Below are 94,070 nucleotides of genomic sequence, written 5' to 3'. Positions count from 1 at the left end.
GGAATGACGGGGATCGCCTAATCAAAAACGAACCGTTAGGTTGGTGTTCTTAGGAATCTCCCACTTCAAACAGACCGTAAGGTCGGTTAAGTGGTGAGTAGTTCAATAGAGATTCATTCCCATAATTATGAATAAATAAACCGTACTCCTATATAAGGACTACGGTTTTAGCATTTCTTAATTCAGTTGGAGTTGTTATTTACTTCACACAAAATGAGTATACTTCCTATGCAGAAGGAATGCCGGAGTTTGTTATTCCGTACACAGACTTCCGATAACCATACGATCAACTTTTTAACTTCAAACACTTGATTTGCCTATGAGAGGCGACAAGGTTTTTTTGTGTTAATGACCTGACAACAGGCGAGTCCGATAATTATGTAATGCTTAGCAGTACACAAGTTTTCATCGTTTGCGTCACAAATCCCTTACATGGGTAATAACGTATAAATAATCTTATAATAGAAAGGCGTGATCAAACGTGTATCAAAAGTATTCTGCTATCATGAAAATCTCGATTTTCGTCATCGTTCTATCTCTATCAGCATGCTCAGGAGCAACTGAGCCTGACGCCAACCCTGAAACTTCAACACCGGATAATCAAGCGGTCACCGTTCCTGTATCTGAGAACGAGAGAACTCCGGAAGTGACGCGTCCCCAGACCGAAAGTTTTGATTTGATGACGGGTGAGGGTAACCAATCACATACGGCCACATTACATCAAGGTGAAGGATTTTCCTTATACGTATTCGAAAAGTTTACTTTCGACGCTGCTGAAGGACGTATGTTTCTTAGCAGCAATCCGGAATACGATGTCGAAATCGAATCGCTACCTGCTAATTTTGACCTACCACAGCTTAAAACTGCAGGGAAAGAGGAATTGGAAGAGTTCGGCGAAGTATCCGATTTTAGTGGTGAGCTTGTTGAACATCCCCTGGGTTCCGCCGAGATCTATCTTCAAGTTTCGAGTGATGAAGGGATTAACGATTATATCGTGTGGAAGTCAGAAACAGGTGAGGCTTTCCTGTTCCGTCTTCACAATCCAAAAGGTGAGGAAGCTTCGGATTTTTCCAGTCCGGTCCTCGTGTCATTATCAACGGTTCAAAGTGATTTATAATGAACGAGGTTTCAGCACCAATATAATTTCTCCAACCACACTTGGAAGAACACTTTTCATCCTGGAACGCTGCTAGCAGCTACTTCCATTAACATCGGAGTTGTACGAGTTGGAAGGCTATGAAATAAAGCTAGTTAATGTTAAATTTTGTGTCAATAACAACTTCTAGTTTCCGATAATAGTAAAGAATCGTTTATTCTACTTACAGAATAAAGTCATATCAAAACCAGAGTCCACTTAATGTACACTGTAATACGGGGATCAACTTTTAGGGTAATACGTCGAAGCTATTATATGGATGCGTCTGAGCAAAACATAATTGAGAGTAAGTTCGGTGTGACCAAGCGAAGGTTCGGGCTCGGTCGTATTCGTGGCACACTCGGTATCCTTCTGTCTCTTCATGAGGTAGAAGGTTTTTTTCGTTTATTTGGACCGCTGTGGTTATAGACAATAATTGCTAAATCATGTATAGTTGATTGCACGAGTAACCAACTGATCAACGTCAATTGTTTTAGAGAAAAGAGGTACTAGATGAAACCGACATTGGATGAATCCCAACCAATATTTCAGCAGATTGCCCAAATGATGATGGACGAAATCGTGGGAGGTGAATTGAACGAAGAGGATCAAATCCCTTCCGAAAATGAACTGTCAGGCTTCTATAACATCAATCGTGCAACAGTACGCAAGGGTCTCCAGGCTTTAGTGGATGCAGAGATTATTTATAAACAAAGAGGGATAGGAATGTTTGTGAAGAGTGGAGCGAAGCTTCAATTGTTGAAGGAACGTCAGCTTCATTATCGAGAACAGTTCATCCTTCCCTTGTTGGAAGAAGCGAAGAGAATCGGATTAAGCAAGGAATCGGTCGTTCAGTTAATACAGGAGGAGGAGTATTGATGCTATACGTAAACGAAGTCGCATATTCGTACGATAACGTACCCGTTCTCGAAAAAGTATCATTTGAGGAGAAGGAACCGGTGATCGCGGGGCTGTGGGGTCGCAACGGTGCTGGCAAAACTACGCTGATGAGACTACTGGCCGGTCATCAACGACCTCACAGCGGAACGGTTCAAGTTATGGGCTTGGCACCTTACGGTAACCCTGTGGCAGTTCGGCATGTTTGCTACATGCAGGAGGATCATCCGTTCAGCTCGATATGGACGGTACAGGATGCACTACGTTTCGGTCGATACTTCAATCCCAACTGGGATCAAGCTACGGCAGACCATCTGATCGAAACTTTTAGATTGGACCCCAAGAAGAAAGTATCCAAACTGTCCAAAGGGATGAAGTCAGCACTTCAGTTTATTATCGGGTTATCTAGCCATGCTGACGTAACGATACTCGATGAGCCGACGAACGGTCTGGATGCCGGGATGCGGAGAAAGTTGTATGAGGCATTAAGAGAAAGCCATGAGGATTCACCTCGTCTAATTCTGATTTCGAGTCATCATATTGAAGAAGTCCAAGCAATCTGCGAATCGTTGATCGTTATGCACAAGGGTAAGTTGCTGCATCATCAACCGATCGACGAGTTCCGCGAGCAAGGTATATGGTTGGTTGGCGAACGGAGCGCGGTGATAAACGTTATTGACGGTCATAAAGTTCTGGAGCAGAGCACGATGGGAACGAAAATCAGGGTGATGCTTGACGCTCCATACTCGAAGCAATGGAAGGAGCAAGCGCAAGCTCATGGGCTTACCATTGAGAAAGTAGACTTGCAAAATTATTTGCTAAATATAACGGAAGATGCGGAGGTATACGTATGAACGCAAGGAGCGCGGTATTTCGGTTGATGTACGAGGATGTGGGCTGGTATTTTGCTAAACTCTTGCTGCTGTTCATTACCGTTCCGTTAACGATCGTATGGATCATCGTCGGCTTGGTCTTTGATCTCGATAAGGATACACTTGCTTCGATATCCGGGCCGACTTATTTCTTTATCCCTTTTTTCTGCCTCTTCGGATTCAAATCCCTCTTTGCGATCTCAATCGGGATGGGTAGTACGCGGAAACAATTCCTTAGAGCTTTCTACGGCATTGGTTTGATAGGCGTTATATTTAGCATATTATGTCTGAACTTATGCCAATACGTGCTATTGACGATCTATCAATTGAATTCGGTAGAGGCAGGTATTATGCATGCTGCGAGGTTGTTTTTGGGGGAGTACCATTTCTTCACCTATTTGTGGATCGATCTGATGGTGGGGATGGTTGGCTTCGGTCTTTCTTTCTTCGGCTATGCCATCGTGTATCGGTTAGGATTCACACGGAGCGTTATCATGCTCATGATCGTAATGATCGCAGGCATATTTCTTTATTATGGAGGCACTATTACGGCCTTGTTCGACTGGATGTCGAATTTCAAGATGAGTGCGATGGAGATCGCTTCATGCGTTGGGGCAGTGAGTCTGGCTGCTTTATTCGCCACGTATCCGATGCTGCGTCATGCGCCATTACACCCGATGCCGAGAAAAGGGTAAGGAATAAATGGATGAGGCTCAGATTCATTACTTATTCATTATCTAAATAATTAATGGAATTAATAAATTTATGTAGAATTTGCAACCTTTCTTGATTATCTAACGTTTATAGAGGGTAACTAATGATTATACCTCTATATGGAAGTAACTAACACGAGAAAGGGATGTTGTAAATTGAAAACGAATAAAGGGAAAAGAAATCTACTAACGGCTACACTTGTAGCAACTCTTTTGGCGGGTCCTATGGCGATGTCATTACCTGTTGAGCATGCATCTGCGGCAACTACCATTTCAAAGTTTAAGACGATAGCAACACCGTTTAGCATTGAAGGAACTCGTACGAATATTAATACGATTAATAAGAATAACACAACGTACATTGCGTTGCGCCACCTTAATGACAGTTTAGGTCTTAGTACGAATTATGTGAAGGCAACCCAGATGGTTAACATTGAGGGTAGAAATCGGTTACTACAGATTGGCCTAAAGAATAATTCAACAACACTTAACGGGCAGCAGCTTATCTTTGGAGCTGAACCGTTTCTTCAAGACAATACTACTTACCTGCCGCTTCGCTTCGTGTTAGAGCGGATGGGTTATGCTGTTTCCTATGATCAAGCTACCAAAATGATTGGAATTCATGCAATTCAAGAGAATAAGCTAAAGATTAACTCAGAAGTAGTCGGTGCAGATGGAGACGGCAAGTCATTGCTTGTGTATTATCCGGTTATCTCGGGTTATGAGAATACTGCCGTTCAGCAGAAAATAAATACATTTTTGAAGAACGAAGCTGATAAGAATATCTCGGCTGGTTCGAAGCAAATGGATCAGGTTGTAGCAGGTAACAAACAAATCTTAGCCGATAATCCCAAAGCCACGATTCGACAACCGAGCTTCGATGGTCATTATACGGTAACTTATAACGAACAGGGTAAACTGAGCCTATACGTGAATTACCACATCTATTCTGGGGGAGCTCATGGGGATACTGCACGCATTCCTTATACATTCGACCTAGTAACTGGAAATATACTCTCATTGAAAGAGGTCGCAAATAATGAGAAGTACGTATCGATTATTAACAATAAGATTAAGTCTCAGGTTAAAAGTCGCAATCTGCCATTGAATCCCCCTTTCCAGACGATAGAGGCGGATCGTGATTATTTCCTTAATCGTAATGGGGTTGTCATCTACTTTACACAAAACGAGTATACTTCCTATGCGGAAGGAATGCCGGAGTTTGTTATTCCGTATAAAGACTTCAAATAAGAGAATACGTATGAGTTTTGGCTTGACACTGACCTTCTATGGGTCAGTGTCTTTGTTTTTAATAATAAGATTATGGATTGGAAAAGATATAAAGAAGATAAAAACGAAATGAGGTGAACACATGTCGAATCATTCATTGTCAAACAAAGAGGCGATTGAGACAGTCAGGGATCTGATTAAAGGGATCGACACAGCTATGCTCACGACGGTAACGGAGCAAGGATTGGTGTCACGTCCAATGAAGACACAGGAAGTTGAATTTGACGGTGACCTGTGGTTCTTGACGAAAAAGGATACTAACAAATATCAGGAACTCCTCCGAAATCCAAGTGTGAATGTAGCTTATGTAGATAAGTCCTACGTGTCTTTACGAGGAGAAGCAGAGTTGGTATCTAGTCCAGCCAAAATAAAAGAATTCTGGAACATTGCTTACGAGAAGTTGCTGGAGACTACTCCCGACGATCCGAATCTAGTTTTGTTAAAGATAAAAGCGGAGTCGGCCGAATATTGGGAAACGGGAAATAAAACGAAGATGGTGAAGCAGCTATTCTCGAAAATTACGGGAAAAGGATCAGATGAATCAGATCTGAACCATACCGTTGACTTGAACGGATAACTGATGATCTAAAGCGTATATTAAGGCACTCCTTAGGGGTGCCTTTTATTTTGCTACTCTCAGATTGGTGGACATAATTAGAACTCCATAGATAATCTTTTAGTAGCTTCGCAAATGTTATTCATGAAAATACACTGACTTTTAATGGAAAACAACTGTTTATTGAATATTTTCGTCCGTATAGGAACGGTATAATAGAAGTGAATTACGAGTGAACAGAATTTGAACTGAACATCATAGGAGGTGAATTTGCGACGAATGAAAGCGCATTTAAAAATTTAGAATGAACGAGAATGTCTTGTCTGAAAAAAAGAAGGAGAAGGTGATTAGGAAAAATGGGAAAGAAGAGCATCGTTAGTAAATTTTTATTGGTATCTTTCGGAGTAATTCTATTGGTTAGCATGGTTGGTATACCTAATGTGAATGCTAAACCAAACCGAGATGTAAAGATGAATGGGGGCATACAATTAGAAAACCTAGACAGGGGACTCATCGCGGCTTCAACATCGGATGGTATATTTCTGAGTTGGAGATTATTAACCCATGAAGTAACGGGTCACTCGACGACTGGATTGACAGGCGTAGACTTCAATATTTATCGGGATAACGTCAAGATTGCCACAGTTAAGGATAGTACCAATTATTTAGATGCAACTGGAACGATGCAATCGAAGTATTCTGTATCCACGGTTATTAATGGTAGGGAAGCAGAGCAAAGTGCTATGATATCACCTTGGGCAAATAGCTACTACGATATGCCACTTCAGAAACCAGCAGACGGTGTGACTCCTGTAGGCGAAAGTTTCACTTACTCAGCGAATGATATGAGTGTAGGAGATGTGGACGGAGATGGCCAATATGAACTATTTGTAAGCTGGGCGCCATCGAATTCTAAGGATGTATCCCAGAAAGGATATACCGGTGAGACTTATATTGATTGTTACACAATAGATGGAACCCTTCTATATAGAATTGATATGGGTGTAAATATAAGATCGGGGGCCCACTACACTCAATTTATGGTATACGACTATGATGGGGATGGTAAATCAGAAATGATTCTCAAGACAGCTCCTGGTACTAAAACAATAACGTATGATAACGCAGGGAATGTAAGTTCAGAGCAATATGTCACGATGCCAAAAGAGGATATTCAGGCTGGTTATAGTCATCAAGATGATTATAGGATGAGTAGTGAAGACTACTACAACCATATGGTTGAAATATTCATGAACTGGGATAAGCATGAAGAAGTTCTGAATGGCCATTGGCCAGCCACACTCGAAGAAAGCTTCGGGATCGAGAAGAAGTATAGTTACCCGCTTACGAAAACAGATGCGGAAAGCCTCACGGATTATTTCATGGACGTCTATGCTCCGAGCCGAAGTGATAAAAATAAACTCAGAGAGTTTGAAGGCTTTATTATCAATGGGCCAGAGTATATTACGGTATTTGAGGGTGCGACGGGTAAGGAGTTGCAGACAGCTCCATATAAGCCAGGGCGGCATGACGATGGTCTAATGTGGGGAGATTATGCGATGGCGCGTATCGAACCAGGCAATCGAGTAGATCGCTTTCTTGCAGGTGTAGCTTATTTGGATGGAGAAATACCTTATGCAGTATTTGCGCGGGGATACTATACTAGAACGACAATGGTAACATATAGTTGGGATGGAAATCGAATCAAGGAACACTGGTTTGTAGACAGTGGCTGGACTCCGATGAGTAATCCCTTTAATGATGGGCCACATGGTAGGGATGGAACAGACCCAGAATTTGCAACCCTTACGACGCAGGGGGCTCACTCATTGAGTGTAGCAGACGTTGATGGCGATGGTAAGGATGAAATTGTATACGGCTCTGCAACAATTGATCACGATGGTAGTCTTTTGTACAGTTCGATGGATGTTATGCCTCCTCAAAGTGCAGCACCTGGTACGATAGCTAGATTAGGCCATGGAGATGCGCTTCATGTTGTGGATATTGACCCCGACCGTCCTGGACAGGAGATATTTATGGTACATGAGGGGGGCAGTTGGGCTCCTTATGGTTATACTTTACGTGATGCGAAGACTGGCAAAGTTATTTATGGTGGTTATACAGGTAAAGATACGGGTCGTGGAATGATCGGCGATGTTGATCCATTCCAGCGTGGACTTGAGACGTGGGCTGTTGGACTATGGACGGCAAATGGGCAACAGATCAACACGAAAATTCCGGGTACAAATATGAACATTAAATGGTCAGCAGACATGACGACCCAGATTGTCAATGGGGCAATAGAAGTAACACCGACGATTGAAGATTGGACAAAAGGCGTCCTTCTTACAGCTACCGATACTAGAATGAACAATCATACGAAGGGAACACCATCACTCGTCGCTGATCTATATGGTGATTGGAGAGAGGAAATGTTAGTCCGTACTACCGATAGTTCTGCTATCCGGATGTATGTAAGCACCGAGGTTACGAATCATAAGTTGTATACTTTAATGCACGATGCGCAGTATCGTACAGGAATTGCGCGTCAGAACACAAGCTATAATCAGCCATCCTATCCAAGTTTCTACTTGGCATCCGACATGGATTGGTCTAAAGTACCATTCTCCCCCTCTGTTTCAATTCATGTAAACATCATGGATGCTTTAGTAGAGGAATATAGTTTATCAGGAGAATTGAAGGGGGCTATCCAGAAGGAGTTAAGTCAACTTATGAAGCAGATGAAGCGGGATTTAGATAAAGATTCAGATAAAAATATCCTTAAATCGATGAAGAAGGTTGTTACGAATCTTGATAAATATAAGAATAAACATAACAATTATATATCTCCTGAGGCGCAGCAGAATCTAACCTATTACGCCACACTTGCCATCGCAGTCGGAGGGAAGGATAAGTAGTAGATAGGGATGCATGTACCGAAAGTATGATGAACCGAAAGTATGCAATCATTCATGATTGTATGCTTTTTTTGTTTTAATTAAACGGGCATCGTATATTGAGGAAGTTGAAATCATACTAGCAAGTGTCGTAATCTATATTTTAGAGTTAAAATTTCAATGGTTTATTTTGGAGCTTGGATATCATTTTAATTCCTTCCGTTCCAATAATACTTCCTACAGACGCAAGCAACATGCTTGAATAAATAATTTTGACCACCCAATAAATAACGGAACCCGTAGCTAAATCTAAGATTAAAAACTTTTTAATGGTTGATCCTTTAATTGTATAGAGCACGAATTGATTTTGTTTTTTGATTTTAACATGCTCTCACACCTTTATCATTTTTACAAAAGATATGGAAAGAGAGGTTGTCATATACGTATCCTTCCGTTTATTTCGGGAGTATTAGTTCATCAAAAGGAGGGGACAAGGAGATCATGATCGAGACTTACGTATCCTCCCATAGCACATGTACATCAAAGTGCCGTACGGTGGTTTGTTTTTTAGCTGGTGTACTAACGTATCTCAATAATTTTGAAGATGCTGCCAGTGAGATTGCCAAAAGGTATCGAGATGTCAAAGTTGTGATGATCTTTCCCTTTGGAATTGCAAACGAAACTACGGGTTCCTCATTAATCCCTTTACTGGCAAGACAAATTACCCAAGTTGGTTATGACCTAACTCATGCCCAGTCTAAGCGGGTAACTAACGTATCGCAAATCATTCGCGAGCATGCAGCAGTTTCGGATCAGGTAATCCTTATCGGGCATAGTGCCGGAGGTGTAATCGCCTATCGGGCAGGACTTGATTTGGAAGAAAAAAACGGTTTTCAGCATATTCAAGTATTTGCAGTAGGATGTCCAAAGTTTCATTTGAAGGACATTGCATATAATAACAGGTTTATCTATATCACTGGTCAGAATCCGGACAAGATTACCCGAATAGGTAGCTGGCGTAAGCCAGGTTCTATAGTATACCGAGGAAGACCGGGACGCGAAATTCAAATGGAATTTAATCCAGCTCATCTGGGATGGCAGTTTCATGCTTCGTATTTTCTGAAGTCAGCCTGGACGGATTCGAACCAAGTGTTCCGTACCAATTCAGAAAACTTAATCACCAAAATCCATGAACTGTGCCCAGGAGACACATGAATACTTATTAAAATCCAAAGATTAGCGGGAATACATATGAAATCGGAACGACTCATATCGGCATGGACCGCGATAAGTGCTGTCCTCCCCGAGCCGGACGTCATGCACAACACAATCATCATCAAAGGTTAATCAAGGGCTTTCGTTCTACTTCAAAAGGGAACAACTTCTTAGCAGTCTCAAATAGCTTCCCGGTAAATAGGAAACAAATCCGTCGTTTGATCCGAAGGAATAAGCAGTCCTACATCGATTTCCCGGTTATCCAACCATTCCTGCACATCAACCTGGAATTCACGATCGTGGAAGGTACCATTGCCGTGTTGTGGAAGCGAACGGATAGAGCGGCTTAAGTAGTTATTGATCATAGCAGAAAATGAAAAAAGGACCTGATGGATACTTCAGGTTCTTACATGTTTCATATAAACAGACGCGATGATATTATCATTTTGCATATAATGATGTATATATTTACATAAATAATGGATTTTTCACTCTAAATGTACATGCCACTAAAGCTCTTATTAAATATTGTTCGCAAATTAATGGTTAGGAGAGATGTTCAATGAGGCCGCTGGTTCTCGAATTACAGGAAGTGGAACATACGCAGCTATTGCTTGTTGGCGGAAAAGGGTTGAATTTAGGAAAATTATCAGAAATAGAAGAAATTCAAGTACCCGAAGGATTTTGTGTGATAACTGTGGGATATTAACAAGCCCTCGAACATAACGAAACATATTATGCTTTGCTGGATCAACTAACCATGCTACAAGTTGAAGATCGTGAACAAATTGGTCATATCAGCAGGAAGATCCGAGAAATCATTATGGAAGAAGAAATTCCACTAGCCTCAATATCTTTTAATGTGGCTTCTGACACTACAATCTGACTTCCGAATATATTGGAATTAAGCATATTCTCCATTTAGAGCTGATAATACGGTAATCAAGGTAAGCGAGTTGGCATTACCTTTCATCCGGTGCTTTCTGAAATCGCTCATCATTACAAAAGATCAATAGGTCTAATAATTTTGCGATGGCACCTACAACGCGATATTATTGTGATCCCGAAGTCCTCGAATCCACGAAGGATCAAGGAAATAGCGAAATGTTCGATTTTGAGCTGACCGATGAAGAAATGGAGAGGATTCGTCGTTTAGAAACAGGGACAAGATATTCGTTAAGCCCGACTGGGTATATGGTTAATCCGCTGTATGTAAAACTTATGAAGCTGTTTGTATGACGTTGATTCTGAATATATAGTGTTGTGGTGCGCACATTTTCTGAGTCGGTTTGAGGGATCAAAAATTCAGAATGGTAATGCTTTAGGAGCGTCGCTTCATTGACGCTGCCGGGGAAATTTCGACCCTGAGATAGCATCAGCCACGCAACTCTATGCCTAACACGCGGAGAATGTCAGTGAACTCTTGTCGGGGATTCTTCTGAATACATTTGGCGGATTCTCCGAAAAAGATCCGGCACAATATTTCCACTAAAACAGTATTCAAACGAACCTGCGTACCAGAAACAAATAAAGTTTGGAGGTTTAATCGTAAATGGAGTACATTCTCATAATCATATCTTTTCTTATAATCATAAATTTAGTGGCTAAGGTGGGGAAATTAGAAGGTCGCATAAAAGGAATGCAATATACCTTGGACCAGTTAACCCAACAATCGGGACTAGTTGAAAATCCAATAAATGAAGAACTACGTAAGTTAATAAAAGAGGGTGAAGACGTAAAAGCAATTAAAAAGGCAAGAGAAACTTTAGGTCTTTCACTGTTAGAAGGAAAAGAATATTCCCATCCACTTCTAATTCCCTGAGTTGTAGCGTCAATATCCTCTATGCAAATGAAAAAAGGATCAACCAGAAAGAACTGGTTGATCTCATAATACGAACGGGCAGGATAGCATAATAGTAGCTTAGCCAGCATGTGGCGGTGGTGGGAGGCCATTACTAGTTCGTCGGAATGCCGGAGCAACTGGTTGACTTGATGGAGCAATGATTTACCATCGCTATATCCATAACGCGCAAAAAAAAATTTCGGATGGGGATTTACAAATAAGAAAAAATATATTATTATATTTCTATACTTCTGGAAATAAAGAAATATTTTAGAAATCGAGGGGACTGTACATGGAAGGCAATTCGGAGATGCGCGAAGCCGTTAAAGTATATAAAGCGCTGGGAGAGCCGACGCGGCTTAATATCGTCCAACTCCTTGCGAGCGAACCGGACCAATGTTGTGCCTCGCTGGGAGATAAGTTGAAAAACGTCGCTAACTCGACATTATCGCATCATTTGAAGCAGTTGTCGGAGTGCGGATTACTTCAATCGCGGAAAGAAGGAACATTTATTTACTACAGCCTGAACCGCAGAGTGGCGGAAAAATATGCGTCCTATCTGATGACTTGATTTTTTTTGATTAATATTTCTATATTTTTAGAAATATAATAATTTGTTCGAACAGAAGGCTGTAACGAAAAGCGCAGTTGATCTTTGAAAACTGAGTGATGAGAAAGAGACTTTACGGAGTAAAATTCACTCGTTGTTCAGTTTTTAGAGTTCAACTCTCAAATGCGTTTTAGTAAATTCCTCTTAGCTGCCTTGTGTCATGGAAATGACCAAGGAAGTAAAATCTGCTGTGCGAGGGTTTCGGGATGACTGATAATCTAAGCGCATAAAGGTGCGTAATTGAAACAGATATGTCCTGTGTATCTGTGTGTCACATCAGACAAGGTGCGTTCGGGGTGTCTCGCGGTAAGGTCATGCCGACCAACAGACACAATGAATGTGCCTCTATTACAGAAAGGTGGAAAACGACATGATAAAATTCGTATATATGATCAATCGGATCGAGGGGATGAGTTTCGATAAGTTCGTAGAATATCATCGACTTAACCACGCTCCTCTATTTACCTCGATCCCAGAGGCCAAGAAGTATGTCCGAAAATATGTGGTGTCTCACCCGGTTGCCGCCGAGGGCTATCCGCAACCCGCGTATGATGGGCTTACTGAAATCTGGTTCAACAGTTGGGCCGACCATGATGCATTCTTCAAATCAGACAACTACCTACAAAAGGTTCAACCCGACGAAAAAAAGTTCATTGACTTCAGCTCTGTCGGCGTCATGGTCACAGAAGAAAAAGCAGTGATCTAATTTTGTGAACCCCCATAACATCACCGCCAACGGCATGAAGAGAATCAACTGTTTGGCTTCGGGAGCATAGCTGAGAGTCGAGGATGATTGGCCTGAGGTAGAAGTGCAGCGAATCTCTCGCGGTAGCGTTTTTTGCACAACGCTTGCTTGGTGGTGATGGCGAAGGGGTTTCCGTACCCATCCCGAACACGACTGTTAAGCCCTCAAGTGGCGATGGTACTTGGGCCGAAATGTCCTGGGAGAGTGGGACGCCGCCAAGCAACAACGAAAAAGCACTGCCGACAATTCGGCAGTGCTTTTTCGTTGTGTGCAACGCATAGCGATTACCTAGGCGGTGAAGTCCGCTGCTAGGGCTGGTAGTAGCCAACCACTAGCCAAGAGTATTTTTGATTCGGCACTAAGTGACGATTCAACTCACGGGAAACTTTAGCTGAATGATACACATTAATGAGCAGGTGCAAGGGTATCCCTGCTGTTTTCATAGAAGAGGGGGCAGGATAGCTATGGAAATCTCAGTGGTCCTGTGTTAACTGTATTGGTAGGAGTTTAGATTTCGTTACACCATATCAGCAGTTTTGCTATTCTTAGGCTTACTATTCAAGTGAAGAAAGGACAGGGGCGACCGCCCTGTCCTTTCTTATAGATGAGGATAAACGCATGATGAGCTTACGGTTGAACAAGGTTTATAGATTTACTCTCAAGGTACCCAGCATCTTGGAGAATTTCACATGCACAGAGTCAAAGAAGCCGCCCAGATAACGGGACTCACAGAGCACGCCGTGCGCTTTTACACGGATAAAGGCCTGGTACCAAGCGTATAGCGCATTCAAAACAACATTCAAGTGCTTGAAGCTAATACCGTCTCACTCCCACGGCATAACCGGGGGGTTATTGCGCACTCAACACAGAAAAAGAACAATTTTACCTGTCGAGGTAAAATTGTTCTTTTTCTTTTGGGTTTAAATTCAGTTTATATGGCATTAGTAAGATTGATTTACAACGATGGAAGCATTGCTTTTAAACCTCTGCGGCTTCCAACTCGAACTAAAATCGATATTCATAAGGGGGTGAGACAATGAGGAAGCGTAACACAATTATTTCAGCAATTGCAGTAATCGTCTGCACACTTGCCGTATCTTCCATGCTGATGGGGTCCATCGTAGGAGCAAAGGATGCTCACGGTAGGATAACGGCGCAGGTTGAACTGGACGGACTCATGGTGCAAATGAAAACAGGAATACTCAATTTAGATGCCCTAAGTGATGTGGAATATATAGCGCTCGCGTACCAAGTCTGTGAACTTGTTGACAGAATCGACACGGTTACGGAAGCAACACATTATCTCCGCAACTATTTCGCACGAGCCCCAAATACGCTTGACGAAATGATTGCAATCATCATGCACGAACAGGGTGGCACGTTTGGATGGAAACTCATGAGCCGTCATAGTACGCGGTTTCATATGTTCAGTTTCGGCAGGGGGCGTGCGAGCAAACCATTCATTGGATGTTTCAAGCGTGAGCGGTTAAATAGAGGAATACCCGTCAGTAGGGGACCGCCATAACCGAGGTGTTTGGAGACTGTATTCGCGCAAACCATTTTTTTTGATTTGATTTCCAACCAAGAATGGGCTGGAAGTTAAAGCTTTCTCAATCAATGCAAGCTTGGCCAAAAGTGCCATACTAGACAATGCAGCAACCTTTTGTTCATTAGCACAGTCCTACCTCTTTGAAGGATAAAAGAATGGATTAGTATTTATCTCCTAACATAATAGAACTGCTTCGAAAAGAAAGACTGTCGGTAAAATTTACCGGCAGTCTTCTTCTTAGTTTTCGTGTATTAAACCGATAACTTCTGCGGTTCATTTACGGTGTGACGTCCGCTTACCACAAGCATGATTAGAGAAATAATCATGAGTATACAACAGAATACAAATGAATACCGGTACCCTACAATACTGGCTAATCCCCCGCCAACCAGGCTACCAACCAGTCTACCGATTGTGGATGAATTAGAGTAGAGCGTAGATGCATACCCAGGCTTGCTTGGAAGAAGATCCTGAATGTAGCTAATACCAATCGCAGAAATAACGGAAACAAACACGGCAAGCAGAATTTGGGCTGCAAGCATCTGCCACATGGAGTCTGAAATCATGACAACGACGTAATACACTCCTCCTAGAATGGAGCCACACATCATTAAGATTCTATTACTGTATTTTGCACTGAGTATTCCTAATGTAATCATAAAGGGAATTTCAAGCGCAGCGCAAATACTGCTGACTAGACCAACATCGCGAGTCGTTCCCCCAAGATTGTTTGTAATAAAGAGGGCGGTATTAAGGCTACTTGTCCAGTGAGCTATGTACATGAGTGTCAGAATCAGGAAAGGAAGCAGAATATTATGGTTCTTACCCAGAGGAAGACTTTTTACTTCCACTTTAGCATTACTTCTTTTCTGTTCATCTGTTTTTGATTCGAGAAACAGGAATATAAGTAAGGGAGCAAGCATGAACACTCCGATCGTACCCGAGAAAATCCCCTTAAACCCAACAGCAGCGATTAGCATAGTACCGATTAATGGACCAATAATGAAACCAAGCGAGAAAGCAGAACGCAAGGTAGAATTTGCAAATGCATGATCAGTAAAATTACTCTTCGTCACTGCTTCTCTAGAAATAGCGAATAATTGAGGCATACCTGGTGCACCGAGGGCAGTAAACACAGTCATATAGATGAACAAGGTCGTAAAATCCTTAATGAGCAAGTATCCACTAAAAGCCAGTGCATTGCAGAGCATAGAGACAATGTAAATGTTTTTACGATTCATACCGAGGTCAGAGCGTCTCCCGATTAGCGTACTGATCCATATCCCGGCAATTAACGTAACGGCTAGAAAAATACCAAACATTCCGACAGATACTCCAAGCTGTTCCGTGAAATAAATGGATAAAAAAGGTGAGCTGAGTGAAAGACCCATGCCCTGAAGTAACATACATAAAAAGAGTAGGGCATAAGAGGGAATCGAAAATAGTGCAGTGAGTCGTTTGATCATGATCTGAAGTTACTCCTCTATATTTGTTTAGATAGTCAATCTCGTTATAGTATACTTGAAAATGAAAGTAATAATATATGTAATGTTTTATCATAGTGGATAGAATCCATAATGCTATTTGGATAGTAACTGTAGGGCTCTAAAATTAAGTTCACCAGAATACACAAAGACTAATACAATCGTTGCTGGTCGAAGTGGTCAGAGAGTGGATGATCAACAAAGGAATGAAGGCAGCCTTTGCGAACCTGGATCTGCACGTATCTCCTGCGGAAATTCTTCAGCAGGGATTACTCCATGGGGTTAAATTTCGAAAAGAAAACCCGGAGTGGTTCACGTTATTAATTAGCCTTTGGACGGAGAGCGTGAACAATGAAAAGCTTGCCAAAGAGTTGCTGGAACTGTACAAGGAAATGAAAGCGGGCATAATTGAGATTATCGATCGCATGGAGCTGCAGCTGGAACAGAGTGAAAAAGAGACTTTAGCGGTACTGATCCAGGCAGTTATCGACGGATTGAATCTTCAAGCACCTGTACAGCTGTCTGCAGATCCGATCTCCTATGAGCAAGTATCGCGAGGAATCGGATGGATGCTTGGCGGAATTCGATCTTCAGACCAAGAAAAAGGAGAATAAAACCATGACAACTGGGTGATCTTCCTTCTGCTGCTGATGCTGCCCGACGTGTTCATGATCTGTTTCATCTGGATGGTTCATATCGGAATGGATCGGATGATGGCTACGGATTGAAATACGTAACCGATTTTAAAGACACGCCTATTCAAAGAATATAACATTTACATATCGAACGGCCAACACGCTAACCACTGCCATTAATGAACGGATGTAGCGGTTAAACATAGTCCCATTAGAAGTCGCTAATTTAGCGGCTTTTTTGTTATAAGAAATTAAGTCTTGTCCTTAGCTGAGATCAATAACTTGGTAGCTATATAGCTTGAAGCGGTTGAAATCAGAGGGGAAGCTTTCGCTTCTTCATCTTCCATTTCATTCCGTCACCTTTCGCACCGCACATAGCTCCTAGCGCGCGGTGTAGCGTAACATGATGGCTGTCAACCACATCGTTCCTTCCTCATACTCCATTGTTTTCTGCGAGCACTGATTATCACTTGGAGCAAAAATACTTCACTGTACTATCAGCACTAGCCCAAACCCTACATTAACTTCCATCATACGTTATAGGGAACCTGCCTAATTTGTTCGTATTAATTATTAAAAATGATGTTCATTCATTCATAAGGAGTTGGATAGATCGGTGAAATCAGACATTAAACTGACAGGGCGCGTAATTTTTAAGGGAGATCCTGGCTATGAAGCGGCTCGCAAGAATTGGGATCCACACACCAACAGATTTCCTAAAGTTTTTGTTTTCGCTCAAAGAACACAGGATGTTGCAAATGCTATAAGATGGGGCCGCAAAAATAATGTCCCTATTCGACCGAGAAGCGGGAGGCACGCCCTTGAGGGTAACCTTTCACAAGTCAATGGAGGCATTGTCATCGACGTTAGCGAAATGAAGAACATTAAGTTGAATAAGACTAGTGGCACGGTTGTTGTTGAGACAGGTAATCGGGTAGGAAGAATCGTAGATAAGCTGGCACGCCAAGGATTTATTGCTCCATTTGGTGACAGTCCAACGGTTGGAATCGGCGGGATTACGCTTGGTGGAGGAATAGGTCCATTGCAAAGGACGATTGGCCTTATCAGTGATAATCTTCTTGAACTTGAAATGGTTGACGCTAAGGGGAGAATCATTAAGGCGAACAAAAAACAAAATGCCGATCTCCTGTGGGCTTCCCGCGGTGGCGGAGGCGGCAATTTTGGCGTATATACCAAATATAAATTCAAAGTACTGCGCGCTCCAGCCAGAGCTACCGTATTCCGTGTTACTTGGCCATGGGCTCAGTTCGAAAAAGTCGTGAAAAAATGGCAAGTATGGGCCCCTAATGCCAGCACCAAGTTGGGCAGCGAATTAAGCGTCGGACCCAAAAAAGGTGGGAATGTAAGTATGTTGGGTATGTACCTTGGATCAAAAAGCGATGCCCTCCGCCAGTTGGAACCTATTCTTAGTGTAGGTACACCTACTCAAAAAATCATCCGCTCCCTGTCATACACAGAAGCTACGAAATTTATGTTAGCTCCCGATCCAGTGCTTCCCCAAAAGTTCAGTAACCAGTTCTCCAGTGGCTTTGCCAGACACCCATTCCCGGATAAAGCATTCAAACCCATGCGCGAATTTCTGGAAAAAGCAGAGGGAGGGACTCCAGCTGGATTCTATTTCCTTAACTGGGGTGGCGCCATAAGTCGTATCGCACCTACAGCCACCGCATTCTACTGGCGGAAAGCTAAATTTTATGTCGAATGGAACACCTCATGGGTGAAGCCTTCTAATGCCGCGAGAAATATTGCCTTAACTCGAAATACTAGGAAGAAGCTTCAGCCTTATATTGTAGGCTCTTATATTAACGTTCCAGACCAAGGCATTAAACCCTCAGGTCCGGTCTATTATGGAAAGAACTATGCTAGATTGAAGAAAGTAAAAGCGAAATACGATCCACAAAATGTGTTTAACAATCCGCAAAGTATTCCACCCGCTTAATAAAAATGGAGCAGCAAACATTGCATCTTTGGTAGTCTGGGTAGCGAATTCGCGTACATGGAACAGAAGGGTATATCGAAATATTGTAAATGGCTATATACATCAAGCAAGCACTACCTCGGAGTTGTCGAGTTTGAGGAAACAGTAGAGAAGGGTTCCACGACATAACGTTGTCATGGAACCCTTCGTTTGCTTCTGATTGAGCCTAATCGTTAGCCAGTTGCACATAGCGGGAGAAGAAATACAACCATCTGCTTTCGCACAAAATGCACCTAAACCGAGTAGGACATTCTCAATGATCAGATCACGAGCGACCCAGGGCTCATTATGCTGATGATTCAGTCCATTCAGCACGAGAGGAGCAGAAGCAGTGGCTCTACGATCGTCTGCCGGATGCATTTTTACAATCTTGTTCTATTATCATTCCCTTATGACTTTACTTATTTAAAATAGGTATTTCTCCAAGAAGTTTCTTCAAGTTGATAGAATCCCACGGTATATGCTCCGTTATACCTAATCCAACTACATCTGTTTCTTCAGATAGCTCTTTAATCAGATTAAGGAGCCCGGGCATTTGCATGGTTCCAGCAGCGGAAAGATCATATGGTACTTCAGGGTTGGCGAATAATAAAGAACGAAATGCCTTAGGGTCAAGCACATCTAGATCAAGGTGAATCGCTAGGTGCTTAATGTTACTTTGTTTAATCCAATCCTTTATAGATTCAGTGCTGTTCATTAACTCTTGGGTTTCAGCAGTTTTAATACCTAGTCGTTGAATGATTTCTGTATCTAGATCTGTTTGTTCATTTATACCCGCAATAAACACATTTCCGGGTTTTAGAGGAATTTTCACATGTTTGGCGAACTCTTCATCGCCTTCTCCCAACAAGTTCCCGAGAGGTAAGGTATGCCCATAATCATACCCGACAATTCTTCCTAAATCGCTGTGAGCATCGATCCAAACCAAACCTAATTCCCCATTATATCGTTCGTTTAAATACGCGAATGGGGCTTGTTCGACTAAGCAGTCACCACCAAACATAACAATACGATCCGGTTTATAAGCATCAATGATATGATGAGCAGCTTCTAATTGCTCAAGCAGCTGTTTTCTTCCATACGTACCGTTCTCGTTTTCAAGCGGAATTCCGTCATAAGCCTGAACAGGGACATGAATAAGGGGCTGATCATTGTCAGGGGCTAGCCAAGCAAGCAGTTCAGCTCCAAAAGAGTAGTTAGGGTTGTTTCCCCCTTGCCATTGTGGCATCAGTAAGCGTATTGTTTGTTTAGTCATTTTTTTCTCCCCTTTACTTAATGTAAAGCTAGTATAAAATAAAGACATACAAAAAAATAGTACGCACTTTTTAGATAGGTACTTCCAGAAAGGGTAGTGTAAACATGAGTATGGCTGAATTTATAGGTAAAGTTAAAAATATTCAAGATACGCCTTTTGGCTATACTTTATCAATTATTGGAGGAAAATGGAAAATGGTTATTATTTACCTCCTGGCTGAAAACGGGCCGGTTCGCTTTAATGATCTTAAGAGACAGATCGGAGCTATCACTTATAAAATGTTGAGTTCACAACTTAAAGAATTGGAAGCAGATGGGATGGTGAAACGGTTAGAATACCCTCAAGTACCTCCAAAAGTCGAGTACAGTCTCACAGAGAAAGCGGAAACCTTATTACCCGTTTTGGAAGGATTATGTGAGTGGGGAGTAAAAAATCAGAATAGTTAAATCTATTGTTTGTCGTATAGAACAGGACTGGCCTCACGGTTAGCCCTGCAGTGTTATGAACGATGATGATCTAAATGCTACTGTCTATCTACCGTAATATACATAGAAAGTAGATCCAGATAACGCTCATTTGCGTCAGCCACTATTACTGGTATAGGTGATGATGCACAAAAACCCATTTTCTTCACATTAGAAGAGAATAGGCTAGAAGATTAAGTATGAGCAAATAAAGGCGGATTAAACCGCTAATCTCGTTGGTTCATTTACAGAGTGGCGTCCGCTTACCGCAAGCAGTTTCTGCAACATTTATAAGAATAGCTCGGTGTCCGAAGCCGCAAAGACCCGCATGTTGACACAGCCGGCCATGAGCCAACATCTGGCCTCCCTGGAGGCCGAAGTGGGTGAAGCGCTTTTTATTCGAACGGCACGGAAGATGTTGCCCACTGAACGAGGGAAGGAGTAATACTCCCAGTTGGCCCCACTAATCGAGTCGCTGGAGGAGACAACGGTGAATTTCAGGACGGCTTCACTACCGATGCTCACCATGATCAAGATAGGCACTGCACACGAGTTCTATACGGAAAAAATACATCCCCGGCTGCATCGAGTACCTGAAATTAATGGATGAGGAATTTGTGATTGTGGCCCCTCAGGAATATGAAATACCAGACACAGACGATCTCGAAGTATGTCATTCCGAATTTATATATGATATTGAAGGCTATAGGTAATGGAACCGGCTTAGTGTGATAACTACCTATCTGAATGATGAGGCGTCCAGATTCGAGAGATTATGGCGGTCATACACGAAGAGGGATAAAGAACAGCCAGTGTCTGTTGGGGGATCTTTATCTACATTATATATAAATATATTTATTGTTAATCCATTAAAATATAATTGGTTTTATAGATAGAGGGGGAATACACTAGGTGAGTAACTAACAAAGATATAGGAGGAGAGAAACAATGATAGTATTCATGACAGGTGCTACTGGTTATATTGGCGGATCCGTGGCGAAGGTGCTGATTGATGCCGGACATGATATCTACGGTCTGGTGCGTGATCCAAAGAAGGTGGATGCGCTTAAGCAACTCGGTATTGAGCCCGTGTTTGGAACACTAGAAGATAATGAAGTGCTGACCAAGTATGCTAAGTTGAGTGACGCGGTCATTCATACCGCCGATTCGGATCACAGAGGGGCTGTGGAGACCTTTATCGCCGCCTTACGTGGTACTGGCAAAGCATTCCTGCATACATCAGGTTCCAGCGTGGTCGGAGATGATGCTCGGGGCGATTCTGAAAGCGAGAATATTTATGACGAGGAGACGCCGTTTGTTCCCATGGATATTCGCGCTGACCGCGTCGCTATCAACAATTTGGTTCGCAAAGCTGGAATAGATGAGTGGGTTAGAACTGTGGTTATCGTGCCTTCCATGATCTATGGCGATGCACTTGGATTGCCGACGGAAAGCGATCAGCTGCCTCAGGTTATCCTCAAGTCCAAAGCGGTGAGAGCGGGCGTTCATGTCGGCAAAGGTGTGAACTGCTGGTCCAATGTTCATATCAAGGATTTGGCGGAATTATATCGATTGGCTTTAGAAAAAGCACCATCTGCGTCATACTTCTTCGCAGAGAATGGAGAAGAGTCATTTCAGGATATTGCCAAATCCATCAGTGAAGCACTTGGCTTTTCAGGAAAAACGATGAGTTGGCCGGCCGACGAAGCCATTGCAGAACTGGGCGATTGGGCTCGATTTGCCATTGCATCCAACAGTCGAGTACGTGCGGTACATGCAAGAAATCTGCTGGGCTGGCTACCTTCGGAAGAACCTATGCTGAGCTGGATTAAGAACATCTCATAAGCGGGAAAAAGGCTTTTTGCATAGCGGACATGCTGGAACTGATGACGGTCAACGGCGAATGGAGTTCGTGGGATTCGCAAGCGATGAACGCCACTTGCTTCAGCAAGCTTATTTATTACAATGATTTCGAATTGTTCCTCATCTCGCAGGATTCGTATCATTTGGAATCAAAGTGTTCATAGTGTCCAGATAACGATCTGTTTTTCTACTTTATATTTAGCACTTTATTTCGCTTCCCACTGGTGCACAAGAGCCATTAATATGCCTTGAATTAAAAAAGGTTATTGAGTAAAATAACAATATGTTAAAATTTACATCCCATTATTTTCGTTATTGGTTGAAAAATATGAGAGTTAATTTACGGAGGTGAGACTTTTGAAAACGATCGGTGTAGGATTCTTACATGCTCAACTCTATGCAAAGTTAGCGGAAGAAATGGTAATGCTTTGTATAGAGGATAAGGAAACAATATTACCATTGTGGTAAATAATTTTCTTCCGACTGGCTTTGCACCTTATTTATTTACTAATAAGGGAGTGAGTCAAGTTGAAGTATTCAAAAGCAGAGGATATTTTTCCAGAAGAATTGCTTATTGTAATTCAGGAATATGTGCAAGGTGAATTGATATATATACCAAAACCAAAAGAGAGTCATAAAAAATGGGGAGACAATACCCAAAGCAAGCTTATGATTGCGAATAGAAATGTAGAAATTCAAGCTTTCTATCGAAAAGGAATTCAAATCAAAGAACTATCTGAGAAATATTTTTTATCCATAGATAGCATTAGAAAGATAGTTTATCAAAAACGTTAGACAAGTCCGTTCGGCCGATCAAATTGATTGGCTTAACGGACTTTTTTGTGTAAAAGACGACTTAAATCAACTTATCCCTCTCATACAAACGTTATTTGATGTACATTAAAATTGAATGGAGGGGGAGATGATTATGGAAATAAAAGATGCAATATTAGGAGTGAAAACAATGGATGAATCTATTAAGAAAAAGTTGATGGATAAGAATGAAAAGTTAATCAACATGGTTGTTGAACGTGCTAAGAGAGACTTTCCTGACGATATAGCCATTATTGGACTTACCGGTTCTTTTTGTACGGGAGATTTTCATGAAAAAAGTGACCTAGACTTGATAATCATCAACAACACAGATCAAGGGTGGAACATTTCTTCTTGCTTTATTTGGGATGATGTTGGGTACGACATATACTGCACTCCATGGGAAACCAGAATACAGGCGCAAGCAAACCTGGAAGGTCCTGGTGTTTCCAGCTTAACGGAGATGAAAATACTTTATTGCGCGAAGCCGGAGTATTTGGAGAGATTCAACGTTTATAAGCAAAAGGCGCTTGATGAACTTTCTAAGCCAATTGGGAAAGACTGCCTTACAAGAGCAGAAAAGTGGATTGATATAGCCAAGCAAGAATATACAGGATCTATGTTATATAACGATATTGGATCAGTAAAGTACGCATCTGCTTGTGTGGTAGATAATCTTGTAAATGCCTTAGTCAGTATGAACAACACATGCATTAAGAGGGGAATTAAGAGGTGTCTTGAAGAAATACTTGCGTATCAATATATTCCTGAGAACTTTGAAACACTGTATATGGCAGTTATAGACGCAAATTCAATTCATGAAATACGTAAAGCATCACTCGATGTATTGAGAAGCGTTGTTCTTCTATATGATACCATGCTAGAAAAGTTTGTAGAAAATACGATACCAACTTATGACAATCTTCGGGGAACATATGAGGAATTATGGTGCAATTACCGAAACAAGATAATTAAGAGTGTTGATGCGAGCGATAAATCATTTGCATTTCTTGTAACAATGGATGCACAGAATTATCTTGACGAAATGACAATGGACAGAGGAATAAAAAAATTCGATCTGATGCAGTATTTTGATGCCAATAATCTCCCTGGATTGAAAATGGCTTTTCTCGGTGTTATGGATGAATATTTGGCTGAGTATGAAAGGGTAGGAAGAGAAGTAGAAAAATACGAGAATTTTGAAGATCTATACCGTAATTATATGATCATTTAAGATTGAAACTAATTTTTGAAGAACTTCGCGAAGTCATAAGGATAAATAAACTGGATTACGCGGGTTGCTTGGTCGAGGAGCAAGCAGAGCTTGCGACCAGACACATCATCAGCAAACATAAAAAGGGTCGGAGCAGGGGGTTAACCCTCGATCCAACCCTTTTTATTTACCTCTTTACGGTTCAATCCCCCATACAAGCTGATCGTTCATATACCCGGTAACCTGTTCATTGTCTGCGAACTGACTGCTGGATGCTTTAAACGAATAATCGTTAGCCTGATTGTAATTGGACCAGTCGGTTTTGGAGAAACGAGTTTGGATTTCTACGCTTTGGCCAGGATTAAGCGTTCCAGCCGAACTCGTAAAGCCAATTTCCAGAACACAATCGGCTCCCGCAACCGGAGTCTCCAGTTTAACGAAATTGCCGGTTACATTCGCACTCCCGATATTGGCCCAGTCGCTCCAGAAATTCTGTGGTTGTTCGCCGTCAATTGTATAGTAGTACCGGAGGTTTACATCACTTAACTGAATCGCCGAATCACCGTTGTTGATTACTTTGAATTTGGGTGAGATTCCGTTGGTGGAGGCACTCGTATTGCCGTTAAACGATTGGATTGTCAACTCTCCTGCGGGTACAGGAACACTGTTGTCCACCACATTTACTGTAAGCACAGCGTCATTTCCTCCGCTGAAATGAAAGATTATCGTATTCTGGCCCAGTGGCAGCGCGGAAAGATAGGATTTGTGCAGAACGATAGCAGTGCTTGATGTCGTATATTCCTGATCCGCTATAAGAGTGTAATTTCCATTCGTTATACTTGCAAGCTGGTGTCCGTTTAAAGTAAGGGATATAGAGATATCCTGTGAAAGATTCGATGCTTTATCAAATGTCGCATTCACTGGCGAAATCGCAGCGCTCGGTGTTGAATCGACAATTTTAACTTTTAATACGGGATCTTGTCCTTGATTAAAATCAAAGATGATCGAATGCTCTCCAACCGACAGTTGAGCAAGATATTCCTTTTTCAGTAGTAATGTATTTCCATTTAAGATGTAGTCCTGAGTTGAGGTTAATGCATTGGCACCTAATCGGATAGCGGATAACGTATTGCCGTTAAAATTCATGGTGATGGCTTTGTCACTTTGATTGGGTGTGTATCTGTCAAATTCGATGCTGGTAGGTGTGAAGGATGAGCTTGGGATTGGATTGTTGACCTTTAAATCAGGGAGTTCATCTAATGTGATTACGTAATCACTTTGATAAAGCGTTATTAAGGTAGCGGGATCATTAAAGGCAGAACTGATGAGATGCTCGCCATACCAAGGGCAGTAGTAGAGCCATCCCGCTTTTTCCTCTATCAGATTCTGTACACTTGGGACGGTGTCGTTCTCTGTCATGGCTACCATTTTAGTGCCATCGGTTAAATCAACAAGTTTATAGAAAATCGAGGTAATGGCGTCCTCATTGGGTACGCCGGACAAACCGTCATCACGGTTGTAGATCGTATTGTATTTATCATAGCCGACAATATCAACCTGATGATCTCCAGGATACCAAGCAGGAGAAGTGCTGTACACGTAGCTATTGTAGGTCCAGATCAAGTTGTGCAAGCCGTATGTCTCTGAAAGTTCGGTATAGAGTAGATCCCACAGCTGCTTGTATACCTCTGCGCCTGCCGAAGCCCACCAGAACCACGCGCCTTCACCATTTATTCCGCCGTTGCCCTCCGCCTCATGATAGGGACGGAAAATAACCGGCACGTTGTTATCTTGGAGAATCAGCAGCTGTTCTGCCAAATCCTCAATGGTCATCATCACGTATTGATATTCTTTCGTACCAGGAACCACCGCATTGGCAGTATTAAAATTGGTTTCCGTCGGCTTGTAGGTGGCGTCTTCCCAATCTACAAACTCCCCAAGCTGATAGGTGGTGAAATTGCGAGGCACATTGATATGCCAGGCAGCTGTGGCAATCCCACCGCGGTTATTCACCCATTCGATGGTCCGTTCGGTTGTGTCGTCGTCCCAGCCATAGAGCGGATTATAGTTCATAAAATCGAAGCCGCGGATTGCTGGATATTTTTCGGTTAAATTATAGATCCAATCAAACTCTAACTCATAATCGCCGTCATTTCCACTTCCATAAATCTCCTGCTGGCCAGAGATAATATGGTTGCCGTAAACCTCCGTTAAATAATTCATCAACATCTGTGTTTCTGGTGTTGCTTGAGGATCGGTAAGAATAGGCTGCACATCCAAAGGATCAAGATCGGCATAATCAACAGTGAAGGTGTCGAAATAAGCGAATCCCCAACCAGCCTTCAGTTGAATGGTGTTGCTTCCTTGATTCAGCTTATAAAATCCAAATTCAAAGTCAGACCATGTGGTCGTGTAGGGCAACATAAACGAGCCCTTGGTAACGCCGTTGACTGTTAAATATTGAAGTCTGCCATCAGGACTGAGCTCTTGCATGTAGCGGGTGGAGATCGCATACATGCCCGTTTCTGGGACAGTCACTGTGAAGGTTATTGTGCCAGAATTCTGCATCCAGACAAATCAGCTCCCGGAGAATCCAGGCTTAGGTTGTCCGTAAATTTCAGTCACCACTTGAAGATCGGAGGTGAGCTGAGCGTTCTCGCTTTCAATCGTGAAAAGTGGGATGTCTGCATGTACTGGCGCTGTCATCAACCCAAGGAGCAGGGTAAACGCCAGCATAATTGCGATTGCCTTTTTAAACAAGTTTTTCATAATCATTATTCCTTTCCATGTTAAATTGATAAATATTTGTGCCATCTAACATTTCGTGGATGCGCTTACATAGCGAACATAACATACATGTAATAATTTGTAAATATTAGAGAATAAGAAATTAAGTTATTGTTTGGATGTTCCGACAACACATCCCTTTTATCGAGAAATCGCCATAGCGGAAAAAAGTACGCTGAGGCAGCGATTAATTATCGATAATGATGTTTGCCAATTTAAGATTAACTGGATTTACAATTGTATCTCCAACAGGGCACTTGCTCTTCAATAATTGTATGATTTCATCCACTGTTTCTTTCGGTGAATTAGTTTTGATTGTAAATGAGCAGTCGCTAAAATAAATGTGGTAACAGCAGCCATTTTAGAATCTCCTATGATTAAATAGTAATGATTGAATTCGTGAAATAAAAGTCACTATTCCAGTGTGTATTATAAATTTTAGTTTAATGATGTAAATTCATTCGACATCTAGTACATGAATACACAAAGAAATTTTGAAACCAGCTCGCTCCAAAGTTAGTTCAGAAACATCAAATTTTTCGACCCGCAGTGGTAATTATTGTTGTTTATACCCAATCCAAGTTTACTAAAACCCATATTATAGGTACATGGAGGTGTTCTAAGTTGACTATTTATTCAAACAAAAAAAAGAGAATTCTCATGAAATGCAAGTCAAGTTATCGTAGTTTATGTAAGAAGAAACTGAAGAAACATAAACCCCATAGGAGCAATAAAAAAAGAACTAAGTGTCTAAAAAGAAGCGGAATTTGCATTAATAAGGATATTATTTGTAAGATAAATAATCAAAAGAAAAGCAAGAAGTGTTGTGAAAGAGGATCTAGAGGTAAGCGAGGTAAGCGAGGTAAGCGAGGACCACGTGGGTTTAGAGGAGAAACTGGAGAAACAGGAGAAACAGGAGCTACAGGTGCAACAGGGGCAACAGGAGCAACAGGAGCAACAGGAGCAACTGGAACAACAGGAGCAACAGGAGCAACAGGAGCAACAGGAGTAACAGGAGTAACCGGAGCAACAGGACCAACAGGACCAACAGTAGCAACCGGAGCTACCGGAACAACAGGAGCAACAGGGGCTACAGGAGCAACAGGACCAACAGGACCAACAGGAGCAACAGGACCAACAGGACCAACAGGAGCAACAGGAGCAACAGGACCAACAGGACCAACAGGCGCAACTGGCGCGACTGGAGTAACTGGCGCGACTGGAGTAACAGGAGCAACAGGAGCAACAGGAGTGACTGGCGCAACGGGAGTAACCGGAGCAACAGGCGCGACAGGCGTAACAGGAGCTACTGGAGCTACTGGAGTAACCGGAGCTACTGGAGTAACCGGAGCTACTGGAGTAACTGGAGCTACTGGAGTTACCGGAGCAACAGGAGTAACAGGAGCTACTGGAGCTACTGGAGTAACCGGAGCAACAGGAGCAACTGGACCAACAGGTGCAACAGGTGCAACTGGACCAACTGGAGCAACTGGAGCAACCGGAGCAACGGGAGCAACAGGAGAAACAGGAGCAACGGGAGCTACAGGACCTGCAGGGGGATCAACAGGAGAAACAGGAGCAACAGGAGATAGTGGTGAAACGGGAGCAACAGGAGCAACAGGAGCAACGGGAGCAACAGGAGAAACAGGAGCCGTAGGAGAAACGGGAGCCGCAGGGGGAGCAACAGGAGCAACAGGAGCTACAGGCGTAACTGGAGCAACAGGCGCAACAGGCGCAACAGGCGCAACAGGACCAACTGGAGCAACAGGACCAACAGGCGCAACAGGCGCAACTGGAGCTACAGGAGCAACAGGAGCAACAGGAGCAACGGGAGCTACAGGCGTAACTGGAGCAACAGGAGCTACAGGACCAACCGGACCAACGGGAGTAACTGGAGCAACAGGGGCAACTGGAGCAACTGGAGCAACAGGAGCAACAGGCGCAACAGGGGCAACGGGAGTAACCGGAGCAACCGGAGCAACAGGAGCAACAGGAGCAACAGGAGCAACAGGAGCAACAGGACCAACGGGAGTAACCGGAGCTACAGGCGTAACTGGAGCAACAGGACCAACCGGACCAACCGGACCAACCGGAGCTACAGGCGTAACTGGAGTAACCGGACTAACTGGAGTAACGGGTGATGGATCACCATTTATTGAAACCGTAAAAATGGGAGACATAGACACACTAATCGATTTTAACGAAGGTTCTGGAAACAACCAAGCCATTGGCGCTCTTGCCTTTAATGGGCAAGACTCAACGATCAGTAGACTTGCAGCTTTTGTTACACAATTAGGTAGTAATACAGGTAGGTTTCAGATGGCCGTTTTACAACCAGTCAGTTCAACAACAGCTTCGGTTATTGCTGTGACTACTGTATCAATGTCCTTTACACCAGGTCTGTTCATCCTGCCATTAACTGCACCTATTACGCTGTTAGGTAATAATATTTATTATCTGGCTGTGTACAATCAAATTAATGGGTCTTCAATAGGTGGTAGTACTACGGGAACAGGAAGTGTAAATGATGCCTTCCCAATCAATTTTAGAGCTCAAAACCTCACGGGTTTTACGGTTGGTGATCTCATAAACACAAGTGATGTAAGCTTGCGGTTATCACCTTGGGTCGCTGGATTAGTCTAATTATTATTTTGACTTTGGTGAGGCCTATTACGGATGTCAAAGTAATTATCATTCTTAAGAAACTTAGTTAGATAGAATATTTAGAAAATAAATTTATTAGATATAACGATAAAAATATATTTTATTTGGTTTCTCATTGAACACAAGAGCTGAAGTAACTTCCATAAATACAAATTGAAGCCGTGGTTCTTCTCACAGACTCCGTTGATGCGCCTCGGTACAGCTGAGGATATCGCCAAAGGCGTGCTGTTCCTGGCCTCGGATGATTCTTCCTATATTACAGGAATTGAACTGCCAATCGACGGTGGATATTACGCCAAATAAATTATTAACTGCCTATCTAAATCCCCGGGAAGTCGGAACCTCATTTCACTCCCGGGTCTTTTTCTAACGAGTTATGAAGAATTTAGAGAATAGGGAATGGGAAGATCGGTACCATTTTCTTTTTATGTACAGGAAATTCTTGCCGGAGCAAGATGGCCGTAGGTTGGGCTAAGAAATACTTAGGGGGGACTTGGAATATTTATAGTGCTGGCATTGAAGCCCATGGCTTAAACCCTAAAGCTGTAAAAGCTATGAATGAGGTAGATATTGATATATCTATGCAAACCTCGGATATGATTGATCCCAATCTTTTGAATAACGCAGATCTAGTCGTTACCTTATGTGGCGATGCTACTGACAAATGCCCGATTACGCCTCCAAAAGTGAAACTTGAACATTGGAGATTTAATGATCCAGCCAAAGCGCAAGGTACAGATGAAGAGAAATGGGCAATGATTTATTATCCAAGTACGGTTCTCGGTTGATTGTAGTACATTTACATGATAATAACGGAAGTCATAGCGAACACGGGTTACCCTTTGACGGCACGATTGATTAGTCTACAACCACGAAAAAAATTGTGGAAACGGATTATTCAGGCTCAACTACAATAGAGTCCAGAATTTAGGATTATGAGGATTTATCGGCTAAAGAGTTTTTACATAAAGCGTTTGAGCGAGCAAAAAGGCTGGAAGCATTAAAGCTCTAAAATCCGTGAAACAGAAATAATCCGTAACAATCATTGATATATGCAGGATACAGTAATTAGCAGCATCTTCACCTTACCCCTTTAAAGTGAAGGTGCAAGTACAGGATTGCTTTAATTTAGGCCACTGCGCCTATCCAGCCAGTCAAGGGAAGTAATATGCCAACACATATAGTCATTGATTTTCCGGAGGATCTTGAACTAAAGAATTACATTAATTCTATTGTTACAAAACATGGTTAGTAAACAACTCATTTGAAACGAGTTGATTTTTTGTGTCGGAATCGGAGGGGATTGGCTACGGGACCAAGTTCTTGTCCGATTGCCAATTTGATTCAAAATTCGACTATTTGGAGAGGAAGCAAAATCAGAATATGCTTTATATCTTATAAATTTGGCTGAAAAAAGCCATAAAATGACCCCTCTATATAATAGTTTTAATAAAAATGGAATTAAAAAAAGGATTGTATCTATAATTTAATTAAAGAAAACATCGACTTTTGGAGTAGCACTTGCAAGTGTACACTGCTTTTCCGGTTAAATTAGCTAGCCATATATTTCAATGATCCAGAGGCTGTAAAATTTACTCCTGAGATAGCAAAGCTTGTAATCGGGGCCTTGAGATTGGATGGAGATTAAGACGTAAATATTGGGGGAAGAGTTACGAAACTGAAGCTACAAAAGCAATTTTACAATGTACTTTTGATAACCTTGAAATAGTAAGAGGGCAAGAACATGGTCTTATTGCTGATTTGATATTCACTTAAATAGAGTTTTTTCAATCCAGCTCTCTGATTACTTGTTATTTTAACATAAGCTCATTAAAGCAATATCCGGGTGATGATAGCGCAACAGTGATTCAGGAATCGTTGGAGATTGGTCGATTTCGGACAATCTGCGAAATTTATGTCGGCGGTGATGTGGCGATGAGTGCCAGAATGTACGACATTCAGCAAGGAAATCTTGCCATGTTGATCAGTCAGGGTGCTGTGGAGTTTAGCAGGGTCAAGATCGAAACTGTATAAGAGGTCGTCCCATTTGCAGAGAAACCTGCTTAGGGGACGATTTCTTCTTGTTCTACCCCTCATCGAACTCGGGTTTTTAGCCGTATTCTTTACCGAAGTCCTCCATTTTCTCAAGGACCGGCAGTATTTTGATTCCCTTGTCCGTTAACGAATACTCTACCCGTGGAGGAACTTCCGGATAAACCTCACGTTTAATAACCCCATCGTTCTCAAGCTCCTTAAGCTGCTTGGTGAGAGAGCCTTGTGACAAACCTCCAAGAAATTTTTTTATATCCGTATAACGGCGTGTTTCACCTTTTAGATACCATAATATAAAATATTTCCAACGTCCTGAAAGAACATTTTGAGTAAAGGCAATCGTGTACAACTCCCCTTTTTCATCCTTAAACTCTTTATCAAATCCTTCATTACAGACCCTCATTTGTTGTTACTCCTTATCTATTGGTACAAAAAATTGTACTATGTTCATTTATATTGCCCTCTTTGCAGATAAAGCAAATGAATTTATGATGGTATCAATGCCACTAAACAGAATAACTTTGTTCAATTTTTAGTTAGCAGACTAATTATTATTATACCACAAAAAAGTGATCCAACACTCACCTAACCTGAATAAAGGAGAAGAGATACATGAAGATGCAGTTGGCTCTACAGATGGTTTCTGGGTATGGAGCTGAATTCAGCGCTTGGAGAATGCCTGGCACCGACCCAGAAGCTTACACAAATATAGATAGTTATGTGGAACGGGCTAAATTAGCTGAAAAAGGAAAATTTCAAATGATCTTCATCGCGGATACTCCTGCATTATACAATGACTTAGGTCCTCAGACTCCTATGTTCCCTATGGATCCTATGTTAGCACTAATGGCTGTAGCCAGAGAAACGAAACATATTGGGCTTGTTGCTACCCTCTCCACGACATTCAATTATCCATATAACATCGCACGTCAGTTCAAAGCACTGGATGTTATAAGTCATGGCCGTGTAGGATGGAATGCGGTCACCTCATCCCACCCATTAGCGGCGGCGAATTTTGGTGCTGAGGTTTCTAATCGCAAAGAACGATATGACATGGCTCATGAATCCATACAAATTGTCCAAGCCTTGTGGGGGAGTTGGGAATCAGACGCTTGGAAATTAGATGTAGAAGGTGGAAAGTTTGCCGACATGGACAAAATTCGACCTATAAACCTTGAAGGGCAATATTATGCATCTCGTGGTCCTTTGCCCATCCCTCCCTCAGAGCAGGGTCAGCCCGTTATTTTCCAAGCAGGCGGAGGGGATGAAGGATTGGAATTGGCTGGGAGGTACGCTTCTGGTGTCTATGCAAATCCTTATGATATAGAGTCCGCCCGTGAACACAGACAAGCACTTCGTCAAAGTGCTGCCCGTTTTGGCAGAAATCCCGATGATATTAAGATGTATGCAGGTTTTATGTTTTCCATAGGTTCAACTGATGACGAAGCTTTGGAACGGCGAAGACAGCTTATGAGTTTTAATCCTGAGGAGATTCCAAGTAGGGTTAGTTACCTTGGTTCTATGATTGGTTTACCGCTATCTATGAACTCTGTCGATATTAATCAGCCTTTATCAATTGGCTTGTTGAAGAATGCATACGCCAATCCACGGGATCCACGTTCACCCAGAGTTTTAAAGCTACTAAAACAAGGGCTAACTATTCGGGATGTTCTTGCCCATGGTGTCATTAACTATCATCCGGTAGTTGCAGGTACCCCCGTACAAGTTGCTGACTTTTTGGAAGAATGGTTTTTGGCCGGTGCAGTTGACGGCTTCTCGGTTGTTCCTGATATATCTTATGATGGAGTTTCTGATTTTGTGGACTTAGTTATCCCAATTTTGCAGGAGCGTGGTTTGTTCCACAGGGAATATGAGGGGAAAACACTGCGCGAGAATATGGGGGTTCCTTATCAATACGGAAATGCTGAAATAGTAATAACGAATAAAGGAGAAGATACAAATGAATAATACCCTTGAATTGCTTCATAATCATACATCTGTTCGTTCTTATACAAATCAACCACTGACAGAGGAACAAGTTAATGCAATCTTTAAAGCAGCTAATCAAAGTTCATCGTTCAGTCTCCTGCAGGCTGTGTCCATTATTCGAATTACAGATCCGGATCTGCGAAAAAAAGTGATGCACCTCTGCATGGATCAACCCTACATCGAAGAAGCAGCAGAGTTTTGGATTTTCTGTGCAGATTTCAACCGTAATCATCAAATTGCCCCGGATGTGGACATCGAGAATATTGAATTTCTCCTGATTGGAGCATTTGATGCGGGACTGATGGCACAAAATGCGTTAACCGCTGCTGAATCCATGGGACTTGGCGGTGTGTTTATTGGTGCAGTCAGAGCAAATATCAACGAATTATCCGACCTATTACATTTGCCGAAGTATGTGATTCCTTTGGTGGGACTATGCATCGGTACTCCAGCGGGAGATAAACCAGAGCTTAAGCCACGGTTACCGCAATCCATGGTCTTGCTAGATAATCAGTATCAACCACTTGATCAAGAGAAACTAGCCGTCTATGATGAAACCATGTTGAAGTATTATGAAAGCCGCCCGGTTAAGGCTCCATTCACAGTGAAAAAAGTAAAAGGATGGAGTGACCATATCCAGGATCATCTCCAGAGAAGTATTCAGACCAAAACGATGGGTTATTTGAACAAGCAGGGATATGCCAAAAAATAAGTTTAACGAAGTCGAGTATAATGATCTTTAGTCTGGAAAAACTGCCCTTGAATAGGGGCAGTTCCCATTTATAATTGACATCCGTTTTTTACCGCGACATATTTAGTAGGCTAAATATATTTAGAATGGTGGAGGTTAGTCCATGACACATGCAGTGGATTGTGATATTCGACAGTCGTTAGATCGGATCTCCTCACAAATGCGTCGAAATTATGGTGAATCTCTAAGGGAACTTAACCTTTATGTCGGGCAAGATAATTTATTGTATCGTTTGTGGTTAGGCGATGGGGTAACACAAATGCAAATATGTGAACACTTAAAATGCGAACCCCCTACCGTGACCAATATGGTTAAATCACTGGAGCAGAACGGATTCATATACCGTAAACGAGATGAACAAGATGCACGGGTTATGCGGATTTCCCTTACAGATAAAGGCAAAGAATTAGAAAAACCAGTTGAGATTAAATGGTGGGAGCAGCAGGAAAAATTACTGCGTTCCATTTCTACGGAAGATCGGCTGATATTAAGACAATTAATTCAAAAAATGGAGAGTAATATATTATAGGCTCTCTATTTTTATAAACATATATTTAGCAAGCTAAGTAAATTTAACACAGAAAGGAGTTGCTGATAAGTGAATACAGGAAACAGTCTACAGCTTTCTATTCTAGACTTTGTTCATATTTATAAAGGATCTGACGCTAGGCAAAGTCTCCAAAATATAACGGAAATGGTTCAATTAGCAGAACAGTGGGGGTTCAACAGGTATTGGTTCACTGAACACCATAACACAACAACCTTGATGAGTACTTCACCAGACTTGCTAAGCCTGCATGCAGCAGCTCACACCAAAACCATACGAGTCGGTTCCGGGGGGATCATGTTGCCTAATCACAGCCCCTTGAAAGTTATGGAGAACTTTACTCTTCTCGAAGGATTATATCCAGGGCGTGTTGACCTTGGGATTGGCAGGGCTTCAGGTACTGATGGCAGAACCATGTGGGCATTGCTAAGGTCCCAGGAATTAATGGAGGTTAATGATTTTCCAGAGCAATTAGATAACCTGCTTTCCTTTTTTGACCGTAACTTTAAAGAAACCCACCCGTTTAGTCACATCAAACCTCCTGGAGATAAATCAATGGTTCCAGATATGTTTATGCTGGGATCTAGCGAGGGCGGATTACATTTTGCCTTGGAAAAAGGATTAGGGTTTGTTTTTGCTGCTCATTTGGCACCACAACTGGCTATTCCTATGTTAAGAGCTTACCGTTCGAATTTTAAACCTTCGTCCTATTTAAGTGAACCCCAAAGTATGTTAGCGACGATCGTTATTACAGCTGAGACGGAAGAAGAGGCTAAATATATCGCAGGGCCGGCGGAGTTAATGTGGGCCCAGATGAGCACAGGGACGAGAAATCTTACTTTCCCTACACCTGAAGAAGCCAAATATCACAAATACACTCCTCAAGAAGAGCTGGCTATGGAACGAAATAAAGAACGCTTTGTGATTGGAAGTGTTAGACAGGTTGCTGAGCAACTTCAACAAATTGCGAAAGCAAGTCTAGTGGATGAAATCATGATTGCAGACTTTTATCCTAATCAAGAAAGCCGAAAGAATGGGCATGAATTATTGGCTAAGGAATTAGGTATATCGCAAGGAAATAAGTGAACTAGTGAAAAGGAGATCATTCATCCATGGAAGAAAGAAAGCTTAAATTAGGAGGAATTATTGATGGCGTTGGTTGGAATTACACGGGTTGGAGACACCCCGATATTCCAGCAGATGCCAGTGAAAATATTGAGTATTACGTACAGAAAGCCATACAACTTGAACAGGGAAAGTTCGATCTCATCTTTTTAGCGGACGTAAGTCATATTGGACCTGGCATGATCCCTCACTATCTAAGCATGTTTGAGGGCGTATCTATATTGTCTGCATTGAGTATGGTAACTCACTCCATTGGCTTGGCCGCAACCATAGCGACTTCATATGCTGATCCATTTACGGTTGCCAGACAAATCGCCTCACTCGACAAGATTAGCAAGGGAAGAGCAGGGTGGAATGCGATCACCTCGAATCCCGGAGGATTAGCCAATTACAGCCGGTCCCATTTAAGGAAAGCAGATCTTTATCCCATGAAAAAAGAGTTTCTGGAGATTGTTGAAGGCCTCTGGGATTCGTACGAAGACGATGCATTCATACGTGATAAGAAAAGTGGGGTATTCTATGACCCGCGTAAGATGCATCCGCTACATTATACCGGGAATTACTTTTCAGTGGAGGGACCCTTAAATATCAGTCGATCCCGACAAGGCAGACCGGTCATCTTTCAAGCAGGTACCTCCCCGGAATTCATGAATATTGCTGCACAGCATGCTGAAGTCATCATGGCACCTGGAGATGATTTTGAATATCTCAAGGGATTTACTGCGGACCTTAAACGTAAAGTGCAAAATCAAGGGCGTTCACCAAACGACCTGCTGATGATGCCTTCTCACAATCCCATCGTTGGTGAAACGGAAAAAGAAGCCTTGGACAAGCTAAGGGAAATCGAATCATTGATGCCTAAAGGTTATCGAGTGCCGAAACCTCTATTAATGGGATCTGCGGAGAAGGTTGCCGAAACAATAGAACATTGGTATCGAGCAGGCGTCATGGATATCTTGCTGATTAGACAAGATCATCCAGCCGGATTTGAGGACTTTATCCGATTGGTTGTTCCCATATTACAAGATAAAGGCATATTTCGAAAGGAATATGAGGCGGATACACTTCGGGGGAATTTAGGGCTACCTTATCCTGAAAATATGCATAAGAAGCAATAACCAATAAAACAAACAAGAGGAGATTTTATTATAAAAAACCGAATTACACAACTACTTGGAATTGAGCACCTATTATTTCAGCAGAAATGACATGGGTAACCTCTGCAGAATTTGTTGCAGCAGTATCCAATGCAGGTGGTATGGGCGTATTGGGGCCAAATGCTGGCCAAACCGAAAAAGCAACGAGTACAGAAGATATGGCAGATCGACTAACCCAAGAAATTCGCAAGGTTAAAGCCTTAACGAATAAACCATTTGCTGTAAATTACATTTTCCCAATGGGAGAGGCTATAGAAGACCCATTTACTAATGCAGTTTTTGATGTATTGATAAAAGAAGATGTGAAATACGTTATTGCCATTGGACAACATGTGGTCGATCGTGAACTGAAACGGCTTAAAGAACATAACATTAAGGTAGTCTACAGAGACTTAAGCCCAACCGTAGAAAAGCTTGTAGAAGCTGAGAAATCAGGAGTGGATGCACTTATCGTTACAGGTTATGAAGCTGGTGGCCATATGAGTGATTATAAAATTAGTACTCTTTCGCTTGTTCCACAGATAACTTCACTTGTAAAAATACCTGTGATTGCTGCCGGAGGGATTATAGATGGCCGGGGAGCGAAAGCAGCCCTATCTATGGGTGCAGAAGGTGTATATATGGGGACAAGGTTCATAGCGACTAATGAAAATCCGGCTAGTATAGAAACAAAAAAAGCCATCATTAAGGTGAAAAGTGAAGAATTTATTGAATTTAAATCAGGTATAGGACATTTGAGAACCATTCCAACAGAAGCGGGAAAAAAAGCGTTAGAACTCATTAATCAAGGAAAGCATGAAGAAGCATACACATATTATGGAGAAGGGTTCAAAATAGGAATGTTAGATGGCGATCTGATCAATGGAACCATAAGTGTTTCTGAATCAGCCGGTGGCATTCAGCAAATTCTAACGTGTCAAGAAGTGATTGATGAAATTGTTAAATTAATCGGATGAAGATCTCAAGAGGAGAGGCTTCCTTTTTAAACAGGAGGAAGCTCAACATACCAGAATTTAAAATTCAAAATAAGGGAGATGTTTTTTAATGAATAAAAAAATTCGTACAGGAGTCATAGGTGCTTCAATTAATAACGGATGGGCAAGCGGCACGCATATTCCAGCAATTAAGCATTTAGATGAGTTTGAGCTTACGGCAGTGGGGACAAGCAATATGGCGAGTGCAATGAAGAGCGCAGAAGCCTTCCACGCAGATCACGGGTTTGATAACATGGAGGATTTGGCCCAACATCCTGATGTGGACATGGTCGTCGTCAGTATTAACGTCAAGGAACATTATAATGCCGTTAAAGCCATTGCTCCTGCTGGAAAACCGATCTATTGTGAATGGCCACTGGGGTCAAACACAGGTGAAGCACTTGAAATGCAGGAATGGGTGACGTCCCGCCAATTGCCAAATGCGATTGGATTACAGGGCAGACAAGGCCCAGCCATTCAGTATGTGAAAGATTTATTGGCAGAAGGTTATGTTGGAAACGTATTGTCTGCGAATCTAAAGATCTCCATTGATGGTATGGGTGGCGTCGGTGACAAGTCCACTGCGTACTTGTTTGACCGGAAGATTGGAGGGAACTTGCTGACCATTGTAGGTGGACATAATCTGGATGCATTTACCTACATGCTTGGGGATTTTACCGAACTTTCTGCCCTTACTGCACAGCAGTTTCCTGAAGTCGAATTGGTGGATATTCAGAAAGTCATCAAGAAGACGACAGATGATCAAATACTGATTACTGGAAAATTAACGAGTGGTGCCGTAGCCAGTATTCATATTCAAGGTGGAGTCAAACATCAGACAGGACTAACGCTTGAAATTTTCGGAGATAAGGGTACAATCGTGCTAAGTGCGCCTGCATCCATTCAATTCGGATCACACCAATTACGCGGTGCAGGAACTACTGACAACGAGCTTCATGAACTAACTATTCCCGATTCCTATTACTGGGCTCCACCTTCTCTAAAAAGTGATTCAGGTTTTGTTCTGAATATGGCTCAGGCTTATCGTAAGTTCGCCCAAGATATTCAAGAAGGCACAGCCTTAACACCTACTTTCGCGGATGCGGTGAAGCTTCATCAGTTACTTGATGCCGTCGAAAAATCAGCACAGACCGGTGAACGTCAATATTTTTAATGCTTAAAAAATCGTTTCCTCAGCGATCAGGTACATTGCAGCTGAAACAAGTAAATATATGATGGTGTCAATGTCACTGAACAGAACAAAATCATTTAACATTTAAACTATGAAGAAAAAACTACGCGAGAATATGGATTAAACAAATAGAGGTGAGGATTTTAATGAATAATACGCTTCAATTGCTTCATAACCATACATCGGTTCGTTCTTATACATCACAACCCCTGACCGAGGAACAAATAGATGCGATCTTTATGGCAGCGAATCAAACTTCATCGTTCAGTCTTCTGCAGGCCGTGTCCATTATTCGAATCACAGATCCGGTTCTTCGAAAAAAAGTCAGCCAACTTTCTGCTAATCAAACTTATATTGAAGAAGCAGCAGAGTTTTGGATTTTCTGTGCAGATTTTAACCGAAATCATCAAATTGCCCAGGAAGTGGATATCGATTATATTGAATTTCTATTGATCGGTTCATTTGACGCCGGATTGATGGCACAAAATGCGTTAACTGCGGCCGAATCCCTGGGGCTCGGCGGGGTATTTATTGGAGCCGTCAGAAGTCATATTAACGAACTATCTGACGTATTGAATTTACCGAAATATGTGGTCCCTTTGGTAGGGTTATGCATCGGTAATCCAGCTGGAGATAAACCTGAGCTGAAACCTCGGCTGCCTCAATCCATGGTGTTACTTGAAAATCAGTACCAATCACTGGATCAAGAGAAATTAGCTATCTATGATGAAACCATGTTGAACTATTATGAAAGTCGTCCGGTGAGTGCCCCTTTCACCGTAAAAAAAGTAAAAGGATGGAGTGCCCACATCCAGGATCATCTCCAGAGAAGTATTCAGCCTCAAATGATGGACTATTTAAACAAGCAAGGATTTGCCAAAAAATAAGTTTCAGACAAATTCAAACTTTTTGAACCTTAGAGCTGCCCCCAATAGGAGGTAGCTCTAAGGTGAATTGACACCTGTATATCACCGTGATACTTTTAGTCTGCTAAATACCATTCGGATGACAGGGATGGATAATTCATGACAGATGAAGTAGATTGTGAAATTCGACAGTCGTTAGATCGGATTTCCTCACAAATGCGTCGAAACTATAGTGAATCTCTTAGGGAACTCAATCTCTACATAGGAAGATAAATCCTGTCTGAGGGACATGATTTTCATATTAAGATAACGGGACGATCTATAGACTCTATGAAAATGGTAAGCTTGTAGATACGCAGAAACTGAGAGTTATAACTCCTAACCGTGGACGGCTTACACCAAGATTATAGGCAAGCAGCGGGATTATACGAGTTATAGATTGAATTAGCGAATAGCCATCGATAGGTTCGAAGTGAGGTTATTCGGGTTGAGGTGAAATAAATCTCAACACAAACGTCTCCTGCAGGGCATCTGCACAATCTTCGTCTTTATTGACGATGGACCTTGCAGTTCTATACAAGGGTAACTCTATCTCTTGCATCAACTGCATGAATGCTTCAGGTTCCCCAGCTTGGGCTTTGACGACAATAGGATCTGTATGCAAGGGTTCACCTGCTTTCTTGAATAGAAGTATTAGAATGTTTGTAACGTTACATATATTAGATCGGGTAGGTAGCTAGAAGGTTACATGGAAAAAAAACACAGTATACGGGGGCGGTACCCCGTATGTGAGAAAGGGACCTATTCTATAGTAGAAAAAATTATGAATGAAACAATTTCTTGCCTCTATTCGTGTTAAGCATAGACACATGCACATGCACATGATTATTGAGGGAGAGAAGCATATGGTTAATATAAAAATTGAAGGATTAAATAAATCCTATCGGAATTTTCAAGCATTAAAGGATATTGATCTGCAAGTTGAAAAATGTGATCGAGAGGTTAAGTAAGGATTATTCCGTTATACTATCTCCCCATATTATTAGTGATAGCGAATCTAGCTGTGAAAAGGTAGCCGTCCTAAACAACGGACAAGTTCTTTTCCAAGGAACGACTGATGGGTTGGCGCAAAAAGCAGTAAATTGCATCTGGGAATTTCGGGTACCCTACGATGAGTATGATCATGCTGAGAAGGGTCACTTAGTTATTTCCAGTAGAAGAGAAATGAACCAAGTCGTCTTTCGAGTGATTGCTAAAAACAAGCATACTTCTCACAAGGTAGTCGGGATTAACCTGTTTACTTTTGTATAGGCAGGATATGTTAATATCCCTATCGAATAATTTCCTTAAAGCAGATTTCTCTCACAATTCAACAAAAGGATGGATCACACTATGTTCTTACAAGATTGACTTTGGCGAACCCTCGTAACTCCATTGAAAATGTCATAGATTGAATTAAATCTTGCATAAATAAATAACCTCCTTTTTCACTAGATGATAAAGGAAGGTTTAGGAATTGGCAGTGAGAGATTGTAGGATTTAAAAAGCTACCGCGTAGCGGTTTAGTTCAACACCACTATATTTGTTCATCCATGGAGGAGCTTATGAAACTGTTGATCGTAGAGGACGATATTGGGATCTCGTATACAATTGCAAGAGTTATGCAGGATGAAGGGCATAAGATTACGGAGTGTCATAACGGAGAAGAGGGCTTGCATCACGCATTGAACGGAGAGTTCGATTTAATTATTTTGGATATTATGCTGCCTCAGGTTGATGGTTTTACAATCATCCAAGAGCTGAGGAAGCAAAGAGTGGATACCCCGATTCTTTGTCTGACGGCAAAAGACGGATTACACGACCGGGTAAAAGGGTTAACGATCGGAGCGGACGATTATGTGGTGAAGCCATTCGAGATTCCAGAGCTGATCGTCAGAGTTAAAGTGCTGCTGCGCCGTTATGGCAAGATTAATCAAGAAGAGCAGATTAGCTATGGCCCGATTGCTATTCAAGTTAGAAATCGAGCAATTACGGTCACAGGAGAAGAGCTGACTTTAACAGAAAAGGAATATGAGTTGCTTGAGTACCTGCTCATGAATAAAGAGCAGATCGTGACGAAGGAGCAAATCTATTACCGAATTTGGGGACTCGATTCGGAAGCGGGAATTGGCATCGTGGAGCTCTATGTCCATTATCTTCGGAAGAAGCTGTCTCCATGGCATGCCGATCAATATATCCAAACCGTAAGAGGTTTGGGCTACATACTCAGAATAAAAATAAACGAGTAGTTTTTCAAAGGGAAATCAAAGGTTCATCTCTTATACTCTTCCTATACTCTATCAAAGGGGAGATTAATACATGAACCTTGTAAGAAAGATGTTTAAGAACACCAGATTGACTATTTTATTGGCAGCAGGATTACTTGTCTTGCTGACTGTAGCTGGTTTGTTATGGCCGGATCAACATAAATCAGAGGACTTCGGCACCATAATTCAAAAGATGGCGGTTGCCACCCTGAATGAGGACCCCGAGTCTCAGCTTTATTATGGTGCGGAAGAAGTGAATGGTCTTCGATGGGATCCCACTAAGCTTTCCGACTACTCGGATGCCTATTACCAACAAATTAACGATGATACCGAAGAATTTTTGAAAAAGTTGGATGCATACGACGTGGCCAAGCTTTCCTCGGAAGACAAGCTTACCTACGATATCGTCAAATGGCAACTAAGCGCGGCACAACAATTGAACAAATATTCGGATTTGAACACAGTCGGATATGTTTCCCTAGTCAGGTTCTCGTCGTTTTTCACTAACAACTATCCGATTCGTAACCAAGCAGATGCAGAAAATTATATTGTTGCGCTGAATGGGTTTTCGGACAAGGTCGCACATTACATAGACAGAATTCAGGACAAACAAGAGAAAGGGCTCCTCCCCACTTCTGAATTTTTGAATGAAATACTCATGGGTTATGACAATTTGAAGAGAAAAAATCCGGAAAAAATGGATTTGTACACTTCATATGTAGAGAAATTATCGGAGATAAAGCTCAAACCGTCCAAAGAACAGGAACTGAAAAAGGCGTTACTACAGACTTTAAGTGATCATGTACTACCTTCTTACGGCAAACTTACCGATTTGATCCAAAATGATCTTCTGAAGCAAGCATCCGTGGGTCAGGGGGTTTGGAGTCAGCCGGGTGGCGGCGAGTATTATTCTGCTCTGCTTAGACTTTACACTGGCACGGACTTAAGTCCTCTAGAAATTCACGAGATCGCCAAACGCAAAGCGGAAGAGATTGTAAAGGAGCTAAGAAGCCCAGTCCCGGGGAAAGCACAAGAGACTACAGCTGTAAACCAACACGTAGCAGGAGATGAATTACTGCAAACGGTTAACCGCAGTTTGTCGGAAATAAAGCCTCAATTGTCCGATTGGTTTGAAGAAGCGCTTATTCCCAACAATCCCGTGGATGTGCGGTTATATCCGGCTCCGTTGTCGATTGCAGGCGCGTTTTATCTCCCCCCTTCTATTAATGGCGATAGGAATGGAAGATTTTTTTTCCCGCCCGCCGGACGGATTTCCGAAGAGGAAGCTAAAATGTTTGCGATGCATGAGGGCGTTCCAGGACATCATTTTCAATTTTCTATTCAATACAACCAACCGGAAATTCCATTAGCCCGTAAAATAACTAATTTACCCGGATTCACAGAAGGATGGGCAACCTATGCGGAATCTATAGGCGTAGAGATGGGCTTGCTTGATCAGAACACGGTACAAAGTCATTTGCTTTCTTTGTACCTTGGAACCGTTATCGACACGGGTATTAATGGGCTGAGATGGACAAGAGAACAAGCTAATGAATATCTGGTGAGTGTCATCGGAACGGGGAACGATCCCTTGATTGACAGCACCATTGCTTTTCCCGGACTATTAACGAGCTATGCCATCGGATATGATCAATTCCAATCCCTTCGAGAGAAAGCGGAAAGCGAGCTCAATGATCGTTTCGACATTAAAATTTTTCATTCCGTTCTTCTTCGAAACGGTAATATGCCATTTCCGATATTGGAGCAGCAAGTGAATCAATACATCAAGTCCGTCAAATAAAAGGAGAGCAGACCCCGATATGATTAAACGCACGTTAGTACGAATGACGATATGGAACAGCACGGTCGTATTGTGCTTGCTCATCATACTGGGGGGAGCGTTATACGGGCTGGCGCATTATCGGATATATTCCGACATTGACCGTCAGCTGGTATTTAATATTGACCATATGCAACAAATTTCTCTAAGTAGCGGGGAGCAAGTTATTAACATTGATTCGAAGGAACCGGAACGTTTTATGATGCCATTTTATTGGGATTCCAACGATACCTTGATTCAAAGCTATTATTATAAAGGACCATTTATCGAATTGAGTTTGATGCTTCGGGAAAAACAAAACAACATGGGACCCGAGTCAATACGCGTGGATAAGAAAACCTATCGATTCGTGAGCAGACCCTATCAGGGAAATTTGCCATTCGCCGAGGAGCTGTCACACAGGCCCTTGAAAACAGTTCAGATATATACGGAAATTTCTGCCGAGGCGTATTATTTGAATCGGTTATTATGGAGTATTAGTATCGGAATCGGTATCGGTGCGTTAATATCTATCATCGTAGGTTACGCATTGGCTAGACGGGCGCTCATTCCGATTCAGAAGGCTTGGGACAAGCAGCAGCAATTCGTTGCAGATGCCTCTCACGAGTTGAGGAGTCCGCTTTCGGTCGTCCGAGGGCAAACACAAATATTGTTACGCCATCCCGATCATAGGATCGAGGAAGAAAGCGCTCCAATTTCAGCCATTCTGAAAGAAACCAAAAGAATGAGCAACATGGTAGACGGGCTACTTCTTCTGGCAAGAGGCGATTCACATGAGGAAGTCATCTCATGCAAACCTGTGCGAGTTGACGGGATCATTAAAGAGATTGCAAAAAATATAGAACCGATAATGGATTACAAGCAGTTGCGGTTACAGCTTCATGTCGAAGGCTCGGAATTGCTCATGAATGGAGATGAGGATCGTCTCATACAGTTGTTCATGATTTTGTTGGACAATGCCATTAAATTTACGCAGGCAGATGGGCAAATCGATCTTGAGTGTCTTAGGCAAGGGAAATCAGTTCTCGTAACCGTCAAGGATAACGGAGTGGGTATTTCGGAACACGAATTGCCACTCGTATTTAATCGCTTTTACAAGGGAGATTCCTCTAGAAATAGAGGGGATCATGGAGCGGGTCTAGGGCTATCGATCGCGCGTTGGATCGTCGATCAACATCAAGGTTCTGTCCACATTAGCAGCGGGGTAGGGTGTGGTACGACCGTTATGATTCGTTTTCCAGTGATTAGTTAAATAATAGAGTTCATAGGATACTGCGGCAGCCGACCAGACAATCGGCTGCCGTTTTCATTAAGCTAAGGGACCAAGTTCTTGTCCTCCGACATGATTAATTTAGTGTCCAACGATACTAAATTACCTACATAAGCATTATCTGTGAAGCCTGCCAAATCAGGCTTTTTTATTTTTGTGTAGGCAAATTGATGTCACGCTAAAATGCACTAATCTTCCCACATTGTGGAATTTTGACATAAAGTCACCTACATTGTAGCGGTGCTTACATTTAGCAGAGAAAACGAATGTGCCAAAGTGATTCTTCATAGAGGGAGTTATCTTTAATAGTAGTAAATGAGGATTGTTTAAATAGATAATGTTATTAGGAAACTTATTATGGAAACAGATTGCAGTTATTATCAATGGCACCACTATATTACCTGCAGAAGCAATTGTGGAGGCAATTGGCGGACAAGTTCAGTGGAATAAGGCTTTAAAAACCATCGGTATAACAACTGCTACTGAGACTGTAGTAGCTGATCCTATTGCTGAAGAAGTTAAAATAAAAGATCGAAAAGTAGTTGAAAAAATGATAGAAATTAAAAAGAAACTAAAGTTGGGATTAACAAAGGAAGAGGTGCAAGCATTATTTAATGAAAAAATGGGCTGATTAACAGAAAAATTGGAGCTTATTTATATATTGAATGGAAAAATAATGAATTATATATGTATTCGATATCTTATGTTAACCTTGAAGATAATAAAGTTCACTTATATATTTTGAACAATGACGCAACGATTTCAGATATGCCAATTAGTGATTAGTCATGTTATAGAAAGATATTCATTTTTAAAAATATGGGGTTTTCAGGACGATACTGAGGACATAGTTTAAACTAATAGTGAACTCAATCAATTTAGAGAGAGGGATGTTACTTGAAAAGAAACGTATTATATATTGAAGATAATGAGAAAATAGGTAGTTGGGTAAAAGAAGAATTGGAACAGCGAGGATTTTCAGTTCAGTGGCTGCTTTCTGGTGAAGGAGCCGAAAAAGAAGTACATCAGTATGAAATCGTTATTTTGGATATCATGTTACCCGGTTTAGACGGATTTACTGTGGGAAAACGATTAAAAAAGGCAGCTCCTGCTGTTCCCATTTTGTTGTTATCTGCTCGAACATCGATAGATGACAAGGTAGATGGTTTACAATTTGCTGATGACTATTTAACGAAACCATTCCATACGGATGAATTAGTTGCAAGATTAGAAGTATTATTCCGTCGAAGTGGTGGAACACATTCCGAACGCATTTCATTAGGAAATCATATTGAAGTAGATCCAGAAGTCCAAATGGTATTGGACAAAATCACAGGAGAAGAAATTATATTGACAGGGAAACAACATCAAATTTTAATGTACTTCTTACGCCACCCTAATCAAGTATTACCAAAAGAACAAATCTATGAAGCAATTTGGCAAGAAACTTATATCACTGGTGATAAAACATTAATGGTGCATATCCATCGATTGCGTCAAAAGTTGGAACGTCATCCTGATTCCCCAGAGATTATTGAAACGTTGAAGGGAATAGGCTATCGGGTGAAACTATGAAACAGACTAGATCATTATTTCGTCGTTTCCTAAAAGGACATTTTCTATTTATCTTTTTTCCTCCAATTGTGCTTATTTTCATCTTTACGTTCATTGATTTTTCGGGCGGTATCAATGAAGAAGATCCGAATAGGTTAAATCAATTTTACGTTACATTACTTTTGTTTGGTTTTATTATTGTCGCATTTGTTGTAATATCTTGGCTCTTCTTCTTGAGACTTCGTAAACGTCTCACCCGCTTACAGGAAGTCATGTCATTTTCAGCTAATAATAATTCATTTCCTAAACCAATATCTGTTCAAAGTGATCGTATGGATGAAATTGACCAGTTAGGAAGTTCTTTTAATTGGATGATTCAGCAGCTTGAAGACAGTCGAAAGCGAGAATATGAAGAGGAATTATTACGACATCGACTCATTGCGAATTTATCTCACGACTTACGAACGCCACTTACCATTTTGAGAGGACATGTTACCAGATTAAATAAAGAATCCATGAGTTTAGAAGGACAAGACTCATTAACAGAGATCAACCATACGATTACAAGAGTCGGAGATTTAATGGATGATTTACTTTCCTATACATTGCTTACATCAGGGAAACATCCTTTTGGGCCCACTTCAACAGACATTGGACGTTTAGTAAGAGCTTCTGTTGCTGCGTGGTATCCTGTATTTGAAGAAAAAGAAATTCAGCTCGATGTTGATTTACCGACAGAGGAGACTTTTTATTGGGAAGCAGATCCTAAATGGATGACACGGGTTCTGGATAATTTATTTCAGAATATTCTTCGCCATGCAGCAGAGGGGAAATATGCAAACATTGTGGTTGATGTAGAAAAAGAACTGATCATTGTTGCAGACAGAGGTCCAGGTATGGATAACTCTTCCTATGCGCGTGGGGCGGAGATTGGTTTATCGACTTCAAATTATATGTTGAAAAAAATGAAGCTGAAAGCTGACTTTACATCAAATGAAAATGGCACAAGAGTAGCTATTGGTAGAGCTTAACCTAAAGGTAACCCAGAATTAAACAACATGATAACCGAGATGTAACTTTGCTTCTATATAATTAGAACCATAACAGAAAGGAAGTGTTATGGTTGCTTACAATTAATAACTTAGTCAAACATCGCGGAACTCAAGAAATCTTATCAGGTATTAGTTTTAAAGCTAGACCAGGTAGAGTAACTGGTTTTTTAGGTCCAAATGGGGCAGGTAAAAGTTCTACACTTCGAATCCTGCTTGGATTAGATCGTGCCACCTCAGGAAGTGCACTAATTAATGGAAAGCCATTCGCAGAATTACATAATCCTCTAGCAACAGTAGGTGCCGCACTTGATGGATTTGGAGCTCATCGTATGCGAACAGGACGGGCGCATTTGCGTTGGATTGCTCATGCCGCAGGAATCTCTCGCTCACGTGTTGAGGAAGTTCTGGAAATAGTAGGTCTTACTAATGTAGCTAGCAAACGTGTTGGGAGTTATTCCCTTGGTATGGGGAGAAGACTTGGAATAGCAGCTGCACTTCTTGGTGATCCAAAAATATTGGTTTTAGATGAACCCGTAAACGGGCTCGACCCAGAAGGAATTCGTTGGATTCGGACATTTTTACGTGAACGTGCTGAGTCTGGAAACACGGTATTACTATCCAGTCATCTAATGGGAGAGCTTGCAGAGACTGTTGATGATGTGGTGATTATTAAGCATGGAAAAATCGTTGCAGATGGAACATTGGAAGAAGTAATAGGTCACCATTCCACGCTGGAGGAAGCCTTTTTTGCCCTGACCTCTGAACATGAAGGTGATGTTGTATGAGAGCATTCAACGCGGAATTATCTAAACTGTTCTCCCTGCCGAGCATTTGGCTTGCCTTTCTTATTGGAGCATTTGCCCCAGCGGTCTTTGCTGCCTTGGACATCATAGCACAAAAAGAGGAAATTATAGCTGGAGTTAGCACACGGCTATCGGAAGTTGGCTATACTGGATTAGCTTTTGGTGTACAAGGTGTCATTATTCTTGGTGTGCTTGCTGTCAGCAGTGAGTATTTGACTGAGAGCAGTGAATCTGGTGGAGGACAACAGATTACAACAAGTTTAACTGTTGTTTCATCCCGACTTCATTTTTTGCTGGCAAAAGCAGGCGCTGTGACAGTGATCAGCATACTGCTTTGTATTGTTGCTATGATGACAACTGCGTCAGCAACACATCTTATTCTTGGTGAGTACGCCCCTGCATTTGAAGCATCTAGACTTATTGGCGTGGTTTGTTACTGGGCATTTACTGCTCTTTTAGCATTTGGGATTACTTTGCTAACTAAGAATGGAATCATCCCGCTTACTGTGCTCATGATAAATTCATCCGTTGTATCATTTAGTGTCCTGCTTTATAGGGTTACAAAGTTGGCGTTTTACTTACCAGATAGGGCTGGCATTGATATGTTTATGTTTACGAGCGACACGTTCACAGGCAGTTTATTCGACAGATTTCACACCCCGTTCACAGGCGGTTTAGTCATGTTTGCCTGGGTAGTCGTTATTTTCATTGTTGCAGCTATTGTATTCCATAGGAGGGACGTTGCATCATGAGTGTCTCATCTAGTAGAAAGATAACACAAATCCTTGGTTCTGAACTGGATAAATTAGTTACATTACCATGGATTTGGCTCACTCTTATGGGTACATTCATTCTTAACTTAGCTTTAGCCGCAGCTTTTACTTCTGTTGGTCTTCAAGGGGCAGCAGAAATGCAAAATATACTGAATATAGGACTTGCTTCTATGGTATATCTTCAAGCAGGGTTCATTATTCTTGGTATCTTAGCTACTTGTTCGGAGTATACAGGTGGACAGATTCGAACTACTTTAACTACGATACCTTGGCGTGGGTTTCAATTATCCACGAAGTATTTGGCATTGGCAATTATAACTATTCCTGTGGCGTTTATTATTGCTGCATCAGGTGTACTATTTACTTTTATTATGATGAGAGACACAGCAGTAGTGATAGAAATAGACACAATGATAGTAACATTAGTAGGTGCAACAGGCTATCTAACATTAACCACACTTCTCAGTGCAGCTATAGGTGCTATATTAAGACGAACCACTCCTGCATTAGTGATACTGCTTGGTTTGTATTTCATTGTCAGTCCATTGTCGAGAGTTTATCTACCTAGTATTAAAAATTATTTTCCGGATACGGCAGGATATTATATGTATATGCCGCCTTCCTCTGATGAAATAAATGTCCTTACACCAATGCAAGGGACAGGTATTTCAATGTTATGGACACTGATCTTTATTACAGTAGCTATTGTATTTTACCGTAAACGAGATGCCTAAGTTGTAGGTTTCATCGTTTTCACAAAATAAGGAAATGAATTTACCCCTCTGGAAAAGGATTGGCTTAAACCGATTTATGAAGAGCGAAAGCGAAGAACTATTCATGCCATGCCATTGCAAGTGTTAAATTTCTCATCAATCAGGCGTTGATTCATTATGTGGTAGACATCGACATTTTGGGTTTCTTCGACAACGTCAACCATACTAACCAATCTCAAAGGGACCATGGTTACAGCGGAAGGCCAGTTAAACACCATTCAGGACCACACCAGCGATCTCACGGAATACGCCAACGCAGATCTTTTTACGAAAGGCCTCACGGGAGGAATCGAGTCCATCTACAATGCCGTCAACGCATTTTCGAATGGACGCGCAATGGAAGGAGGGGCCGAGGTTGTTCGTGTATTCGCCGATTTTACGCAAATGAGCCTGTTCCTCTTAGGTAATGTAAAAATATTTGCTAAACATACTGGAATCGTGAGCGCAGTCGATGATAATGGTCGATTCTACGGCCTTCTATCAGGCGATAAGCCTCAACTGATCGTGCGTGACGACCAGTATGAAGGGCCTTTGCAATTTCAAGCAGGTAAGGGTCTCGCACGCGATCGGGGGTTTGTTGCGACTGGTGGAAATAAACTCTGTTTCTACGACGGGCAGGACCTGCGAATCGTCGAGCTGAGTAAATTGCACAGTGAGGTTCCTGCCGACAGCCCGATGGGAAAGGCGATTTGGCGAGTGGATGATGATGCATGGCGTTCCATTCCTTGTCCGCCAACACTGAAAGACGATCACACCTGGGCGTATAACATCATTACGCTTCGCGAAGATGGTGCACTAATCGCAATCGTAAACCAAAAACTATATCTTTGGTACAATGATGAGTGGAGTGACAATAGTAAAGACCCCATGTTAGCGATTTGCGGACGAGCGGTCAAAGGCTGGCAATCTTTTGGCACCATTAAGTATGGGCTAAAGAAATTAGATGAACAAGCAGAAATTTATAAAAGAGAACATACAGACTCCTGAATAGACAAAAAAATGATGGAGAAACAAAGAAGCCTGAGAAATCAGGCTTCTTTGTTTGTGCGCCTCACAGTCGCACAATCTAAGTGGTTCAAATCCACTCGGTAACTTTACCCTTTAAAGTGCCGTAGCCGAAGTAGAGGTCCTAATCCATCAGGGTTAGAAACAAACATTGTAGGGAGATTAATGACATTAATATGGGAACAATAATGTCATTGGACAGCAGACAACAAGAAGGACGATGAACTATTTTTAAAATGACACAGACATATGTACAAAATACGGGTTTTGTGAATAAGTAACCACTAAATAGTTATATAACATTAGTTTTCATCTCAACATCGAAAAAACTAACTTTACCATACTACTTTTAGTTAGACCAATTTTTGAACACTTCACTAGCCTCCTTAATATCTTGGAGGAAATAAAAAGCCCCATCAGCGCTTTATTAATAAATCATTCCAATTTTCGTTGAATCCCATCCTACGAACATCAACCTCATCGTATTCTTCTATCAGTGATGCAAGTTTAAGGCCCTATGATATCCATGCTGCGCGATCCTTTATGAAATATGAAATACGTGTGTCGTCTACATCAAAAAAAATCGCTATTGTCATAATCATCTCCTATTCACTGTTTCTCACTTAATTGTAGCAGAATATGACAGATTAGATGGCCGTAAAAAGATAGGTTAATTCCACAAATAAGCCCGTAAGCTCCCACAAATCAGGGCTTACGGGCTGAAAATTAAAATCTACTTTATTTATCGTTACACCTGAGCAGACACCGTAGCATCCTGCACAATAAAATCGATCATTGATTTCACATCAACTTTACCAGCAAAATGACCAGTTCGATCCAAAGTCGTAAACGTTACAGTATAAGGTACACCTGGAATAAGATCGAAATAATTATCAGACCATATGCCATCAACCTCCGAAGTCAAAACAACTTGTTTGGCTAATGCCTTTGATTGTAAAGTAATAATCGTTGCCCCGTCTTCTACTGTTTCGCTAACTTCAATCTGTGGCTGTTGCAGCAATAGTTTTTGATTTTTCACGAAATAGTAGATTGCTTGTGCCGCTTCTCCACTAGTAGCGGACCACGATGCAACGACGAATACTTCATTTTCATTGTATCCCTTCAGTAAATCAGCGATCGTTAGACGTTTAACGACTTGTGATGTATTTACCGGAAGAGCGACCACAGCTTGCTCCTCGTACAATACCTCACCTGACATATGACGTAATTGAACTTGTAATGTTCCGCTAACGGACTGGAGCTTATCAGATACAAGGTAGATCGCTAGCTCACTATCCTCAACCTGTGTCGATAGTAGTATACTCGCAAAGCTGCGGCGAGCATAATAGTTAAGTGCTTTCCAGCGACCATAGTAGTCAATTCCCGCCCATGAAGCAACCGGCCAGCAGTCATTCATTTGCCAGTATAAGGAGCCCATGCAGTATGGCATTTTTCTACGATGTGCTTCAATCGCCATTTGCATAGCATCTGCTTGAAGTACTTGACTTAGGTATAAGAAGCCTTTGAAATCAGTAGGCTGTGACATATATATATCCATATATTCCTTAATGAGACGATTCCCATCACCATTTTTCTGATGAGCCATCATTACTTTTGTATCGATTGCTAGATCAGATTCTTCGGCAAAGCTACGAATCGTACGATACTCTGGGAACGATTGGAATCCATATTCACTCATAAAGCGTCCAAGCTTAATTTGATAGTTTTCGAATGGTTCTACATTATGCCATACACCCCAGTAATGAACATCACCTTCATTGGTCAACGGATGTGCATGCTGCGCTTCGTTATGACTAACGGATACAATTGGAGATGAAGGCCAATAATCAATTGTAGCGTGTAATTCTGCTACAACATCAGGTAATAGTTCATGGAAGATTTTCTCGTAATCTGCCCATATTTTCTCACGAATTGCTGGCTCATAATCCTTCTTCCAACCCCAGCCTCCATCCTCATCATAATGCGCCCATGCAGAGTCGATTTCATTGTTCCCACACCATAGTACGATAGATGGGTGATTACGTAGACGCTTTACATTATCAATTGCTTCTGCACGAACACTTTGCAAAAACGCCTCATCGCCAGGGTACATACTGCATGCAAACATAAAGTCCTGCCATACCATAATGCCGTACTCATCACATAAATCGTAAAATGCATCCGCTTCGTAAATGCCGCCGCCCCATACACGGAGCATATTCATATTTGCTTCTACTGCAGACTGTATCTCGGCACGGTAACGATCCTCAGTAACTTCCGAGATAAAGCTATCATTAGGTATATGATTCGCTCCTTTGGCAAATACAGCTACTCCATTAAGCTCAAAGTGGAAAGTTGCGCCCGAGCCAACCGCATCTCGATCACGAATTAATTTGACAGTGCGTAGTCCTGTAGTAACCGTCTCTTGCGCCAAATGAGAACTACCTTCGCTTTGCAAAGTGACTACAGCATTAAACTGATAACGATTAGGTTCCCCTAAGCCATTACTCCACCATAGCTTCGGCTCATCAATTGCGATCGGAAGAGTTAGATTATGCTCGCCTGCTTCGACATCAATATGTAAATCCCAAGTGTTATTATCTGACTGAACTTGCAATTGTAACGAGCCACTCTGTTCTACGGACACCGTTACTTTTGCTGCCAGCAGAGCAGATTCCGCAGTAACCGATAGTTGATCAATAAATAAATCTCTTACAATAACACCTGACCAACTAACTAATTCTACTTCGCGCCAAATTCCGCTTGTAACAAAGCGCGGACCCCAATCCCAACCATAGTGATAAGGAGCTTTACGAGCAAAAATACTCACCTTCTCCTCACCTAATCCACCTAATTCAGATTGATCGTTCGATGCAGGTAATGGATAGCCTAACGCATGTAATTTCGGTAAATCCTCTTGAATCGGAGAACGGAATAATATTCGAATATTATTCTCTTGCGTATGTAATAAGCCAGTTACATCAATTTTCCAATCTCGGAACATATTATCCGCTGAAAGCACTAGCTTTTCATTCACAAATACATCTGCATAGGTATCCAAGCCTTTGAAGTGAAGCTCCTGACGCTCTTCTTGTAAAAATTCAGCTGATGGCGTGAAATACGTCTCGTATTCCCAGTTGAGTTTGTCAATCCATTGTAGATCATGCTCATTCGTACCATAGAACGGATTAGAAATACGTTCATTATGCAATAGATCAGTGTGCACACAACCTGGAACATTAGCAGGCAACCACTCATTATCCTTCTCTGACTTAAAACGCCATGAATCTATTAACATTGTTTGGCTCATGTTACATCCTCCAGTAATGTGCAATTATAGTCGTCCAGAAATTAATGTAATGAATAAAACCACATAAGTATTTTTGTTATTTTTGTTATAATTATTATAACATTTTATATAACAAATGATAACAGCACATAACTTTATAGTCAATAACTCTATCTTTTTCCCATTACATTCACAAAAAAAGTCTCCTTTTTTTCAGGGAGACCATGGTAGATCCTCTAACGTTATTACTCTAGGATCATTATATACTTTATTGAGAAAATCCTTGCTGTTATGTTTACCATCCATTAGGAAATCACCGTTCCAAGTAATAAACAACCCCCAATTAGCTCCGTACTGTACCATGGCATCAGGATCAGGAATTGATCCATTTTCCATCATAGCAATATATTTCGTACCACCTGTTAGCTTGATAAGTTTGTCATAATAAGATGAAATGGCGCTATGATCACCTGCTACAGGATAACTATCATAACTAACAATATCAACGACATCATCACCAGGATACCAGCTCGGAGTTACTGAATTCCATACCCAGATAAGATTGTCCAGTTCATGTACATTGACAAGGCGATCATACATTATGCGATACAACTCAACAGCTGCTTCTGGGCCACTTGCTCCCCACCAGAACCAACCTCCATCAGCTTCATGCAATGGTCTAAATAGTATCGGTATATCATTAATTTTAAGAATTTTGATTTTCTCAGCGATAACATCCATATCTGATAGCAATAATTGGTACTGCTCGCTATTCTTATCTGCTAACGCATCTGTCAAATTGAAAGTAACAGCGTCAGTATAGAAACCTCTCCACCACTCTTTACCTGGTTCATTAATAAGACCTGTCGGTGCATTCCAATGCCATAAGAAGGAAACTATTCCCCCTTGCTTATGCCATGCAATAGCGGATTCAACCTCTGATGATCGTGAACCAAAAGCAGCTCTAGTAGGCGAATATTCAATAAAGTCAAAACCTACAATAGCAGGACGTTTACCAGTCATATTTTCTATATCAATAATATGAGTATAGTTTTGTTGTCCAGACAATACGAACTTACCTGCTTGTTCATTCATGTATTCCATTAATTGTACAGCTTCTGGTGTAGCATTCGGATTACTTAATTGTTCGGTAAGAGGAGCTGCTGCTAAGTCTGCTATATCAATAGTTTGTAAAGCTACGTAATCAATATCAAAGTATCCCCAGCCTCTGCGTATCGTTATCGTATTATCGCCAGCTTTCAGAACTAGACGAGTAGCCTTTACTTCAGTAAACACCGCGCTCTCTTCAAAAATAACTTTACCGAACGGTTCATCATTCACATAAAGCTCAGACTCTTTATAACCACCCGAAGCACGGTATCCAATCGCTAATTGATACATTTGCTCTTGATCAACATGAATCGGTATGACGAGGTGATCATCCTCATCGGTAAATGATGTTACATAGCCATCACCCGAATAACCCGAAGCAGAAGTCATCAATTCAGTGCCACTTGTTTCACCTCTTTCCGCTTCAAAAATTAAGATTGATCCTACTTCCTTGATCTCTTTTGGTTGAAGCTGCCCAGTTATAATAACAAGTATTAACGTCAAACATAATATCGCGATAAGAGCAATGCCTAGCTTCTTCACATTTTTCGGTTGAGTCATGTAATAATCCCTACTTTTCCTAATCGAAAATAAGTTTCTTGAGTTCTTTCTGTATCTCGGTGCTGCACGACTAACTCAAATCGATGTTCCCCTGGCTGAAGATCATCTCCACAATCAAAAAGTCTATACCATCCACTTGCGCCTACCCAATCTGGGCAATCACGATTCGACTCTAACCATGCACCACTATCTATTCGATAATGGAATTCTGCAGACTGATAACCAAAATCAAAAGCAAGCACTAGTCCTCTTCCTTCAAATACGAAGGTTAGAGTAGCACCTATCTCCGTAGTTTCTAGAATAGTATCAATCCATTCATAATCATGCCAGCGTTGTTCCACCCAACGTCCCTTGGTAACTATTTGTGAGAATGGTAATTCATGAACCCATTCCCAGCATAATGAATTCATTGGATCAATTAATCTATTATGTGGAATTTCATGATTAGTTAGCTTCGATATTTTGTCGCTAGCTTGAAGTTGCTCATGTAAATAAGAAATAACGCACTCTGCATACATACGACTACCTACTTTAGATGGATGAATTCCATCCGGTAGCCATTCTTCCATTGATAGTTTACCTGATCTAACTTGATCTAGTCCGTACTTCCCTACCCAAATGGATGGTAATTGATAATAATTCGCTAGCTGCTCAAACTCTTCAATTGATGGAGGATAGCTGTCGTTGTCCATATGCATGATCATCGAATCATCAAATGTATATACTAGAATCAGATCCCTAACATCCCCTTGTAGCAGTTTTCTAATGAGTCCTTCTCTGCTTCGATTACGTTTCACCGTCGATATTTCCTCATCATTGACAGCATATTCAATAAAGACTACATCACAGCCACGATCAATTAAATCGCGTTGAACTCTAAATACACTAAAATCACTACCTGTAGCACCTATTGCTGCATTCTCTATTCGAAATCTCACTTTAGGATACCGAGCAACTAACCATTGCACGACATATTCTGGCCAATTGGAGCGTGGTCTAGCATCTGTAATTGATCCACCTATAAATCCAAGAGTAACTGTGCCGACTGCAATACGATGTTGAAAAGCAGTCAGTGGTTCTCTCTCTATCCAATATGGAAATATCATCTCTATATCTCCTTCAACTTTTCATAAACAATTTACTTTACAAGGTTATAAAGTTAGGTAATAAATCTCGAGTCACTGTTCTAGGATCATTATAAAAATCAATCAGATCCTTACGCTCTGTATACTTTTCACTATAGCTAATTTGATCACCTTGCTGTTGATAGACAAATTCACCATACCATGTACAATTCCATAGCCATAACGCATCGTCCTTGATCATTTCTGAAATTGAGGGGATGACGCCATTTTCCGAAAGTGTAATTAGTTTATTACTATTAGAATAAGAACGGGCTTGAAGAAAGCGATCTAACTGGGAGCTATAGTCATGTACAGGTGCATAGATATCTTCACCAATAATATCTACATACTCATCACCAGGATACCAATCGCCATGTTGACCATTCCATACCCAAATTAAATTATTCAATCCATAATAATCCGTTAATCGATGGTACATATATTTCCATAATTCAATACATGGCTCTGCTCCATGAGCTCCCCACCAAAACCACCCACCAACCGCCTCATGTAGTGGTCTCCACAATACAGGAACGCCCTCAGTTTGAAGTCGTAATAATTGCTGAGCTATCGCATCGATGTCTCTAACTAAGAGTTGGAATAATTCAGAATCTTTATCTGCCATTGCTTCGGAAAAATTAAAGGTCGTAGCCTCGGTATAAAATCCTCGATCCCAGCTCCGTTCAGGTGGAGAATCGATTAAGCCAACTGGAGCATTCCAATGCCAACAGAAAGTGACAATCCCTCCATCCCTCCACCACTGAATCGCAATATCGGTATCTTCACAGGTTGAGCCACGCTCAACCCGTGAAGGTGTGTAATTCATAAAATCAAATCCATACACCGCGGGATACTTACCAGTCGTTTCCCGAATAACTTCAATCTCAGGATGACCAATAACACCGATCTGCTGACCAGAAAGTATCTTTTCACCGTATACACTACAGAGATAATCCATTAACCTTCTTGCAGATGCAGAAGCCTTATCATTAATAAGCGTAGGCTGCACATTATAATACATTGATTTATTGTTAGTATCCATTACCATCTCTCCTAAAAATTTTTATTTATCCAACAATACCGCTTCTTTCAATACTTTCAACGAAGTATCGTTGTACAACAAGATACAATACTAGTAATGGTAGAATCGCAAGTAATATCCCTGTATCTATAATCATTGCCACATGGTTCTGATCAGCTTTAAAACCTGAACTAGGCGAATACCCCATTAATTCGGGTATAAATTGATTGGCTTGAGACGGTAATGTCGCTACTTTCAAAGACATCAATTCCATGCCATTCATAAACAAAGTCGTATAGAATGTATCGTTGTACTGCCATACAAAGCAGAACAACACAACCGTAATAATTGGTGGAATAGCATTAGGTAGCATAATTCGGAAAAAGGTTTGTATTCCTCCTGCCCCATCAATAAGTGAAGCCTCCTCAATTTCCTTTGGCAAGCCTTTGAAAAATTGACGGAATATATAGATGAATAATCCTGCCTTCAAGCCAATTGCAGTAGCTGAAGTAATAACTGACGGCCAATAACTATTTAAGAGATTAACACCAGATTTTCCAGTTATCATTTCAAATATCCCAAAAACATCAAAATTTTTGAAATGCAAGTAATAAGGAAGCATCAGTGTTGTTGTCGGAACCAGTATCGTTATAATAACAAGCCCGAATAATATCCCATTGCCAGGAAAATTAAATCTTGCAAATCCATATCCTGCTAAAGCGCAACTAGCTACTGTACACAATGTTGTTACAATGACAAAGACTAATGTTTTCCCTAACATTGGGAAGTAATCAAGAATTCCCATCGCTAATACAATATTTTCCCAAGTGAAATTTACAGGTATCATATAAATGGTAGGATTATAAATATCCACTTTATCCTTAAAGGCAACAGCTATCTTTTGTATTATTGGATAGAGAATGATGAATGATATCCCAATAACAAGCAATGTACGAAATACTACATAAAGAAGATCAAATACTTTTTGTATTATCCGTTGATTACGATAATATCGTTGATCTGTAATTTTTTTACTCACTACGACCACGCCCCTTTCATCACTTTAACGTATAATTAGTTGTAATGTATTCGTTTGGCAAGTACTAGCCCGACAATAGCTAAAAATATAGTAACTACCAACGTATAGATCCAAGACATTGCTGCACTCAAACCGTAATTATGTGTCTCGAATGCGGTAGAATATATTAGATTCGTTATTGGACTACCACTGAATGAATCAATGATGGTATAGATGATATTCGTTAATATTAACGGACTCACCATCGGAAATGTAATCTTCCAAAACGATTCATACGAAGTAGCACCTTCAATCTTAGCTACCTCGTACATGGAGCTTGGAACAGATTGTAGTGCTGCTAGAAAGATTAAGATTTGAACGCCTGAGCTTGTAATAATGTTATATATTTGCAAAATTGCTGTAACTATATAATCTGCAAATGATAACGGTATTCCAATATCAAGTAGCATGTAGACGATTGATGATACATTATAGGACGATGTAGCTCCTTGCATTTCTTCAACATAAGTAGCACTACCTATTAAGCTAATTAAGCCACTTTGCTCTGCGGATGCAATCGCATTAGAAGCTAATATTACGGGTAGGAAAAAGATTGCGCGAGATAATGTCCGACCACGAAATTTCTGATTCAATAACGTCGCAGAGAACAAACTGAAGAATAAAATCATTGGAACAGATAATATCATTTCCCATACTGAACTTGTAATCAGCCGATTGAAAGTAGCATCTACAAATAATGCAGTTCGGAAATTTTCTAAGCCGACCGGAAGTAAGCTATAACCCTCCGATTGAATTTGCATCTTAGAAAAGCTAAATTTAATAGATTGGATTAGAGGAGACATATAGAACAATATTATGCCTATTAACCATGGTCCGATGAAGAAAAAGCCTAGCATCGAGCGCTTACGATGTAGAGACATTTTTTTCAATTTCATGGGTGATCTCCTCCTACACTGTAATTTCTTGGTGCGATTTGCACACCATTCACCGTCACTGCATGATCGTTATAGTTGACTATAATGACTTGATCATTATCATATTGGACTTCAACTACTCCTGGGTCATGAACAATTCGTTGACTCATTGTTGCATTACTTACCGTTGCTAACACATCATTAACTTCGCTATACATCGTTACAGCATCCTCCAGCCATATTTCATACTGCGTAGAGAAATACTCGTCGTAGCTAGTAAATTTCAATTTAGAGGAATCGTCATAGCTCCATATAAAATGTGGATATGCTCCTTGTTCAATAGCAACTAGCGTCTGATATTGTGCATCTTGCTCATCTAATAAGTTAACAGACTTACTTGTGTATGGAATGTATCCATGTAATACCATTTGATAGAATGGTACCGCTTCATCCGTAATATTAAAGTTGCTAGAGGATGATGGCACATCGATAATATGATCTGCGTATGCCCAAGCGTATGCATGAGCGCCAACAACCAATGTTTCTTGCTGCTCAGATATGTGCTGAAGTGATTGCTTTACAACTTCTTTTGCTGTTTCACGATGAATAACTCTTGAGACTCGATAATCAGCACCAAGAACATTTCCTAGATCACGTAAAGAAACTCCCGTTACATTATACTGACTATAGCTATCAAGAAACTTATCCACGAAATAAGGTAATTTGGATGGTGATAGTAAAAAATGACTGCCTAGCATAGGACTCATTGAATTAAACGAACGATTAATCGGATGTAGTTCTACAACTTCTCTCGTAACAAAGCGTGCAGCATCTGATGATGGTGTAAAGCTTAGATCATCTTCATACATCAATTGGAATGCGACATCTGGGAACAAATTACCACCATTTTGTTGTAATTGTGCAGCTAATTGTTGCATTTCGTCCTTGTTACCTAGCTGGGAAGCAATTTTTGTACGAGTTGGTGTTCCATGTCTGATGCCTTTGTCGAACCAGCCAACGTATCGCATGTTTACATTGTTAATTCCTTGACTACTTAATTGCTCGGCCATCGTGCCAGCTTCTTTGAAAGTAGTTAATGAATCGACGGCACGATAAGGCACACCAAGAAACGATTCACGTGTATCATATGATCCAATGATATCAAGGTAGAATGGAACATTTACTTCTGATGCCAGCTGCTGTAATACACCTGCCTCAATAAGATGTTCCCGATAACGTTCTGCCATGCCACTGTAATTCGCCTTCTCTCCACTTAAGAAGCTGTAGCGAACTTCAATATCACCGTTATAACGCTCTTCATTCAAGATTTGAATATCTTGATATACATTACCTGTATAAAGTTCAAGCCAATCTTCTCCGCGCAAGCTGAATGAAGCATACACGTTATTATAAGAGTTTTTCATTCCGCTAATGGAGCTAGTAATACTGCCTATAGCTTCACCATTCGTCATTTCTGCTATCCAACCTGCATCATTGCGTGCCAATCCAAACACAGGCATTCTAGCACTTTCACTAACCATACCGCGCAACCAACGACTATTATTCGGATCATTACCGTAAACACGTTGTACATATTGTTCTTCTTTCACTTTACCGTTGTTCAAGTAGATCAAACTTCCTGAACCATCTGGTACGAACATATACCCTTCGTCCTGCATACCTGCAGCACCAAAGAATGGCAATATATCAATACTACGGATTAGATAACCAGGAGACTCTTCAATCGTTGCTACAGGAACTTTGGCAACTAATTGATCCCCATCAAGTCGATATTCAAGAGAAATCGTAAACTTAGGCTTTTCTGCAGTAGGACCTGCTCCTGCACCATTCTCTGCCTCGTCGAACGCCAAATCCTCCTCGGTATAGCCGGACTCTTCAAATGCTTTGATCATTTTATTAAGTACAAGTTGCTTTTGCACTTGCGCATCTAATCGTTCCATTACACCCGACTTATCTTTCCTCTCTATATAACGTGCTTTTACGTAATTAACTGATCCCTCAGGCAAGTTAGCAAGAACTTTTGTTTCAAATCTTTCTTTACTAATATATTTGGGCAGTGCATCTATTCCTTTAGATACATCGCCTAATGTGTAAGTGATACGTACACCATCAGTAATCGACTCTACAATAAATTGCTCGCTTTCAATGCTTTTATCATAATTAGATGAAGTGTATAAATTCCCTACCATATCTCGATACTGCAAGATAAGTTGTGAAGATAATAATGCTTTTTCATAAGTCGAAGCTAGACTATCATTAGCTCGTTCCTGCGGATTACTATACCAAATCTCTCCTGTAGCAAGATTGACCACCGCAACTTCCGTTGACTTCTCATTGATGAATAACGCTAACTCACCATTGTCTACTACAAGCTTCATATCTTCTACCTTCGCAGAGCTTTTTGCATTAATTGAGCTTAGTTCTTGCCCATCTTCAAGTGTTTCACTAAGCGCCAATGCAGACAAATCTGTCGTAGGAGCTCCTTTATTAACTATTAATAGTGTGCCGATGATCAATCCTGTAAGAAGGAGAGCACCGAGCACCACATATAAAACTTTTCTATTTTTCATGGTTGCCTCCCCTTTTTACGTTCGGAACAACAATTCGCGGTATACGTTATAAATAAATTCATAGATTTGTTGAACCATACTTAATACAAGTGCGCCAAGGAAAACGATAATCCCCATCACAATGATCGTTAGTCCAATTGTGATAATCGTTTTCAATACAGTGTATTGATGTACTGTCATTATTCCAATAAAGAGCAGCCATAGGAACCACAAAGATGCAATCGAAATAAGTAAGTAGTAGAATACCGTCTCCTCTTCTGCCATAAACCGACTTATAAAGGTCATAGGAAGATAAACAAGAATAATTGGAGTTAACGAGTATCCTGTCGCCTTTACAATTTCTAAAAACTTCCCCTCACCGCCCATTAACGTTGTAATGGACCAGTTGGCAACACACCATAGTAAAAATGGTAAGATTACGGTAACAATATCCATAATACTATTGAGTGTACGAGGATCGGAATAGTTAACAAGAAAACCTGCATACTTCTTCTGTAGAATGAAAGCAAGAATTGTTAGACCGATAAGAGAATAAACAACTTTCAACTTACCTTTGTTTTCATACTTCATATCCCAGAAGCTATCGAACGGCTTAAAGATAACTTGTAGTGGGAAGTTGATGAAATCATGCTTCATAACGCTTGATCCCTCCCAACGGAATGACTGTTATTGGATATAGCATCTTTTCTACGCAACTTGCGCCATATAAACAAGCCAAATGCTGCAATGGCAATGATAAGAATCGTTGTCATCATTACACTAAAATGTTCTTTCAGTTCTTCACGACGATAACGTTTGAATGCAACAGAATATTGTTCACGCTCCATACCTTGCTTGAAGTAGAAGATTGCCTCCTCATTCTGCTTCGCCATAACTAATGAACGACCAATTCCGATATATGCTACATCATAATTACTATTCAAAGTAAGTATTTCTTCCCAAAGCGGAACAGCTTCTTGGCTATATCCGTTATAATGCAAACGAGATGCCTCATTAACGAGATTTCCGAACTTTGTAGGTTTTAGAATTGTAATATTAGCTTTGGCCCGATCCAATATATATTGCTTCTCCCCATCGAATTCAACCGCTACAGGAGTTTTGAATGTTCCCATCTGATTGCCAAGTGCACCATAGATATAAAGTAAATTACCTCCTGCGTCATAAGTAAATACTTTACCTTGACGTCGGTCTAACGCACTATAAAGACCATCACCTAAATATTTTATATCTACAAAAACAGATGGCCCTACTGAAGATCGAAATAAAATATCTCCTCTTACATCGAAATAACCGAATCTTTTCAATACATCTTCTCCAGAAGGATTCAATCGTTTAATCGGTGTTTGTGTGTTCAAGTCAATATTAGTCGCATAAACAAACCCCTTATGATCGACATCAAGATTAGAAAATTCAGTAGGTATAAATAACACCATCTGACTGCGTTGTTCCTTCGTAGAAAGTGATCTCCATAAAATTTCGTAATAATCACGCTGAACTTCATTTTTTCCGATATACCCTAAAAATGATCCATCAATATCGAATTGCATAATTCCTTCAAACACACCATTCGCTACGACATACATACGTTTTGCTTCGTCTACAGCTATTTTTTGTGGAACGAATTTGAACCCAGCAGCAATAATATCTGATTGCGGATTTTCAATAACAAGTCTCATATTATACTGGTCATCGAACGCAATAACTTGACCTAATACGGAATCTGTCACGTACAGTAAATTATCGGTATCTACATATAAACCTGTTGGATTTTGAAAATTCGTCTTCATTCCCGCCAAAGTTGTATACCCTTCAATGATCTGCTCAACTTGCCATTGTTCATTAATAACAACAATTCGCTTATTTCCTGTATCCGCAATATAAATTGTACCGTCACGACCTATTGCCATATCATTAGGCTCTAATAATGTGCCTATCCCTAAATCCATCCCATATATCGTTTTCTCAGGTATATAAGCTGCTGGAGAAGCAACGGACTCTTTCCAATAGTTATAGTTATAAGCTTCATAGGGTGTACTTGCCTTCGCCACATCGATTAAGCTACTCGAGAAGAGAAGGGAAGCCATTACGACAGCTGATATCCATATCTTAGTGAACATAATTTCCCTCCTATTCTTTCATACCAGATGATGCCATCGTCTCAATGATTTTACTTTGTGAAAATATGAATAATGTGATCGGTACGCTCATAAGAATTAGCGCTACTGCCGCTGCCGCACCTGCCCTAGCTATTCCACCATATATAATTTGATTCGCTGCAAAATGTAGACTTTTTAGTTGTTCACTATAAATAAATCCATTTCCATCACTACCCCATAAAATTTGGAATTGTAAGATGATTAACGTTAACCACGCAGGCTTAACATTTGGCATAACAATTGTCCAAAAAATACGATATTCGCTTGCTCCATCAATTTTGGCAGCTTCCAGTAGTGCGTCTGGCATCTGCTCCATAAATTGCTTCATTAGATATAGGCCAAGCGAATATGCGAATGCGGGAATGATAACAGCCCAGTATGAATCAATAAGTCCTAGCCAGCTCATTACCATATAATTCGGAATGGCTGTAACTGCTGGTGTAAACATTAGAGATAATACAACAATTTGGAACATGACTTTTTTGCCTGGGAAGCGATGCTTTGCGAGCGGGTATGCTGCCGCCGAAGCAAATATAACATGACCGACAACACCCGTTAATGTAATGAATACCGTATTAAAGATGTAACGACTGAACGGTACCCAAGATTCTCCTAATAAATTAAGTAAATCGCTAAAGTTGTTAAAGGTCGGATTACGTACGAACAACGTCGGTGGGAACAAAAATATTTCATCTAATGGCTTAAATGCATTATTAACCGCATACACCAAAGGTAAAATCATAAATGCACCAAATAAAGCTAGTATTGTAAATAAACTAAAGCTCCCCCAGAACGAGCGATTCACCCTTTTTGTGCGTAATTTGAAAGAGAAGGGCATGCTCATTCACCTACCTTACGTAATAATTTTTGTACGATGAGGTTTGTACCTAGCATAATAATAAATAGTACGGTAGCAATTGAGGAAGCATAACCCATCTCAAATCGCGTTGTACCATAATCAATTAAATGGGTAACGATCGTTTCTGCGGCATAGTTCACACTCGGAAACCCTGCTAATGCGATCGAAACCTCGGCGACGGCCAGTGAGGTCGTTAACTGGATAACCGCACCAAACATTAATTGTGGACGCATTGAAGGCAAAGTAATATACCATAATTCTTGCCAACGATTACGAATCCCATCAACTGCACCTGCCTCATAAAGCGTACGATCTACCGTTTGCAGACCAGCAATAAATGCTAGGAAACCCGTTCCCAGAGATAACCATAATTGAACGATAATAATAATTGCTAGAATGTATTGTTCTTCCTTCAGCCATTGAATGGGCTCCATCAGTATGCCTAATTTAATAAGAAAACCATTAGCAATACCGTAGCGATCACCTGAGAAGATCATTAGCCAGATGAAAAACACATTACCTGAAATTGAAGGCGCATAGAATACTAGCGTCATAAAAGCTCTTAGCTTAGGAGATAACTCATTAATAATCCAAGCAAATACAAAGCACGCAATATAACTTATCGGACCTGTAATCACTGCAAATAGAATGGTATTTTTGATCGCAACTAAGAAAATATCATCCTCTAAAAATAGTCTGGAATAATTATGCCAGCCAATAAATTTAGGGAATTCTAGCATATTGAAATACGTAAAGCTTAGGAACATCGAGATCATAACAGGTAAGATTGTAAATACTGCAAATAAAATCATATACGGCGCTAATAGGATATAGGATTGTTTGTTCTGTTTCATCACTTCCCATTTCGTGCTCCACCAGTTGGACATGCTGTTCTTCCCTCCTTATTGTGGCAATCCAAACTCTTCTCGTTTGTTGTCGATCTCATCTTGAATATATTCGGTATAATCCATTAAAGCTTCCCTAGCTTCTACTTCACCAATAACCGATTTGTAGAATGCATTGAATAGATGACGACCGGTGAAATAACCACCTGGTACTTCAGGAATACCAACCACGTATTGGAATTGCTCTTTCAATTGCTTGTAATCTTCAACCGGCCACGGTAAACTATCAAGTGCATTAATGTTAGCCGTTGGATAACGAGCTGCTGCACCCATTAATCCTTCCATCTCACGACCGAATTTCGCTTGCGTATCGTCGCTAGTCCACCATTTCATAAATTGCCATGCGGCATCTTTGTCGTCAGCTTTTTCAAGCATCATAACAGAAGAACCACCACTCGGTACCTGACGATTAATTGAACCATCCTCTTGCACTGTACCTGGCATTGGTGCAAATCCCCATAATCCACGAATTTCTGGTGCAAACACAGTGAGCTGATTATAAAGCGTATAATCTGCAATTCCGATTGGCATTTGCCCTGTACGGAAACGATTTGCAAAGTCATATTCACGTTCTAATTTATAATCGGTATAGTACTCCGTCCAAGTCTTGAATGTCTCAATGGCTAGACGTGAATCAAGATCCGATTGTTTTCCATCATTGCGATAAAACTGACCACCATTTTGGAATAATAACGTTGCAAAGAGCGAGTTAGGCGGAATGTTCTGACCTTGAATAGCCGCTTGTTGCACTTGTGGCATGCCAAATTCCATATGGTTTTTACTTAATATCGCTAGCAATGCTGACACTTCATCCCATGTCGTGGGAACTTCTAATCCAAGCTCCTCCAGCACATCTTTACGATAGAACAGCATATTGAATGTTTGCTGTTCAGGTAAAGCATACACACCATCAGAGTATTGATAAGGGGCAATTGCGCTTGAGCGGAAGCGTGTCTCCACTGCTGCAAAGTCTTCAAATTGTGTAAGATCAACTGAAGAATTACGCATCGCAAAGTTTACCGGTATATCATTATCTATTTGCATCGCCACATCTGGTCCTTGCCCTGCTAACGTTGCAGGTAATAACGTATGCATTTGAACAAGCTTCAAGTTGACATTAATCCCCGTCTCTGCTGTAAATGTCTCATCGATCATTGCTTTCATCGTATTGGCCTGGTCACGACCGCTACCAATCCATACTGTAATTGTCCGTTGATCTGTAGTATCAGATACGTTACCGATGCTGTTGTAATCAATAAAGAAAGAATTCACAAATGTCTTCACTTCATGCGTTGCTTTTGCCATCAAACCTAACCCATTGATTTTTAACTTCTCATCTGGAGAAGTTAGTAGAATCGCATCGATCTCGAGTGGATGTTCTCTAGCTTGCTGCACCCATGTGCCAAGACCACCTGTATTCGTCTTATATTCGTTTAATTTACGATGAATATTTTCAGGTTTTTTGATCATTTCATCGAGCTGGACAGTCATTGTTTTCAATAATGCTTCTTGATCGCTTGAACCATCAGCTAATGACTTCAATTGTGCTGCTACAGCTGTTAGACGGTCTCGTTCATTCGTTAAATTCTCAATTAAATTAGGAATTTTACTTGTAAGCTGATAATCACGATATTCATCAGGCTTCGTACCTGTAATCATGAGAATACTGCGATACGTCGAGTTCAACTCGTATAAGGAATCTTCAACTTCAGCAATTAATTCGGCAAATGGCCCGAGTGTAACTTCCATTCGAATCGTATGTTTACCTTCGGTGAAGTGATATAAGTACGAATTGTCATCTACTCCAAGTGTCTCAAGACGATAACCACTCTTGTATTTGAAACCGACTGCATTCATTTCTTGGAATGGAACTTGACCATCAATATAAAGTTTTCTAGTAGAATAAATTCCTCTAACCCAGTTCTGCTGAGTTACAAATGATAGATTGTACAAGCCATCAGTAGGAACATCTACTTCCCATTCCACCCATTGTCCTGGCATGCGCCAGTTAAATCCGCCAATTGTATTTATTTTTATTAGTGAAGCGCTATATGGTGATACCGCTGCACTAGTACGTTCACTAACGGGATAGAGTGTAGGAGAAGATTTTACAAGAGCAGATTCACCTTCGAGTCGAAGCTGTATTCCTGTTGTCTCTTTAATTCCTGCTTGCTCATATTGTAGCAATAACGATTCATAGGTTGGTACAGCTTGTTGCTGCTTCAAGCGTAATTCTTTCAGTACCATAGGCTCGCGAGAGGCTTGGAACGAAAGGCTATTTGTACCTTTACTAAAGTAAAATTGGAATGGCTCTGTTATGTAGCCATTAGAATCTTGAACGAGCTTCGTTGTCCATCGCGGAGCTTCGACTTGTCTTGGACGTAATTCATTCCCTTGATTATCCACTTTAACTTCTGATAATTCGTTATTCCATAATCGATCAAATTGAATAAATTGTGCTTCTTCAAATGGAACTACTCCATCAATTGCAATTATTCTTTCGATGGATGAACTTTTCCCCTCAACGGGGTAGTACAATACTTCTAATTGATATAATCCTGCTTGCTCTACCTCAAAATCCCATTGGACGGTTCCTGTCTCACCTGTATACAATGCTGAACCTTCCATTCCCTCAACCTGTAATAATTCAAACTCAGTACCTGTCACTTGAGCATACTCTGTTGCATCAATAACGATTATTGTGTCAGGTTTGGAAGCGGATTCATGATGAGATAAGTATGATGCATAGCTATTCTCTCCACTTTCAGATGTCGCCAAAAAATTAGTAGTAGTCGGTATGACTTGATTGTCTTTGTTTGAAAATGTATTCATAATAAGGATGATTGTCGTTATTATGAGCAAGCATGCCCCTAATATAACGATCGCTGTAGCCTTATTTGGCATCCTATGCTGACGGCTCACCCAGTTTCCTCCTCACTTCAGCTATTGCTATGTACAATTATTGTTATAAGAAAAGGGAAGGCATAATACACTTCCCTTTTCTTTATTAGTTCATTTAATTAATTACCAAGTTTTTGCACTGCAGCTTCTGCTGGTCCTTTATGAGTCTCCGCAGCGGCAGAAGCACTAACTTTATTAACAACAACATCATTAACAAATGCCCAAGTAGGGAATTCAGGGAAAGCGTCATCAAGAGTGATTAAGCCAGTGCCAGCGATATGATTTCGTAGCATATCAACATCATCTTCGAAGCCATACATACTCTCTAAATAATCTTGACCTAAATAATCTTCAAGCATTGGAATATCAAATGTTTCTTCATAGATTTGGTATACTAGATCCGCATCTTTTACACCTTTACCAATGAACTTCGCAGCAGCTGCTGTATTGGCATATGTGTATTCTGTTGTTTGGCTAGGACCTTTAGGAATTGGCACAATACCAAAATCGAAAGTCAATCCACCAAGATTCCATTCAGCTACCGTAAACATGGCTACATCGCCGTCTTTGAAAGTGTTAGATTCATTCCAATCCATTGGATCACCAGTATTAACTTTTACAACTTTATCTACATTATATAGTTGGTTCAAGAACTCGCCTGTCTCAATGGAACCTGCACTAGACAGCCCTTCAACTAAATTTTCCTCATCAGCAATACGTACACCGTTAGATACGGCGAAATGTTTATACACATCTAGACTCCATCCAGCGAATCCATATACATCATTTTTACCGTCATTGTTCGTATCTTTTGTTGCTAGCTTAGCAATCTCTAGGAATTTATCCCATGTCCACTCACCATTTGCATACAACTCTTTCGGGTCTGGAAGACCGAGTTGCTCGAATATAGCACGATTATAGTGCATACCCGCACCAAGTGATGTTGGATTTTCGAATCCATAGTAATCACCAGCGATTGGTGAATACTTCGTTAACAAGTTACCTTCGTTATTAATGTTGCTTGCTGAATCAGTAAATTCACTAATAGGTTGAATTAGTCCTTGCTTAATAAGTGGTAATGCTGCTTTATACTCCAGTTGTACGATATCAGCGAATGGTTCGCCGCTTAGTACACTATTCGTAAAGTTTGCAACCATTTCTTCAAATGGAACGTTCACGAATTCGATCTTCACCTTATATTTTTCCTCTACTGCTTTAATCTTTTCTAGTCTGTTTATATCTGATTGTGTTTCACCTAGTGGAGTTAGATCCCACCAAGCAGCAATTTTAATAACACGTCCACCAAGATCGTATGTTTCTTCTGGCTCGGGTGTTGGAGTTTGTGTTGCTTCTTCTACTGGAGGAGCTGTTGGAGTTGGAGTAGCATTAGTCGGACTTTCACCTCCGCTACAAGCTGTAAGTACCATTACTAGACAAAGAACTAGAAATGAAAACCCTTTCAATTTACGCATTGTCAAACCTCCCATTTTTATTATGTTTAGGCCACACCAACAAAACTGGACAAATGATGTAAATGAATATGTTCGCTCTCACATAACGATTATTATTTTGTTATGTATTTGTTATTTTGTTAGCAGTTCTTTACATAACAAATACTAGCATGATCCTGAGAGTTTGGTCAATACAATATTTTTTTTCATAACAATCATTATATTTCATAATAATTTACATTTTTCATGCATTTTCATTGCAAAACGATAGCTGCCATGCTATGTTTGAAATAACAAAAATAACAAAAAAAGCGAAGTGATCCATTGCATGAGAAAAAAAATAACGATACAAGATATAGCGAATGAAGTTGGCATGTCCAAATATGCAGTTTCTCGAGCTTTATCTGGAAAATCCGGTGTTAGTACTGAAACAAGACAATATATTGTTCAAACTGCCGAACAATTAGGTCATTTTAAAGAAAAGCCTTTTACGAAATTTTATGCTCCCACTATTGAAATTCCATCTGAATCCTGGACTGGCACCATTCTTGTTCTATTTCCTAACATTCCATATCAAGATTCAGAATCTTTATATTGGGGACCTCTTTTCAATGGCATCTCTACTCGCTTGAATCAAAAAGGAGTAAACATTCTTACATTGACTGAACCTCCTAATGATTCTATTTTCTCGCTATTGAATCCGGATGCAATTAAGGGCGTTATTACACTTGGTTCAATTGCTACTTCTATATTGCTAGAAATACAGAGCCTCAATATACCGATGATCATGGTTGATCACCTTGATTCGAATTTACAGTGCGATACCATTTTTTCAGATAATACGATAGCTGTTCAACAAATTATGAAACAACTGATAAGTGATGGATACCGTAAGTATCAATTTATTGGAAAGATTCACGATGCACAAAGCTTCAATGATCGTTGGTTAGCTTATCGTACTGCTTTAGAAGAGCACAATATCGAGCTGAATCAGAATCCAATACTAATCTCGCCCACTTTAGAGCATATACAAGACGTAGTTAAGGAAGCTGTTCAACAGGATGGGGTTCCTGAAGTGTTCGTATGCGCAAACGATACTACCGCAATGTTCGCTATTGAGGCACTAAATAGCATTGGCATACAAGTGCCTCGTGATTGTATCCTTACAGGCTTTGACTATACCTATCCTGAATTACCTTTATATGCAACGGCTAATGTGAATAAAGAAATTGTAGGTAGTCGTGCCGTAGATCAATTGTTCTGGCGGATCATGAACCCGAATCAACCCTATGAACGTAAACTACTTAATGCGGAACTAATCTTGAAAAGACAATACAGTAAAGCATTACAAAAAAATAATCAACAAAAAGAGGAAGTAGAGGGCCACTAAGGGCATCTCTACTTCCTCTTTCAATATAAGGGTTTTACATGGTGTTCGGCATGAAATCCAAAATACCGGAACTTGCCCGTACCCCATTTACTTCCATCAATAATTTTATTATCTTTATGTATAATCTGAACTATCCCTATGCTTTACAGGTGAGTTTCATCTCGCTGTTGATTATCATTGCTTCTATTGTTTTCTTCATATACAACTTGCGCATTTCGGAGTTTGCTCATTTTTTGTGAAATTTAAAATATATATGACCCTTCCTTCCAAAGGTATTGATGCATAATAAGTATCATGTGTTCCTGTAATACCTGAAGCTGCAGAACCATTATCGGAATCTAATGTTATTAATCTAGATCTACCCAATGGTATATTCAAATACTCATCATTAGTTACGCTACTATGATTGGGCATTTGTTTAAGTATATTAAAGTTATCTATATAGTTAATTGCTCCAACGGTTCCGAGATTCTCTCCAGTGTCATCAATTCTAAAATCTATCGATCCACTGTCTCTCGGATCGGTTAATGTCTTCGAAGCTATAAGATTCCCTTCTTCACTAAAACCCTCGATATCAAAAGGAACTGAAGTTGACGATGGCAGAAACACGAACCATATCATTTTTCCTGGGTCCACTTCAATCAATTTAGCGATATATTCGCCATTTCCCTTAGTATCAACGGTTACGCTCTTAATCAATAGGTCTAGAACATCTCCAAAAACCATGGGAAAGGGAGTCGTGATATGATCCATTTTAGGCATACTCATATAATTTAATGCAGACTGAGTTTGGATAGCATTACCGCTTGAGAAACCACCACCCCAAACCCATTTCCAACCGATCCATGTTTTTCGTGCATACTCTACCTGAAGATTACTTGAATCTTCTTGATTAAATCGTTTCACAAATAAAAGCATGCCCCCTTCTACAGGTTCTCGGTGGATGAATTGCATCGATGGAATGCCTCTAAACTTTTGAATAGCATCTTCTGGTGTCTTACCGAGTGGAATGTGAATTGTACTGTTCAGCTCCATCGCATGAGACATGCGGCGATCTGATAACCCACCAGGTCTATCGTTCACGAATACAAGTGCACAGAATATAATAATTGAAGACAAAATCAGTGTGGTAGTAATCCAGCGTATTCGTTTGTGCTTGATTTGTAATTGCATACCCTACCTCCACTACAACTTATTTAATATAGATCCTAATAATAAATTTACAATCCACTCATTTATCATTTTCCGAAAGAAGACTTCCACCTCAATGAATGTGAAGGGCGAAGCTCAGTGAGTAGGTGGGAGATGAATTTCGGTTGGCGATAGCCAAATACTTCCTTTGTATGATATAATAGAACGAACGTTCTCGATATGATGGAGGTATGACTCATGTTAGTACATAAAGCATACAAATTTCGTATCTATCCAAACAGAAAACAAGCAGAACTCATACATAAGACCATCGGTTGTTCAAGGTTCGTCTTCAACTTTTTCCTTACCAAACAGAAAGAAAAAGATGCCTATTGGTACATCGTTGAAGAAATGAGACAGAATGGTCAACTACCATCCAACAACTGGAAGGGTACCTTTTTCAATAAATATGAGTCTGTCAAAGCTGTGCGTGAATTAAAAAATACTATTCTTTTCTTAAAGAAGTAGATAGTATTTCCCTTCAAAAATCGGTTGAAAACTTAAGCGATTCATACCAACGCTATTACAAAAAGAAAAACAAACAACCACGTTTTAAATCAAAAAAGAATCCTGTTCAATCTTATACAACCAAGTATACGAATGGAAATATAGCTGTCATAGAAAATCACATAAAGTTGCCTAAACTTGGATGTGTTCGCTTTGCCAAAAGTCGTGAAGTCGAAGGTCGCATATTGAGTGCTACCATCAGACGTAATCCATCAGGTAAATACTTTGTTTCTATAACGACTGAAGTCGAAGTAATGAAATCTCCTAAAACAAACTCGATCATTGGAATCGATCTAGGCTTACAAGATCTTGCTATTTTCTCGGATGAAACGATCCATTGTAACCCTAAGTTTTTCTACATGTTTGAAAAGGAATTCGTTAGGTTGGTGTTCTTAGGAATCTCCCACTTCAAACAGACCGTAAGGTCGGTTAAGTGGTGAGTAGTTCAATATACGCTGAAAGCCAATACATAGTTCTTATGAAGATGAAGTGATTTCTGATCGAAAACGCTAGACCCCTTCCCTATTATCCTGAAGCTGAATTACCGTATGTGCGGCTTCAACTCCATTTACTGTCAGAGTAATACGGTGTTCTCCTGGATAATGACGGCGGGTTGTTAGATCTGCCCAGCGATGCGTTCTGGTACCATTCAGGCGCGCACCACCAGGCACTATTTTATCTGCAAGTAGAAATAGCTTACGGGAGGTCTGCCCTCTCGCCTTCACGAAGTCAATTCCGTATTCTATACGAATTCGCACCGGATTGCCTTCCCGGATATGAAGTTCGTAGCGAAGCTCACAATTCTCACCAATGGATAGTACAGAGTGATCTACTAATAAGGAAGCAAAGGTGACAAGAGATTCACCTTCATTGGCTTTCGCATAACCGAACAATGCTAGTGCCTCCGGATTTGCCTTACGAATTAAGGTTCGGCAAGCATGTCGAATGATCCAGTCCGTATGCGGATGATTGCCGATCCAGCGACGACCCGTATCAAGTACAACCGAAGGGTGGTCTTTGGCGATGTCATTCAGGTTGTTAGCAACGCTCTTAAGAACATAACGCGAAGAATCCTCCTTTAGTAACTCAAGAACTGGCAGTAGTGGAGTTGGGTCAGTCTTGTAAATGGAAAGTGCTTGCCCCCACGGTAGACGAGGACGACACCCTTCGCTTGCAAGGCGCCGGACATGCTCATCTGGATGTTCCGCCCACACTACCATTTGACTCATCATTCGTTCCGGTGAGCGCAACAGAAACGACCTTACAGCAAATTCTGCTGATGACTTTGAAGTGAATCGTTCCAAAGCAATCATGGACAACTCCCAGTGTTCCTCGGCCTGCCCATACACTTCCACGAAATCCGGGAAGAACAGATATGGGAATCCGACGCATGTCTCGTCTATTGCAAATAGTATATTCAATGCCTCATCATACTGAATCGGTAGATTCTTTCCAAGTGTCTCAGTAATCCTCCGAATACGTTCCTTTAACTTAAGCTCATCCCAGCTATTATTTAAGGTAGCGGAAATAAATGCTTCTGTGTCAAATGCCTCATACACGCCATACACCTTTTCGCCAAATTGACGCAGGAATGCTTCGTGATACATATCTTTTAAAGGTTCAGCCATTCGTTATCTCCTCTCGATGATAGTTACAGCGCGACAATGCGAGTATTTTTCCAGATCATCATCTTACATCAATATATTCCCATTAGATCTAGCCAGTGTTAAAATAACAGAAAGGATAACTTAATTAATACCTACCGTTTGGAGGTTTCTATCGTGAAAAAATCTTCTGGAAAAGCCCTCAAGTATTCTACTTTTATATTGGCTATCGTAATGTTTGTGATTATTGGATTGGTATTGAAAAGTCAATTGCAAATCAAGATGTTAGATTCTACGGATTTGTCTGGGTTGAAGGTTGAGGATATTGAACTGTTGTATAATATCAATACTATTGATATGACCAAGTATACCAAGAATAACAGTTTCGAAGGTAGGAGTTCTAATAATTCACACTATCAATATTTCGAACATTTTTATATCGTATCCGACGATAGTGGTAATATTGTCAGATTACAGACTTTGTCCGATAAAGGTATACAAAGTTTCGATCGTGGTATTAGCGATTTACACGATGTTGAGAACAAACTTGGAAAGAGTTATGTTGTCAAAAATTACGACTCGGCCCAAGGTCTTACCTCTAGAATATATTACGATAAAGTCAATCGAACCAAAGCTGTTTTTGTATATTCTAAAGCAGATCAAACCTATAAGAAAATAGTGTGGATAATTTTAGAAATATACTAATGAAGTATTGAAGCGAACCCATAAGTGATTCGCTTCGCTAAGTAGTACTTTTCGGTAATCAATAAACCAAGCGTTATATACTCTCCTGCTTTAGTGCATCAATAATATTTTCTCTTTTAACTTTTGAGCTAGAATATAACATGGCTGAACTCACGATGACAAAAACCGCAATAATGACATACACGATACTCGTCCATGGAAGTGTGAACCGATAGCTAAAGCTATTCATCAATGCTCTGTGGATCAAATACATAACCGCTATACTGATCGGAAGTCCATAGAGTAACGACTTTATTCCATAAAATACACTTTCATAATTCATCATTTTGTTAAAGCCTTTAGGTGTCATCCCCACAGATTTCAGCATCGCAAATTCACGTTTACGAAGGGATATGCTCGTCGAGATCGTATTAAAAATATTAGCAATTGAGATCGATGTAATTAACACGATAAAGCCATACGTGAATACGGACATTAACAAGATCATTTGTTCTTCTTGTTGTCTATTTTTATAAAGATTATGAACGTAAATATTATTTTCCTTCATTTCCTCGATGTCCTGTTGTGTTGCTATTGGATCGGAGCTTTTCAGATAAAGCCTAGTTTGAACATCGATATTCTCGATATTAGCTGTCAATTCATCTATCACTTGTTCGGAGGTAATGATATTCAAGCCTCCGATTCCCGCCGGATTAGTTCCCATAGGTAATTGATCCGTCAATGCCCCTATTTCCACACTTTTTAATGACGTCTCTTCATTTGTTTCCCAGTTCGAAATGTGCAGATTAATGCTTTGGCCAATCGTCGCATGAATAGTCTTTGTTTCCACATATTTACCTGCTTGAGCATCCTCATAAGGAATCGTATCTACTACAATAGCCGCTAATTTCTCCGGATTTATCAGTTGTTCATAATCTGTTCGAATGGCTTTCGCATAAGCTCTTAGGCTCTGTTCATCTAATGCATCTAGCCTAATAAAGTAAGGATACTTCCCATTCACAAGTATACTAGTATCATTCTTCAGCGTCTCTTGCAATAGATCTGCGATCGCGGTTTCTTCAATCCAAGCGGAGAGTCCTACAACTTTTGACACGCTATACTCTGTAACGTCGTTTAGGGATACGATCGAGTTTATCAATTGATCATCTTTACTAGTCTCCCCATTTCCCATGAATACTTGAATATCATAATTCACGCCCGCCTGAGAGAGCTCAAGTGATTTCTTCAAGTTGTCGGTGAAATAGGATACCGCTAAGAATAACACAATACTAATCACGAGCGAGAACACTGTCGCTTGATATCTACGCCTATTTCTTTTTAAATTTTTCAGACCCAATTCTGCTTCGACACCGAATAGTTTGCGAACGAACTTGGACGTTTTCACTACTTTCCCTGTTAGCTTAACATCGGTTGTTTGACGAATCGCATCAATAGCACTGATCTTAGAAGCTCTTCTTGCTGGTAAATACGTTGAAATGAAAATCGTCAGCATGGAAACGCCACAGGCAACCAATATTGATAATGGTGTGACGGATACCGTTAAACTTTCTGTCATCCCTAATACATCTTGGATCATTGAATTAATGAACAAAAAGGTAATACCGATTCCTACAATACCGCAAATGATTCCAATGGGGATACTGATCAATCCAATAATTGCTCCCTCAAAAAAAACCGAGTTTTTCTTCTGTCGATTCGTAGCTCCTACGCTCGAAAGCATACCTAAATGACGGGATCGTTCTGAAACAGAAATAGCGAACGCATTATATATTAATGAAACAGAACCAATGATAATGATCGTCATAATGATCGCTGACAATGAGAAAAGTGTTCTGCTCAGACCATCGTTATTCGTCATACCATAATAACGTAATAAACTATTATTGAAATCAAAAGAATCAATATTGTGTTTCTTGGCTAAATCCTTTGCGTGAGTGTATAAGGAGCTTTTGACCTTTTTCAATACAACTGTCGCATTAACGGTGTCGTCTGTACCAATCATGCTTTCATCCACATAACTGAGGATCGTGTACCCGGGCGCCCAGGTAGGTTCCCACGTCGGTCGTTTGATGAAGCCTACAACCGTGTAGTTCACCGTTGTTATGTTAGTTAATGTTTCGTGGATCACATCGTTTTCACGTTCTAATTGGGCGGATTGTGTTAGGGCTTGATCATTACCCTCACCTTCTGTCGCAAATCGTTCGCCAACTTCAAGTGCTAAGTGATCTCCAATCTTATATTCTACTTTGGCATTCGTAGCAACGGCCTCCGAAATAACCACTTCATTGGCTGCTAGCGGTAGCCGCCCAGCACTCAATTCAATTGGAAACTGGTTGAAACCTTTTATATTATACTCCTTGATAAATAAATACGGCTTGTTTTCATTTTGACTACCTTCCAAATACGCATAACCACGATCTCTTGAAATGACTAGTGTTTCTGTTGCTTCATCCGTTTTAATCGCTTCAAGCTGAGTTGGGTTCACGTTTTTGTAAAGGACATGCCATTCTCCTTCACTTGCGATACTTTGCTTTTGCAATAATCCCATAAAAGATACAGCAAGAGTTGCAACAGCCGTCACCATGGCCACTGAAATAATGACGCCTATAATGGTAACTAATGTTCGTCGTTTATTTTGTTTTAAATGTCGAATTGTTAATTTATTAACAATGTTCATGGACGAATCACCTCGTCCTTGGCAATCCTTCCATCTTCAATAGTAATGACTCGATCCGCTTGCAGTGCAATCCGTTCATCATGTGTGATGATAATCAACGTTTGATTAAAGGTTTTATTAAACATTTTCAATAAATCAATGATTTCATTACCATTCTTACTGTCTAGATTTCCGGTTGGCTCATCTGCCAGCATAATCGCAGGATTGCTAATCAACGCCCGACCAATCGATACTCGTTGCTGTTGTCCGCCAGAAAGCTGATTGGGCAGATGGTTTAGGCGATTGTCCAAATTTAAAGTCTTCACGATATCAGCAAATTGCTTCTTATCTACCTTATGCCCATCAAGCAATAAAGGTAGTGTAATATTCTCTTCAACGGTTAGGACAGGAATAAGATTATAAAACTGATAGATCAAGCCTATTTGTCTCCGTCTAAAGATCGCTAATTGTGTTTCATTCAGGTTATAAATGTCTGTGTTATCAACGAACACATTTCCACTTGTAGGTCTATCGACACCACCCAGCATGTGCAGAATCGTTGATTTTCCAGATCCAGACGGACCGATAATAGCGACGAACTCCCCCTTTTTCACTGAAAAAGAAACATCATCAAGAGCCTTTACCGCCGTTTCACCTTTCCCATACGTTTTAGAAAGATGTTCAATTTTTAATATATCCATTGTAAGACCTCCATTTATGCTAATGGGATCAGTATAACTAGCTAAGATGACTATCAAGTGACTGTTAAATGACTATCCAGTCACTTAGACGGATTATCGAACTCTATCGTGCTTCGTTTGAGAATCCGTCTTAAGTAACTTGTTTGTAAAACTTAATCCGGAACTGTGTACCTTTCTCTGCATCGCTCTTCACATCAATATCTCCGTTTTGACTTGTAATAATGCTATGAGATAAAGCAAGCCCAATCCCGATACTATCTTCGCTGGCATTCTTTCCTTTATAAAAACGTTGAAAAATATAAGGTATATCTCCTTTGGGGATCCCCTTACCATTATCCGCAATCATAATTTCCGTAAACAGTGCATTCTCTGAAAAAGAAATGGTGAGCTTCCCATCCACTGGGGTGTGCTCTACAGCATTTTTAAAAATATTCATAACGGCTTCCGTTGTCCAATTCAGATCGCCGAGAAATGTGACCGTAGATTCGCCCTTTATTGAGAGTCTTTGTTCCTTAATGTCCATCGGAATGAGCACAGGTTCTAATGCTTTTTGAATAAGCTTTTCCACCGAAATAGACTCTTGTTTAAAATGTACCGTTCCAGCGTCAATCTTTGAAAACTTTAATAACGAAGAAACAAGCCATCCGATTCGTTCGAGTTGAATAATAATATTGTGAGTGAATTCTTTTCTTTTCTCAGTAGGTAATTCTGCATCGCTTAATAAATCTGCCATCACGGTCATGGAGGTAAGTGGGGTTTTGAGCTGATGAGATATATCAGAAATAGCATTGGTAAGTCGTACTTTATCTTGTTGTAAAAGTGAGCTCTGTTCAGATAGCATTAGCGTCACTTTATAAATATCATTCTTGAGAATACTAAGTTCACCTTCTTGATTATCACGAACATCAAGCGAATAATCCCCACCACTAATTTGACGTAAATAGCCAGAGAGTTTTTCTATTTCACGATATCTCCATCTGGTAAATACTAAGTTGCAGCCAATTAACGATGCTGATGTGATAAAAGTTAGTATTGCAGCATGTAATGAGATCATCGACGCTGCAACCACTATCGCAACAAAACTGATACAGCACATCGTAAGTATAATCATTTGAATCTCTCGATTACGTAACATGTTAATCACCTACCTTATAACCTAAACCACGTACTGTTTTGATAATCGTTGGAGCTTGCGGATGATCCTCCAACTTTTCCCGTAATCTTTTTATGTAAACCGTTAGCGTATTGTCATTCACGAAGTCTCCTGCCACATCCCAAATCCTTTCTAGTAGCTGACTTCTTGAGAGAACTTGTCCAATATGATTCGCAAAGATCAGCAATAAACGATACTCCAAGGCAGTCAATGGAATCTCAAACCCATTCTTATAGACCTTTCCTTCCAACGTATTAATTCTGACATTGTCTATTTCAATAATCGATTTAGTCTGAGTCTGTTTATGGTATCTCCGCAAGACCGACTTGATCCGCGAGAGGAGTTCACGAATACGAAATGGCTTTGTAATATAATCATCTGCTCCCATGTCTAGCCCCATCACAACATTGACCTCATCATCAATCGCGGTTAGGAATATGACTGGAATATCACTTTTCTCTTTCACTATCTTACATAATTCGTATCCACTACCATCAGGCAGTGATAAATCAAATAAACATAAATCGAATTGATCTAACTGTTCTGCTAACACCTTTTTGGCAGATGTAACATCCAAGCAAAGAACTGTGGAGAATTGATCTTGTTGCAGCGAATATTCAAGCCCAGAGGCGATCGTTTTATCGTCTTCCACAAGCAAAATTTTCATTGATAATCATCCTAACTTTATTTTACTTTGAGGAAACTAATGATGAATAATTATTGTATCATAAAATGTCACGTGTACTTAATGAACAAAGAAGAACCCGCAATAAATGCAGATTCTTCTTATTTGGTAAGTTTGATTACTTACTGTAACACAATCGTATCCCCAACGTTAAGCCCTGAGAGTATCTCTGTTTTGTCTGAAGTTTCCAGTCCAATCTCTATATCTCTTCGTTCATATTGACCATTGCCCATGTCCAGCATAACGTAAGCTATGTCACCCTCACGGATAATTGCAATATTAGATACAACGGTGGCCTTCTCCTTGCGGACGGTCTCAATCTCACCATTCAGACTAAGGCCACCAATAAGATGCTCGTTAGGTTGAAGGGTGATGACTACTTCAAATTGGGGCACTGCATTCGTATTATTCTCGCCTGCAGCGGTGACAGCAAATTTAGATACCTTAGTCACCTCTCCAGACAGTTCTAATTCTTTCAACGTAGTCATTTTCACGACAACCTTCATACCTTCTTTAATACGAAAAATATCCTGTTCGCCCACTAGAGCGATGAATTCAAGCTTATTCAAATCAACAATTTTACCAATGTATTGGTTATCTGTAACGGAATGCGGACGCTCACTCGTGCTGTCATATAAGAAAATACCGGTTGCTGGGGATTTATAGACCGCTGTTTTTAGCTTATCTTTCTTCTCTGCAAGCTCCTGCTTCTGGATATCCGCGTTCAGTTTATTCAACTCATCATTTAACCGTCCTGTCTCTTGGGCTGCAAGTGCCTTTAAGCGTTCCGCCTCTGTCGCTCCAAGAGCTGTTTCCTCATCATTTTGTTGGCTTACGAATTCATTCAGTTCCGCCTCCAACTTTGCCTTACGATTTGTTGTTTCTTGCAATGCAATTTCATTCTTTAGTGTTGATTGATCTAGTATATACAGCACATCACCTTTCTTTACCTGATCTCCATTTTCAACTTTCCATTCCGTTACCTTGGAAGCGAAGGGGGCATATACGAGTGTTTCCTGCTCATACTTTGACTTCCCTTTTACCTGCACAGAATTGGTTATCGTTTCTTGAGTCACTTCAAAAGGGATAGCTTGCGGAATATCCATCGGTTCCATTTGTTCATTTGATTTATTCATGGTGAAAAATACAGTAACCCAATTCCTAAAACGATCAATACTATTATGATCCACTTTATGATCCTCTTCATTCATTCGGCTTCCTCTCAACTTGAAATTACTAATCTCGCTTAATTGCCGTCAGCGGATCGGTTCTGGATGCACTAATTGCTGGATAAATTCACGATAGCACCCCTGTCATTAAGGCAAAAGCTATGCCCACCGGGAGCGTCATAATCGGAATAAATATAATATCGCCTTCACTTGGATCTGTGCCTGCTTGTGTGCCAACTAGTTGATTAATCCCAAATACAATCAAGTAGGATATCAGTACACCCAAAATACCACCCATTAATCCGAGCAAAGCAGTCTCAGTAATAAACATATTGCGGATTTGCCCCATGTTGGCTCCTAGAACCTTCATAATGCCGATCTGACGTCTTCGCTGATGTGTAGACATGGTCATCGCAACGATAATGGAAATTGAAGCTATGATTAGCGCCCCACCAGTATCGTAAACGATGGATCAATCATTGTTTTCGTCTGGAACTTGCTGCTACAAACGTTCATAATCCAATAAATACTTAGCAATTGCCCGAGAAACAGCAGATATGACAAAAACTAAAGTACTTTTACCGATTAGAACATCCATTCTTGCCATTACATTAGCCTCCATTCTATCCCCATATTGCATGAATTCAGATTGCTCAGTAAATAAAAGAATGCTTGGCATACATCTATAAAGCAAAAATCAGTTATTGACATCGCACGCCCCCTGGTGATATATTGTGCATGCACAACATGCACAATAATAAAGGGGTGAAGAAAATGTACGTGTTAGATGTTAAAAATATAACAAAAAAGTATGAACACTTTTCGTTACAAGACGTGTCTTTTCAACTAGAAAAAGGTTATATTATGGGCTTTATCGGAATCAATGGCGCAGGGAAAACAACGACCATCAAATCGCTTCTGAATTTAATCAGTTTGGACAGCGGGGAGATACATATTCTGGGGAGGAACATTAAGGAGCACGAAGTCGAATTGAAACAAGAAATAGGCTACGCCTTTGGAGACATGGACTTTTACACCCGCAGTAAAATCAAAACGTTAACGAAAATAATCAAAACATTTTACCGGAATTGGAACGATGAAACCTATCATAAATATCTGAAAAAATTCAATCTGAATGAAAATAAAAAGATAGCCGAATTATCAACCGGAATGAAGGTCAAATACAACCTGGCCCTTGCTATGTCGCATGGTGCCAAACTTCTTATATTGGATGAGCCGACAAGCGGACTTGATCCGGCTGCCAGAGACAATCTGCTGGGTATTTTTCAAGAGCTTGTACAAGACGGAGAAATTAGCATCCTGTTCTCCACCCACATCACATCTGACCTGGAGAAATGCGCCGATTATATTACCTATCTCCATAACGGCCAGATTATCAATAGCGCCATGAAAGAAGATTTTGTGGATGCGTATCGTCTGTTGCATGGTAAAACAGAACAGCTAGAGTTAATCAAAGACCGCTTGATTTCCTACAAAATCAATTCTTTCGGCTTCACAGGTTTGATTCATACCAAAGATTATGATCCGTCCTCAGGTATTAGTTCCACCGTCCCTAATCTTGAGGGAATTATGATTAACTACTCGAGAAAGGATGAGGTATATGTATAACCTGCTGCTGAAAGAACTAAAATTAGGTGTAAGTCCTTTCTTTTACGTACTGCCGTTTTTGCTAGGTGCTTTAATGCTAATTCCGGGATGGCTTTATTTTATTGTTATTCTTTACTTTTGCTTTATTACGATACCGAATATATTCGGAGGCTATAAAAGTCAGAATGATCTTATGTTCTCAAGCATGCTGCCTGTAACTAAAAAGGATGTAGTCAAAGCGAAGGTAGCTTTTATCGTCATTCTGGAATTATTGCATGTTGTTACCGCTGTTATCTATGGGCTGATTAGTGTCCGCATCTATACGGATGCTGATTACTTTTTCTTTGCTCCATCCATTGGTTTTTGGGGCCTGTGTCTGATCATGCTGGGGATCTTCAATATCATCTTTTTTCCTATGTATTACAAGACTGCGTATAAATACGGCGCTGCTTCGATTGTATCCATGATTGCTGCCACACTGTTCGCCGGGGCCGCTGAATGGCTGGGCATACAAAACCCGACAATGTATGATCTATTCAAAGGAAACGGTGCTGACAATTTGGCCATTCAGCTCTCTATCCTGCTCGTTGGCATTGGCGTTTTTGCAATACTTACGATTTTCGCTTATCATATTTCCAATAAACGATTTGTTAAAGTGGAAATTTAATGAACATTGATATTTCGAACACATCTGAGAAACCGATCTATCAACAAATATTCGAACAAATCAGCGCCCAGATTCTCAAGGATGAGTTGGAAAGCGGCTATAGTTTGCCGCCCATCCGTCAAGCAGCCGTCGAGCTTCGTGTCAGTATCATTACCGTGAAAAAAGCATGGGAAGAGCTCGAACGATGCGGTTTGATTTATACGGTGACTGGTAAAGGTTGTTTTGTCACCGAGCTTTCATCCGATGAGATGCTCCAGAAGCGTAATGAAATGATTCTGAAACAGATGACGGTCGACATTTCCTATTACAAATCCTTTGGGCTCACCATAGAAGAAGTGTTTGAGCTTATGAAGGAAGTTTATTGATAGTGTTTTCCAATCTTTTATAAGGGCTGTCTCCGCTAGTAGATTTTCTACTAGCGGAGACAGACGCTATTCATTCTCAAAACAGTAAAAATCAATAGAGCAGCGATTCTCCGGTTATTGGAGGATCGCTGCTCTGCGTTTTTCGTCATTTGCGGCTTGCTTCAGTAGATTATGGGCAAGTGAAAGCCAACCGACCTCAAGCGTCACTTTTTCCTTGCCGCGAAGCAGAAACCTCCGGAATCCCGGTGGTTTTTCAATTGTCCAAATACACTTTCTGGCTCCGTCATCGGCGTACAGCCAAGGCGTAACCTTCCTCGCTTCGCAGAATTTCCCGAGCCTGATTCTGGCACCTCAGTCGTTCCAAACTGACAACCACTTCCCGATTTCCTGTTGCCTTCGTACAACGATCCTTTAGTGGACAGCCTTCGCAGTTTTCGCTTCGGTAATGACGTTTTTGAATTTCATATCCACTTGGTTCGGTCCCAATATGTACATTGTTACCTGGTTTGAGTTTTTCGCTGTTAATTTCGGAGGACTCACCAAGTTCAGCGAGATCTTTACCTTGATATTGGTGCTCTTCTTGGTGTTCTGCGGCTTCAATCGTGGCAAACAGCCACATGAACGGAATGTTTTCTCGGATAGATTTTGCAATTTGACGGGAGGAATAGATTCGCTGAGTGTAGGCGTAAATGATGACTTTGCTAAGCATTTTAGGGTGATAGCTGTCACGTCCACCACCGGGATAAGCTGCGTCAAAGATGGCATCGTCCACCACCGGGATAAGCTGCGTCAAAGATGGCATCGTCCAGCCGATTTACGGCAGCATTGACAAGACGAACGAGGTGATTTTGTGGAATTTCTTCTTCTAAATCCATTGGTAAGAAAAGTTGCAAAAATATGCTTGAATTAGCGCAGAGGACGGAACGATTTCGTAAAAGCGATAACGGTCGCCTAAAAGCTTTCCAAAGGAAAGCTACTTCGAAAGCATACACTGTCTCCGAATTTCAACCGTTGAGAGGTTTCAATCCAGAAATTTGGAGACCACAGCGATTGGAGAAACGGTCCGTTCGCGAAAGCGTTCTCTCAGATAACTAATTTTCCTCATACAAAAAAAGGGACCCTATCCATTTTCATGACTTATGGGACAGCCCCTATTTCTTTCATTGAATTTCTACCTGATGATCATTATTTAATCTTTATAAGATAAAACACATCAAACAATAGAATCTAAGTCTCTCGATTGCGCAGCAATTAATCACCATACTTATATCCTAGACCGCGTACTGTTTTGAACAATGAAGGATGTTACGGATACGTACCCCACCTTAATTTTGATAGTATAACAACGCAATAGGAAAATAGACCTCTCCCATGCCTTCCTCCTGAATTAGGGTGCGACTTTAGATACTTATAAATTTCGGAATATATGCTATGTTTACTGGCTGGTTGGGGATTGGCATATTTCGACACGCGGGGCATTCGATGTGCGAGTTTATAACCTTTGGATATGCGTGTCTTTAAAATCTGTTTCGTATTTTAATCCATAGCCCATCATTCGGTCCATTCCTATATGAACGATCCAGATGAAGCCGATCATAATGAGGAAGTTGACAGAGAACACCAGTCCCGCCAGTAACAACAGCAAAGGTGTGACGAACGTATGGGCAAAATTATACAGATACGCACCCGTCTTTTTGTTGACCGCATATCCGATCATGAACACGTCGGGCACCATCAGCAGTAGCAGGAAGATTACCCAGTTGTACCCATTGGAAAAGTACAAATATGTGCCTAGTGCTAATACGACCAATCCTTCGATTCTAATTAATTTCTTATTCATGGTTTTATTCTCCTTTTTCCTGGGCTGCAGATCTAACTCCGTCAAGCATCCAACCGATTCCCCGCGATACCTGCTCGAGGGAGATCGGCTCTGGAGACAGCGGTACAGGAGCTTGAAGCGTCAATCCGTCGATAACGGCCTGGATCAGTGACGCTAAAGTCTCCTTTTCACTCCGGTCCATCTGCAGATCCATGCGATCGATGATCTCCATAATGCCCGACTTCATTTCCTTGTACAGTTCCAGCAACTCTTTGGCTAGCTTTTCGTTATTCACACTCTCCGTCCAAAGGCTGATCAATAACGTGAACCACTCTGGGTTTTCTTTTCGAAATTCAACGACATGGAGCAACCCTTGCTGTAGAATCTCCGCAGGAGATACCTGAAGATCTAGCTTCGCGAAGGCCGCCTTCATTCCTTTGTTGATCATCCACTCCCTAACCACTTCGACCAGCAGCGTTTCTTTTGTGGTGAAATGGTATCCGATCAGCCCTTGAGCGACGCCCGCCTTGGCCGCAATGTCTTTCATGGTCGCTTTCGTGTAGCCCACCTGTCCGAATAACGTGAATGCCGCTTGCATGATGGCGTTTCTTCGTTCGTCCTGGTTGGGCGGTTGTGTTTTTGTCATTAGCTCGCTCACTCCAATACTGTTTGATTGTACAGTCAGTTAATATATATCCATCGTAAGACTATTTGTTCGAACAGTCAATAGTTTAAAGTGGAATACTTCTAGGGTATGTAGTTTATGAAGAAGATTGAACTCTACTTTGCAGCAAGCTTATTACATGGATTACAAGATTCTGATACTTGCACAACAAAAGGCACCCCCTAATGAGTGCCTTGAAATACGCTATAGATTATCTGTTAACCATTCAAGTCAACGGTTTGGTTCAAATTTGATCCATCTGATCCTTTTCCTGTGATTTTCGAGAATAGCTGCTTCACCATTTTCGTTTTACTTCCCGTTTCCCAATATTCGGCCGACTCCGCTCTTACTTTTATCAAAACCAGATTAGGATCGTCTGGAGTAGTCTCTAGCAGCTTCTCGTAAGCAATGTTCCAGAATTCTTTTATTTGGGCCGGACTCTGCACTAACTCTGCTTCTCCTCGTATCGACACGTAAGACTTATCTACATAAGCTACATTCACATTTCGATTTCGGAGGAGTTCCTGATATTTGTTAGTATCTTTTTTCGTCAGGAACCACAGATCATCATCGAATTCAACTTCTTGAGTCTTCATTGGACGTGACACCAATCCTTGCTCCGTTACCGTCGTGAGCATAGCTGTGCTGATCCCTTTAATCAGATCCCTGACTGCCTCAATCGCCTCTTGGTTTGACAATGAATGATTCGACATGTGTATCACCTCATTTGGTTTTTCCTTCTTTATTTGTATTAGACATATACGGCGCAAATCTAAGAAAGTAAGCTGATAGCAGGTATAGAGTGATGATGATAAGAGTTTAAGATACACATCTATGTTTTCAGTTTGATCATTCTTCATAATATCTAAACCTACGACTTATCTTCTCAATAATTGAAATTTCGGCATGGTTCTCCCTATCCCTTCATTCCTCCTGCACCTTCCATAACTCTATAATGTACTTAATGAACAAAGAAGAACCCGCAATAAATGCAGATTCTTCTTATTTGGTAAGTTTGATTACTTACTGTAACACAATCGTATCCCCAACGTTAAGCCCTGAGAGTATCTCTGTTTTGTCTGAAGTTTCCAGTCCAATCTCAATATCTCTGCGCTCATATTGACCATTGCCCATATCCAGCATAACGTAAGCTATGTCACCCTCACGTATAACAGCAATATTGGATACTACGGTGGCCTTCTCCTTGCGGACGGTCTCAATCTCACCATTCAGACTGAGGCCACCAATAAGATGCTCGTTAGGTTGAAGGGTGATGACTACTTCAAATTGGGGCACTGCATTCGTATTATTCTCGCCTGCAGCGGTGACAGCAAATTTAGATACCTTAGTCACCTCTCCAGACAGTTCTAATTCTTTCAACGCAGTCATTTTCACGACAACCTTCATACCTTCTTTAATACGAAAAATATCCTGTTCGCCCACTAGAGCAATGAATTCAAGCTTATTCAAATCAACAATTTTACCAATGTATTGGTTATCTGTAACGGAATGCGGACGCTCACTCGTGCTGTCATATAAGAAAATACCGGTTGCTGGGGATTTATAGACCGCTGTTTTTAGCTTATCTTTCTTCTCTGCAAGCTCCTGCTTCTGGATATCCGCGTTCAGTTTATTCAACTCATCATTTAACCGTCCTGTCTCTTGGGCTGCAAGTGCCTTTAAGCGTTCCGCCTCTGTCGCTCCAAGAACTGTTTCCTCATCATTCTGTTGGCTTACGAATTCATTCAGTTCCGTCTCCAACTTTGCCTTACGATTTGTTGCTTCTTGCAATGCAATTTCATTCTTTAGTGTTGATTGATCCAGTATATACAGCACATCACCTTTTTTTACTTCACCTCCATTTTCAACTTTCCATTCCGTTACCTTGGAAGCGAACGGGGCGTATACGAGTGTCTCCTGCTCATACTTTGACTTCCCTTTTACCTGCACAGAACTGGTTATCGTTTCTTGAGTCACTTCAAAAGGGATAGCTTGCGGAATATCCATCGGTTCCATTTGTTCATTTGATTTATTCATGGTGAAAAACACAGTAACCCCAATTCCAAAAACGATCAATACTATTATGATCCACTTTATGATCCTCTTCATTCATTCGGCTTCCTCTCAACTTGAAATTACTAATCTCGCTTAATTGCCGTCAACGCATCGGTTCTGGATGCACTAATTGCTGGATAAATTCCCGATAGCACCCCTGTCATTAAGGCAAAAGCTATGCCCACCGGGAGCGTCATAATCGGAATAAATATAATATCGCCTTCACTTGGATCTGTGCCTGCTTGTGTGCCAACAAGTTGATTAATCCCAAATACAATCAAGTAGGATATCAGTACACCCAAAATACCACCCATTAATCCGAGCAAAGCAGCCTCAGTAATAAACATATTGCGGATTTGCCCCATGTTGGCTCCTAGAACCTTCATAATACCGATCTGACGTCTTCGCTGATGTGTAGACATGGTCATCGCAACGATAATGGAAATTGAAGCTATGATTAGAATAAATACCCCTACACCCAAGGCTACTTTTTTGACCATGTCGAACTGTTGCGCTAACATCTCTTCTTGATATAAATTCGTATTCGTATTTAACGTCAGCTTCTGTATAAGTTGCTCCAACTGCACGATGTTATCTTTGTTATCTACCTTCACAATAACAGAGTTATAGATTCCTGCTTGTCCAGCAGTACCATTGTGGAGATTCAACTCATCGACTAGCCGCTCAGCGGTTTCAAGTGACACATAGATAACTTTGTCGTAGGCGATCATCCAATCCTCGATTCCTGCAGCCTTGTTAAGAATACCGCTAACACGTAGAGGACTGCTGCTATAGGTCTGCCCATTCATCGAGGAATAGTCCTGAACTTGCAGTTGAATCTGTTGCTGATACATTTCTGATGGTAAGACGTTTAAGCTATCATACTGCTCCCTTAGTTGATGATTATATGGATCGTTATTGAATCCATCGAATATTTTTTGTCGTGTCTCTGCATCGATCAAGCCCAGTGTGGCACCATAACTGAGAACTGCCGTTCCCGCCAAATCAGAGCCTCCCCCTTGCATAAAGGTTTTATCAAATTCCGTCAGCAGGCGTAGATCCGTTGCTATAACCTGAACATCCGCTACTCTGTTATCAATGGTGTACATTGGGATATGCCCTATTTCTTGAAAAGGAGCAGCAGCAGTCACGTGGTTCAATCCTTGGATAATATCCAACTTTTGACGGGTTAATCTCCCAGGATCTAGACTACTATTTACCTCAGATCCGCCGCCACCGTTACCACCACCTTGAGAAGGGATTCCACTATTAGGCATCACTGTGATTTCGTCCATTTTAAAATATTGGTTCATTGTTTTCTCTGCATAACTCTGCGCAGATTCCCCAAGGCTTAAGGCAACAATGATTGCCGCACAGCCAATGGATATACCAGCCATGCACAGACCTGTGACAACTTTCCGGCGTCTGACCTGATCCCAAGCCAAGCGTGAAATATCACTAATTCTCAATGTTTGTCACCCCTTGGGTTACCATTTCAGCAGAAGTTCCCTTTTCTGTTACCAAATAACCGTCACGAAGTGTAAAAATCCGCTGCATTTGTTCTGCTACATCCGTTTCATGTGTTACAACAATAAAAGTAGTGTCCATTGTCTTATTCAGTTGAAGTAATATGCTAATAATTTCTTCTTCTGTCTTCGAATCAAGATTACCAGTTGGTTCATCAGCGAAGATGACGGACGGCTCGGTAATCAAGGATCGTGCGATACTAACACGCTGTTGCTGTCCACCCGATAACTGCGAAGGAAACAAATCAGCTTTGTCTGGAATGCCGACCTTCTCTAATAACGCGAGAGATTTCTGCTTGCGTATGGATGGAGAAACAGAATGGAACACCAATGGCAATTCCACATTCTCTCGCACAGTCAGACTAGTGATTAACTCATAAGCTTGAAAGATAAAACCTATATGCTTTCTTCGGAATATAGAAAGCTTGTTCTCATTCATCTTAACGATATTATGATCGGCAATGTGAATTTCGCCTTCTGTCGGTTTCATCAAGCCGGCCATCAGATTCAATAGCGTGGATTTACCGGAGCCTGAGCTACCTAGCAGAGCCACCATCTCTCCCTGTTTCACTTCAAAGTTAATGTTATGAAGCACTGGCGTCCATTCATTACCGTTCTTAAAAGAGTGTGTTATATTATCGACTCGCAACATAATAAGTACTGCTCCTTCTTGTAGGGGATGTTCAAAAAGTCATCTTTTGAACAACCCCTTTTACTATTTATTAATACAATACTAATTCTCCAATTCAGGGAGTTTCTCATACGTTAACGAGTAATCTTGGCTAGCTAATTCGATCCGTTCACCTTGAAATTCATCATATAACGTTAATCTGTAAGTACCACCGTACAGTGTTTTATACCGATCGTTACTGAAGGATAACGTAAACGTATTATTATGTCCTTCTGTTAGATCTGTGCCAAGGGCTAGAGCCTTCTCCTGCGACTGGCCGTAAGGGTCCGTCATTTTGAGCATAAGTTTGTGGTTAAACGTTCCCGTATCATAGCTGCCATCTCTGAACAGATTATAGTTCACATCAATGCTTATACTGTCACTACCTTCTTGGATCCTACCATTGGAACTTTGAATAGATAAGGTATACGGATAGAGAGTAACCTCCGCCAAATTGGTCGATGGTGTATATGAATTCAGTGCTAGAGAAGCTATGTTGATAAAACCAGTTGCTTCTTGACCTGGTTCACTTAACTTGTTATCTGTAATACCAGAACCCATATAAAGTGAAAGATCAGAGGTGTTCACCGACTTAGGAAGCTTAGACCAGAACGTAATTAGCTGTTTGCCACCAGGACTAACTGCAGCTTCAGGTTGATTGGAAGTAGCTTCGTAAAACTGACCATCTGCCGTTTTGTAATATGCTTGAAGACGTACCATCTTGCTTTGTCTTTTCTCCTCATTACTTATGAGTAATTCTGTAGATACGATGTTTGAGCTACTACCTTGATACACGACGGTCTTTTTCTCCTGAATGGTTGCGTTCTTACCTTGATCAGCAATTCTAAAGTTTCCTCCACGATCAATGGTGTTTATAGCATCCATGGTGCTATTCGTACTGAGTGTAAGAAACGGAACGGTCTGCTCATCTGTTATAGAATAGAGACTGACTTGCATATTATTGAAATCCGTTGTGTAAGGGATTTTGGCAAGGACATTAATATCTACTGATTTACCCGGTGCCAGTACGACAGATTGCTTATCCATAAACAGCTCCGTCGAAGACTTCAAGTCGTCATAATCGACCTTTAATGCGCCCTTCAATTCAGGCAGGGAAAGTGTCACTGACTGGGTGTTAATAATGCGTAATTTAGCTACAACAATATCATCTTCCATCCAAGGGAAGCGCTGAAGAGACAGGAGATTATATGCGAACGAGCCATATGAATTTGTGGCGTGGTACTCAAATCCTGTGAGAGTATTGGTACGAAGGATATAAGGAATATTATAATAAGCAACAGGTAACGCTAGTTTAGCTGTGACTCCCGCATTGTCTGTTGTGGGACTTAGTGAATCTGCAGCACTAACCGTCTCAACCATTTGCAGTTGCAGCGTATTCTGCTCGACCTCAAGTGGAACCTGTGCCGTGAACTGGATGATCTTGTCTTCCAATGGATTGATAATCAATCCGTTTAAATCTTTGGAA

Annotated in this window: 86 protein-coding genes, 1 rRNA gene and 8 pseudogenes (1 of these 95 only partly in view); 57 read left to right on the top strand and 38 right to left on the bottom strand. The window is 40.8% G+C overall.

The features are described from left to right. Positions 1 to 131 precede the first annotated feature (131 nt). The 9 genes from AC1TO9_RS19745 (at position 132) to AC1TO9_RS19705 (ending at position 8,381) form a co-directional block, all read left to right on the top strand. Positions 132 to 278, top strand: coding sequence for a DUF3298 domain-containing protein (locus tag AC1TO9_RS19745; RefSeq protein WP_482060260.1), 147 nt, complete (start codon positions 132 to 134; stop codon positions 276 to 278). 227 nt (positions 279 to 505) lie between these two features. Continuing rightward, complete coding sequence (locus AC1TO9_RS19740) at positions 506 to 1,117, top strand: hypothetical protein (protein ID WP_482060256.1); 612 nt, start codon at positions 506 to 508, stop codon at positions 1,115 to 1,117. Positions 1,118 to 1,411: 294 nt separating this feature from the next. Further along, entirely contained in the window at positions 1,412 to 1,564 is a 153-nt protein-coding gene (locus tag AC1TO9_RS19735; RefSeq protein WP_482060255.1) for a hypothetical protein, read from the top strand. An 84-nt stretch (positions 1,565 to 1,648) separates the two neighbouring features. Continuing rightward, positions 1,649 to 2,014 carry a GntR family transcriptional regulator gene (locus AC1TO9_RS19730; protein ID WP_482056826.1) on the top strand — a complete coding sequence of 122 codons (366 nt, stop codon included), beginning with the start codon at positions 1,649 to 1,651 and terminating at the stop codon, positions 2,012 to 2,014. Continuing rightward, positions 2,014 to 2,886, top strand: a complete 873-nt coding sequence (locus AC1TO9_RS19725) for an ABC transporter ATP-binding protein (RefSeq protein ID WP_482056827.1) — start codon at positions 2,014 to 2,016, stop codon at positions 2,884 to 2,886. Before AC1TO9_RS19730 ends, AC1TO9_RS19725 begins: the two co-directional genes overlap by 1 nt. Further along, the gene (locus tag AC1TO9_RS19720) at positions 2,883 to 3,599 is read left to right on the top strand and encodes a hypothetical protein (protein WP_482056828.1); all 717 of its coding nucleotides are present in this window, start codon (positions 2,883 to 2,885) and stop codon (positions 3,597 to 3,599) included. Before AC1TO9_RS19725 ends, AC1TO9_RS19720 begins: the two co-directional genes overlap by 4 nt. Positions 3,600 to 3,773: 174 nt before the next feature. Continuing rightward, on the top strand, positions 3,774 to 4,868 hold the full coding sequence (locus tag AC1TO9_RS19715) for a stalk domain-containing protein (RefSeq protein ID WP_482060254.1): 1,095 nt from the start codon (positions 3,774 to 3,776) through the stop codon (positions 4,866 to 4,868). A 121-nt stretch (positions 4,869 to 4,989) separates the two neighbouring features. Beyond that, positions 4,990 to 5,484 (top strand): pyridoxamine 5'-phosphate oxidase family protein, encoded by a 495-nt coding sequence (locus AC1TO9_RS19710; protein ID WP_482056830.1) that lies wholly within the window; start codon positions 4,990 to 4,992, stop codon positions 5,482 to 5,484. Between the two features lie 401 nt (positions 5,485 to 5,885). Continuing rightward, positions 5,886 to 8,381: a rhamnogalacturonan lyase gene (locus AC1TO9_RS19705; RefSeq protein WP_482056949.1), complete on the top strand. Its 2,496-nt coding sequence runs from the start codon at positions 5,886 to 5,888 to the stop codon at positions 8,379 to 8,381. A 148-nt stretch (positions 8,382 to 8,529) separates the two neighbouring features. On the opposite strand, the gene AC1TO9_RS19700 is transcribed toward AC1TO9_RS19705, so the two are convergent. Next, positions 8,530 to 8,718 carry a hypothetical protein gene (locus AC1TO9_RS19700; RefSeq protein ID WP_482060253.1) on the bottom strand — a complete coding sequence of 63 codons (189 nt, stop codon included), beginning with the start codon at positions 8,716 to 8,718 and terminating at the stop codon, positions 8,530 to 8,532. 143 nt (positions 8,719 to 8,861) lie between these two features. Here AC1TO9_RS19700 and AC1TO9_RS19695 point away from each other — a divergent pair, with 143 nt between their 5' ends. Then, positions 8,862 to 9,575, top strand: coding sequence for a lipase family protein (locus tag AC1TO9_RS19695; protein WP_482056831.1), 714 nt, complete (start codon positions 8,862 to 8,864; stop codon positions 9,573 to 9,575). 179 nt (positions 9,576 to 9,754) lie between these two features. Here AC1TO9_RS19695 and AC1TO9_RS19690 read toward each other — a convergent pair whose 3' ends face one another. After that, entirely contained in the window at positions 9,755 to 9,940 is a 186-nt protein-coding gene (locus AC1TO9_RS19690) for a hypothetical protein (protein WP_482056832.1), read from the bottom strand. A 197-nt stretch (positions 9,941 to 10,137) separates the two neighbouring features. On the opposite strand from AC1TO9_RS19690, the pseudogene AC1TO9_RS19685 reads away from it, so the two are divergent. The 8 genes and pseudogenes from AC1TO9_RS19685 to AC1TO9_RS19650 form a co-directional block, all read left to right on the top strand. Beyond that, positions 10,138 to 10,419, top strand: a pseudogene (locus tag AC1TO9_RS19685) (PEP/pyruvate-binding domain-containing protein); the annotation flags it as partial. Between the two features lie 132 nt (positions 10,420 to 10,551). Then, positions 10,552 to 10,698 (top strand): aldo/keto reductase, encoded by a 147-nt coding sequence (locus AC1TO9_RS19680; RefSeq protein ID WP_482060252.1) that lies wholly within the window; start codon positions 10,552 to 10,554, stop codon positions 10,696 to 10,698. Positions 10,699 to 11,127: 429 nt separating this feature from the next. After that, complete coding sequence (locus AC1TO9_RS19675; protein ID WP_482060251.1) at positions 11,128 to 11,397, top strand: hypothetical protein; 270 nt, start codon at positions 11,128 to 11,130, stop codon at positions 11,395 to 11,397. Positions 11,398 to 11,710: 313 nt separating this feature from the next. Further along, positions 11,711 to 11,989 carry an ArsR/SmtB family transcription factor gene (locus AC1TO9_RS19670; protein WP_482056835.1) on the top strand — a complete coding sequence of 93 codons (279 nt, stop codon included), beginning with the start codon at positions 11,711 to 11,713 and terminating at the stop codon, positions 11,987 to 11,989. A gap of 376 nt (positions 11,990 to 12,365) precedes the next feature. After that, positions 12,366 to 12,734 carry an EthD domain-containing protein gene (locus tag AC1TO9_RS19665; protein ID WP_482060250.1) on the top strand — a complete coding sequence of 123 codons (369 nt, stop codon included), beginning with the start codon at positions 12,366 to 12,368 and terminating at the stop codon, positions 12,732 to 12,734. 146 nt (positions 12,735 to 12,880) lie between these two features. Continuing rightward, positions 12,881 to 12,994, top strand: a 5S ribosomal RNA gene (rrf, locus tag AC1TO9_RS19660). A 468-nt stretch (positions 12,995 to 13,462) separates the two neighbouring features. After that, a pseudogene (locus AC1TO9_RS19655) lies at positions 13,463 to 13,552 on the top strand (MerR family DNA-binding transcriptional regulator); the annotation flags it as partial. A 257-nt stretch (positions 13,553 to 13,809) separates the two neighbouring features. Then, positions 13,810 to 14,298 carry a hypothetical protein gene (locus AC1TO9_RS19650; RefSeq protein WP_482056837.1) on the top strand — a complete coding sequence of 163 codons (489 nt, stop codon included), beginning with the start codon at positions 13,810 to 13,812 and terminating at the stop codon, positions 14,296 to 14,298. Positions 14,299 to 14,573: 275 nt separating this feature from the next. Here the strand turns inward: AC1TO9_RS19650 and AC1TO9_RS19645 are convergent, their stop codons facing one another. Then, entirely contained in the window at positions 14,574 to 15,788 is a 1,215-nt protein-coding gene (locus AC1TO9_RS19645) for a sugar efflux transporter (RefSeq protein ID WP_482056838.1), read from the bottom strand. Positions 15,789 to 15,997: 209 nt separating this feature from the next. Between AC1TO9_RS19645 and AC1TO9_RS19640 the strand changes: the two genes are divergently transcribed. Beyond that, a complete protein-coding gene (locus AC1TO9_RS19640; RefSeq protein WP_482060249.1) occupies positions 15,998 to 16,420 on the top strand; it encodes a TetR family transcriptional regulator C-terminal domain-containing protein in 423 nt (140 codons plus the stop codon). A gap of 637 nt (positions 16,421 to 17,057) precedes the next feature. After that, positions 17,058 to 18,401 carry an FAD-binding oxidoreductase gene (locus AC1TO9_RS19635; protein ID WP_482060248.1) on the top strand — a complete coding sequence of 448 codons (1,344 nt, stop codon included), beginning with the start codon at positions 17,058 to 17,060 and terminating at the stop codon, positions 18,399 to 18,401. Between the two features lie 102 nt (positions 18,402 to 18,503). Here the strand turns inward: AC1TO9_RS19635 and AC1TO9_RS19630 are convergent, their stop codons facing one another. Both AC1TO9_RS19630 and AC1TO9_RS19625 read right to left on the bottom strand, forming a co-directional pair. Then, positions 18,504 to 18,800 carry a hypothetical protein gene (locus AC1TO9_RS19630; protein ID WP_482056840.1) on the bottom strand — a complete coding sequence of 99 codons (297 nt, stop codon included), beginning with the start codon at positions 18,798 to 18,800 and terminating at the stop codon, positions 18,504 to 18,506. Positions 18,801 to 18,837: 37 nt separating this feature from the next. Next, entirely contained in the window at positions 18,838 to 19,695 is an 858-nt protein-coding gene (locus AC1TO9_RS19625) for an arginase family protein (protein WP_482060247.1), read from the bottom strand. 104 nt (positions 19,696 to 19,799) lie between these two features. Here AC1TO9_RS19625 and AC1TO9_RS19620 point away from each other — a divergent pair, with 104 nt between their 5' ends. The 6 genes from AC1TO9_RS19620 to AC1TO9_RS19595 all read left to right on the top strand — a co-directional run bounded on the left by AC1TO9_RS19620 (position 19,800) and on the right by AC1TO9_RS19595 (position 24,069). After that, positions 19,800 to 20,141, top strand: coding sequence for a winged helix-turn-helix transcriptional regulator (locus tag AC1TO9_RS19620; RefSeq protein WP_482060246.1), 342 nt, complete (start codon positions 19,800 to 19,802; stop codon positions 20,139 to 20,141). 346 nt (positions 20,142 to 20,487) lie between these two features. Continuing rightward, positions 20,488 to 20,604: a helix-turn-helix domain-containing protein gene (locus AC1TO9_RS19615; RefSeq protein ID WP_482056950.1), complete on the top strand. Its 117-nt coding sequence runs from the start codon at positions 20,488 to 20,490 to the stop codon at positions 20,602 to 20,604. 503 nt (positions 20,605 to 21,107) lie between these two features. Further along, on the top strand, positions 21,108 to 22,004 hold the full coding sequence (locus AC1TO9_RS19610; RefSeq protein ID WP_482056844.1) for an NAD-dependent epimerase/dehydratase family protein: 897 nt from the start codon (positions 21,108 to 21,110) through the stop codon (positions 22,002 to 22,004). 29 nt (positions 22,005 to 22,033) lie between these two features. Further along, on the top strand, positions 22,034 to 22,186 hold the full coding sequence (locus tag AC1TO9_RS19605) for a hypothetical protein (protein WP_482060245.1): 153 nt from the start codon (positions 22,034 to 22,036) through the stop codon (positions 22,184 to 22,186). Between the two features lie 364 nt (positions 22,187 to 22,550). Beyond that, a complete protein-coding gene (locus AC1TO9_RS19600; RefSeq protein ID WP_482056845.1) occupies positions 22,551 to 22,817 on the top strand; it encodes a CD3324 family protein in 267 nt (88 codons plus the stop codon). A gap of 133 nt (positions 22,818 to 22,950) precedes the next feature. Beyond that, on the top strand, positions 22,951 to 24,069 hold the full coding sequence (locus AC1TO9_RS19595; protein WP_482060244.1) for a nucleotidyltransferase domain-containing protein: 1,119 nt from the start codon (positions 22,951 to 22,953) through the stop codon (positions 24,067 to 24,069). Positions 24,070 to 24,243: 174 nt separating this feature from the next. Here the strand turns inward: AC1TO9_RS19595 and AC1TO9_RS19590 are convergent. Then, positions 24,244 to 26,817 (bottom strand): annotated as a pseudogene (locus AC1TO9_RS19590) (glycosyl hydrolase). A gap of 678 nt (positions 26,818 to 27,495) precedes the next feature. Between AC1TO9_RS19590 and AC1TO9_RS19585 the strand changes: the two are divergent. From AC1TO9_RS19585 to AC1TO9_RS19570, 4 genes and pseudogenes are all read left to right on the top strand, one after another. Next, entirely contained in the window at positions 27,496 to 29,478 is a 1,983-nt protein-coding gene (locus AC1TO9_RS19585) for a hypothetical protein (protein WP_482060243.1), read from the top strand. A 177-nt stretch (positions 29,479 to 29,655) separates the two neighbouring features. Then, positions 29,656 to 29,802 (top strand): annotated as a pseudogene (locus AC1TO9_RS19580) (SDR family oxidoreductase); the annotation flags it as partial. Positions 29,803 to 29,906: 104 nt separating this feature from the next. Next, the gene (gene arsC / locus AC1TO9_RS19575) at positions 29,907 to 30,287 is read left to right on the top strand and encodes an arsenate reductase (thioredoxin) (protein ID WP_482056951.1); all 381 of its coding nucleotides are present in this window, start codon (positions 29,907 to 29,909) and stop codon (positions 30,285 to 30,287) included. An 844-nt stretch (positions 30,288 to 31,131) separates the two neighbouring features. Continuing rightward, positions 31,132 to 31,275 carry a GNAT family N-acetyltransferase gene (locus tag AC1TO9_RS19570; protein ID WP_482056952.1) on the top strand — a complete coding sequence of 48 codons (144 nt, stop codon included), beginning with the start codon at positions 31,132 to 31,134 and terminating at the stop codon, positions 31,273 to 31,275. Between the two features lie 334 nt (positions 31,276 to 31,609). On the opposite strand, the gene AC1TO9_RS19565 is transcribed toward AC1TO9_RS19570, so the two are convergent. Next, a complete protein-coding gene (locus AC1TO9_RS19565) occupies positions 31,610 to 31,954 on the bottom strand; it encodes a winged helix-turn-helix transcriptional regulator (RefSeq protein WP_482056849.1) in 345 nt (114 codons plus the stop codon). A 209-nt stretch (positions 31,955 to 32,163) separates the two neighbouring features. Between AC1TO9_RS19565 and AC1TO9_RS19560 the strand changes: the two genes are divergently transcribed. The 8 genes from AC1TO9_RS19560 to nfsA (AC1TO9_RS19525) all read left to right on the top strand — a co-directional run bounded on the left by AC1TO9_RS19560 (position 32,164) and on the right by nfsA (AC1TO9_RS19525) (position 40,173). Next, entirely contained in the window at positions 32,164 to 33,519 is a 1,356-nt protein-coding gene (locus AC1TO9_RS19560) for an NtaA/DmoA family FMN-dependent monooxygenase (protein WP_482060242.1), read from the top strand. Then, positions 33,512 to 34,252, top strand: a complete 741-nt coding sequence (nfsA, locus tag AC1TO9_RS19555) for an oxygen-insensitive NADPH nitroreductase (RefSeq protein ID WP_482056851.1) — start codon at positions 33,512 to 33,514, stop codon at positions 34,250 to 34,252. The genes AC1TO9_RS19560 and nfsA (AC1TO9_RS19555) overlap by 8 nt, the downstream gene beginning before the upstream one ends. 142 nt (positions 34,253 to 34,394) lie before the next feature. Then, positions 34,395 to 34,820: a MarR family winged helix-turn-helix transcriptional regulator gene (locus tag AC1TO9_RS19550; RefSeq protein ID WP_482056852.1), complete on the top strand. Its 426-nt coding sequence runs from the start codon at positions 34,395 to 34,397 to the stop codon at positions 34,818 to 34,820. Between the two features lie 69 nt (positions 34,821 to 34,889). Beyond that, complete coding sequence (locus tag AC1TO9_RS19545; RefSeq protein ID WP_482060241.1) at positions 34,890 to 35,924, top strand: LLM class flavin-dependent oxidoreductase; 1,035 nt, start codon at positions 34,890 to 34,892, stop codon at positions 35,922 to 35,924. A 26-nt stretch (positions 35,925 to 35,950) separates the two neighbouring features. Further along, positions 35,951 to 37,081, top strand: a complete 1,131-nt coding sequence (locus AC1TO9_RS19540; RefSeq protein ID WP_482060240.1) for an NtaA/DmoA family FMN-dependent monooxygenase — start codon at positions 35,951 to 35,953, stop codon at positions 37,079 to 37,081. A gap of 86 nt (positions 37,082 to 37,167) precedes the next feature. Beyond that, a complete protein-coding gene (locus AC1TO9_RS19535) occupies positions 37,168 to 38,076 on the top strand; it encodes an NAD(P)H-dependent flavin oxidoreductase (protein WP_482060239.1) in 909 nt (302 codons plus the stop codon). An 88-nt stretch (positions 38,077 to 38,164) separates the two neighbouring features. Then, positions 38,165 to 39,268, top strand: a complete 1,104-nt coding sequence (locus tag AC1TO9_RS19530; RefSeq protein WP_482060238.1) for a Gfo/Idh/MocA family protein — start codon at positions 38,165 to 38,167, stop codon at positions 39,266 to 39,268. A 164-nt stretch (positions 39,269 to 39,432) separates the two neighbouring features. Further along, entirely contained in the window at positions 39,433 to 40,173 is a 741-nt protein-coding gene (nfsA, locus tag AC1TO9_RS19525) for an oxygen-insensitive NADPH nitroreductase (RefSeq protein ID WP_482060237.1), read from the top strand. A gap of 457 nt (positions 40,174 to 40,630) precedes the next feature. On the opposite strand, the gene AC1TO9_RS19520 is transcribed toward nfsA (AC1TO9_RS19525), so the two are convergent. After that, a complete protein-coding gene (locus tag AC1TO9_RS19520; RefSeq protein WP_482060236.1) occupies positions 40,631 to 40,816 on the bottom strand; it encodes an RNA polymerase sigma factor in 186 nt (61 codons plus the stop codon). A gap of 163 nt (positions 40,817 to 40,979) precedes the next feature. On the opposite strand from AC1TO9_RS19520, the gene AC1TO9_RS19515 reads away from it, so the two are divergent. The 13 genes and pseudogenes from AC1TO9_RS19515 to AC1TO9_RS19455 all read left to right on the top strand — a co-directional run bounded on the left by AC1TO9_RS19515 (position 40,980) and on the right by AC1TO9_RS19455 (position 51,510). After that, on the top strand, positions 40,980 to 41,162 hold the full coding sequence (locus AC1TO9_RS19515; RefSeq protein WP_482060235.1) for a hypothetical protein: 183 nt from the start codon (positions 40,980 to 40,982) through the stop codon (positions 41,160 to 41,162). After that, positions 41,143 to 41,463 carry a hypothetical protein gene (locus AC1TO9_RS19510; protein ID WP_482060234.1) on the top strand — a complete coding sequence of 107 codons (321 nt, stop codon included), beginning with the start codon at positions 41,143 to 41,145 and terminating at the stop codon, positions 41,461 to 41,463. The genes AC1TO9_RS19515 and AC1TO9_RS19510 overlap by 20 nt, the downstream gene beginning before the upstream one ends. A 293-nt stretch (positions 41,464 to 41,756) precedes the next feature. Continuing rightward, a complete protein-coding gene (locus AC1TO9_RS19505; RefSeq protein ID WP_482060233.1) occupies positions 41,757 to 42,440 on the top strand; it encodes a response regulator transcription factor in 684 nt (227 codons plus the stop codon). 70 nt (positions 42,441 to 42,510) lie between these two features. Next, positions 42,511 to 44,259 carry a DUF885 domain-containing protein gene (locus AC1TO9_RS19500; RefSeq protein WP_482060232.1) on the top strand — a complete coding sequence of 583 codons (1,749 nt, stop codon included), beginning with the start codon at positions 42,511 to 42,513 and terminating at the stop codon, positions 44,257 to 44,259. 19 nt (positions 44,260 to 44,278) lie between these two features. After that, on the top strand, positions 44,279 to 45,550 hold the full coding sequence (locus AC1TO9_RS19495; RefSeq protein WP_482060231.1) for a sensor histidine kinase: 1,272 nt from the start codon (positions 44,279 to 44,281) through the stop codon (positions 45,548 to 45,550). Positions 45,551 to 45,905: 355 nt separating this feature from the next. Further along, positions 45,906 to 46,199, top strand: coding sequence for a stalk domain-containing protein (locus AC1TO9_RS19490; RefSeq protein WP_482060230.1), 294 nt, complete (start codon positions 45,906 to 45,908; stop codon positions 46,197 to 46,199). A 266-nt stretch (positions 46,200 to 46,465) separates the two neighbouring features. Further along, on the top strand, positions 46,466 to 47,143 hold the full coding sequence (locus AC1TO9_RS19485) for a response regulator transcription factor (protein ID WP_482056865.1): 678 nt from the start codon (positions 46,466 to 46,468) through the stop codon (positions 47,141 to 47,143). Next, on the top strand, positions 47,140 to 48,153 hold the full coding sequence (locus tag AC1TO9_RS19480; RefSeq protein WP_482060229.1) for a sensor histidine kinase: 1,014 nt from the start codon (positions 47,140 to 47,142) through the stop codon (positions 48,151 to 48,153). Before AC1TO9_RS19485 ends, AC1TO9_RS19480 begins: the two co-directional genes overlap by 4 nt. A 92-nt stretch (positions 48,154 to 48,245) precedes the next feature. Further along, positions 48,246 to 48,959, top strand: coding sequence for an ABC transporter ATP-binding protein (locus AC1TO9_RS19475; RefSeq protein WP_482060228.1), 714 nt, complete (start codon positions 48,246 to 48,248; stop codon positions 48,957 to 48,959). Beyond that, entirely contained in the window at positions 48,956 to 49,729 is a 774-nt protein-coding gene (locus tag AC1TO9_RS19470; protein WP_482056868.1) for an ABC transporter permease, read from the top strand. Before AC1TO9_RS19475 ends, AC1TO9_RS19470 begins: the two co-directional genes overlap by 4 nt. Beyond that, positions 49,726 to 50,484 (top strand): ABC-2 transporter permease, encoded by a 759-nt coding sequence (locus AC1TO9_RS19465; protein WP_482060227.1) that lies wholly within the window; start codon positions 49,726 to 49,728, stop codon positions 50,482 to 50,484. The genes AC1TO9_RS19470 and AC1TO9_RS19465 overlap by 4 nt, the downstream gene beginning before the upstream one ends. 107 nt (positions 50,485 to 50,591) lie before the next feature. After that, positions 50,592 to 50,690, top strand: a pseudogene (locus tag AC1TO9_RS19460) (reverse transcriptase domain-containing protein); the annotation flags it as partial. A gap of 19 nt (positions 50,691 to 50,709) precedes the next feature. Beyond that, entirely contained in the window at positions 50,710 to 51,510 is an 801-nt protein-coding gene (locus AC1TO9_RS19455; protein WP_482060226.1) for a hypothetical protein, read from the top strand. A gap of 766 nt (positions 51,511 to 52,276) precedes the next feature. Here AC1TO9_RS19455 and AC1TO9_RS19450 read toward each other — a convergent pair. The 13 genes from AC1TO9_RS19450 to AC1TO9_RS19390 form a co-directional block, all read right to left on the bottom strand. Next, positions 52,277 to 54,838 (bottom strand): beta-mannosidase, encoded by a 2,562-nt coding sequence (locus AC1TO9_RS19450; protein ID WP_482060225.1) that lies wholly within the window; start codon positions 54,836 to 54,838, stop codon positions 52,277 to 52,279. 192 nt (positions 54,839 to 55,030) lie between these two features. After that, positions 55,031 to 56,488 carry a glycosyl hydrolase gene (locus tag AC1TO9_RS19445; protein ID WP_482060224.1) on the bottom strand — a complete coding sequence of 486 codons (1,458 nt, stop codon included), beginning with the start codon at positions 56,486 to 56,488 and terminating at the stop codon, positions 55,031 to 55,033. Beyond that, positions 56,485 to 57,594: an SGNH/GDSL hydrolase family protein gene (locus AC1TO9_RS19440; RefSeq protein WP_482056874.1), complete on the bottom strand. Its 1,110-nt coding sequence runs from the start codon at positions 57,592 to 57,594 to the stop codon at positions 56,485 to 56,487. Before AC1TO9_RS19440 ends, AC1TO9_RS19445 begins: the two co-directional genes overlap by 4 nt. A gap of 37 nt (positions 57,595 to 57,631) precedes the next feature. After that, the gene (locus tag AC1TO9_RS19435; RefSeq protein WP_482056875.1) at positions 57,632 to 58,654 is read right to left on the bottom strand and encodes a glycosyl hydrolase; all 1,023 of its coding nucleotides are present in this window, start codon (positions 58,652 to 58,654) and stop codon (positions 57,632 to 57,634) included. 25 nt (positions 58,655 to 58,679) lie between these two features. Further along, complete coding sequence (locus tag AC1TO9_RS19430; RefSeq protein ID WP_482056953.1) at positions 58,680 to 59,627, bottom strand: carbohydrate ABC transporter permease; 948 nt, start codon at positions 59,625 to 59,627, stop codon at positions 58,680 to 58,682. Positions 59,628 to 59,707: 80 nt separating this feature from the next. Then, complete coding sequence (locus tag AC1TO9_RS19425) at positions 59,708 to 60,607, bottom strand: carbohydrate ABC transporter permease (protein WP_482060223.1); 900 nt, start codon at positions 60,605 to 60,607, stop codon at positions 59,708 to 59,710. Further along, positions 60,604 to 63,177, bottom strand: coding sequence for a DUF5696 domain-containing protein (locus AC1TO9_RS19420; protein WP_482060222.1), 2,574 nt, complete (start codon positions 63,175 to 63,177; stop codon positions 60,604 to 60,606). Before AC1TO9_RS19420 ends, AC1TO9_RS19425 begins: the two co-directional genes overlap by 4 nt. Before the next feature lie 15 nt (positions 63,178 to 63,192). Continuing rightward, complete coding sequence (locus tag AC1TO9_RS19415; protein WP_482056878.1) at positions 63,193 to 63,813, bottom strand: Yip1 family protein; 621 nt, start codon at positions 63,811 to 63,813, stop codon at positions 63,193 to 63,195. Further along, on the bottom strand, positions 63,810 to 65,294 hold the full coding sequence (locus AC1TO9_RS19410) for a gluconolactonase (RefSeq protein WP_482060221.1): 1,485 nt from the start codon (positions 65,292 to 65,294) through the stop codon (positions 63,810 to 63,812). Before AC1TO9_RS19410 ends, AC1TO9_RS19415 begins: the two co-directional genes overlap by 4 nt. Before the next feature lie 10 nt (positions 65,295 to 65,304). Beyond that, positions 65,305 to 66,171: a carbohydrate ABC transporter permease gene (locus AC1TO9_RS19405; protein WP_482056880.1), complete on the bottom strand. Its 867-nt coding sequence runs from the start codon at positions 66,169 to 66,171 to the stop codon at positions 65,305 to 65,307. A 2-nt stretch (positions 66,172 to 66,173) separates the two neighbouring features. Beyond that, a complete protein-coding gene (locus AC1TO9_RS19400) occupies positions 66,174 to 67,079 on the bottom strand; it encodes a carbohydrate ABC transporter permease (protein ID WP_482056881.1) in 906 nt (301 codons plus the stop codon). Between the two features lie 15 nt (positions 67,080 to 67,094). Next, positions 67,095 to 70,001, bottom strand: a complete 2,907-nt coding sequence (locus tag AC1TO9_RS19395; protein ID WP_482060259.1) for an extracellular solute-binding protein — start codon at positions 69,999 to 70,001, stop codon at positions 67,095 to 67,097. 116 nt (positions 70,002 to 70,117) lie between these two features. Beyond that, entirely contained in the window at positions 70,118 to 71,470 is a 1,353-nt protein-coding gene (locus tag AC1TO9_RS19390; protein WP_482060220.1) for an ABC transporter substrate-binding protein, read from the bottom strand. A gap of 307 nt (positions 71,471 to 71,777) precedes the next feature. On the opposite strand from AC1TO9_RS19390, the gene AC1TO9_RS19385 reads away from it, so the two are divergent. Continuing rightward, positions 71,778 to 72,839 (top strand): LacI family DNA-binding transcriptional regulator, encoded by a 1,062-nt coding sequence (locus AC1TO9_RS19385; RefSeq protein ID WP_482056883.1) that lies wholly within the window; start codon positions 71,778 to 71,780, stop codon positions 72,837 to 72,839. Between the two features lie 195 nt (positions 72,840 to 73,034). On the opposite strand, the gene AC1TO9_RS19380 is transcribed toward AC1TO9_RS19385, so the two are convergent. Then, positions 73,035 to 74,012 (bottom strand): hypothetical protein, encoded by a 978-nt coding sequence (locus AC1TO9_RS19380; RefSeq protein ID WP_482060219.1) that lies wholly within the window; start codon positions 74,010 to 74,012, stop codon positions 73,035 to 73,037. Positions 74,013 to 74,228: 216 nt separating this feature from the next. Here AC1TO9_RS19380 and AC1TO9_RS19375 point away from each other — a divergent pair. Next, positions 74,229 to 74,917, top strand: a pseudogene (locus tag AC1TO9_RS19375) (RNA-guided endonuclease TnpB family protein); the annotation flags it as partial. Positions 74,918 to 75,046: 129 nt separating this feature from the next. Here AC1TO9_RS19375 and AC1TO9_RS19370 read toward each other — a convergent pair. After that, entirely contained in the window at positions 75,047 to 76,165 is a 1,119-nt protein-coding gene (locus AC1TO9_RS19370) for a DNA alkylation repair protein (RefSeq protein WP_482056885.1), read from the bottom strand. A 210-nt stretch (positions 76,166 to 76,375) separates the two neighbouring features. Between AC1TO9_RS19370 and AC1TO9_RS19365 the strand changes: the two genes are divergently transcribed. Continuing rightward, positions 76,376 to 76,846, top strand: a complete 471-nt coding sequence (locus AC1TO9_RS19365; RefSeq protein WP_482060218.1) for a peptidase M56 — start codon at positions 76,376 to 76,378, stop codon at positions 76,844 to 76,846. A 73-nt stretch (positions 76,847 to 76,919) separates the two neighbouring features. On the opposite strand, the gene AC1TO9_RS19360 is transcribed toward AC1TO9_RS19365, so the two are convergent. The 7 genes and pseudogenes from AC1TO9_RS19360 to AC1TO9_RS19330 all read right to left on the bottom strand — a co-directional run bounded on the left by AC1TO9_RS19360 (position 76,920) and on the right by AC1TO9_RS19330 (position 83,889). Beyond that, positions 76,920 to 79,523: an ABC transporter permease gene (locus tag AC1TO9_RS19360; protein ID WP_482060217.1), complete on the bottom strand. Its 2,604-nt coding sequence runs from the start codon at positions 79,521 to 79,523 to the stop codon at positions 76,920 to 76,922. Beyond that, positions 79,520 to 80,203: an ABC transporter ATP-binding protein gene (locus tag AC1TO9_RS19355; RefSeq protein WP_482060216.1), complete on the bottom strand. Its 684-nt coding sequence runs from the start codon at positions 80,201 to 80,203 to the stop codon at positions 79,520 to 79,522. The genes AC1TO9_RS19360 and AC1TO9_RS19355 overlap by 4 nt, the downstream gene beginning before the upstream one ends. Positions 80,204 to 80,333: 130 nt before the next feature. Beyond that, positions 80,334 to 81,338, bottom strand: coding sequence for a sensor histidine kinase (locus AC1TO9_RS19350; protein ID WP_482060215.1), 1,005 nt, complete (start codon positions 81,336 to 81,338; stop codon positions 80,334 to 80,336). A gap of 1 nt (position 81,339) precedes the next feature. Continuing rightward, positions 81,340 to 82,023 carry a response regulator transcription factor gene (locus tag AC1TO9_RS19345; protein ID WP_482060214.1) on the bottom strand — a complete coding sequence of 228 codons (684 nt, stop codon included), beginning with the start codon at positions 82,021 to 82,023 and terminating at the stop codon, positions 81,340 to 81,342. Between the two features lie 140 nt (positions 82,024 to 82,163). Then, complete coding sequence (locus AC1TO9_RS19340) at positions 82,164 to 83,252, bottom strand: efflux RND transporter periplasmic adaptor subunit (RefSeq protein WP_482060213.1); 1,089 nt, start codon at positions 83,250 to 83,252, stop codon at positions 82,164 to 82,166. 25 nt (positions 83,253 to 83,277) lie between these two features. Beyond that, positions 83,278 to 83,655, bottom strand: a pseudogene (locus AC1TO9_RS19335) (ABC transporter permease); the annotation flags it as partial. 57 nt (positions 83,656 to 83,712) lie between these two features. After that, positions 83,713 to 83,889, bottom strand: coding sequence for a hypothetical protein (locus tag AC1TO9_RS19330; protein WP_482056892.1), 177 nt, complete (start codon positions 83,887 to 83,889; stop codon positions 83,713 to 83,715). Between the two features lie 95 nt (positions 83,890 to 83,984). Here AC1TO9_RS19330 and AC1TO9_RS19325 point away from each other — a divergent pair, with 95 nt between their 5' ends. From AC1TO9_RS19325 to AC1TO9_RS19315, 3 genes are read left to right on the top strand one after another with little or no spacing between them, the layout of a single operon-like run. After that, positions 83,985 to 84,839: an ABC transporter ATP-binding protein gene (locus AC1TO9_RS19325; RefSeq protein WP_482060212.1), complete on the top strand. Its 855-nt coding sequence runs from the start codon at positions 83,985 to 83,987 to the stop codon at positions 84,837 to 84,839. Then, a complete protein-coding gene (locus AC1TO9_RS19320; RefSeq protein WP_482060211.1) occupies positions 84,832 to 85,485 on the top strand; it encodes an ABC-2 transporter permease in 654 nt (217 codons plus the stop codon). The genes AC1TO9_RS19325 and AC1TO9_RS19320 overlap by 8 nt, the downstream gene beginning before the upstream one ends. Continuing rightward, positions 85,485 to 85,850 carry a GntR family transcriptional regulator gene (locus AC1TO9_RS19315; RefSeq protein WP_482056895.1) on the top strand — a complete coding sequence of 122 codons (366 nt, stop codon included), beginning with the start codon at positions 85,485 to 85,487 and terminating at the stop codon, positions 85,848 to 85,850. The genes AC1TO9_RS19320 and AC1TO9_RS19315 overlap by 1 nt, the downstream gene beginning before the upstream one ends. A 114-nt stretch (positions 85,851 to 85,964) precedes the next feature. On the opposite strand, the pseudogene AC1TO9_RS19310 reads toward AC1TO9_RS19315, so the two are convergent. The 8 genes and pseudogenes from AC1TO9_RS19310 to AC1TO9_RS19275 all read right to left on the bottom strand — a co-directional run. Beyond that, positions 85,965 to 86,725 (bottom strand): annotated as a pseudogene (locus AC1TO9_RS19310) (transposase). 617 nt (positions 86,726 to 87,342) lie between these two features. Continuing rightward, the gene (locus AC1TO9_RS19305) at positions 87,343 to 87,690 is read right to left on the bottom strand and encodes a DUF4260 domain-containing protein (protein ID WP_482060210.1); all 348 of its coding nucleotides are present in this window, start codon (positions 87,688 to 87,690) and stop codon (positions 87,343 to 87,345) included. 4 nt (positions 87,691 to 87,694) lie between these two features. Next, a complete protein-coding gene (locus AC1TO9_RS19300) occupies positions 87,695 to 88,315 on the bottom strand; it encodes a TetR/AcrR family transcriptional regulator (RefSeq protein ID WP_482060209.1) in 621 nt (206 codons plus the stop codon). A gap of 236 nt (positions 88,316 to 88,551) precedes the next feature. Beyond that, positions 88,552 to 89,046 (bottom strand): pyridoxamine 5'-phosphate oxidase family protein, encoded by a 495-nt coding sequence (locus AC1TO9_RS19295; protein ID WP_482056898.1) that lies wholly within the window; start codon positions 89,044 to 89,046, stop codon positions 88,552 to 88,554. 310 nt (positions 89,047 to 89,356) lie between these two features. Beyond that, positions 89,357 to 90,442 (bottom strand): efflux RND transporter periplasmic adaptor subunit, encoded by a 1,086-nt coding sequence (locus AC1TO9_RS19290; RefSeq protein WP_482060208.1) that lies wholly within the window; start codon positions 90,440 to 90,442, stop codon positions 89,357 to 89,359. Positions 90,443 to 90,471: 29 nt separating this feature from the next. Further along, positions 90,472 to 91,857 carry an ABC transporter permease gene (locus tag AC1TO9_RS19285; protein ID WP_482056900.1) on the bottom strand — a complete coding sequence of 462 codons (1,386 nt, stop codon included), beginning with the start codon at positions 91,855 to 91,857 and terminating at the stop codon, positions 90,472 to 90,474. Continuing rightward, entirely contained in the window at positions 91,847 to 92,566 is a 720-nt protein-coding gene (locus AC1TO9_RS19280) for an ABC transporter ATP-binding protein (protein WP_482056901.1), read from the bottom strand. The genes AC1TO9_RS19285 and AC1TO9_RS19280 overlap by 11 nt, the downstream gene beginning before the upstream one ends. A gap of 81 nt (positions 92,567 to 92,647) precedes the next feature. Continuing rightward, on the bottom strand, positions 92,648 to 94,070 hold the 3' portion of the coding sequence (locus AC1TO9_RS19275) for a hypothetical protein (RefSeq protein ID WP_482060207.1). The gene runs 1,127 nt beyond the window's last position; only the last 1,423 of its 2,550 coding nucleotides appear in the window; its start codon lies beyond the right edge, outside the window; it ends in the stop codon at positions 92,648 to 92,650.

Source organism: Paenibacillus sp. Y916 (assembly GCF_056786435.1).
This window is presented reverse-complemented; position numbering and strand designations above follow the sequence as displayed.

Bases quoted from the DNA above. Each gene is read 5' to 3' on its own strand.
- AC1TO9_RS19740 (WP_482060256.1), top strand. From the start codon at position 506: ATGAAAATCTCGATTTTCGTCATCGTTCTATCTCTATCAGCATGCTCA.
- AC1TO9_RS19735 (WP_482060255.1), top strand. From the start codon at position 1,412: ATGGATGCGTCTGAGCAAAACATAATTGAGAGTAAGTTCGGTGTGACC.
- AC1TO9_RS19730 (WP_482056826.1), top strand. From the start codon at position 1,649: ATGAAACCGACATTGGATGAATCCCAACCAATATTTCAGCAGATTGCC.
- AC1TO9_RS19725 (WP_482056827.1), top strand. From the start codon at position 2,014: ATGCTATACGTAAACGAAGTCGCATATTCGTACGATAACGTACCCGTT.
- AC1TO9_RS19720 (WP_482056828.1), top strand. From the start codon at position 2,883: ATGAACGCAAGGAGCGCGGTATTTCGGTTGATGTACGAGGATGTGGGC.
- AC1TO9_RS19710 (WP_482056830.1), top strand. From the start codon at position 4,990: ATGTCGAATCATTCATTGTCAAACAAAGAGGCGATTGAGACAGTCAGG.
- AC1TO9_RS19705 (WP_482056949.1), top strand. From the start codon at position 5,886: ATGGTTGGTATACCTAATGTGAATGCTAAACCAAACCGAGATGTAAAG.
- AC1TO9_RS19695 (WP_482056831.1), top strand. From the start codon at position 8,862: ATGATCGAGACTTACGTATCCTCCCATAGCACATGTACATCAAAGTGC.
- AC1TO9_RS19690 (WP_482056832.1), bottom strand. From the start codon at position 9,940: ATGATCAATAACTACTTAAGCCGCTCTATCCGTTCGCTTCCACAACAC.
- AC1TO9_RS19675 (WP_482060251.1), top strand. From the start codon at position 11,128: ATGGAGTACATTCTCATAATCATATCTTTTCTTATAATCATAAATTTA.
- AC1TO9_RS19670 (WP_482056835.1), top strand. From the start codon at position 11,711: ATGGAAGGCAATTCGGAGATGCGCGAAGCCGTTAAAGTATATAAAGCG.
- AC1TO9_RS19665 (WP_482060250.1), top strand. From the start codon at position 12,366: ATGTGCCTCTATTACAGAAAGGTGGAAAACGACATGATAAAATTCGTA.
- AC1TO9_RS19650 (WP_482056837.1), top strand. From the start codon at position 13,810: ATGAGGAAGCGTAACACAATTATTTCAGCAATTGCAGTAATCGTCTGC.
- AC1TO9_RS19645 (WP_482056838.1), bottom strand. From the start codon at position 15,788: ATGATCAAACGACTCACTGCACTATTTTCGATTCCCTCTTATGCCCTA.
- AC1TO9_RS19640 (WP_482060249.1), top strand. From the start codon at position 15,998: ATGATCAACAAAGGAATGAAGGCAGCCTTTGCGAACCTGGATCTGCAC.
- AC1TO9_RS19630 (WP_482056840.1), bottom strand. From the start codon at position 18,800: ATGCATCCGGCAGACGATCGTAGAGCCACTGCTTCTGCTCCTCTCGTG.
- AC1TO9_RS19625 (WP_482060247.1), bottom strand. From the start codon at position 19,695: ATGACTAAACAAACAATACGCTTACTGATGCCACAATGGCAAGGGGGA.
- AC1TO9_RS19620 (WP_482060246.1), top strand. From the start codon at position 19,800: ATGAGTATGGCTGAATTTATAGGTAAAGTTAAAAATATTCAAGATACG.
- AC1TO9_RS19615 (WP_482056950.1), top strand. From the start codon at position 20,488: ATGTTGACACAGCCGGCCATGAGCCAACATCTGGCCTCCCTGGAGGCC.
- AC1TO9_RS19610 (WP_482056844.1), top strand. From the start codon at position 21,108: ATGATAGTATTCATGACAGGTGCTACTGGTTATATTGGCGGATCCGTG.
- AC1TO9_RS19605 (WP_482060245.1), top strand. From the start codon at position 22,034: ATGCTGGAACTGATGACGGTCAACGGCGAATGGAGTTCGTGGGATTCG.
- AC1TO9_RS19595 (WP_482060244.1), top strand. From the start codon at position 22,951: ATGGAAATAAAAGATGCAATATTAGGAGTGAAAACAATGGATGAATCT.
- AC1TO9_RS19585 (WP_482060243.1), top strand. From the start codon at position 27,496: ATGAAATGCAAGTCAAGTTATCGTAGTTTATGTAAGAAGAAACTGAAG.
- AC1TO9_RS19565 (WP_482056849.1), bottom strand. From the start codon at position 31,954: ATGAGGGTCTGTAATGAAGGATTTGATAAAGAGTTTAAGGATGAAAAA.
- AC1TO9_RS19560 (WP_482060242.1), top strand. From the start codon at position 32,164: ATGAAGATGCAGTTGGCTCTACAGATGGTTTCTGGGTATGGAGCTGAA.
- nfsA (WP_482056851.1), top strand. From the start codon at position 33,512: ATGAATAATACCCTTGAATTGCTTCATAATCATACATCTGTTCGTTCT.
- AC1TO9_RS19550 (WP_482056852.1), top strand. From the start codon at position 34,395: ATGACACATGCAGTGGATTGTGATATTCGACAGTCGTTAGATCGGATC.
- AC1TO9_RS19540 (WP_482060240.1), top strand. From the start codon at position 35,951: ATGGAAGAAAGAAAGCTTAAATTAGGAGGAATTATTGATGGCGTTGGT.
- AC1TO9_RS19535 (WP_482060239.1), top strand. From the start codon at position 37,168: ATGACATGGGTAACCTCTGCAGAATTTGTTGCAGCAGTATCCAATGCA.
- AC1TO9_RS19530 (WP_482060238.1), top strand. From the start codon at position 38,165: ATGAATAAAAAAATTCGTACAGGAGTCATAGGTGCTTCAATTAATAAC.
- nfsA (WP_482060237.1), top strand. From the start codon at position 39,433: ATGAATAATACGCTTCAATTGCTTCATAACCATACATCGGTTCGTTCT.
- AC1TO9_RS19515 (WP_482060235.1), top strand. From the start codon at position 40,980: ATGAAACAATTTCTTGCCTCTATTCGTGTTAAGCATAGACACATGCAC.
- AC1TO9_RS19505 (WP_482060233.1), top strand. From the start codon at position 41,757: ATGAAACTGTTGATCGTAGAGGACGATATTGGGATCTCGTATACAATT.
- AC1TO9_RS19500 (WP_482060232.1), top strand. From the start codon at position 42,511: ATGAACCTTGTAAGAAAGATGTTTAAGAACACCAGATTGACTATTTTA.
- AC1TO9_RS19495 (WP_482060231.1), top strand. From the start codon at position 44,279: ATGATTAAACGCACGTTAGTACGAATGACGATATGGAACAGCACGGTC.
- AC1TO9_RS19490 (WP_482060230.1), top strand. From the start codon at position 45,906: ATGTTATTAGGAAACTTATTATGGAAACAGATTGCAGTTATTATCAAT.
- AC1TO9_RS19480 (WP_482060229.1), top strand. From the start codon at position 47,140: ATGAAACAGACTAGATCATTATTTCGTCGTTTCCTAAAAGGACATTTT.
- AC1TO9_RS19470 (WP_482056868.1), top strand. From the start codon at position 48,956: ATGAGAGCATTCAACGCGGAATTATCTAAACTGTTCTCCCTGCCGAGC.
- AC1TO9_RS19465 (WP_482060227.1), top strand. From the start codon at position 49,726: ATGAGTGTCTCATCTAGTAGAAAGATAACACAAATCCTTGGTTCTGAA.
- AC1TO9_RS19455 (WP_482060226.1), top strand. From the start codon at position 50,710: ATGGTTACAGCGGAAGGCCAGTTAAACACCATTCAGGACCACACCAGC.
- AC1TO9_RS19450 (WP_482060225.1), bottom strand. From the start codon at position 54,838: ATGAGCCAAACAATGTTAATAGATTCATGGCGTTTTAAGTCAGAGAAG.
- AC1TO9_RS19445 (WP_482060224.1), bottom strand. From the start codon at position 56,488: ATGACTCAACCGAAAAATGTGAAGAAGCTAGGCATTGCTCTTATCGCG.
- AC1TO9_RS19440 (WP_482056874.1), bottom strand. From the start codon at position 57,594: ATGATATTTCCATATTGGATAGAGAGAGAACCACTGACTGCTTTTCAA.
- AC1TO9_RS19435 (WP_482056875.1), bottom strand. From the start codon at position 58,654: ATGGATACTAACAATAAATCAATGTATTATAATGTGCAGCCTACGCTT.
- AC1TO9_RS19425 (WP_482060223.1), bottom strand. From the start codon at position 60,607: ATGAAATTGAAAAAAATGTCTCTACATCGTAAGCGCTCGATGCTAGGC.
- AC1TO9_RS19420 (WP_482060222.1), bottom strand. From the start codon at position 63,177: ATGAAAAATAGAAAAGTTTTATATGTGGTGCTCGGTGCTCTCCTTCTT.
- AC1TO9_RS19415 (WP_482056878.1), bottom strand. From the start codon at position 63,813: ATGAAGCATGATTTCATCAACTTCCCACTACAAGTTATCTTTAAGCCG.
- AC1TO9_RS19410 (WP_482060221.1), bottom strand. From the start codon at position 65,294: ATGTTCACTAAGATATGGATATCAGCTGTCGTAATGGCTTCCCTTCTC.
- AC1TO9_RS19405 (WP_482056880.1), bottom strand. From the start codon at position 66,171: ATGCCCTTCTCTTTCAAATTACGCACAAAAAGGGTGAATCGCTCGTTC.
- AC1TO9_RS19400 (WP_482056881.1), bottom strand. From the start codon at position 67,079: ATGTCCAACTGGTGGAGCACGAAATGGGAAGTGATGAAACAGAACAAA.
- AC1TO9_RS19395 (WP_482060259.1), bottom strand. From the start codon at position 70,001: ATGCCAAATAAGGCTACAGCGATCGTTATATTAGGGGCATGCTTGCTC.
- AC1TO9_RS19390 (WP_482060220.1), bottom strand. From the start codon at position 71,470: ATGCGTAAATTGAAAGGGTTTTCATTTCTAGTTCTTTGTCTAGTAATG.
- AC1TO9_RS19385 (WP_482056883.1), top strand. From the start codon at position 71,778: ATGAGAAAAAAAATAACGATACAAGATATAGCGAATGAAGTTGGCATG.
- AC1TO9_RS19380 (WP_482060219.1), bottom strand. From the start codon at position 74,012: ATGCAATTACAAATCAAGCACAAACGAATACGCTGGATTACTACCACA.
- AC1TO9_RS19370 (WP_482056885.1), bottom strand. From the start codon at position 76,165: ATGGCTGAACCTTTAAAAGATATGTATCACGAAGCATTCCTGCGTCAA.
- AC1TO9_RS19365 (WP_482060218.1), top strand. From the start codon at position 76,376: ATGTTTGTGATTATTGGATTGGTATTGAAAAGTCAATTGCAAATCAAG.
- AC1TO9_RS19360 (WP_482060217.1), bottom strand. From the start codon at position 79,523: ATGAACATTGTTAATAAATTAACAATTCGACATTTAAAACAAAATAAA.
- AC1TO9_RS19355 (WP_482060216.1), bottom strand. From the start codon at position 80,203: ATGGATATATTAAAAATTGAACATCTTTCTAAAACGTATGGGAAAGGT.
- AC1TO9_RS19350 (WP_482060215.1), bottom strand. From the start codon at position 81,338: ATGTTACGTAATCGAGAGATTCAAATGATTATACTTACGATGTGCTGT.
- AC1TO9_RS19345 (WP_482060214.1), bottom strand. From the start codon at position 82,023: ATGAAAATTTTGCTTGTGGAAGACGATAAAACGATCGCCTCTGGGCTT.
- AC1TO9_RS19340 (WP_482060213.1), bottom strand. From the start codon at position 83,252: ATGAATGAAGAGGATCATAAAGTGGATCATAATAGTATTGATCGTTTT.
- AC1TO9_RS19330 (WP_482056892.1), bottom strand. From the start codon at position 83,889: ATGCCAAGCATTCTTTTATTTACTGAGCAATCTGAATTCATGCAATAT.
- AC1TO9_RS19325 (WP_482060212.1), top strand. From the start codon at position 83,985: ATGTACGTGTTAGATGTTAAAAATATAACAAAAAAGTATGAACACTTT.
- AC1TO9_RS19320 (WP_482060211.1), top strand. From the start codon at position 84,832: ATGTATAACCTGCTGCTGAAAGAACTAAAATTAGGTGTAAGTCCTTTC.
- AC1TO9_RS19315 (WP_482056895.1), top strand. From the start codon at position 85,485: ATGAACATTGATATTTCGAACACATCTGAGAAACCGATCTATCAACAA.
- AC1TO9_RS19305 (WP_482060210.1), bottom strand. From the start codon at position 87,690: ATGAATAAGAAATTAATTAGAATCGAAGGATTGGTCGTATTAGCACTA.
- AC1TO9_RS19300 (WP_482060209.1), bottom strand. From the start codon at position 88,315: ATGACAAAAACACAACCGCCCAACCAGGACGAACGAAGAAACGCCATC.
- AC1TO9_RS19295 (WP_482056898.1), bottom strand. From the start codon at position 89,046: ATGTCGAATCATTCATTGTCAAACCAAGAGGCGATTGAGGCAGTCAGG.
- AC1TO9_RS19290 (WP_482060208.1), bottom strand. From the start codon at position 90,442: ATGAAGAGGATCATAAAGTGGATCATAATAGTATTGATCGTTTTTGGA.
- AC1TO9_RS19280 (WP_482056901.1), bottom strand. From the start codon at position 92,566: ATGTTGCGAGTCGATAATATAACACACTCTTTTAAGAACGGTAATGAA.